89 protein-coding genes (2 of these 89 only partly in view) are annotated in these 115343 nt (G+C 40.2%); 22 read left to right on the top strand and 67 right to left on the bottom strand.

Translation table 11 applies throughout. From position 1 onward, the window contains the following. From ACSZOX_RS12345 to ACSZOX_RS12330, 4 genes are all read left to right on the top strand, one after another. On the top strand, positions 1 to 162 hold the final stretch of the coding sequence (locus ACSZOX_RS12345) for a hypothetical protein (RefSeq protein ID WP_437920290.1). Its footprint begins 309 nt before the window's first position; 162 of the gene's 471 nt are visible here — the last part of the coding sequence; its start codon lies beyond the left edge, outside the window; the stop codon is at positions 160 to 162. A gap of 24 nt (positions 163 to 186) precedes the next feature. Next, positions 187 to 354 (top strand): hypothetical protein, encoded by a 168-nt coding sequence (locus tag ACSZOX_RS12340; RefSeq protein WP_437920289.1) that lies wholly within the window; start codon positions 187 to 189, stop codon positions 352 to 354. A gap of 863 nt (positions 355 to 1217) precedes the next feature. Beyond that, complete coding sequence (locus ACSZOX_RS12335) at positions 1218 to 3635, top strand: TonB-dependent receptor plug domain-containing protein (protein WP_437920288.1); 2418 nt, start codon at positions 1218 to 1220, stop codon at positions 3633 to 3635. Between the two features lie 11 nt (positions 3636 to 3646). Next, positions 3647 to 4879, top strand: a complete 1233-nt coding sequence (locus tag ACSZOX_RS12330) for a DUF4374 domain-containing protein (protein ID WP_437920287.1) — start codon at positions 3647 to 3649, stop codon at positions 4877 to 4879. A gap of 155 nt (positions 4880 to 5034) precedes the next feature. On the opposite strand, the gene ACSZOX_RS12325 is transcribed toward ACSZOX_RS12330, so the two are convergent. The 10 genes from ACSZOX_RS12325 to ACSZOX_RS12280 all read right to left on the bottom strand — a co-directional run bounded on the left by ACSZOX_RS12325 (position 5035) and on the right by ACSZOX_RS12280 (position 11471). Next, on the bottom strand, positions 5035 to 5208 hold the full coding sequence (locus ACSZOX_RS12325) for a hypothetical protein (protein WP_437920286.1): 174 nt from the start codon (positions 5206 to 5208) through the stop codon (positions 5035 to 5037). Next, positions 5192 to 5419 (bottom strand): hypothetical protein, encoded by a 228-nt coding sequence (locus tag ACSZOX_RS12320; RefSeq protein ID WP_437920285.1) that lies wholly within the window; start codon positions 5417 to 5419, stop codon positions 5192 to 5194. The genes ACSZOX_RS12325 and ACSZOX_RS12320 overlap by 17 nt, the downstream gene beginning before the upstream one ends. Before the next feature lie 331 nt (positions 5420 to 5750). Further along, on the bottom strand, positions 5751 to 6158 hold the full coding sequence (locus ACSZOX_RS12315) for a DUF5675 family protein (protein WP_437920284.1): 408 nt from the start codon (positions 6156 to 6158) through the stop codon (positions 5751 to 5753). A gap of 136 nt (positions 6159 to 6294) precedes the next feature. Continuing rightward, positions 6295 to 6831, bottom strand: a complete 537-nt coding sequence (locus tag ACSZOX_RS12310) for a hypothetical protein (RefSeq protein ID WP_437920283.1) — start codon at positions 6829 to 6831, stop codon at positions 6295 to 6297. 513 nt (positions 6832 to 7344) lie between these two features. After that, on the bottom strand, positions 7345 to 7629 hold the full coding sequence (locus ACSZOX_RS12305) for a hypothetical protein (RefSeq protein WP_437920282.1): 285 nt from the start codon (positions 7627 to 7629) through the stop codon (positions 7345 to 7347). Between the two features lie 69 nt (positions 7630 to 7698). Continuing rightward, on the bottom strand, positions 7699 to 7947 hold the full coding sequence (locus tag ACSZOX_RS12300) for a hypothetical protein (protein WP_437920281.1): 249 nt from the start codon (positions 7945 to 7947) through the stop codon (positions 7699 to 7701). Positions 7948 to 8108: 161 nt separating this feature from the next. Then, positions 8109 to 8990, bottom strand: a complete 882-nt coding sequence (locus ACSZOX_RS12295; protein ID WP_437920280.1) for a LytR/AlgR family response regulator transcription factor — start codon at positions 8988 to 8990, stop codon at positions 8109 to 8111. After that, positions 8974 to 10020 (bottom strand): hypothetical protein, encoded by a 1047-nt coding sequence (locus tag ACSZOX_RS12290; protein WP_437920279.1) that lies wholly within the window; start codon positions 10018 to 10020, stop codon positions 8974 to 8976. The genes ACSZOX_RS12295 and ACSZOX_RS12290 overlap by 17 nt, the downstream gene beginning before the upstream one ends. A 163-nt stretch (positions 10021 to 10183) precedes the next feature. Continuing rightward, positions 10184 to 11125: a hypothetical protein gene (locus ACSZOX_RS12285; protein WP_437920278.1), complete on the bottom strand. Its 942-nt coding sequence runs from the start codon at positions 11123 to 11125 to the stop codon at positions 10184 to 10186. A gap of 220 nt (positions 11126 to 11345) precedes the next feature. Then, positions 11346 to 11471, bottom strand: coding sequence for a hypothetical protein (locus ACSZOX_RS12280; RefSeq protein WP_437920277.1), 126 nt, complete (start codon positions 11469 to 11471; stop codon positions 11346 to 11348). Positions 11472 to 11789: 318 nt separating this feature from the next. On the opposite strand from ACSZOX_RS12280, the gene ACSZOX_RS12275 reads away from it, so the two are divergent. Then, on the top strand, positions 11790 to 12806 hold the full coding sequence (locus ACSZOX_RS12275) for a helix-turn-helix domain-containing protein (protein WP_437920276.1): 1017 nt from the start codon (positions 11790 to 11792) through the stop codon (positions 12804 to 12806). Between the two features lie 439 nt (positions 12807 to 13245). After that, the gene (locus tag ACSZOX_RS12270; protein ID WP_437920275.1) at positions 13246 to 13635 is read left to right on the top strand and encodes a hypothetical protein; all 390 of its coding nucleotides are present in this window, start codon (positions 13246 to 13248) and stop codon (positions 13633 to 13635) included. Between the two features lie 58 nt (positions 13636 to 13693). On the opposite strand, the gene ACSZOX_RS12265 is transcribed toward ACSZOX_RS12270, so the two are convergent. The 3 genes from ACSZOX_RS12265 to ACSZOX_RS12255 are packed head-to-tail and all read right to left on the bottom strand — an operon-like array spanning position 13694 to position 18915. Further along, complete coding sequence (locus tag ACSZOX_RS12265) at positions 13694 to 15073, bottom strand: RagB/SusD family nutrient uptake outer membrane protein (protein ID WP_437920274.1); 1380 nt, start codon at positions 15071 to 15073, stop codon at positions 13694 to 13696. Between the two features lie 3 nt (positions 15074 to 15076). Next, positions 15077 to 18265 carry a SusC/RagA family TonB-linked outer membrane protein gene (locus tag ACSZOX_RS12260; protein WP_437920273.1) on the bottom strand — a complete coding sequence of 1063 codons (3189 nt, stop codon included), beginning with the start codon at positions 18263 to 18265 and terminating at the stop codon, positions 15077 to 15079. Further along, the gene (locus tag ACSZOX_RS12255) at positions 18262 to 18915 is read right to left on the bottom strand and encodes a TlpA family protein disulfide reductase (RefSeq protein WP_437920272.1); all 654 of its coding nucleotides are present in this window, start codon (positions 18913 to 18915) and stop codon (positions 18262 to 18264) included. The genes ACSZOX_RS12260 and ACSZOX_RS12255 overlap by 4 nt, the downstream gene beginning before the upstream one ends. Before the next feature lie 245 nt (positions 18916 to 19160). Here ACSZOX_RS12255 and ACSZOX_RS12250 point away from each other — a divergent pair, with 245 nt between their 5' ends. Together ACSZOX_RS12250 and ACSZOX_RS12245 are read left to right on the top strand one after the other, a co-directional pair. Further along, entirely contained in the window at positions 19161 to 19340 is a 180-nt protein-coding gene (locus tag ACSZOX_RS12250) for a hypothetical protein (protein ID WP_437920271.1), read from the top strand. Positions 19341 to 19775: 435 nt separating this feature from the next. Next, a complete protein-coding gene (locus ACSZOX_RS12245) occupies positions 19776 to 20423 on the top strand; it encodes a hypothetical protein (RefSeq protein ID WP_437920270.1) in 648 nt (215 codons plus the stop codon). Positions 20424 to 21182: 759 nt separating this feature from the next. Here ACSZOX_RS12245 and ACSZOX_RS12240 read toward each other — a convergent pair. Then, positions 21183 to 22145, bottom strand: a complete 963-nt coding sequence (locus ACSZOX_RS12240) for an Rpn family recombination-promoting nuclease/putative transposase (RefSeq protein ID WP_437920269.1) — start codon at positions 22143 to 22145, stop codon at positions 21183 to 21185. Positions 22146 to 22767: 622 nt separating this feature from the next. On the opposite strand from ACSZOX_RS12240, the gene ACSZOX_RS12235 reads away from it, so the two are divergent. Further along, positions 22768 to 24498: a tetratricopeptide repeat protein gene (locus tag ACSZOX_RS12235; RefSeq protein ID WP_437920268.1), complete on the top strand. Its 1731-nt coding sequence runs from the start codon at positions 22768 to 22770 to the stop codon at positions 24496 to 24498. Positions 24499 to 24571: 73 nt separating this feature from the next. Here ACSZOX_RS12235 and ACSZOX_RS12230 read toward each other — a convergent pair whose 3' ends face one another. The 6 genes from ACSZOX_RS12230 to ACSZOX_RS12205 all read right to left on the bottom strand — a co-directional run bounded on the left by ACSZOX_RS12230 (position 24572) and on the right by ACSZOX_RS12205 (position 31915). Further along, positions 24572 to 25480, bottom strand: a complete 909-nt coding sequence (locus ACSZOX_RS12230) for a fimbrillin family protein (protein ID WP_437920267.1) — start codon at positions 25478 to 25480, stop codon at positions 24572 to 24574. A gap of 80 nt (positions 25481 to 25560) precedes the next feature. Beyond that, positions 25561 to 27303 (bottom strand): SUMF1/EgtB/PvdO family nonheme iron enzyme, encoded by a 1743-nt coding sequence (locus tag ACSZOX_RS12225; protein WP_437920266.1) that lies wholly within the window; start codon positions 27301 to 27303, stop codon positions 25561 to 25563. A gap of 23 nt (positions 27304 to 27326) precedes the next feature. After that, on the bottom strand, positions 27327 to 28970 hold the full coding sequence (locus tag ACSZOX_RS12220; RefSeq protein WP_437920265.1) for a fimbrillin family protein: 1644 nt from the start codon (positions 28968 to 28970) through the stop codon (positions 27327 to 27329). Between the two features lie 25 nt (positions 28971 to 28995). Then, a complete protein-coding gene (locus ACSZOX_RS12215; RefSeq protein ID WP_437920264.1) occupies positions 28996 to 29862 on the bottom strand; it encodes a FimB/Mfa2 family fimbrial subunit in 867 nt (288 codons plus the stop codon). A gap of 2 nt (positions 29863 to 29864) precedes the next feature. Further along, complete coding sequence (locus ACSZOX_RS12210) at positions 29865 to 30449, bottom strand: DUF3575 domain-containing protein (RefSeq protein ID WP_437920263.1); 585 nt, start codon at positions 30447 to 30449, stop codon at positions 29865 to 29867. A gap of 467 nt (positions 30450 to 30916) precedes the next feature. Then, positions 30917 to 31915 carry an Rpn family recombination-promoting nuclease/putative transposase gene (locus tag ACSZOX_RS12205; protein WP_437920262.1) on the bottom strand — a complete coding sequence of 333 codons (999 nt, stop codon included), beginning with the start codon at positions 31913 to 31915 and terminating at the stop codon, positions 30917 to 30919. Positions 31916 to 32578: 663 nt separating this feature from the next. Between ACSZOX_RS12205 and ACSZOX_RS12200 the strand changes: the two genes are divergently transcribed. The 5 genes from ACSZOX_RS12200 to ACSZOX_RS12180 all read left to right on the top strand — a co-directional run bounded on the left by ACSZOX_RS12200 (position 32579) and on the right by ACSZOX_RS12180 (position 40564). Beyond that, positions 32579 to 33487, top strand: a complete 909-nt coding sequence (locus ACSZOX_RS12200; RefSeq protein WP_437920261.1) for a DUF3078 domain-containing protein — start codon at positions 32579 to 32581, stop codon at positions 33485 to 33487. Between the two features lie 272 nt (positions 33488 to 33759). Continuing rightward, the gene (locus ACSZOX_RS12195) at positions 33760 to 35850 is read left to right on the top strand and encodes a tetratricopeptide repeat-containing sensor histidine kinase (RefSeq protein ID WP_437920260.1); all 2091 of its coding nucleotides are present in this window, start codon (positions 33760 to 33762) and stop codon (positions 35848 to 35850) included. Between the two features lie 394 nt (positions 35851 to 36244). Then, positions 36245 to 36793: an RNA polymerase sigma factor gene (locus ACSZOX_RS12190; RefSeq protein WP_437920258.1), complete on the top strand. Its 549-nt coding sequence runs from the start codon at positions 36245 to 36247 to the stop codon at positions 36791 to 36793. Positions 36794 to 36853: 60 nt separating this feature from the next. Next, positions 36854 to 37795, top strand: a complete 942-nt coding sequence (locus ACSZOX_RS12185) for a FecR family protein (protein WP_437920257.1) — start codon at positions 36854 to 36856, stop codon at positions 37793 to 37795. Positions 37796 to 37942: 147 nt separating this feature from the next. Beyond that, entirely contained in the window at positions 37943 to 40564 is a 2622-nt protein-coding gene (locus ACSZOX_RS12180; protein ID WP_437920256.1) for a TonB-dependent siderophore receptor, read from the top strand. 108 nt (positions 40565 to 40672) lie between these two features. Here ACSZOX_RS12180 and ACSZOX_RS12175 read toward each other — a convergent pair whose 3' ends face one another. The 4 genes from ACSZOX_RS12175 to ACSZOX_RS12160 form a co-directional block, all read right to left on the bottom strand. Next, positions 40673 to 41407: a YoaK family protein gene (locus tag ACSZOX_RS12175; RefSeq protein ID WP_437920255.1), complete on the bottom strand. Its 735-nt coding sequence runs from the start codon at positions 41405 to 41407 to the stop codon at positions 40673 to 40675. A gap of 45 nt (positions 41408 to 41452) precedes the next feature. Then, positions 41453 to 42310, bottom strand: coding sequence for a PD-(D/E)XK nuclease family transposase (locus tag ACSZOX_RS12170; RefSeq protein WP_437920254.1), 858 nt, complete (start codon positions 42308 to 42310; stop codon positions 41453 to 41455). Positions 42311 to 42621: 311 nt separating this feature from the next. Beyond that, positions 42622 to 44058 carry a WG repeat-containing protein gene (locus ACSZOX_RS12165; RefSeq protein ID WP_437920253.1) on the bottom strand — a complete coding sequence of 479 codons (1437 nt, stop codon included), beginning with the start codon at positions 44056 to 44058 and terminating at the stop codon, positions 42622 to 42624. Between the two features lie 37 nt (positions 44059 to 44095). After that, positions 44096 to 44656 (bottom strand): hypothetical protein, encoded by a 561-nt coding sequence (locus ACSZOX_RS12160; protein ID WP_437920252.1) that lies wholly within the window; start codon positions 44654 to 44656, stop codon positions 44096 to 44098. A 315-nt stretch (positions 44657 to 44971) separates the two neighbouring features. Here ACSZOX_RS12160 and ACSZOX_RS12155 point away from each other — a divergent pair, with 315 nt between their 5' ends. Both ACSZOX_RS12155 and ACSZOX_RS12150 read left to right on the top strand, forming a co-directional pair. Next, positions 44972 to 47053, top strand: coding sequence for a tetratricopeptide repeat protein (locus tag ACSZOX_RS12155; RefSeq protein WP_437920251.1), 2082 nt, complete (start codon positions 44972 to 44974; stop codon positions 47051 to 47053). 30 nt (positions 47054 to 47083) lie between these two features. Further along, a complete protein-coding gene (locus ACSZOX_RS12150) occupies positions 47084 to 47845 on the top strand; it encodes a LytR/AlgR family response regulator transcription factor (protein WP_437920250.1) in 762 nt (253 codons plus the stop codon). A 14-nt stretch (positions 47846 to 47859) separates the two neighbouring features. Here ACSZOX_RS12150 and ACSZOX_RS12145 read toward each other — a convergent pair whose 3' ends face one another. From ACSZOX_RS12145 to ACSZOX_RS12000, 30 genes are all read right to left on the bottom strand, one after another. Further along, complete coding sequence (locus ACSZOX_RS12145) at positions 47860 to 48645, bottom strand: DUF3575 domain-containing protein (protein WP_437920249.1); 786 nt, start codon at positions 48643 to 48645, stop codon at positions 47860 to 47862. A gap of 390 nt (positions 48646 to 49035) precedes the next feature. Next, a complete protein-coding gene (locus tag ACSZOX_RS12140) occupies positions 49036 to 49233 on the bottom strand; it encodes a hypothetical protein (RefSeq protein WP_437920248.1) in 198 nt (65 codons plus the stop codon). A gap of 53 nt (positions 49234 to 49286) precedes the next feature. After that, positions 49287 to 50939, bottom strand: a complete 1653-nt coding sequence (locus tag ACSZOX_RS12135; RefSeq protein ID WP_437920247.1) for a gliding motility protein RemB — start codon at positions 50937 to 50939, stop codon at positions 49287 to 49289. 535 nt (positions 50940 to 51474) lie between these two features. Continuing rightward, a complete protein-coding gene (locus ACSZOX_RS12130) occupies positions 51475 to 52491 on the bottom strand; it encodes an NAD-dependent epimerase (RefSeq protein ID WP_437920246.1) in 1017 nt (338 codons plus the stop codon). Between the two features lie 19 nt (positions 52492 to 52510). Continuing rightward, positions 52511 to 53248, bottom strand: a complete 738-nt coding sequence (locus ACSZOX_RS12125; RefSeq protein ID WP_437920245.1) for a nucleotidyltransferase family protein — start codon at positions 53246 to 53248, stop codon at positions 52511 to 52513. A gap of 24 nt (positions 53249 to 53272) precedes the next feature. Then, entirely contained in the window at positions 53273 to 54451 is a 1179-nt protein-coding gene (locus ACSZOX_RS12120; RefSeq protein WP_437920244.1) for a GHMP family kinase ATP-binding protein, read from the bottom strand. Positions 54452 to 54497: 46 nt separating this feature from the next. After that, positions 54498 to 55880 carry a nucleotide sugar dehydrogenase gene (locus ACSZOX_RS12115; protein WP_437920243.1) on the bottom strand — a complete coding sequence of 461 codons (1383 nt, stop codon included), beginning with the start codon at positions 55878 to 55880 and terminating at the stop codon, positions 54498 to 54500. 173 nt (positions 55881 to 56053) lie between these two features. Then, the gene (locus tag ACSZOX_RS12110) at positions 56054 to 57538 is read right to left on the bottom strand and encodes a glycosyl hydrolase family 28 protein (RefSeq protein WP_437920242.1); all 1485 of its coding nucleotides are present in this window, start codon (positions 57536 to 57538) and stop codon (positions 56054 to 56056) included. Positions 57539 to 57553: 15 nt separating this feature from the next. Continuing rightward, positions 57554 to 58657 carry a glycosyltransferase gene (locus ACSZOX_RS12105; protein ID WP_437920241.1) on the bottom strand — a complete coding sequence of 368 codons (1104 nt, stop codon included), beginning with the start codon at positions 58655 to 58657 and terminating at the stop codon, positions 57554 to 57556. 34 nt (positions 58658 to 58691) lie between these two features. Beyond that, entirely contained in the window at positions 58692 to 59516 is an 825-nt protein-coding gene (locus ACSZOX_RS12100) for a glycosyltransferase (protein ID WP_437920240.1), read from the bottom strand. 41 nt (positions 59517 to 59557) lie between these two features. Then, positions 59558 to 60034 carry an acyltransferase gene (locus tag ACSZOX_RS12095; RefSeq protein WP_437920239.1) on the bottom strand — a complete coding sequence of 159 codons (477 nt, stop codon included), beginning with the start codon at positions 60032 to 60034 and terminating at the stop codon, positions 59558 to 59560. An 11-nt stretch (positions 60035 to 60045) separates the two neighbouring features. Continuing rightward, complete coding sequence (locus ACSZOX_RS12090; protein WP_437920238.1) at positions 60046 to 61239, bottom strand: hypothetical protein; 1194 nt, start codon at positions 61237 to 61239, stop codon at positions 60046 to 60048. A gap of 4 nt (positions 61240 to 61243) precedes the next feature. Continuing rightward, positions 61244 to 62284 carry a glycosyltransferase family 2 protein gene (locus ACSZOX_RS12085; protein ID WP_437920237.1) on the bottom strand — a complete coding sequence of 347 codons (1041 nt, stop codon included), beginning with the start codon at positions 62282 to 62284 and terminating at the stop codon, positions 61244 to 61246. A gap of 14 nt (positions 62285 to 62298) precedes the next feature. After that, on the bottom strand, positions 62299 to 63213 hold the full coding sequence (locus ACSZOX_RS12080; protein WP_437920236.1) for a glycosyltransferase domain-containing protein: 915 nt from the start codon (positions 63211 to 63213) through the stop codon (positions 62299 to 62301). Beyond that, the gene (locus ACSZOX_RS12075; protein ID WP_437920235.1) at positions 63200 to 64471 is read right to left on the bottom strand and encodes an O-antigen polymerase; all 1272 of its coding nucleotides are present in this window, start codon (positions 64469 to 64471) and stop codon (positions 63200 to 63202) included. The genes ACSZOX_RS12080 and ACSZOX_RS12075 overlap by 14 nt, the downstream gene beginning before the upstream one ends. Before the next feature lie 3 nt (positions 64472 to 64474). After that, positions 64475 to 65476 carry an acyltransferase family protein gene (locus ACSZOX_RS12070; RefSeq protein WP_437920234.1) on the bottom strand — a complete coding sequence of 334 codons (1002 nt, stop codon included), beginning with the start codon at positions 65474 to 65476 and terminating at the stop codon, positions 64475 to 64477. Continuing rightward, a complete protein-coding gene (locus ACSZOX_RS12065) occupies positions 65454 to 67010 on the bottom strand; it encodes a lipopolysaccharide biosynthesis protein (protein ID WP_437920233.1) in 1557 nt (518 codons plus the stop codon). Before ACSZOX_RS12065 ends, ACSZOX_RS12070 begins: the two co-directional genes overlap by 23 nt. 113 nt (positions 67011 to 67123) lie before the next feature. Continuing rightward, the gene (locus tag ACSZOX_RS12060) at positions 67124 to 67387 is read right to left on the bottom strand and encodes a hypothetical protein (RefSeq protein WP_437920232.1); all 264 of its coding nucleotides are present in this window, start codon (positions 67385 to 67387) and stop codon (positions 67124 to 67126) included. Positions 67388 to 67404: 17 nt separating this feature from the next. Beyond that, on the bottom strand, positions 67405 to 67659 hold the full coding sequence (locus ACSZOX_RS12055; RefSeq protein ID WP_437920231.1) for a hypothetical protein: 255 nt from the start codon (positions 67657 to 67659) through the stop codon (positions 67405 to 67407). 11 nt (positions 67660 to 67670) lie between these two features. Next, positions 67671 to 68738 carry a dTDP-glucose 4,6-dehydratase gene (gene rfbB, locus ACSZOX_RS12050; RefSeq protein ID WP_437920230.1) on the bottom strand — a complete coding sequence of 356 codons (1068 nt, stop codon included), beginning with the start codon at positions 68736 to 68738 and terminating at the stop codon, positions 67671 to 67673. Between the two features lie 19 nt (positions 68739 to 68757). Then, positions 68758 to 69633 carry a dTDP-4-dehydrorhamnose reductase gene (gene rfbD / locus ACSZOX_RS12045; protein ID WP_437920229.1) on the bottom strand — a complete coding sequence of 292 codons (876 nt, stop codon included), beginning with the start codon at positions 69631 to 69633 and terminating at the stop codon, positions 68758 to 68760. A 19-nt stretch (positions 69634 to 69652) separates the two neighbouring features. After that, the gene (gene rfbC / locus ACSZOX_RS12040; protein ID WP_437920228.1) at positions 69653 to 70222 is read right to left on the bottom strand and encodes a dTDP-4-dehydrorhamnose 3,5-epimerase; all 570 of its coding nucleotides are present in this window, start codon (positions 70220 to 70222) and stop codon (positions 69653 to 69655) included. 36 nt (positions 70223 to 70258) lie between these two features. Next, positions 70259 to 71140 carry a glucose-1-phosphate thymidylyltransferase RfbA gene (gene rfbA / locus ACSZOX_RS12035; protein ID WP_437920227.1) on the bottom strand — a complete coding sequence of 294 codons (882 nt, stop codon included), beginning with the start codon at positions 71138 to 71140 and terminating at the stop codon, positions 70259 to 70261. 48 nt (positions 71141 to 71188) lie between these two features. Next, entirely contained in the window at positions 71189 to 73579 is a 2391-nt protein-coding gene (locus ACSZOX_RS12030) for a GumC family protein (RefSeq protein ID WP_437920226.1), read from the bottom strand. A gap of 97 nt (positions 73580 to 73676) precedes the next feature. After that, positions 73677 to 74489: a polysaccharide biosynthesis/export family protein gene (locus tag ACSZOX_RS12025; protein ID WP_437920225.1), complete on the bottom strand. Its 813-nt coding sequence runs from the start codon at positions 74487 to 74489 to the stop codon at positions 73677 to 73679. Positions 74490 to 74542: 53 nt separating this feature from the next. Next, positions 74543 to 75349 (bottom strand): tyrosine-protein phosphatase, encoded by an 807-nt coding sequence (locus ACSZOX_RS12020; RefSeq protein WP_437920224.1) that lies wholly within the window; start codon positions 75347 to 75349, stop codon positions 74543 to 74545. 277 nt (positions 75350 to 75626) lie between these two features. After that, positions 75627 to 77042, bottom strand: coding sequence for an exopolysaccharide biosynthesis polyprenyl glycosylphosphotransferase (locus tag ACSZOX_RS12015; protein WP_437920223.1), 1416 nt, complete (start codon positions 77040 to 77042; stop codon positions 75627 to 75629). A 1492-nt stretch (positions 77043 to 78534) separates the two neighbouring features. Further along, complete coding sequence (locus ACSZOX_RS12010; RefSeq protein WP_437920222.1) at positions 78535 to 80517, bottom strand: OmpA family protein; 1983 nt, start codon at positions 80515 to 80517, stop codon at positions 78535 to 78537. 65 nt (positions 80518 to 80582) lie between these two features. Then, on the bottom strand, positions 80583 to 81593 hold the full coding sequence (locus ACSZOX_RS12005) for a PorP/SprF family type IX secretion system membrane protein (protein ID WP_437920221.1): 1011 nt from the start codon (positions 81591 to 81593) through the stop codon (positions 80583 to 80585). An 8-nt stretch (positions 81594 to 81601) separates the two neighbouring features. Beyond that, positions 81602 to 87073: a DUF7507 domain-containing protein gene (locus ACSZOX_RS12000; RefSeq protein ID WP_437920220.1), complete on the bottom strand. Its 5472-nt coding sequence runs from the start codon at positions 87071 to 87073 to the stop codon at positions 81602 to 81604. Between the two features lie 346 nt (positions 87074 to 87419). Here ACSZOX_RS12000 and ACSZOX_RS11995 point away from each other — a divergent pair, with 346 nt between their 5' ends. Continuing rightward, positions 87420 to 88298 carry a hypothetical protein gene (locus ACSZOX_RS11995; protein ID WP_437920219.1) on the top strand — a complete coding sequence of 293 codons (879 nt, stop codon included), beginning with the start codon at positions 87420 to 87422 and terminating at the stop codon, positions 88296 to 88298. 150 nt (positions 88299 to 88448) lie between these two features. Here ACSZOX_RS11995 and ACSZOX_RS11990 read toward each other — a convergent pair whose 3' ends face one another. The 5 genes from ACSZOX_RS11990 to ACSZOX_RS11970 form a co-directional block, all read right to left on the bottom strand. Further along, positions 88449 to 89213 carry a tyrosine-protein phosphatase gene (locus ACSZOX_RS11990; RefSeq protein ID WP_437920217.1) on the bottom strand — a complete coding sequence of 255 codons (765 nt, stop codon included), beginning with the start codon at positions 89211 to 89213 and terminating at the stop codon, positions 88449 to 88451. 485 nt (positions 89214 to 89698) lie between these two features. Further along, positions 89699 to 90448 carry a tyrosine-protein phosphatase gene (locus tag ACSZOX_RS11985; RefSeq protein WP_437920216.1) on the bottom strand — a complete coding sequence of 250 codons (750 nt, stop codon included), beginning with the start codon at positions 90446 to 90448 and terminating at the stop codon, positions 89699 to 89701. Between the two features lie 5 nt (positions 90449 to 90453). Then, complete coding sequence (locus ACSZOX_RS11980; RefSeq protein ID WP_437920215.1) at positions 90454 to 91104, bottom strand: hypothetical protein; 651 nt, start codon at positions 91102 to 91104, stop codon at positions 90454 to 90456. 692 nt (positions 91105 to 91796) lie between these two features. Continuing rightward, positions 91797 to 93347, bottom strand: a complete 1551-nt coding sequence (locus ACSZOX_RS11975; RefSeq protein WP_437920214.1) for a RagB/SusD family nutrient uptake outer membrane protein — start codon at positions 93345 to 93347, stop codon at positions 91797 to 91799. Positions 93348 to 93368: 21 nt separating this feature from the next. Beyond that, entirely contained in the window at positions 93369 to 96626 is a 3258-nt protein-coding gene (locus tag ACSZOX_RS11970) for a SusC/RagA family TonB-linked outer membrane protein (RefSeq protein ID WP_437920213.1), read from the bottom strand. Between the two features lie 688 nt (positions 96627 to 97314). Between ACSZOX_RS11970 and ACSZOX_RS11965 the strand changes: the two genes are divergently transcribed. From ACSZOX_RS11965 to ACSZOX_RS11950, 4 genes are read left to right on the top strand one after another with little or no spacing between them, the layout of a single operon-like run. Further along, a complete protein-coding gene (locus tag ACSZOX_RS11965) occupies positions 97315 to 98304 on the top strand; it encodes a TonB-dependent receptor plug domain-containing protein (RefSeq protein WP_437920212.1) in 990 nt (329 codons plus the stop codon). Continuing rightward, positions 98301 to 100262 (top strand): SusC/RagA family TonB-linked outer membrane protein, encoded by a 1962-nt coding sequence (locus tag ACSZOX_RS11960; RefSeq protein WP_437920211.1) that lies wholly within the window; start codon positions 98301 to 98303, stop codon positions 100260 to 100262. Before ACSZOX_RS11965 ends, ACSZOX_RS11960 begins: the two co-directional genes overlap by 4 nt. A gap of 21 nt (positions 100263 to 100283) precedes the next feature. Continuing rightward, positions 100284 to 101693: a RagB/SusD family nutrient uptake outer membrane protein gene (locus tag ACSZOX_RS11955; RefSeq protein ID WP_437920210.1), complete on the top strand. Its 1410-nt coding sequence runs from the start codon at positions 100284 to 100286 to the stop codon at positions 101691 to 101693. A 15-nt stretch (positions 101694 to 101708) separates the two neighbouring features. Then, entirely contained in the window at positions 101709 to 104216 is a 2508-nt protein-coding gene (locus ACSZOX_RS11950) for a M14 family metallopeptidase (protein ID WP_437920209.1), read from the top strand. Positions 104217 to 104325: 109 nt separating this feature from the next. Here ACSZOX_RS11950 and ACSZOX_RS11945 read toward each other — a convergent pair whose 3' ends face one another. The 4 genes from ACSZOX_RS11945 to ACSZOX_RS11930 all read right to left on the bottom strand — a co-directional run bounded on the left by ACSZOX_RS11945 (position 104326) and on the right by ACSZOX_RS11930 (position 108952). After that, complete coding sequence (locus ACSZOX_RS11945) at positions 104326 to 105129, bottom strand: tyrosine-protein phosphatase (protein WP_437920208.1); 804 nt, start codon at positions 105127 to 105129, stop codon at positions 104326 to 104328. Positions 105130 to 105554: 425 nt separating this feature from the next. Continuing rightward, positions 105555 to 106934, bottom strand: a complete 1380-nt coding sequence (locus ACSZOX_RS11940; RefSeq protein ID WP_437920207.1) for a nucleotide sugar dehydrogenase — start codon at positions 106932 to 106934, stop codon at positions 105555 to 105557. 57 nt (positions 106935 to 106991) lie between these two features. Beyond that, complete coding sequence (locus tag ACSZOX_RS11935; RefSeq protein ID WP_437920206.1) at positions 106992 to 107567, bottom strand: 3'-5' exonuclease; 576 nt, start codon at positions 107565 to 107567, stop codon at positions 106992 to 106994. A 104-nt stretch (positions 107568 to 107671) separates the two neighbouring features. Then, positions 107672 to 108952, bottom strand: a complete 1281-nt coding sequence (locus ACSZOX_RS11930) for a replication-associated recombination protein A (RefSeq protein ID WP_437920205.1) — start codon at positions 108950 to 108952, stop codon at positions 107672 to 107674. A 122-nt stretch (positions 108953 to 109074) separates the two neighbouring features. Here ACSZOX_RS11930 and ACSZOX_RS11925 point away from each other — a divergent pair, with 122 nt between their 5' ends. Further along, positions 109075 to 109923, top strand: coding sequence for a DUF2911 domain-containing protein (locus tag ACSZOX_RS11925; protein WP_437920204.1), 849 nt, complete (start codon positions 109075 to 109077; stop codon positions 109921 to 109923). A 4-nt stretch (positions 109924 to 109927) separates the two neighbouring features. Here ACSZOX_RS11925 and ACSZOX_RS11920 read toward each other — a convergent pair whose 3' ends face one another. The 4 genes from ACSZOX_RS11920 to ACSZOX_RS11905 form a co-directional block, all read right to left on the bottom strand. Beyond that, positions 109928 to 112852, bottom strand: a complete 2925-nt coding sequence (locus ACSZOX_RS11920; protein ID WP_437920431.1) for an FAD-binding and (Fe-S)-binding domain-containing protein — start codon at positions 112850 to 112852, stop codon at positions 109928 to 109930. A 15-nt stretch (positions 112853 to 112867) separates the two neighbouring features. Then, positions 112868 to 113773, bottom strand: a complete 906-nt coding sequence (locus ACSZOX_RS11915) for a DUF1338 domain-containing protein (RefSeq protein WP_437920203.1) — start codon at positions 113771 to 113773, stop codon at positions 112868 to 112870. Between the two features lie 109 nt (positions 113774 to 113882). Then, positions 113883 to 114677 (bottom strand): diadenylate cyclase CdaA, encoded by a 795-nt coding sequence (gene cdaA, locus ACSZOX_RS11910; RefSeq protein WP_437920202.1) that lies wholly within the window; start codon positions 114675 to 114677, stop codon positions 113883 to 113885. Positions 114678 to 114835: 158 nt separating this feature from the next. After that, positions 114836 to 115343 carry the 3' portion of a protein-disulfide reductase DsbD family protein gene (locus ACSZOX_RS11905; protein WP_437920201.1) on the bottom strand. 1205 nt of this gene lie beyond the right edge of the window, so the window shows 508 of its 1713 coding nt (coding positions 1206–1713); its start codon lies beyond the right edge, outside the window; it ends in the stop codon at positions 114836 to 114838.

Genomic DNA, 115343 nt, shown 5'->3' with positions numbered 1-115343 from the left:
TATGAACTCGAGTTATTACGAAATTTACGGGAATCATTTATGAAGCCCAACCCTGATTACAATGCACTGATTACCGAATACAAGGTAATTGCACCGCTCATGTTAATAAATATTTACCGCGCAGAAAATAAAGCTGAAATTCTAGATTTCATATGTAAATAATTTGTTTTTTAAAGGTCATATGGAATGTCCCGATTATTTTCATTCGTGTTTGTGCTTTGCAAGCACGGACATTTCATATACGAAAATCTTATCGTTCCTTCCATTCAACTCATTGAACAGAATAAAAAATCAGAAGCGGTCAACTATTATTCCTCTTTTGTCAATATGATGAAATCGGAATATCTTTCTTAAAAGGTATTTATTCACGTATGACAAGTATTTCAAGGCCATTCTTTTTCCCAAGAAAAGGATAAGTTGTGTCCTTAAAGCCCAGAGTGGCTTCTTTTTTGTCCTTAGCCAGGACTGGGCATTACTTTTTTCTTGATAAAGTTGTGCCCCTCAAGCCGGGGCAAGGTTTCTTTTTGTCCTCTATGGGCGGACAGCCCAGTTCTTTTTTCCGAAAAAAGAACCAAACCGACCGAAGGGAGCTCATGAATACAAAAAAAACAAACACGAATTCATAAAACTCGTCGCTGGAAACCTTTGCAGGATAAGTCCGTGCGAAGGCAAAATTCTACATATTGCAAAGGTTACCTTCGGTGAGCTCGCAAGCTCGGTTTCAAGGCGACATTCATCGTTAAGGATCGTTTGTGCAATTTTTTTTCTTTAACCTAAACTCGCTCCGCTCAAACAGTGTTTCGTTTTTAACAGAATTTCCTGATCAAAGATCAACGTAGAAACAACCAAGGCCGTTCTATTAGGTAATCGCTTTGCAAAAACATATCTACTTTTTAACGAATTCACGACTTTACATCTTTACAACAAATGTAATTTTGTAACTCCTTAACTTTGTAACCTATACCAATCAACGACCATACATCTTAACAAATGCATCTTTGTGACCTCTTCACTCGATAAAACAAAATCGAATTTGTAAACAACTCCCCTCGCACATTCATTAATAAGTTAATAAAAAATTATCAAAAAAAATACAATACCAATATCAATTTTAGTGTAAAACATGAATTTCAGCAAAAAAAAATATAACAAACACATTATTTGTTTTCTTAAATATATTTTTACCTTTGCCTTGTTTAAACTTAATCTAAATAAAAATGCAAGCAAATTCTAGAAACCTAGTTTATCGCTACAGCATCTTGCTGGGTTTCATTTTATCTTTTACAATTATATTTCCCCTGCCCAAGAGCTATGCACAGGAGCAAAAGAAAATAATAGGTCATGTAGTCGATGAAAAGGGGAGCCCTATACCCTACGCCTCCGTGAGTTTAAATGGAATCTCTGTGGTCAGTACAGATCGTGACGGAAAATTCGCTATCGATATCCCTAGACAGGGGACTATAAATCTTCATATTTCTGCTTTAGGAATGAAGCCACTGAAAAAGGTTATCTCACAAAACAGTGCATCAACGAAAATACAAACATTTACACTTGTAGAAGATGTGGTTAGTATAGAAGCCATTGAAATCTTAGGATTAAGCAAAGTAGATCAAGTTAATAAGCAATCTTTCAATGTAACAGCGATTGATGCCAAGAAACTACACAATAATACCATAGATGTCACCCAATTACTAAACCGTGTGTCTGGTGTCCGCGTTCGTGAATCTGGAGGCTTAGGATCACAAACAGCACTCAGTATAAATGGATTCTCAGGAAATCAAGTTAAGATTTTTATGGACGGTCTACCAATTGACAATTACGGATCCTCTTTCCAGTTAAACAACATACCCATCAATTACATAAGTCAAATTGAAGTTTATAAAGGTGTCGTGCCTATTTGGCTGGGAGGCGACGCCATTGGAGGAGCTATTAATTTAGTCAAAAACACTGCAATTTCCAACTTTGTAGATGCTTCCTACTCCTACGGATCGTTCGGTACACATCGTGCCAATCTCAATGCAGGCTACATTGCAAAGAATGGTTTTACACTTGAACTAAACGCCTACAAAAATTATTCTAAAAACAATTATTGGGTTAACGTTGATGTGGTTCCTGACATAACAACAGGCGTTACGATCAGCGATCGAGTAAGGCGTTTTCACGATCAATACGACAACCAGCTGTTTAATTTTAACATCGGAGTAAGCAACAAGAGCTGGGCGGATCAACTCTTATTTGGTATCAAGCTAGGTGATAACCACGCAGACATACAAACTGGAAATCGGATGTCGGATGTATTTGGAGCACGCTTCAAAGAAGGCAATATTATTCTGCCAAATATCCTCTACCATAAAAACAACTTTCTTGTTGACGGTCTCGACCTCAAGGTTCAAGGCAGCTTTAATCTTGGTGAAGAAAAAACTGTCGACACCGTATATCGGCAATTTAATTGGTATGGAGAAAGTATACCGAAAGGTGTTAAAGACTGGAGCCCAGGTGGTGAAGTAGAAAGAACACTCTATCGGTATAAGAACAACAACGCCAATGCTACCGCTAATCTACAGTATGCGCTAAACGAACATAACACCGTATACTTCAACAATACATTTACCTCTACAAATCGAATAGGCGATAATGAATTACAGCCGGATAATGATTTTTACAAGCAACCAAAGAAGCTCCAGAAGAATATCACCGGTTTAGCATGGGGAAACTCCCTTATAGAAAATTTTGTCAACCAAATCTTCATCAAGCATTATTTTCAACATGTACATGCCTACCAAGTAAACAACGGCATTTACAGCGATTATGAAGATACTCGAAATTATTTCGGATATGGTATTGCGTCATCATACAACTTATCTCCACTAACACAATTTAAATTTTCCTACGAAAAAACATACCGCTTACCTATCGACGATGAGCTTTTTGGAGACGTTGTCAATCTGACCGCTAATCCGCAATTAAAGCCTGAACACTCACACAATTATAACCTAGGAGTCAGCCATACTTTCCAATGGGATGAACAAAATGCACTCTTAGTCAACATGAGCGGTATATTCCGAAAAGCAAAAGATTTCATCCGTTACGTAAATTCTGCTACAAACAATAACGGGAACATGATGCAGACCGCACAAAATCAACGCGATGTTAATAACTTAGGTGGAGATCTTGAATTACACTATTCCTATGCCCGCAAGCTCCATATTGTCGGAAATATAACCTATCAGAACCTACGTAATCAAACAGAATACGAAACCAGCAGTACCGATGTCAGCATTTTCTATAAAGATAGGCTTCCTAACATTCCCTATCTCTTTGGAAACGCAGACGTCTCCTATCAGTGGAATAACGTTCTACTACACAATAGCAGCCTTCGGGTAGGTGCTAATATGTACTATGTGCACGACTATTTTCTACGATGGCCATCTGCAGGTACAACCAGTACAAAAGAAACCATTCCAGAACAGTTATCATATGATGCGAATATTACCTATTCATTTGCAAATGGTAAATATAATATCGGTATAGATGCGCGAAATATAACCGACGCTATACTTTACGATAACTATATGTTACAGAAGCCCAGTCGAAATTTCAATGTGAAATTCCGCTATGCCTTTACAAAAAAATAACAAAATAAAATATGAACTTAAAAAACTACAGTAAACTAGCCCTTCTAGGAATCGGCTTAACGATCAGTGCAGCATGCAGCAAAAGTGACGATAACAGTGGCGAACCAGCAACAGGCAGCGGATCCAAATTCCTGTTTGTTGTTTATTCAGATGGCACATCGGGCGAAGCAGCCAATTACATTATCACAGCAGACGATCTAAGCTCGGGCGAAGTTTCTATTAAGAATAACGGTGTAGAAACAAGCGCCTACTCTTTCCTTGTGCAAAACAATACCTTATTCGGTATCACCTATGCTAATTATGGTCCTACACAGGCATACCAATTAAACAGTTCTGGAGAGATCGTTAAAGCCGGTAATCAAGTCAATACGGAATTCACAGGTGCTTATACACCAATCGATGATAAGGCTTATGTAGGCGTTTCACTTTCGGGAGGCATTTCCAACCCTGAGGCTACTTTATACCAGTTTGATGCAGCTAATTATCAAGTTTCCCAACGTAAATCTTTCAGCCTAGATCTCTTTAAAACAGGTGAATTTGCGAATTATACCGCCATCAAAGAAATCGGTGATAAACTCTACATGCCATTATATTCCGCAACAGGAGTAACCGGAAAAAGTACCTCTTATATTGACAGTGCATGGATCGCAGTATTCGATAAAGCGACACTCACTTACCAAAAGTTAATCCGCGATGGCCGTATCGGACCAATCGGAAACTGGTTTGGCATGCAAGGTGTAGAACAAATCGATAATGGTGACGTTTATGCTTGGTCTACATCAGGTAATGCCCTTAACACAGCACTCACAGCAAAAAACCATTCTGGAATTATCAAAATAAATGCTTCAACAGATGCCGTTGACGCCAGTTATTTCTTTGATGTAGAAGCACTAACAGGTCATAAGATTGCCCGCGGCAACTATATTAAGGAAGGAAAATTTCTAATGACCCTCTACCAAACAGACGTCGTTGGGGGCGTTTCAGGAGGAATTGTCAATCTCGCTATCGTCGATGTGATTAACAAAACTGTTACGGATGTAACCGACATTCCAGACCATGCTCAAATGTCTTATTTAAATAAGGTATATATCGATGATAACGGAAATACAGCTTATTATGTACTCAAAAACACAGAAGGAAACTTCTATTGCTACAAAATAGATGTTACTGCTGCTACTGCGACACGAGGTATTCGTTTTGTAGGTGTATCCGATGTAACAGCGATTTCTAAACTGACTTATTAACGGAAAAAGGAGGCATGCAGAACACATGCCTCCCTTTACACTTTTCGCCTAATTTCCTCTCTATTCCTTTCGCCAGCGACCAGATGATAATGAAGTCTCATCTGTCAACTATCACGAAAAATTCCGCGGGAGTGAAGTCTATTTTTTATACGCTCTTAACGTTTTCGACGACGCTTACCCTGTAGAAGACGACTGGTTAAGTAACTTACCGCAGCGCCAACGATAGCCATCAATATGGTGTTCACAAGATTCGACCAATCGAAGCTGTTCCATATAGAGCAGAGTGTACCACCCAGTGTACCTACCTGCACGTTATTGAGCGGTCTCATCTTGCTCCTCTTTTGCTTCCACTTCGGCAGCGATCTCTCCGCCATCTGCTGCTGCATCAGTTTTCCCCACCTCCTCATCGATCACCGCCTCCGCGATGCCTAAACCAATGGCAATATATTTCAATACATTCAACGCCTTTCCTGGCAACTGAATTGGAGCCAGCAATACCACCTGTATCACTTGACTGATTTTACTGAGCACTTTTTTCATCTGTAAATAATTATTGCATAAGCTTCTTTTTTGTCCTTTGCCAGGACTGGGCTTGTTCTTTTGCCCCTCAAGCCGAGACGGGGCTCATCCTTTTTTTCCCAAAAAAAGGATGCAAAAAAAATCGTCGCTGGAAACCTTTGCAGGATAAGTCTGTGCCAAGGCAAAGTTCTACATATTGCAAAGCTTTCAAGGCGACATTGAATGTTAAAGATTTGTAGTGCAATTATTCATCCTTTATAGCTTCACGACTTTACAATCAATGTAACCTTTTAACTACCCCATCACTTCGTAACCAATAAAAATCAACGGCTTTACATCTTTACAATTATCATCAAGTTCTAATCAACAAAAACACCTCTCCTTCCATTTCCCAAAGGGCGTAGACCAACGCTTTCAATTCATGCAGGGCCTTACGGCTATCGGTACCTATTCCTTCGCCTGTTAAGGTGGTGACAGGAGCAATACAGCCTAGCAATTCTTTCATGGCATTATTTGCTGGGTGGATCAATATCGCTTCTCGTCCCAACACATTGGGAATACCGATCTGCTCCCCATTCTTGGGATACCGCTTTTTTTCCAGTTTGTAACGTCCTTCCGGGATGCAGCTAAGGCGAGGAATATTATTCTTATCCGGAAGCTCTATGGTATAGCAGATGTGCTTTCCCTGATAGGAGAGCGAGCCATTTGTACCCAAAGCCCCATAGCGGCGCTTCAGCACAAGAGTATGCGTACTATTCATCGTAAAAAAATTAAAGGTTTACAATAAGCAGGGCCAGTGCCCTGCGTTAAGATTTCGAGAACCGCAGTACGGAAAAGCTGCCGGCATAGCGATCCGTACCGCGGTTCCTTTAGCCATTCAGCACACTACAGTGCTGCTAACGCACCAGTAGTTGCGAAGTGTCACTCCAGTCGCCCGATCCCTGCGTGTTGACACCGCGAACACGCACCTCGTAGCGTTCCGCTACATCCAAGGGAGCCAGAATATTGCCACGCGACGAGGTTGTCGTCAGCCGATCGCTCCATTCCGATTCCGAGACTTTTTTGTACTGGTACTCGTAGAGCAAAGCCCCTTTGAGCTTGTTGAAATCGAGCCGAGCCTGCCCCGATTGCCGCCCATCGGCCAATCTCACACCCTCTACACGCAGTGGTATTTTCGAAGAAACACTCTCGCTATTCGTCGCAAAGCCCGAGCTTAGCAATACCGATATCTGTCCATTCGCTACCGAATTTACATAGTAGGCGAGCTTCTGCAGGATCGCTTCCAGTAGTGGCCTAGTCTCATCCTTTAGAGCTGTATCTTCCGGAGATCCACGCTTTCGGGCGGCAGAAAGCTTAGCCGCAAAATCATCCAGTACTGTCTGCACTTCCGCTAAAGCAGGTGAAGGCGCAGGAAAATTAGCATTGTCTGTCATGGCGTTCACAATTGTATTTGCGTACACCACCAGCTCATCATCTTTCCACCGGGAAAAACCGATGAGCGCTTTAAATTTAGTTGCCATTTTTTTAGCAAGGATACCCTGTAGCATCCCGTGACGTCCGTTTTCCTCGCGAGCTATTCGAACAGTACAAACGTAAAAAACAAAGCAGATCCAAATGAAACTTTGGCGGGATTTGGCGGAAATTGGCGGGATCTGGCGAAAAACAGGCCCAAAAACCAAAAAAATCGCCATTTTCTACATGTACATTAAGCCAATGTACATGTACACTAAACAAAACGCAATGTAAAAAACAAAAAACTTCATGTAGTTGACAAAGAAGTTCATGAAGTTTTACGCAATGTACATATACACTGAGCCAGTGTATATGTACAAAGTCAACAATTACATGAAGTTTACGCGAAACTCCATGTAAATGTTCAACAACTTCATGTAGTTTACAAAAAAGTGCATGGACATGTCGAACGACTCCATGGAGTTCACAAACGACTACATGGAGTTTATCAATAAGTTCATGTAGTTTTCGAAAAACTCACCTGCGTTCCGCGCAATGTACTTATACACCAAGACAATGTACATATACATTAAAGCAAAGTATGTATTCGGCGAGTCTTTGGATAAGTAGAAAAGGTTGTCGACAAAGCTGTCCGTAACAGTAACATCGTTAGGGAACACGTCCCCAAAGAACAACGTCAAAAAGTCAAACGACAACAAAGCAATGTCACTATACAACAGCTCCATGTCACCTGTCATTGGCGTAGTGTACAGCAACATTGCAACAATCTAACCCTACAACAGAAAGCCGACATCCAACAACAACGACCTTCCACCATACATTGCCAACTAGATCTTACCCTTTCTTCTACTCTCTTCCAGCGCGGCGACGATATCCTCTTCGAAAAACATATCCGCGCCATTCAGGCGCATAGGAATCAGTTTCCCATTCTTGAGGTTGCGCTCATACGTCCGGTCGGTCATTCCCAACTTCTCCATCACATCCTGTTTTGACCACAGCTTTCTCTTTTCGAGTGGAACCCCTTGCTGTGAAGCAGCAATATGGATCAACAACTTTTTCATCATGCGTACGAGCACGACAATTTCATCAATCAAAGCTTTCATAATCGCAGTAAATAAGCCAACAGCCTCTAGGCCAACACATCGCTGGTTAGTACGATTTGCAGCACACTGTTGATCGGTTTATAATTAAAGAAAAACGCAGGCGAGCCAACCTTCATCCGGCCGATTGCAACACATCACGAGCCCACATTCTCTCCGTCGCCATTTTCAGGCTTTTCATCATCCTTATCCTCCCGTTTTACGCCAAACCTTTTGCGCACCCCAAACACGAGGTTCTCTTGCACCCATTTCTCGAATGTTTTAAATGCCCCCTTTTCACCCCGTTTAATTACCTGAGTCGTGCCACGAAGCATTATTTCCTTTCCCTTCATACCCTTCACATGGTTTAGCGAAACCATAAAGCTTCGCTGTACCCTAACAAAGTTCTTCTTCGGTAAGTGGTTATGTACATCTTTAAAAGGAATACTCACATCAAAATATTCCGTCGCACTTATCCAGAGCCAAGAGCGGTCATCCTTCGCTTCCGCATAAATGATATCATCAAAAGATAAGCGTTCCAAAGTAGCCCCACCCCGTAGCGAAACAAGGAGACATTCGTTACTTTCCGACAGCATATTAAGACTAACTGTCCGCAGACGCTGCTTCACCTCTGTGACCGATTGCAGGTAGCGATCCCAAATTACAGGTTTGGTCAAGTAATCAGCTACTTTATAATCGTACGTTTTGAAGGCAAACTTTTCATAAGCTGAACACACCACAACCTGTAGGTTCAGCACGTCTTTATTCACCTTTTTGATCTCACTCAGCTGCGCCAGGAATACCAACCCATTCATCTGGGGCATTTCAATATCCAGAAACAACACATCCAGTGCTAACTTTCGCAGCAATGTCAAGCCCTCTTTCGCATTGGTGCAGGAGAGCACTAAGGCAAAATCGTCGGTCAGTTCCACAAAATACGCTAGGGCATCGATCGCATCCTGATCATCATCAATAATACCGACCGCCAATTTTTTGCGTCGGTTTTCTTCCTTAAGAATTAAGTCAAATTTGTTCATCATTTCTAAATAGGTATTCCAATGTCAAATAAAAAATTCCATCATCCAGCTGCGAAGCGATAGAAAAAGAGGCGCCATACTCCACTTTCAAAATCGCAGCCAACTGATTCAATCCCGTTCCACCATCTTCAAATCGCCAGGCATTATCTTCCGCTACCGGATTTATACACTGCACCTGCAACCGCCTTTCATCCGATTCCACTTTGAAAATAGCCTGTGGAGCATCTTTTGAGAAGTCGCCATGTTTCACCATATTCTTATAGAGGCTCAACAATAACATCGGGAGAATAAGATGTGCCGTTCCCTTCACGTTTTCAGAAATGTCAATCGGCCTATCTTTATAGAGAATTGCCAAATGTCGGAGGCAACGCAGCTCCTCTTCAATAGGTACAAACAAGTTATCCTTTCTGGACATCACACGGACACCATACGCCCAGATCGCCACAAAGGAAGACAAACGTTTAATCGGCTTCGATTTCCGCTTGAAAACAGCAAGAAGACTTTGACACAAGTTGCCCAGGAAATGTGCAACCCAAATCCGATATCCATCTTGGCGTAACTCCATCAGCCAAGCATCTCTTTCAGAAAATAGCAGCAGCAACAGGAATTTTGCAACGTTGCAGGAGACCTCGAGCATGGCGATGATCAATCCCCATTTTGCAAAAGTCACATAGAACGTCAGCAGATCGATAAAATAAAGCAGGTAATCCGGTGAAGAAGGATCTTTCAATATACGCTTCGTCAACGCATTCGGATACCTGTACAACAGTTGATAAATGCCGAATAGGAGCAATAGAAAATAAGCCATCAGGGGCAACAGCTTGCGTATCGAAAACCGACGTAAGATCATTTTCTTGAGCCACTTCCGGTTCAGGTAGGTAATCGACAACATGATCGGGGCGACGAGCAACATGACCAGTAGATGCCCCCAACCATATTTATACACATTAACAGGCAGTACCCAACTGAAATAAATTGCGCACAACAATACATGGATCCCTAAAGGAAGCGGTTTTAACAGGTTAGTTCTCATAATTTATTTCCTCTTATACAAAAGATACCCAGACCTGATACGTTAATCAACGTAAACATCGTCAAGACTCTTTTTTTTAAAAGGATAGTTCAAAAAGGTTATACAAAAGTGAATATACAAATTGCTTTGAACAATTGCTATCCCGGATCAAATTCAACTTCGGTTAGCTTGTCTGGAGCAGCTCCTTCAAAAGATCAGCTATTCGGTTAAAACTCTCGGGAGACACCCTAATAGACCTCGCCGAGACAATATCAAACAACAGCTGTTTTTCAGGAATATCAGCAGGCATCCATATCGGTTCCCGATCCGCATCAAATTCCATGGAAGCAATAAGTCGGTCAAAGAGATCAGGCAGACATTCCCATTGCAGCAACTGATCAACATGCAATCGTTCCAGCAAGCCATAACAATGTTGGAGCACCAACGGATAATCGTTTGCAGCAGATGGAAGAATCTCCCCCCGCGCGTGCAGGACGATCCGACCCGTTTCGTACGTCAATACCAAAGGTCGAATAGGCGTCTGCGTCAATTTACTGAGCACAGCAACGCCAATCCGCGTATCCATTGCCGTTCCCCTTAAGCACACTTCTGTCCAGCCCCTACCTTCCCGATGCATACCATCACGTCCATCCACATAAGCAACAACATGAAAACCACGTTGTATAGCCGAGCGCAGCTTAAGCATGGACGTGGGCCCCACGGCAGAAATAAAACAAAGTTCATCCATTCGGGGGCGACGGCCAAAAGTCTTTTCAAAATGCATTTCATACATCCCTTTCTGTTCGGCATACACCTCCTCCCGTAGCAGGATCGCCAGGCGGCATCCCTGCGCGAGTAAAGCACGCGCTATGAGTGCATAAGGGCCGATATGAAAGCAAGCCCATATCCGAGGTTTACCATCCATTTTTGGCCATTGCTCAAGCAGCTGCGGCAAATAGCTGTTATCGTTCTGAAAATAGGCCTGTTTTAACCAGCGCTGATGCTTCGTCAACAGGTCTAAAGTCGAATCATAATCAGCAATCAGCCGCCATTGGTAAAATAGCGCGGCACATTTCAAGCTCTTATTCCAAGAGCCAGAACCATCAAAAAGAGCATTCCAATCCATTATTTTTGTATAAAAATCCCCCATCAAGCAGCGGGGGCAATTGTGATCATTTCATGAGTAGTCCGTCGTACATGATCGTTCTGGCAACTGCTTTCCATGTTTCGTTCGATCCTTCCTAACGGCAGGATCCCCCTTTTTTAAGATTAATGTACTAGGATCTTTTTTTAAGTTTAACAAAAGAGGGTGTCCGGATCACCCCCGAGGTTAGCGATACAAGCCCTTAAATATAGTATAGGCTACATTTGTCGTCGGTATCATCCAAAAGCCATGCTGCACTTTCCATTTTTTGAAGAAAATCCACCACATTAACGGTTACACTTTGGATCTGTAGAATAAACTGTTCCATTCATACAATCATTAAAATTCGTTCCCAGCACCGACCCTTCCCCGGCCGGTCACTTTTGCCCTCTGGCCTAGAAAGCGTCGTGATCACAAAAGCGAATTTGATCCAAAAAACACCTCTATACCAAAAATATCCGTGTAATGGCGATCAGAGCCCGTGAAACCGAAAATATACGTTTAGATAATTTTCTACACCTACCCAAGAGTCTTTCACGGGTTGTCAAAGACCTTCTACGCTTTTTTATGGTGTTATTCTATTTTTTTCATACCATCGCCACCCGTCAGATAGCACAGTACGAACCAAACAATTATAAATTTTAGTATGGAAAAAAGTTTAGACCTTAAGCTATACAGCTACTTTAAGCAAGAAAGCTCCTCTACAGCATTGAAAAGGCTGCAGCAGCAGCTCCACCTGCGGCATGCGGAAGTCAGTTATTGGAAACAAGGCGAAGAAGAAGCCCTATTGCAACAGTTTGATGGGTTACATGGATTCCTTTATCACCTGGATATTGCAATCGAGGCAGAGCGTTGCATCCCCTTGGTCATCGGTCGTGCCGATCTACACATCCTCTATCTGTTCAGCAGCGAAGGCCATATCCAGCTCTACCAGTCCTCCACGGGAGATATCTGCAGCATTGCATCTGAACGGGCACGGTATCTCTACCTACCGAAAGAAGAATATATCCTGCAACTTCCCCGAGGAAAAAGCCAGCTGTTTGGTTTCTATTTTAGTGGAAATGTATTCCGGCGAGGCAACGAGCGCCCTTACGATTTTCTGTACAGCATCTTGGAACACTATCGGGCAAAGTCTGCGCATCCAATAAGTAGCCTCGACTTTCGGGTTGGGTCACGAACACGTAACCATATCGAAACCCTATGCAAAAAACTTGATGTTCGGCAGCTCGACAACGAATCTTTTATCTTTCAACAGATCATTGCACTTATAAAACTATCCAAAGAAAAAGTCGATCAAGATCAAAGTAAAGTCGCACGCTCCGTAAGGATTGCAATCGAAGCACATCATGTACTACAGCAGTTTATACAGGAGAAAGGCCAGTTGACTAGCGTAGTGGACCTTCAAAGAGCCATGCGAATCGAAGCCAGCACAATCAATAAACATTACAAATCCTATTTTGGCAGATCTCTCCGTTCGGCCCGGCTTGACATGCTCATCGAAAGAGCAAAGCTGCTGCTCCAGACCGGTCTGACGCCCAGCCTCTGTGCTTACGAACTCCAATACAGTGCACCGGAAGCCTTCTATCATTTTTTCAAACACCATACAGGCTTAAGTCCAAGCCAATTCTTAGAAAAACAGAAAAAGGAAAGTGAGAACTACTGAAATAAAAAAGCAATCAGGAAATCCAAAAAAACTATCAGTTTAACGACCCATAAACTATCAGCTCGGGGATGAGGTTGCTCAATAGCTTTGCGTTATTGAGCCGTCACAAAGAAAACGGTCAGCAACAAAGCGATGAAAACAAAAAGCATACATAGTGCCATTCTGCCCAAAAGCCTCCGATCAATTGCGATCGGGGAGCGGGTCGCACCTGTATCAAATCAGCCATTTTGCGTTGCATGCTGTACATTCCGTTTTTTCGGAGGTTGCTTCAACGGGCGGCAACATACGATTCGCGGGCGGTTCCCCCGTAAACATGCCCTCTTCCCGGGTAGGCCGGAAAATTAGATCAATGCTCCGCATCATAGATGCACTAAATGAGGTACGAGCATGCCTTCTAACCGGTAGAAAGTAAATTATTGATATTATTAAAATGCATATTATGCAGAAAAAAACGAAGAACTGGTTACGTACCGGTTCAGCAATTATGGCGTTAGCCTTTTGTACATTTCTAGGCTCTAAAGCTCTAGAAAGTAAAGTAGAGGTTCCTGCAGCGAAAGCACTTGCTACGCAGACCTGGTATTTCACAGGTACATCTTCAGATAATCTGAACGCTGCTACAAACTATTCTCCAAATCCTGTTTCAGGTAAACCTTGTGGTAGTACTGCTCAAGTTGTTTGTAGGATTGAGGCACCAGCAGATCCATCAAACTCTTCCTTACCCGATATGGAAGCAGAAGATGACAACGGAACAACGATCGCGCAGCATATCAACAATGCACAAAGTTCGCTTTCAGCTAACGATGTTGTAAAAGCCTTTAGAAGCAATTAACAACATAACTAAAGAGTCTCTCTGCTTTTGCAGAGAGGCCTCTTCAATCTATTCCTTTCTATCTTTCATTTTGGGTATAGGTGCTGTATTGCAGCACAGGTAAAGGGATAAGATAGACATAACGCAGATCGCCAGGAGGTAAGCTCACGATTTCATCCACGCCAGCATTCGTACGCCTCCTAGTCAGCGTTTTTGCAAAACGGCTATCCTTATTCAACCTTCTCAAGTCACTCCACCGAAGACCTCTAAATATCAATGACTTTCTCCTCTCCTTAAGTATGATCCGCAATAACTCTTCTTTGTTTTCGACCTGTATATCGATAAATGTACCCGTTTTAAAGCGCTTAACCAGCAGAGCATTCAAAGCCCCTATCCCTTCAATCAGCTCTCCTACACGCGACTCACATTCGGCCTTGATAAGATACATTTCATCCGTTACCGGTCCGCCAAAATAAGAAGAGAATGTCGCAGCCAGTGGTGCTTTAAATGTATAATAGCCATTCGTCTCCCTACTGAAATACACGGGTAACCGAAGATCGTTATCCTCATATTCTGCAATCAACAACGTGTCGATATAACAACTCGGATCAAGGAAAACCTGCTTCACATCTGTACTATGACCAAAGAAAATAATCTCAGGATTGGTATTGACAAAAGGATAGTCAGCGTCAATGTCCAGCTGATTATAATCCAATAAATAATTGTTCCTCGAAAGCGCAGCATTTGCCATTTCCAATGCGTCAACATACCTTTCCATAGAAAGATAAACTCTAGCAGACACTGCATAAGCAGCCGTACGGTTAGCCCTTGTAACATAATCCGATGTTTCAGGAAGCATATCGAGTGCCAGTTGTAAATCATCCAAAATCTGTCTATAAGTATCCTCCAAACTAGCACGATTCTCTGGTCCGTTCATATCCGAATTTAAACGCAATGGTATACCTGGCAATACGCTATTATCTAGTGTAGGATCGTATTCCCTACAGTACACCTGCGAAAGATTATAATGCGCGAATGCTCTTATAAAATAGGCCTCCCCCCTCAACACGTTTGCTTCAGCACCTGTAGCCCCTATCCTGTCCAAACTTTCCAATGCAACATTAGCAATAGTAGCAGCTCTATATGGATAGGTCCATCCGAAATAATAGGTCGCATTCCCCTGATCCTCCCAATAATAAAACGCCCGATCATAGGACGTATAAGTCTCCAACGGACTCTCTCCCATGAAATAGTCATCCGTACCAACCTCCAGATTACCAGAAAAAAAGTTATTGACATATCCCTCATCATCCAATAGGGCACGAATATCTGTCAGTGTATTTGGAGTCGCAATTGTCTTTGTTGGTTTCTCATCAAGAAATTTACTGCAAGAGAAAAACAAAAATGTAAGATATACAAACATAAACACACCGTGTATTCCCGATAAAAATTCTTTCATATGCTAATAATTAAAAGTTAACCCCATCGTGTAATTTCCTGTAGGCGGTATAGCATTATAATCGGTATCAATACCGTCCCTGTTCGCCCTCCATATAACCCCAAGGTTAGATGCAGCAACAAATAGCGTCATCTTAGTCTTTAAGCGATTCAGATCTGTACGATAAGAAAGGCGAATATTCTGTAGACGTATAATATCTCCTTTAATGACATTTGCCTGTGAGTTTCCATAAAACGTATCCCGGTTAGCATCTGCTGGATACAGCATCGAAGGCACACTCGTCATATCTTCATCGCCAGGATTCTGCCATCTCTTTTCATAATCTGTATGCGTTTTCCAACTAGAAAACATCGTACCGTACATAACTGTAGATTTTTGGTAATAATGTCCGAATTTATAGCCAACCACTACCGAAAGGTCAAAGTTTCTATAGGAGAAACTTTGTATCCAAGAACCATAATAAGGTGGCAATGCCGTACCATGGTAATTTAAGCTATCCAAGGGCTGCGTCAACAACTGTGTATAATTTTTGGAAGTCGTTCCATCTAAATAGCCCAACGGATCACCTGTTTCGGGGTCGAGACCTGCAAACCTGTATGAAAACACGGGATACAACATTCTTCCCGGTAAAGGCCACAATGTCTTTCCTGCATTGTTAGTGTAAGAACTGCTCGTTCCGATGCTTCCGTTGAATCGATCCACTTTACTGACACTATGTGAAAACAGCAACGAAGTATTCATACGTACAGCTCCTAATCGCCATGCGCCATTGAGACGCACATCTACACCATTCCCTTTTATTATTCCTACGTTTCTAGTTGCAGTAGTAAAACCTGTTGTGGGATTAATCATATCATCAGATATCAAATCGCTAGATTTTTTATTATAAAACTCCACTGTACCATTAATCTTTCCAGTAAACACAGTAAAATCAATCCCTAGATTGACGGTACGCACATCTTCCCATTTCAGATCAGGATTAGACAACCGGCTCAGATAAGCCCGACTAACTTGCGTTACAGCATCATCAAGAGGCGAGGTATACGAAATAATCGGATAGGCATTCGAACTCCCTTTTACATTCCCACTATGCCCATAAGTAGCCCGTATCTTCAAATTATCTAACCAAGGCACCTCCGACAAAAAATCCTCTCGACTCAACTGCCATCCTATACCTAAAGACCAAAGTGGATTCCATTTAGCATTTGTGTTAACACCAAATCTGTTCGATGCATCCCGACGTGTAGAAAATGTTAGATCATATTTTTTCTGGAAAGTGTATCCCATATTTCCAAAAAATGAAACGAAACGTGCAGTCGTTTCTTCAAAACCGGTGACAGAGGGAATCCGTGACTGACTAGCCAGGGCGTCATAAATCGTATAATAATTCAGAAGATCCACGGGCTGAACAGCTAGTGTATTACGATCATAACCATATACTCTATAAGTAGACGAGCCGGATTTACTATTCGATACCTCCGCCCCCACAAATATGTTAATCACATGGTTATTCCCAAACATTTCATTATACGCCGCCTGTACGCGACCACGATGCGTCAACAACGACTCATTATAGTCATTGCGTATCGCTCCCTCGGGCAGTACACGAGTAGCCGTACTACCACTTACCTGAGTAAATCTGTTTACAAGATTCCTCACAAAAAAAGAATCTTCGTCATAAAGCGTCTCAATAGCCGAGGGCGAATTCTCTATATTATATAAAAGCTGAACTTCCACTCCTTTAAAAGGTCTATAGCCTAAATTCAACTGTCCACGCATCAAGTTACTTACACTTTCTCCCGAAGATCTATTGATATCTTCCATTGGCCGATAAATCCAGTCCAAGAGATCGGGATGTTTTCCTTCTGCCACATAAGTCATATTATACGTATTCGGCCACTGAGAAGCCATACCATTCGCTTCAAAAAGATTTGCGTAAGGATAAATTGCACTTCTCGTTCCTCCAGGACTATAGGTATAATCAATACCTGTAGGATTTATCTGCTGTATATTCGACGTATAATTAAAATCAACCTTAGCATCGAATTTAGGAGAAAAAATAATTTGATTGTGCATTGCAAGTGCATATCGTTTCCTTCCTGTATTTACGACATCGCCTCCATCATTATCATATCCGAAAGAAATCCGGTAGCCACCGCTATTATATCTATTAGATATTGCTACATGTTGCTGCTGTATAACTTGACTCTTGTAGATATACTTAAGCAAATCTTGACGGTAGTCATTTCCACGCAATCGTTCAATTTCCTTCTCTACGGTTTCTGCATCGATGAGTGATTTAGATTGTTGGTAGAGCATCTCTACCACTGGCGAAAAAACCGTTGTTTTGGAATTTCTAGTACTATTATACCGGGTATTGTAGTACCCCTGTTCATAAAGAAACTTTTCTATGTCTATAAAATACGATGAGGACAAATACGGCATATAATACAGATCTTTTTTTTCAGAAAGACTAAGATTAGTCGAAAACTCTATCTTCATCCCCTGCGATGAAACCTTCTTCAAATTGATGACAATGACACCATTTCCAGCTCGGGCTCCCCAAATAGATGCGGCGGCGGCATCCTTCAGAAAGGAGACCGAGGCGACATCGTTCGGATTGATATCGTTCAGTTCGCCTTCAAACGGAAAATTGTCCACAACAATCATAGGTCCCATCGTTCCTGTAGTCATGGTGTTAATGCCTCGAATGTTAACCGAAGCAGTTCCCTCACGAGAGTCAAACTGTAGCCCCGAAACCATGCCTTCCAAACGATCTAGGATATTCATTGCAGGACGCAGGTTGAAATTTTCGTTGTTGAGGAACTCAAAACTCCCCGTTGCACGCTCTTGGGGGACCGTCTGATATCCTGTAGAGATCTGAACTTCTTCGATCAGGCTACTATTCGCCTGTAGTTGGATTATATGTTTTCCCTCCGAAAAAGGAAATGCATGTGTTCCCCGGCGATATCCAATATGTTCAAATAACAAGATGCCTTCACTATACCTTGTTCGAATCACAAACACCCCATCTTCTCCAGAACTAACCCTATTATTAGTTCCCTTCTCCACAACAGTTACCGAAGAAATAGGATTAGAAAGTGAATCCAATATCTTCCCAGAAATGACAGTCTGGGCATTTGACATAAAGGAAAACACTCCAAAACATAACATTAACACAACCTTATTCATGGCTTGCTATCAATAAAGGGTGCAACATACTCGCGATCCAGATAATTCCTGAAAGTCTGCGTCTGTATATAACCATATTTATTAATCCATACGAAATGTGGATATCCACCGAAAACAAATAAGCTTTCAAGAAAACGATCAGAAATAATACTTTCTAATTCAGAGTTGTTCTCTTTAAGATAGTACCGTTTATAAAAAGCATCAATCCGTAGAAAATCATCTTTAGATTTAGTTGGATTTACCATGACCACGTTCAATTCATTCGGATAGTTATCTTCAAAAAAGCCAATTTCTTTCTGATGAAAAATACAGGTAGAACAAGTCGTACTCCAAAAGTCTAGCACTAGCAGTTTTCCTCTATACGCATTCAGCGTTTTACGAATGGTATCCCCATTAACGAAAAACAGATGTTCATAATTCCAGAATTCCTCGGGAACCTTCTCTCCTACCATAAGAGGCTTTATGGATAGCCGCCCATCGGCCCCGCTGTCCTGGCGAGGCTCCTGAGCGAACAACTGATTACTAAACAACAAAACGAAACATATGCCGACGCTGAATAAAATCCGGCTTCGGTTATTCTTTGATTTAAATAGATGGGATAGCCATTCCAGAACGTGCAGTCCTCTCCCACCCTTATAAAAATTCTTCATTTTTTTTAAGGTGTTATGCGAATCGGCATAAGTACTGCCTAAGGCTCCTGCAGCAGCCTAAAATAGTATACTTCGTACCGCGTCGCGGTTAGTAAATAAATTGAAAGAGCCTACGTAACAGCGAGATTCAGATCAGTAATCGGTTTTGTATAACGTAATGCCCTAAACGGTTTGCAAGTGAACCGACCACAACGTATGTATACGACGAATAAAAAGCAGCTGAATGTTAGGAAAAACGGTAGAAAATGCTAATTTTAGGGTTGCGAATCTACAAATTAGACTGTCCATCGTACCAAAATCCTGTTACAGGCTTTTATATGGTGATCGGTCAGCAGACGGGTGATATAGAGAAGATGGTACTTCATCGTGAATGGAGGAGGCTCTTCCGCATTAACGCCCGTCTGTTTCCTATAGATTCGCCTTAAGCCGGCGAGCGGATAATGTTTTTGAGAAGCAGTTTACACGGATAACAAGGTGTAGCATCGCTTAGCGATTGCGATCCTGTGTTGTTGGTGTTGGTTAGTAAGAGTGACCTCATAAGCTACTTTATTTTGTGGTTAAAAAATTCGGAGCAAATAGAGGAGGCTGTTTATATAAAGAAGCAAGCCCCGCTACTTTCCACCGAATATGAGGCACGACGAAGAGCCCATGACGCAGTTTCCAATAGGGAGGCTTGCCCCTTCTTTATACAAAGATACATAAAGATGGGGGGTTACCAAACCCTACGTCTCGCGTCATTGAAAGTTCGTCGTTTTCATATCCGAGACTCAATCAGCTTATCACTGATATTATATTACGAAGATACAAAATTGTATCACTTTTTAATAAAAAAATATAAAATAATTTATTGTACAAAGTAAATGCCTAAAATTACAAATAAAGTTTTAGCCTTGCAAGTCTCGGAAAGGATCAGCGAGATCCTTAATCTGACCGGTTTAACGATAAAAGGTCTGGCAAAATTTTGTAATATAGCAGAAAGCAGTCTTCGCGGAAATCACAACGCTTCGGTGCCTATTTCTTTAGAAACTGTATCAAAGTTATGCAAACCATTCAACATTATACCACACTGCTTTATTAATTTTGATACAGAAATACCGTCAGACATTGCTTCTTCAAAAAAATTGCAACAGTTTCACGAAGAATACATCAATAAGAGTTTACGCTATTTTAAAGAGGAACCTAAAGTTTACAAAGCTAATAAAAAGAAAAATATCACCCGAAACAAAAATATTCAGCTGGAAGATATTACGGTTGCTTCCGGCAAGAAAAGAGAACGGGATATTCTTTCTTACCTCGTTTTCCAAACTGCGTATTTTAGCAAAGCCCGCACGGTTGCCGAAATTGCTGAAGATATCGAGTTTGAATTTAAAGTGGCTATCGAGTCGGGCCGACTTTACCAGCTTTTAACAAAGTATGTCGATAAGGAGTTAAAACGGGAAGCTTCTCTTCGGGTGAATAATGATGAAAGGACTTCTAAACGGCAGATTTTTAAGTATGTTAAAAATTAGGGTTGATCTGCCTTAATTTCTAGCGTAAAATTCACACAATTTATTTGTCTACTATTGGCCGACGGCTCTGTTTTTTTCTAAGTATTCTATTCGACACAAGCTTCTTTTTTGTCCTTAGCGAGGACGCAGCTTTACTGTTTTTTCATAAAGTTTTGCCCCTCAAGTATGGGCTGACTTCTTTTTTGTCCTTTGCCAGGACTAGGCTTGTTCTTTTTTCCGAAAAAAGAACCAAACCGACCGAAGGGAGCTCATGAATACAAAAAAAACAAACACGAATTCATAAAACTCGTCGCTGGAAACCTTTGCAGGATAAGTCTGTGCTAAGGCAAAGTTCTACATATTGCAAAGGTTACCTTCGGTGAGCTCGCGAGCTCGGTTTCAAGGCGACATTGATTGTTTAGGATAGTTTGTGCATTTTTTTTTCTTTAACCTAAACTCGCTTCGCTCAGACAGTGTTTCGTTCTTAACAGAATTTCCTGATCAAAGATTAACGTAGAAAGAACCAAGGCCGTTGAATAAGATAATCGCTTTGCAAAAACACATCTACTTTCTTTACGACTTCACGACTTTACAACAAATGTAACCTCGTAACCTTTCTATAACTTCGTAAACAATACCAATCAACGACTTTACAACTTCACGACTTTACGAATTAACAACAAATGTAACTATGTAACTACATAACTTCGTAACCTATATCCACCAACTAAAAAACCTTCCTAGATTGGGAAGGTTTTGGTTATAATCAAACTTCGTAACTTATTTCTTACTTGTTTCTAACTCGGCTCGGACGGTTTCCACATACGCTGGAGAAACCTCCGCGAATTCTGCAATAGCCTCGCTTGACCAATGATGTTTAATAATCAATTTTCTTATAACTTCATATTTAGTTTTCTCAATTCCCTTTTCAAGTCCTTGTTCAATTCCTTGTTGAAGCCCTTGTTCTAGCCCGCGTTGAAGTCCTTCCTGGGCCTGCCGAAGGGCAGCACGCTCTGCTGTGATGCGGATACTTTCTGCGTCACGTTTATCTTTTAAACTCCATTCATATGCTCTCATATCATCTACTGTTAGATTTGAAACTGCTCCTAACTCAAAGATAAGTCTAAACACGCGCTTATCCAAGAACTTAGGCATTTCATTCAACGCATTCATGTGCTTAAATAAATAAAGCCACATATCCATCGTGCTTTTTACCTCAGTACCTTTTTTGTTAAAATTGGGTAGGCACAACAGTTTGTAACCTAATTTATCGTAAAAGATCTCTTTACTATCTTTATCGCACAAAAGCACGTCATTATAATATTTATCAGGAAGGCTTCCCTGCAAAGAAAAATCTAAAATACCGATCAGATAAACCTCTGGTAGCTCATAACTATTTCCCCGAGGTCCTCTTGGTACTAAGCTATGGATAAGCCGGGAGCTGTAGTAAACCATGCGATCTTTGATAAACTCCTGCGCAAGCTGCTGCATCTCGATGATAAAATGGCTGTTATCCTCGCTCGTGCAGTACAGGTCAAAAATAACCTTACGTCCACCCTCCCGCTCCGCCTGTCGTTCAGTAGCGCGGTAGTCCAGATCCTTGATTACCTTTTCTCCATCGAAGAGGCTGTTCAGAAAGGAAATCAGGTTCTGCTTACCCTGTTCAGGACCAAAATAAAGCTTCCAGCCAAAATCAGTACATATATCTACGTACTTCCCTAAAAGATTGTTTTGTGTTTTCATTTGAGCATAATTATCACCGCTATACCTGTACATCAAAATAAGAGCAGACAATAAACGGATCGTTGTTATAAATGGTCGTCAAGAATAATTCTACTTGCCTCTAGCAACATGAGAACTTCATCAGACTTTACAATTGATTTTCAAAACCAAAGATCGGAAATAAAAAGATAAAAAGCTAATATTATTAGTTTTTTTACAACTCTTTCTTGATAAAGTTGTGCCCCTCAAGTACGGGCTGACTTCTTCATTTGTTGTCTCTTAAGTAACTTCACTTGCTTTTTGAAGTATAAATCCTAGTTCTCTGGCGTTTCTTAATAGCCTTGTGTATTTTTTTCTTTGTTGTTCTTGCTCATATCTTTCTACAGAAATAGGTGGATATAATCTAGTAGACGCCACATTGTATTACAATCATCCTAAGTTTCGCATCAGTCTAAAAGGCAATAATCTATTGGATGTCCAATATTGGGTGAGCGATGGATATTACAGCTTCCTGATCCCACTTTCGCTTTAAACTTACGTCGTACATCGTTCGTTCCTCCTAGAATATTTAGGCTATCTTTACAACAATAATGGCCTGTGATAGGTATACGTTATAATTGTTATTAGAATTACACGATTGAGAATGAAAATCTATTGGTATTATTTCTTGTTTACATCCACTCTATTTTTCAAAAACGCGGACTTCTTACACGCGCAGTCTATTGCCGAAATAAAAACGATTAAAAATCCATTGGAGCAGATAGAATCCGTATTAAACCTTCCAACCCACTTTAGTCACGACACCACATTACTGAAAAAGGAACTAGCCCCCTTAAAGGCATTGGCTAAACAAAACAAGAGCATACCTCTCGAATGGGCTTATTATATGCTTATGGCTGACGGTTATTCCATTGCCTTCGACCATACAAATGCTATTTCTGACCAATACTACAAATACGCAGCGCTCTTGATCGAAGCCCACCCAAATACAGAACTGGAGATGATCGGAAATATTCGACAAGGTTATTATAATTTCGTCTACCGTAAGGTTATCGATGCTTTCCCTTATTTCTTACGAGCCAATGATCTAGATTCCAAAATAGACAGAAAAAAAATACCATTGCCCGTAAAACATTATCAATTTATGGCGAGCTTTTTTAATCATATCGGCGACCAGAAAAAAGCCATACACTATCTTCATGAAGCACTGCCTTTTGCAAAACCTGCTTCAAGAGCACGGATTGATCTGATCAATTCAATAGCTGTCTACCTATCGGTAGACAGTCTCGTACCTGAAGCGTTGAAATACCTGAAGCAGGCCATGAACGAAGCCCAACAAGCAAAAGATTCGGTGTGGATCGGAATTATATCAGGCAACATGGCGGATTATACCTGGAAAGAAGGAGATAAACAAAAAGCAATAGAGCTGGTCAAAAAAAATATTGACCTCTCCATCCGGTACGATGAGCCCAATGATGCCATGCGGGCAAATCTAGTTTTGGCCAGTTGGTATATTGACCAACAGGAATGGCAACATGCAAGAAAACATGTCCAGGCCAGTGAATATCTAATGAAAGACAAGCCCTACTTTCTGAAATATAAGATGGATGCAGCCAAATTATTAGCTTCGATTTCGCATGGATTGGGACAGCAGGACGAACAACTACGCTATTTAAACCGCTATATCCTAATGAGAGATTCATTGGAGAAAAGGACAAATATCAAAGAGCTGCAGAAAATCATCTGGGAGAGTGAACAGGAAAAATATGACCGCACGCTACTTTCCGAAGCAGAGAAAAGACAAAAAGTAAAAAGTACTTATCAATTTATGAGTCTTCTACTTGTCTTAATTTTTGCTATCGTTATTTTATTAATCAATCGTTCAAAGGCAAACATCAAAATACGTAATGCCACTCTTGAAAAGGAACAACTCCAACTTAACCACAAGAAGCAGCTTGTCGATCAAGAACTCCTCATATTGAAAAATTCGCTCAGCGAATTTACGGATACTGTCAAGCAAAATGACATCACCATTCAACAGCTGCGAGAGGAACTGGAAAAAGAGGAGAATCAAAATCCAACCTATATTGCCGAAGTTAAAGCGAACCTCAATGCCTTAATGGAAACGCATATTATGACAGATGACCGATGGGCAAGATTCAGGCATGCGTTCGACCTAGTATACCCTAACTATTTACAACAGATGAAAGATGAACATGCAAAAATCACCGAAAATGACCTCCGCATATTAGCTTTACAAAAACTTGAGCTGAGTAATGCGAGTATGAGTGAGCTTCTTTGTATCTCTATAGAAGGTATAAAAAAAGCGAAACAGCGCCTCAAAAAAAAATTAGATTCCCCTTATTCTTCCTGAATCCCTGGAAAAATGGGCCGATCAACCTATTGATCGGCCTAATGGAAAGATACAACTTAAAGATCAGATTTATTTAATCTGCCGTACCTGTCCGGCTAACCGTCCCCCAATCTTCAATAGTAACATTGCCCAATACGACACCGGTTTTACTAACTGTAATCGTATAGGTATATTCTTTACCGGGCTCGAATTGTTCGTTCGCCTGACTACTCCAAACATAAGTATCGCTACCTACCTCAAATGTAAACTGTACAGCACCGGCAGCTGCATAGGTTGTAGGAAGCACAATAGCTTCATAAGTTGATCCAGTCGCTTTTACAAAGGGGTTGATATCCGCAGGTACACTTGCTGCCCCCAATGTCCCTGTGCTCAGATCAATGCTCGACAACGTGTTCATCCCCTTTATCTTCACGTCCATCGCCAACCAATCTGCATTGGAAGCATCCAGACCAGTTCCTGCTGTAGGTTTGATCACCACTTTACTGAGGGTATGATCAAAAACAAACGGAACCTGAGTCCCTGTTGTCTTACTGAAACCTGTAGTCCCATTTGTCGCTTTGCTCCAAAGAAAATCAATTTTGCTCAGGTCATTTTGCTGGGAAACATCGATTGGCAGTACCGTTGACAAGGAAGCCGTGGCTACAAAAGGATAATACGCAACAAAATCCACTTTGCTATCCGACACAGGGTAATAAATTTCATGACCTGTCGCCGGAGCAAATACAGTTCCATTAAAGTTGTACTGACGATTATCACTATTTTCACTAATCGTCGCTGTCCCCTGATTAACCATAAAGATACCAATCTGATCACCCGATGACCATACGGTACTCGCCCCTGAAGGATTGCTGGTCGCTTTAAGCTGACTAATTTGCCCACTGAAACTAATCACCTCATGTTCTGCATCGGGTGTATCATTTTTAGCGCAAGCCGCGAGTAACAGGCTGCCTGTTACTAAAGTTGTTAAGAATTGTGTTTTCATATTTTAATTTTACTTTTTAATTTGTTCGTTATAATGCTGTATTTCACATCAATAGCCAATGGTATTAAAACAAGCTTATTTTATCGATACTTTATTATACGAAATCCGATAAGGTAGGTAGAAGAAGTAACCAACGATTGTATTTTGGCCGCTGAGCGTGCATAAATCAAACCATTATTAAAATTCCCACCGCGTGCAAAGCGGTTAGTTGATGTAGCATCCGGAATGGATGGATCTACAACAGCTGTTTCCATTGTCATTGCAGTGGACGGATAGGAACCATTGCTAAGACACCATTCCGCTACATTGCCATAGGTATCGTACAATCCCCATCTATTGGGTTTCAAGGTACCAACAGCGGCACTTTTGAGCCCCGTCCCTTGCAGGTTAGTCCATGCATAACTGTTGATTTGGGCAGGGTCATCGCCAAAAAACCAGCGATCTTCCGAACCTGCACGGCAGGCGTACTCCCATTGCGCTTCCGTCGGTAACGCCCCTCCTGCCCAGGCTGCATAAGCTTTGGCTCCCTCAAAAAATACAACGGCCATAGGCACATTTTCACTACCTGGCAATGCTTTCCATGTTCCATCTATGTAATGAGGCTGACTTACTAGATCTTCAAATACGGAAAAAGCGAGTACCATATTTCCATCGAGAGGGACATGTACAGAAAGTCCCCCTCCAACAATATTCATCGCATTTAGAAAATCAGCATACTCGGCAACGGTAACCTCATACCTGCCCATATAGAAGCCTTTGGTCAATTTTACCCAATGCCGTGGCTTTTCATTCGCATCTGCATATGGATCAGTATCTGGGCTACCCATTTGAAAAGTGCCTGCAGGAATCCATACCGCTCGCCAGAGATTTTGGAGTTGAGGCACGTCTATCCGATGTGAGGTGCCCCCTAAAAGTTGTAAAGAACTCTTCTGCTGCTGTATATAGGATTGACCCGATTGACTCAGAAATAAGCTCCGCTTCCCACCTTCAAGCATCTGAGCGGGCAAAAGCGCGCGATAGGTAAACTTCGTTTCATAATCGGTATCATCGGGCTGCTCCACGCGATACATACGTACACTACCCTGCTGCCCTGATAGCGGGGTGAAAGTGCCGCTCGCTAGCGCCAAATGCCCATCACAAATAACATTCGTAAGGTTAACGACCATATCCATATCTGGACTAGAGGCTTTCGACGTTCCTGCTTCAAGCTCTACCTGTACCAGACTTAACAGATGTTTAAAATCAAGCTGCACCGTAGCGCCCAAGTTGATGGCTTCGGTTTTTGCAAACATCAGGTCACTCTGTTGAAAATCAGACCATATAGTTTGATCTTTCTTGACCGAGAAACTGATTGAAGCAGGATCTGTCAGCTCCGCACGATAAGGATAATAAGCGTAAAAATCAAAACTGGTACCTTCCGGCCAATTGACGGCACCCGTCCATTTAGTACCATTAAAAGACAATTTGGCATTAGCGATCAGGCTATTTCCAGCAGTTAATGGTTGCCCCGCTGGCACAACAAAGATGCCTATCGTATCGCCAACGCTAAAACTTGTGGTAAAATCGCTCGCAGACACTGGGGGAGTTAATGCCATATTACCGTTCGATTTAGTGGACTGCAAAGTGGCTTTTGTCACAATTTTTTGCGTATCATCAAGAGTCATGTCATTGATGATTCCAATATGAAACTGTATATTTCCATCCTCCGGACCATCAGCCAGAGCTAAATCTAATTTCTCCTGACAGGACATCAGCATAAAACAACACAGAAACAATGGAAACGAATATTTTCTACTTAAAACTGATATGAGGTTACTAGACATAATTCTGTTTTAGGATGTATAAATTAGGGATTAATAACAATGCGAAAACCTAGCATGTTACTGAAATAAGAAGCTTCTCTAAATGAACGGTAGGCAGCTCTCGTATGAGTTTCTCTAAAATCCGTCATATCATAGCTTCCTCCTCGAAACGCATGATTCGCTTCTGCCTCATTAGCTGGTCCGGGACCCAATAGCGCATCTGCCTCATTTTGTGCAGCAGACGGGTAATCACCCGCAGAAAAACAATATTCAGCCACCAATCCATGCATATCATATAGCCCCCAAGGATTAGGCAACTTACTTCCTACGTCAAACTGTGAACTACCTTGGTTATACCAAGCATAACTGGCCAACTGATTCTCATCATCACCAAAAGACCATCGCGTTGCTGTCCCCGAACGACAGGCATATTCCCATTGTGCCTCGGTAGGCAAGGTCCCTCCAGCCCATTTCGCATAAGCCAAAGCCCCGTCAAACGTAAGTAACATCATAGGATAATGTTCAAAACCAGCCGGGGGAACCCATTTCGTACCATTGTAGCGAGGTACATTATACTGATTATTAGCGACAAATCCCCTGACCCAATTCCCATTGAGCGGCACATTAGCAATATACCCGCTGGAAGGTATGGTTACATTGCTCGCATTAATAAAATCACAGTAATCTTGAATTGTAACCAGATATTTGCTCATGTAAAATCCTTTTTCAAAACGTACCCAGTGTTGTGGCTTTTCATTGGCACTGGCATCGGTATCGGTATTGGGGCTTCCCATCAGAAAACTACCTTCGGGTATCCACACCAGGTCAGCAGCAACCGGCTCGGTCTCCGTAACCTGACCTATTATTTGCCAATCGGTAATAGTTGTACGTTGCACTTCTATCTCATTACTCTTAACGGTAATGGTATAATTATATTCCTTTCCCTGCTCAAATGCATCAGTTACCGGAAAAGTATAATTCATCTGTTGGCCACCAAGCTGAATAATCAACACCCGACCACTGGTTCCGCTATGAGGCAGCAGGATAGCCGTGCGATTAATCCCCACATTCACAGTACTCGATGCTTGCACATTGGCCAAGGCTCCTGTCGCCAAATTGAAGGTTGCTTCGGTCGAAAAACCTTCCAGAGAAATCTGCGCTGATGAAAGCGCCTCAGGTGAGACAGCCGAACCAGCGGTTAAGCTAAAGTTGATCTTGGAAAGCATATGCTTAAAATTGAGATCAACTCCCTCTTTACGTTTTGCTATTCCGATGTTATTATTGGCATAAAGTAAATCTATGGCCTTTACATCATGTTGATCCAGAAGATCCAACAAAAGTGTATTGCCATTCACTTGGCCATACGGAGCGTAAGCCACGAGATCAACCGCCCCTGTATTCGGATAATAAATCGGCTGACCCGATAAGATAAAATCTGCCCCAGCAGCACTATACGTATATTTACGGTTATACTCAAGTGCCGTAGAAAGATCACTTTGACCACTTGTCATCATAAATAACCCCAACTCATCAGCATCTACCCAAACATTAGAATTATTGATACCGATATTGGCAACTTGAGCCGATATTTTTAATGCAACGTCACTCATTTCCATCGGCAGATCATCCTGTTGCTTACAGCCTGACAAGCTAAATACCCCAAGCAAAAAATATACTATTTTATACATCCTCTTCATATTTCCAAGCCATTTTCTACCAAGCATTCCCTATTTCCTGTTCAGATTTCCAATCCTTTATAGCTCCTTGAAAACCTGCTTCAGTATGTGTCTCAAAACTGCCCGAAAGAGAAAAAGGTATCTGTTTATTTTGATTAAATCCTTGAAGATTCGCTGTCACATCGGCCGATATAGCTAAATCTGCTGGCTTACCATCCTCGAAAGCAACCGTCCCAGTCAGCTCTTGTTTTCCGCTTAAGAGGCCCAATATCCGTACCTGTGCAGACCATGTACCATTCGCTTGTTTGACAAATTCCAAAGGCACGGCCATCGGGTCTCCAGTAGGAAGATTCGCTGCAAAATCCCAGCGTCCCGCTACGCCTCTTAGTACGGCATTTACTTTGGAAATCCGGTCTTCGCTCCCCCCTTCTGGAGTCAGAATGATTGTTAACTGACGCACCTGTTGTTCCATATCAAGGTTAACAGTCTGCTGGAGGTTATCTTTAAACTGAACCTGAGTTGCCGCAGTAAAGATCCACTCCGGGGCTCCCAACAGCATGCCGTTCTTTTGCTCAATGCTAATTTCAGTACCACTTACCGCATATGCTGGAGGTTGGTTATACACAACGATTGGATACTCACCTGAATAAAGACTTGGAAGCGTGTTGATTACCCCCTGAAAAGTCAGTTTATATCCACCAATCCCAACAAAGTACTGACCTGGAATAGAAACTCCGGCAGTACGTTCACTCCAGTTCAACGCCAAAATAATTTGTCCCTTATCAACCAGATCAACACGTGTGCAGGAACATAAAATTATTGAGAAGAATCCCATGCAACCCAATATGAACCTTATTCTGAACGAACAAATCGAGGTACTGTATTTTTCTATTATCATCTTCATGGTTAATTTAACTTTCTGGACAGTCGGATTGACAGATTTGTCGGTCCCCAATAATGATCGTCGGTTTTCATTTTGGTACGGTATAAGATATCACCAACCTGTTCATAGCGTTCCTGCTCCGTGAATCGGAGATATCCAATCGTCAATCCTATATCGATCAACAAATGACCTGCTGCAACATATTGTTTACCAAAAGAAATTCCGCCCCCCATAAAACGGCCTTGTTGTCGAGAAAAATTGTGCTCGCCCATATTATACTGCAAGCCCAGATAAGTACTTCTTTGTGATCCAATATAATACCTGATCTCGGGAGCAACATTCCATAGCCTCCAATAGTGATCATTACCTTTACGTTTAAAATTCCAAGGCGCAAAACTTCCATCTAGCAACACAGCAAATTGTTGTCTGGACCTATATTCAATACCGATATTTGGCAATGCTAAAAACCAATATGGAATGTTGGTTCTTAAATTCAGTTCATAAAAAGAGGTATCAACATCCTGAGATTTTTCTTTTACCTGAGCTTGAACAGGAGTTAGCAGTATTATTCCAAAAAGGGCAGCAAGTTGTTTAATTTTATCAAACATAATTTAAATACATATGTACCTATGCAAATTCAAAACTAAAACAAACTGCTCTTATTGGTTATCATTTAGGGGTGGACAGAAAGTGGACAATTCGCCTTTTAATAACACAAAACACTGACCACAAACCAATTAACACAAAATTTGGTTTTTAAGCATAATTACATTTAAATTATGGGCATCTCTTGAACATATTTCATTGATATGCTTATTTACAGTTATTTCGATAATTTCTGATCACAGCAAATTCTTGTGGGTACAAATTTCATCTCTACGCTTAGATCTTGTCTTTTTAAGCCTTTTTCGAATTTTCGATCTATTTTTTCTTTTTTTATTACCAGAACTTGCGTGATTTACGACTTTGCAAAAAATGTAACCTTGTAACTCCTCCATCACTTCGCAGCCTATACCTGCCAACTAAAAAACCCTCCTCGATGAGGAAGGTTTTGGTTATGATTAAACTTCGTAACTTATTTCTTACTTGTTTCTAACTCGGCTCGGACGGACTGCACAAATTCTAGAGAAACTTCGGCAAAGTCTGCAATAGCCTCGCTTGACCAATGATGTTTAATAATCAATTTTCTTATAACTTCATATTTAGTTTTTTCAATTCCTTTTTCAAGCCCTTGTTCAATTCCTTGTTGAAGCCCTTGTTCTAGACCTTGCTGGAGCCCTTGCTGGAGCCCTTGCTCCAGTCCGCGTTGAAGTCCTTCCTGGGCCTGCCGAAGGGCAGCACGCTCTGCTGTGATGCGGATACTTTCTGCGTCACGTTTATCTTTTAAACTCCATTCATATGCTCTCATATCATCTACTGTTAGATTTGAAACTGCTCCTAACTCAAAGATAAGTCTAAACACGCGCTTATCCAAGAACTTAGGCATTTCGTTCAACGCATTCATGTGCTTAAATAAATAAAGCCACATATCCATCGTGCTTTTTACCTCAGCACCTTTTTTGTTAAAATTGGGTAGGCACAACAGTTTGTAACCTAATTTATCGTAAAAGATCTCTTTACTATCTTTATCGCACAAAAGCACGTCATTATAATATTTATCAGGAAGGCTTCCCTGCAAAGAAAAATCTAAAATACCGATCAGATAAACCTCTGGTAGCTCATAACTATTTCCCCGAGGTCCTCTTGGCACTAAGCTGTGGATAAGACGGGAGCTGTAGTAAACCATGCGATCTTTGATAAACTCCTGCGCCAGTTGCTGCATCTCGATGATAAAATGGCTGTTATCCTCGCTCGTGCAGTACAGGTCAAAAATAACCTTACGTCCATCCTCCCGCTCCGCCTGTCGTTCAGTAGCGCGGTAGTCCAGATCCTTGATTACCTTTTCTCCATCGAAGAGGCTGTTCAGAAAGGAAATCAGGTTCTGCTTACCCTGTTCAGGACCAAAATAAAGCTTCCAGCCAAAATCAGTACATATATCTACGTACTTCCCTAAAAGATTGTTTTGTGTTTTCATTTGAGCATAATTATCACCGCTATACCTGTACATCAAAATAAGAGCAGACAATAAACGGATCGTTGTTATAAATGGTCGTCAAGAATAAACGTTCTACTTGCCCATAAGAACAGGAGAACGTCATCAGACTTTACAATTGATTTTCAAAACCAAAGATCAGAAATAAAAATACAAAAAGCTAATATTATTAGTTTTTAATTACTTTTTTAGATAAAGTTGTGCCCCTCAAGCCGGGGCGAGGCTCATCCTTTTTTTCCCAAAAAAAGGATGCAAACCGACCGAAGGGAGCTCATGAATACAAAAAAACAAACACGAATTCATAAAAAATCGTCGCTAGAAACCTTTACAGGATAAGTATGTGCTAAGGCAAAATTCTACATATTGCAAAGGTTACCTTCGGTGAGCTCGCAAGCTCGGTTTCAAGGCGACATTGAATGTTAAAGATTTGTAGTGCAATTATTCATCCTTTATAACTTCACGACTTTACGAATCAACGACTTTACGACTTTACATCTTCACAACAAATGTAACTTTGTAACTTCCGCATCACTTTGTAAACAATATGAATCAAAAACTTTACGCATTCTCAAATTTACCGCCCATAATTTCTCACTTTCAAAATAATTAATATTTTTGCTAAGTTAACACATATATAAATATACAATGAGAAAACTAAAAATTATCACTGGTATCCTCTCGCTTCTTATTACATTTCGCACAAATGGACAAGAATCTCAAAATCAAACCACTACCACTCCATCTGACAGTACAAAAAATTGGTCAATTAAAGGCGAAAATACGTTCCTAATTAATCAGAGTTCATTTACAAATTGGTCAGCCGGAGGCTTAAATTCCTTCGCTGGTAATATAGTTTTGAATTATGATTTCAACTACGCAAAAGGAAAATGGAGCTGGGATAATAAAGTCATAGGAGCGTATGGTTTGACTTTTCAAAAAACGACTCAATGGCGAAAAAATGATGATAGAATTATTCTAAACAGTTTGCTAGGTTATAAGGCGGCTGAAAAGTGGCTCTATACCTTTTATGCTAATTTCAATACGCAATTTACGAATGGATACAGCTATGACGAAAGCACCAATGAAGTCGTCGACACCATTTCACGTTCTTTTGCTCCTGCTTATTTGAGCTTTGGTCCAGGTTTTGCATTCAAAGAATCCGACAATTTCCGAATTAATATATCGCCAGCTGCGGCACGATTTATTATCGTGGGAGACGAGGACCTTCGCACGAATTATGGTGTAGATGTCGACAAAGCCGCTCGCACCGAATTTGGAGCTTCACTCGATGCATACTACAAAGTAGAGCTTATGAAGAACATTTCCTTCGAGAACATTTTAAAACTATATTCCAATTACCTAGAAAAGCCTCAAAATGTGGATATCGACTACACGGGTAATCTATTTATGAAAGTAAATGACTATATAAGTTTAAATGCAGGTATTCAGCTCATTTATGATGACAATACAACAGTACCAAAATCGAATGGTAATTTGGGCAAAGGCTTACAAATACGGCAAATAGTTGGTGCCGGCATCACATACAAATTCTGATTTATAATAGAGACCTACGCTATTAGGTACTTGAATTTTTCTAAAAAATTCAAGTACCTAATAGAAAAGAAGAAAGAGAGGAGATACAACCTCCAACTCATTTCCTGTTTGGATTTATAATAAGGATTTAACAAAAGCTTTCAACAATATCTTCCACACCTGTCTTAACTGAAATCGGCACCATCTGCCTGATTCTTTTCATTGTACGTCCAATTTAAAAGTTAAAGCAACAACCAATAATTTTATTAACTTAGGAGAAGAAAACCTTTGCTATGAAAATAATACGAAGCCTTTATACGATAACCGGAATAGCTGTTTATCCTATTTATTATCTGACAACAGTCATTATCGTTTGTCTAAGTATATTTTTCGGATGTAGCGAAAAATCCAACCCCGTGGATCATCCAAAACTGGTCAATGCATGGATAAATGAAATTGATTCAAAATATATCGATATAGGCGTGCATAGGGCGATAAGCGAGTTTGATTCACTCATGAATACGCTACCAACAAGGGGAGTAGGTGATCAAGTTGAATATTACACCTTTATGCGAACCCTTTATCAGCGTGATTCCCTTTTAGCTCTTCAGGCAGAAGCTTATACAGACAGTATACTATCATTGCTGTCAGTACCTACCAACAAAGCAAATTATCCTCAAAAATATGCGATGATATGCCTTTTAAAAGGAGATGATCTTAAGGCAAAAGGTCGATACGATAAGGCCTACCGCATGTATTACGAGGGTAAACAAGTATTACAAACGTTAAATGATGCCTGTGAATACAGCCGATACACCGATCGAATCGGAAAAATTTATTTTGAAGAGCATAATTATCCCAAAGCTATATCGTATTGGAAGGAGGCTTACAAAGAAGTAAAAAACTGTCAAGATAGCACAAATTTCGAGCTGATGTTCATTAAACGACAAGGATATTTAAACGATATCGGCTTTTGTTATCAACAATTAGAAAATTTGGATAGTGCGGCATTTTATTATAACCTCGCACTGAAAGAAATCGATAAACAAGAATCTATTTTCCCGAAGAAAGCAGAATTTGTAGCTTATACCAAGCTAAATGTTTTGGGCAATTTGGCCGTAATTCTAGCCGCACAAGGACATTATACGTCCTCAGAAAAAATATTCAGAGCATGTACCCGTTATAGTGATCGGGTGGAATTTTCATTGTTAAGTTCCTTATTCGCTCGATTACAATTGAGCGATCTCTATATACAGTCGAGACAGCTAGAGAAAGCTTCAGCAGAACTAGACAGCATAAACAATTTTAGATACCAAATGAAAGACCCCGATTTAGATGTCTTATGGTACGAGGCGCAAGGGAAATGCCTTATCTTCCACAAAAAGTATAGGGAAGCCGCTGAAATGTTAACAGCATCAATCAACTTGCGAAAAAAAATGACAAAAGAGAAAATCACCAATGAAATGAGTAATATAGGTGAAATTTTCGGACAGCTAGAACAGGAGCACCAGAAGAAAATAGCAGACGAAAGAATGGTATGGATACATCGCGTAATATTCCTTATCATTTTATTAGCCATCTTTTTAGGTTGTCTGATCTATATGATTTGGTCGAACTATACGAGTGAGAAAAAAAGAACATCCAACCTACAAGCTTTAAATAATGAATTACATAGAAAGAACAGTGAATTAGCTTCTACGTTAAAGGCATTAGAATATGCACTATCGGAAAACAAACACGTGCTTCACTTGGTAAGCCATGATTTAAGAAACCCCATCGGAGCAATACATACCGGCGTACAGGTTTTGAAAAGAATAAACAGCCATTCCGCCCATGGAGAAAAAATATTAGACATGCTGCAAACCGCAACTCGCTCGGCACTGCACCTGATCTCTCAAATATTGCTGACACCTACCGAACGTGTGATACCAAAGCGAGAAGCTGTTGATTTTGCTAAGATGGTTGAGAATTGCATTGCCATCCTACAGCATAAGGCCAAAGAGAAAAACCAACAGATCTTACGCTCGATTCCCGAGGCCACGATCAAAGTTGATCACGAGCAAATTTGTCGTGTAATCACGAATTTACTTGCCAATTCCATCAAATTTTCCGCCCACAATACCATTATCAGCATAGAAGGTAAGATCTTAGACCGTTGTATACTTTTAACATGTAGGGATGAAGGCGTTGGCATTCCAGTTGATATCCAAAAAGAAATCTTTAAACCATTCGGAAACAGTAAAAGAGAAGGAACTAGCGGGGAACCTTCTATTGGACTAGGGTTATCGATCTGCAAACAAATTGTCGAGGCTCACCAAGGCAAGATATGGTTTGAAAGCAAAGAAAATAAAGGAACAACTTTTTACCTAGAAATTCCCTTTTAAAATAGGATTTACAAGAATCGAAAAAGCCACTTATATCCTTAATGTAAAGCAGACGATCAAAGCAACAGAGATCTGCTTTGCATGTTTTTACTCTCCATGTATGCTTCGTCAAATAAACGGTCAATATTTTCTTAAAAAAATAGAGAAAACCTCTTCAGAAAAGAAGATCTTCTCATTTAATAACGATGTACAAAACAAGATAACGTATACAAACTGCAAAAAATATAAATTTAAAAACAGTATCTCTTGAGTTTATTCGCACCTAAATTATTGAAACACACCACAAAAAAACGCTTGCAGAACCATTACTACGCCTATTTTATTTGGAATAATTCCAAATAAAATATAATTTAGTTCGAAATTTGAGCTATAAACGGCAGACATATATACTCTTATGTCATTAAACGAAAAACACATTCTCACACGGTTAGCAAAAGGTGATACTGATGCTTTTGCTAGACTATTCTGTATACATTGGAAAACCGTCTATCGACTGTGTTATAAGTATACGGGAAGCCATTTTGACGCCGAGGACATCAGCCAAGAAGTTTTTCAACGGATTTGGGAGAAGAGGAAGTTTCTAATGATTCAAACCACTTTTGAGAGATACATCATACGAGCAACTAAAAATAGTATCTTAAACCATTTTAGAGCGACCGAAACAAAGAAAAAATATGAGAAGGATGCAAACTGGTATACGAGCCAATATACGACAGTACTGGACGTAAGACACCTAAAACATGCGGAAAATAAATACCACGAACTTGTAGCGCTTTTACCGGCCCGTAGTCATGAAATATATCGGAGAAAGACAGAAAGCCATATTACGAACGATGCATTGGCGAAGGAAATGGGCCTCAGTATTAAAACAATAGAATATCATTTACATCGGGCGAACAAATTTATACGGGAGGGTATCAAAAAGAATCAAGAAAATTTTTAGTGTGCCTTAGGGTTTATACATCCGCAAGTGTCTAATTGAATATGAAGGAATAGACATGTTATGGAAAATAAAGGGATGACACCCGAACTACTAAAAAAATATGCCCAATCCCGATGTGACAGCGCAGAACGCCAACTTGTTGAAGCATGGCTCGCATCGGATGACGAGGGTCAAGAAAGTAAAGATCCGATCGAAGAATTGGATGAAGCTGCACTGGGCGCGCGACTTTTGAGTAATATTCTCCCCACTCCCCCCCCTCAAAAATCACGTAGACTATGGCTATGGCGCGCCGCTGCAGCTATACTTATTATTGTTTCTTTAGGCATTATTTTGCAGCGGTTAAAGCATGCTACGCCGACAGAAATAACATGGGCTACATTGCACGCAGCGCCAGGAAAGAAGCTCACGGTCAAACTTTCAGACGGAAGCCATGTCACATTAAATAGCAATAGTCGTATTTGGTACAGCCTATCCGAAAACCACCGCATTGCGATATTAGAAGGAGAAGCACTTTTTGATGTTGCAAAAGACACACTCAATCCATTCTATGTACACACTCGACATGGCAACATACGAGTTGTAGGAACTTCATTCACTGTCAGCACTTACCCTTATCAAAGCGCAACCAAAGTAGATGTGCGTTCTGGCAAGGTAGTCTGCACACCGAAATCGACAGAAAGTTATGTTGCCTTACAAAAAGGAGAATCCATCACATTCAACAGGCAATTGTTGGCGCAAAAGATATTGATACATGAAGAAGATATCGCGCTGTGGGCCTCTAACATTCTGGCATTTGACCACGAATCTTTACCAGAAGTATTCCGCAAGATTGAATCTTGGTTTAATGTGCAAATACATACAACCGCAAATATAGGCCCCGAAAAACGGGATTTTCGGTCGCATTTCAAAAACCCTTCCCTATCTGCTGTGATGGAGAGCCTCTGCTATAGTTTGAAATTGCAGTATCACATCGAAGGAAACACGGTTTATATCTATAAATAACCTATCATGTCAACTTATTTACTCTTATCAAACCACGACCCGCCTTGTACTAAACTAACATACTGCTTAAGAATCCGGCACCCCATCGCCAAACGTTGTGCCGGAAACATCATTAAAACCTATTCGTTATTAACGTTACACAAAAATATGCAAACTAAAATAAAACGCATTCGAATTACACTATTTCTCCTTGTATTATCCATTTATTTACCCTTGTATGGCTATAGTCAAAGTAGCATACTCAAAGAACGTGTAAGTCTAGAAGCGAACAATATGACCTTAGAACAGGTAATCCAACATCTTGAAAAAACGCTTAACATCAATTTTTCCTATTTTTCAGACCAAATTGACCTGCACAAAAAAGTCGATGTTAAGCTTTCCAACACGCCTTTGGACATCGTTCTACGAGATGTCTTATCCCTTACATCAGAAAGCTACCAAGTTGACGGACGGCATATCAGCATACGCCTACAAGGTACCGCATCTCTTCAAGGATATATCACCACACAAGATGGGATACCCGCAGCTTACAGTACGGTAGCCATTGCCTCTGGAAAATCGACGATGGCTGATAAAGATGGACACTATATGATAAAAGACATCACTGCGGGCGAACATGTGTTGCACGTGAAGCTCTTAGGCGCCGATCTCGAGCGTCAGAAGATCACCCTAAAAGAAGGCAAAAACAGACAAGACTTTGTCTTCTCCGTTTCCTCTCAACATCTTTCCGAGGTTGTTGTAGTTGGCAATAAATACCAGGTCAGTGCTAAAAAGCAAAGTGAAGATGTCGCCAGAATAAACTTACCCTATATCCAAAACCCGCAGGTATATAGCGTTGTAGACAAAGAATTAATTAAAGAGCAGTTGGCCGTATCCCTAGATGAAGCATTTCGCAATGTTCCAGGCGCGGCACCTTCAAAAACCGGAGCAGGCATGCCTGCCTTCTTCTCCCGCGGGTTCCAGACTTCGGAGAATTTCAGAAATGGTATGGCGACATACCTGCGAACAGGTATAGATCTGGCAAACGTTGAACGCGTCGAAGCCATTAAAGGGCCTAGTTCTACTTTTTTTGGTGCTCAGATGACGTCCTTTGGTGGCATAATCAATTATATCACAAAGAAACCCCATGAGGATTTTACGGGGGAAGTCTCCTACAGCTCTGGGAGCTGGAATTTTAACAGAATTACTGCCGACCTGAATACAGCATTAGACAAGCAAAAAGACGTACTTTTCCGAATCAATGTAGCCCATCAGCGAGAAAATACTTTCCAATATCAAGGAGGGAACAATTCGGTTCTCCTCGCGCCTAGCCTGAGCTATAAAGTAAATGACCGCTTAACATTATCGCTCGATGCAGATTATGCCACACAGCGCGGCATAACACCGGGAGGCTGGTTTATTTCCAGCAGTTTAAACGAAAAAAGTTTTAAAGAGCTCAACCTATCCTATAGAGAATCTCTCAATGACAATTCGCTAACCAGCGATCAGCAGTCCACAAACATCCTTTTTCAAGCCAACTATAAAATAGCAGACCGATGGCTATCCGAAACGAAATATGCATGGGGAAATGGGGCGTATGATGATCTTTATATTTTCGATTTCATCTGGCGCACGACAGATTCCGTAGACAGGATATTAAGAAGCTTTACAAACGAGAACACCGCCCGCCATAATTTACAACAAAACTTCAAGGGTGATTTTAAAATAGGATCATCTCGTCATCAACTTGTAGCGGGCATCGATTGGGTACAGAATTTTCGCTACACAAGATATGATGGATTAGGTTACGGAGCAAAAGTATTTGAATCTGTAGATCTCACTCAGCTTTCAGCAGCGCCCGTTATTCGCATAGAAGAGGTTCAACAAATCTTATCGACACGCAATACGGGATACAATCAGACCACGCAAAAGACCTTTGGAACTTATGTTTCCGATGTAATTTCCCTTGCCGACAGGGTTCATATTTCCTTAGGAATACGATTTGATCGGTTTATCAATGACGGAACTTACAATACACTAAGTAGATCTACTACCGGCGACTACACGCAAAACACCCTATCGCCAAGGTTAGGATTTTCGTTTGAACTCCTTCCAGAAAAGCTTTCTCTTTTCGGTAATTACATAAATGGGTTTAAGAATATCGGAAACCAAATACAACCCGATCAAAGCATATCCGTTTTCAAAGCACAACGAGCGAACCAAATGGAAGGGGGAACAAAAATTGCTTTTGGAAAACTATTAAATGCGACATTGACCTATTACAATATCGAGGTTTCTAACAGTGTCATGAACCGTCTGGTAGATAATATGAATTTTTATTTCCAAGAGGGTGAACAAAAAAGTGAAGGATTCGAAGCAGAGTTATCGAGCAACCCTTTGCCAGGACTCAATATCCTTAGCAGTTACGGATACAATCACAACAAGTTTCTAAAAGCGAACGCCAGTATAGAAGGGAAACGCGCCTTAGGTACACCAGAGCACGTTGTCAACCTTTGGGCAACTTACGCCTTATTAAAAGGTGATATGAAGGGGTTAGGGTTAGGTGCAGGGTACACGTATGTCTCCGACGCTTACCTGGATGCCTCCAACAAATTTATATTAGATGGATATAATCTAGTAGACGCCACATTGTATTACAATCATCCTAAGTTTCGCATCAGTCTAAAAGGCAATAATCTATTGGATGTTCAGTATTGGGTGAGCGATGGTTATTACGCACGTCCACAGCGCCCAGCTAATTTTCTTGCAAGCCTGACCTATAGATTTTAAATAATTATCGAGTGCGTATCCTAGATACGTCCAATTATCGCGCCTTTGAACATACCTATCATTGGCGCGATTTGTTTGCACGTGCGAACTCCATGTCAAGGATCCCAGCTAATGTCTAAACTTCCGTTTGATATGGTAGTATCGAAATAAAAACTGGTCGTACCAAAGTGCAAATAACAACAATGCTGCAGGAAAGAACAAAATCTTAAGCTGTAGCGACCCATAAAAAAGAGCTCCACACAGACCTCCTATGAAAAAGCAGGAAATAATTGCCAGCTTTAGAAAGATACTGTGGGAAAGGCTTTTCCTTTCGCCTTCTTTTACAAAAAACAATTGAGAAAGTTCTATTCCAAGATCCGTAAAAAGCCCTGTCAGATGCGTAGTTCGGACTACGGATTTTGATATTCTACTCACTAGCGCGTTCTGAAGTCCCATTGCGAACAATAGCGATAACGAAAATCCCAATGCTGATGTTATCGGCCCCTTGTAAACAAAACCGTACGCTATAGCCCACCATAGGAGTATAAGTATTTCTACAGACATAGGCACAGAATAGCTCAAGGTATACTTATACTGCCGCTTACGTATGATTTCAGAAAGCATTCCAGAAAAAAAAGCGCCAAGTAAAAAAGCTAACACATACAGTATATAGATTACTGCTTTAGTATAATTCTCTAAGAACAAAACCTCTGCAAAAAAAGCGAAATGGCCCGTTACATTTGTGGTCAATGTGCCTATAGACAACACTCCCGCAATATTGACCATACCGGCTACACTTGAAAGAAGAATTGCAATCTTTAGATTATGTGAATAGTTTCGTCCTTTGCCCGTATGTTTGAACATATGTCAGCGATCTATAGGATATATTTAGACCTAACTGTTTTTATCCTATTTTTTAGTCGCAGCTAATTCACTTCGAATAGTTTGCACATACGCTAAAGACACCTCTGCGAATTCTGCAATATCTTCGTACGACCAATCGCCTCGATGGATAAGCTTTTTTACAACTTCATATTTCATTTCCTCAAGGCCCTCTTCTCTTCCTTCCTCTCGACCTTGTTCAAGTCCCTGTTGGATTCCTTGTTGGATTCCTTGTTCAAGTCCTTGTTCAAGCCCCTGTTGCAGTCCTTTCTCAAGGCCCTCTTCTAGGCGTTTCTTCTGTTCTTCTTCCTGGTATTGCCGAACAGCTTCCTGATCCCACTTTCGCTTTAAACTTACGTCGTACATCGTGCGTTCCTCCTGGTTTAATTCACAATATTCCGCTATCTCAAACAGCTTCTCAAATATAGATTTACGCAAAAACAAGGGCAACTTTTCTAAGGTCGATAGATTCCGTAAAACGTACAACCAACGATCCAGATCACTCTCCAGCTCCTGCTCTGCTTTTACAAAGTTACGTAACTGCACGTAAATAAAACCCAGATCTTCGTAAAAAACTTTCCCTGTAACCCTGTTGCACAGACAGATATCATGCAGAACATCGTCGGCTTCATCTGCCTCCGGCAAGACAAAACCGTCCATCAGGACAATGACATAGACTTCCGTGATTTCGTAATTCCAGGCTTTGCGGTTCCCTTTGGGGGCTTGGTCTGCGATGATCTTACTCCCATAGTACAGCATCCGACGTTTCAGGTTGGCCTGGGCCGTACGCTGTACTTCAATGACAAATTTTGTTCTTAACGGATTTACTTTACAAGGCCTACACAGTCGGATACAAGGCCGTTTAAATAGGTAATCGATTTGCAAAAGCTCATCTACTTTCTAAATTACCTTTTTATCAAAGCTTTTTGCACTACTCAGATATTTCTTTGTTCATCACCATATATTAAGTTTCTTTTTCCAAGTACACTTATAAGTATACAAGGAAGAAAAGTTTGCTAAGAAAAATTATTTATCAATTTTCAGGTTTCAAATCATCTCCATTCAAAAAATCTCAATAAAAAAGAACCTGGGATTTATCGATTCTGGCTATTTGTAAAAATTTATGATCCATCTTATGATCAGCAAGGCTGGAAAAGCATAGGTCAAGTTGTTTTATTAAAATACCTCAAAAGAGTCTACCACTGACTTCCTTTGGCTTGTAAAATGACCCATTCGCCGCTCGCATTAATGTAGCCCTTAGTGATATTTTGATTTTTACCAATCTCAGCATAGGCCAATCCAGAAACAGGATCAAAGAAGCCAAGCTGGGTGAATATGGGTAACACAACAGTATTAGAGATAAGGTTAACAAAGCCTATTCCGTCCTTACCGGCGAAATATATCTTGGGATTTTCCTCGCCCACAACGCTAAACAAATGCTGCCTAAATTTTCCCTTATCTCTACCTCTATCAAAGGAAGCTGCTATTGGAGCAATATTTTCAGAAAGCCCATATCGGGCGAAAAAATCTTTACGGTTGATAATACGGAAATCTGTGTCCATAAAATAATGCCCTGCGTAGGTAAGTCCATAGTTCTGAAAGGGAGGGAAGTTATACAGACGTTGCTCTCTCAACGTAAAACTACGAACCACCTCCCCTTTCTTATTCACGAATGCATAAGCCAGCTGATCATCTTTGCTCGGGTAGTCTTTCGGGTAAACGATGGCAAAGCCCTTAGAAAAATGTGTAGGTTGTTTAGAAAAGTTTACTGGGATAGCTATCTCACCCTTCATATCGATAAAACCGTATTTTAGTATACCAAACTGATCCCGTAGCCCTACCACCGCCATTCCATCCGAAAAAGGCATTGCATCATCAAAAACAATATCTGTAAGCTTTGTGCCATTCAAAAAAACGTAACCTTTTTTACCCGCACGGCTAACTATCCCAATCCCATCGTGAATTGCAGTCAATTCAGAGGGAGAATGGACAAAAAGTTTACCTTCCCGATCCTGGTAATAATACGTATTATACCTATTTCCCTGTTGATCTACTTGGTCGTTGAGGCTTTTTTTGCTGACCAAATAATTTCTTTCCAACGTTAGTGCAAAAGTAGCATTAGGAGGAACAGGGCTTTTAATCGTAATTGCCTGCGCATTCAGGTAATTATCATAGCCAGTTTGTGCACTTGCACGATACTTAAAAAAGCCCGTTCCAGCAACCTCATGGTTGTGGTAAACATACGTATTATCAGGATTAGCCATGCCCGAATTCACGTTCCACGCTTCGACGAATCCATACGTATTAAATGGAACTATTGTATTACCATCCTTATCTATCATAGCTGTGGCATTTCCTTTTCGAACAATTGCTTTACCATCGTTGAAGTCGTTCATATAATCTACGTCAATGTAAATCAGGTTTTCAGCATTCGTTCCTCCTTTGAGATGTCGCACAGTTTGCGAGGTTGGCACCGCCGCCTTACTGTCCGTATCTTTCTTTTTTCCGAAAATGCTCTTAAGCTGGTCTACCGATTCCTTGATCGTCTGCGTTTTCTGCGGTATCTGTGCTTTCGAGGGCAATACCACCAGTACGACAAATACTAGCAGGATATATAATTTTATTGTATTCATAACGATTATGAAATAAAGCTTTACATAAAGATATCCACTACAATTTTGCACGATAGACAAAAAATTCGCCGTCGGTAATGACCAAGGTTTCTGTTTCGTTGCCGTTTTTGTAGAGCACGCCGGAAAAAGTGCCCTTGAGACTGGAATCCTTGATTTCCGACAAATTCAGCACAGCCACATCTTGAGAAGAAAGGTTATAATTATTCGCAAGCCACATCTCCCCGTTAGCGTCGAAGAGGCCAAAAACAAACGATTCCACCACAACACCAACCTCGGCGGAGCTACCGTATATCACACCGCTCTGTATTTGTTCTGTGGATGTCAAATCTATAGACAGTGTCTCGCGTTGGCCATTGTAAGCAATATTTTGGGTGGCACTAATACGGCTAAGCTGCTTGCCATTGACTGAAAAATCAATGTAATTCCAAAACGAGGCGGAAGCAGTATTCACAAAAGAAGAATAATCTTTCTGCGTACCGTTCAACTTATAACGGAAGTAGTATTCGGAAGTTTCTTCCACTTCCGCGTCTTTATTTCCCGAACAGCTAAGCAGAAAAAATGGAATAAGAAAATATAGAAAGAAGCTTTTACTTTTCATATGTAAATAATTATTTATAAGTGTTAGATTTCATTGGAATAAATGATCTCGTTTCACTCGATTTGCAATCATTGACATTTCATAACATGCAGATGTGGGTGAAACATTATTTTCATCTAAAATAAGCTCTTTACCTAATATTCAGAAGCTAGATTTACTGCACGTGACCGATATAGTAATAACCGTTGGATTTTGCTAATAATCCGTCGCGCATCTTCATGACAACGCCCGCAGAAGCTTTTTTCCAGTCTCTTAAATCGCTTTGGATATCTACATAAATTTAGTTAGATTTGAGTAGCCAGGATTTATTACACCATGCTTCGTTTTTTTTTACTATCTACCACCTTGATCTTTTCGTTATTCTGCGTAGCTCAGGAACTCAATGATAAAATCGATTCCGTTGGCAAACTCTTGATAAAACATACAGGAAAAGATAGTATCCGGCTGCACCTTTTGCAAGAACTCTCCTATTTTTATTATTCCATCGATCCGTCGAAAGGCTTAGCTTTTGCAGAAGAAGCAATACAGCTAGCCTCTCATTTACGGAATAATACAGGTTTAGCTATTTCGTACAGTCGAAAAGGGATCAATCATTGGGCCAAAGGAGAAGACTCTTTAGCCATGGATGCCTCCAATCGATCTTTAGCATTATATAAAGCGATGGGCAACTTGTCGAGTTACGCCAAAGGACTGAATAATCGAGCACTGAACCATTACAATCAGGGAAACTACATCGCGGCCATCCGGGACCATGAAGAAGCCTTATCAATCTTTACGGCTCGAAAAGACAATAACGGTGTACTGCACTGTCACGTGAATATGGGGGTTGTTTTTTTGGCACTGGACGACTACCCAAGAGCACTCGCATCTTTTCTATCTGCACTTCGAATAAACGATCCCTCTCTTGATCAGCAAGCTCACATCAACAGCAACATTGGGCTTGTATACAAAAACATGAAAGAGTATCACAAGGCCTATGGCTATCAGAGTCAGGCGTTGAAGCTTTATAGGCAAACAGGAAATAAACAAGGGATAGCCAATGTTCTTGGCAATATAGCAACGCTACACAATCTGAGCGGCCAACATCAAAAAGCGATAACAAGTTACCAAGAGGCACTGACGATCAATCGGGAGATAGGCAATTTAAGGCTTATTGCATCAGACCTCACCAATCTAGGTATTGTTTATAAGTTAGCTGGACAGCTTGATGAAGGCATGAAATATCTCCACCAAGCGGTAGAGGTTTATGCAAAGACAAACGATCAGAGTGGCTACGCAGAGGCCTTACTTTTCCTTTCAGAAAGCTATACCCGAGCGCATAAAGAGAAAATAATTATGCAGTTGAAGGCATTAGATATAGCCGTTAGAAACGGCTTCATTAGACGCCAAAGTGAGGCCTTAGAAGCGTTGAGTCGCAGCTATGAAGAAAAAGGAGAATTCCAAAAAGCATTACAATTGTACCGAGAGCATGCTGTTCTTCAAGACAGTATCCTAGGGGAACAAAAAGGGAAGGCCGTGCTAAGACAGCAACTTGAATTTGATTTTGAAAAAAAAGAAGCTCAAATACAAGCAGAAGTCTTAAGACAGAAAGACATACGGAATTCCATCTTTATCTGTAGCAGCCTTCTACTAGCGTCTCTATTACTTGTCTCCTTTTTTTATAAACGTAATCGCGATGCCGATAGCAGGAAGAAACATGCAGAACATGAATCAAAAGTAGCTGAGACCGAACTCAAGGCGTTACGGGCCCAGATGAATCCACATTTTATATTCAATTCATTGAATGCGATATACGACTCACTCTGCAAAGACGATGTAATAAATGCCCGCAAATACTTGCCAAAGTTTGCGAAGCTTATGCGACAGACGCTAACGCATTCCAGCCAAAAGGAAATATTACTTGCCGAAGATATAGCGTTTATTACGCTTTATCTCGAGCTAGAGCAGATGCGCCTACACCATACCTTCACCTACCAGATAACTGTAGAAGAGGGCATACAAGCGGAGAAGGTACTAGTTCCCCCCATGCTTATGCAGCCCCTGATTGAAAATAGCATCTGGCACGGTCTACGTCAACATCAGCCTGGACACATCGCTATACATATCTCACGCGAAGAACATCTACTCTGCATGTGTATTGAAGACAATGGTGTCGGCATGCCATCATCCTATCAAGAGCAATCAACTACACCGAGCAACAATTCCTTCGGCCTTCACATTACAAGAGAACGTCTATCACTGTTGGACAAACAAAAAGGCTCTTTAGGCCTAGGCGAGTTGCGCATCAAGAATAATCCCGGAGGCCAAGGGGTCATTGCCGAGATTCGTCTACTATTTAAACCTCTTGCTATAAGAACAGTCGTGCCGCTTTCCAGATCACGTGAGGTTTCCTCATAACTACACCACAGGAACAAAAAAAACAGTAACATGATAACAGGAATAATTGTAGATGACGAGAAACATAGTGGAGAAGTTCTCTTTCGATTGCTAAAACCCTATTCGAAAAGGCTCTTGATTAGAGCGATCATTAACAATGCAGAAACTGCAATAGAATACATCCAGCAAAACGCGCCTGATGTCGTCTTTTTAGATGTACAGCTTAACAACGATATGACAGCATTCGATCTGCTACGGGCTGTCCGACCGGTCAATTTTCACGTGATATTCATTACAGCATTTCATGCCTATGCCGTACAGGCCTTTCGGTTTAATGCTATTGACTATCTAATGAAACCGATAGATGAAGACGATTTGGCAGAAAGCATCAAACGTTTATTTGACAAAACTAAGAGGAAAGAACGTACAAGTACAAATCCTGAACTAAACAACCTACTTGATCAGCAGCATTATATCAATAAGCAGCACAAAATCAGCATCCCTACATTGGAGGGCTTTATATTTATACCAGTTGGTAACATTGTACGCTGTCAATCTGACACGAACTATACTATTGTGTTTATAGCAGATCGACGCACATATACTGTATCGAAGACTTTAAAGTACTTCGAAGATCTTTTAAGCCCCTTTGGTTTTTTCAGGATCCACAACAGTCATCTCGTCAATATGGATTATATAGAAACATATAGAAAAGGAAAAGGGGGTTCTATCACCCTTTCAGACAAGACAGAAATAGAAGTATCCGCTCGGCGCAAAGAAGAATTCATCAAAGCTATAAAATCTCACACCTGAGTTTTGGCCATCCACTAAAATTGATACCCTACGGACAAGGCTGTCCGGACACCCGTCCATCCACCATTTGCTTTAATGAAGACTCCGTCTTCGTTTACTATTTTCTCTTCAATCAAGCTAAAGTCGCCTAGATCATCTAATTGCTCGCGCAGATACTGTTGTTCTTCTGGATTCAATTTTCTCTCGGCTCGCCCCGTCAAGTCTCCTTTCGCCGATCCATAACCAACCGCAGCCACGCGCCAATCTAAACGAATATTTTCCCAAATTTTAAACTGAAAACCTACACCCACGCCAGCAGTCAGGATAGAAAGATCGCCTCGGGTATCCACATTGTCTATCGTATTATATTCCAGCTCTGATAAGTCCAAACTTATCTTAAAAGGAAAGCTAAGGTCGTACTGCGCATATTTAACGTACGGCGCTATATAGAACCCGCGCATGAGACCTCTTTGCATTGGATAGAACCTGCCTTCGATAGCCCCCGAAAATGCACCTTCCTTTGCCTTTTTTAAGGCCGTGTAAAGATCCTCATTCCCTGAAGCCATCCATTCACCCCAAACAGTGAAGAAGGGCACCGTTAAATTAGAAGGGCGATAACTAAGCATGGCACCCAGTGAAAATTTTTGGGCAATCGCTCGTTCATATTCAAAGGCAAAAGTTCCTGTCGTTAAGGGGAGAAGGTTAAGTTTAGCGATATTCTTCTGCACGTTAAGATCTCCCGCTTTATACACTTGAGCATAGCTCGTTCCAAATAGGACAGACACCGTTATGGAAAATAGAGATATTATTATTTTTTTCATATTTTGCCCTTTTATTTCGTATCCATTTCGTACTTTACACCAAAAGAACAGCCTAATGCGGAAAGAAGTTCATAAGCTGTCGCGACATTTGCACTTTTTCAATTGACACAAGATATTTAGACATTGCGTTTTGGTTCGAAACCAGCCGCCGTTGTCTACGTTATGTATCCCGAAGGATACATTCCAGGTATCTCTCTTGAAATTTATTAGTTTTAGATATAAATGCTTCAAGTACAGCGATGAGACTTGAACACCAAGTACCACGGTGTAAGAACACCTCAAAAGGACACATGATATCATAAGATGATCTGTATCGGTTGAACGTTACAATCATACCGAGTATATAATGATATAGTTGAACCTAACGAGAACTCAAATATACATACCCTATCAAACCTGCTCGGTATTTTCCACATCAAACCAATACAAAACCTGTGGCGCATCGCCTAAGCCATAATAGCCATTTAAACGTACTCCTTTGTAGCCTCCCGAGGTGAGAAGTTCAATTTCACTTGTGGACAGTTGACGCATATCAGCCATCGTATCTTTTTCGATGTACTTTTGACTTGACTCCAATAACGCCATCATAAGATCCTTAGTATTAAAACCGTTTTAAAAATATTGATTCTTTAAGTTCTATCCTAAAGATCATTGTATATTGCCCGGAAGCTAGACCGAAGGCCGAAAGTAATCCAATTCGTTTTGTTTACTTCAGGAGTTTCATAGTGTGCCTTCGCATAACGTTGTGTATATCCTGCTTCTAGGCGTAGATTATATTTTGGATTGAGAACATAGGCAACTTTAGCATCCGCGTAAAATACGTTGTTTTTAACGCCTTGACCGATATCGTTACCATACTCATTAGGAGCCGTTCTGTAATCTTGGAAGATATCACCGCCCATATTAAGTCCATCCTCTGTATCTAATCCTTTTTGGTAAATCATCCCCTGTAGCGAGAAATTCCAACGTTTCCAAGCATAGTTGGCAAGCCCAACAACCTCCCGGAAATTTGCACCTTGCGGGTGCGCTAAAGGTTCAGCATTATTGCTATAGTTAGATGCCGATCGTATATGAGCGTACATATACGGGCGAGCAAAGTTGTATTCGGTCAAGAAATTTAAGTTTTTCACACCAAAAATATCAAAACCCTTGACCCCGATTTGACCACTAAATTTATTTCTTGCGTATCCTTTTCCAGAAAAAAATTCGCTAGCTACAAATTCGCCCAGCATAAATTGCCCATAGGTGGTTAAGTTATTCAGCACCTTATATTTGCTATTTAATCCCACAAACATTTTATCTGGTGAGGTTCGGTTGTTCCTTTCAATAGCTCTAGTAACAATTACAGGAAATATATAGGCGAAGTCAAACCCTCTTCGACCGGCATCGTCGTAATTTGCCCAAATAACCGATTGAAACAATCCCACAGAAAAGCGGTTGGTAACATTCCAATCCAAGTATTGGAATGCTCCCCACTTGGCTCCATCACCTAGACGATCCCCTACTGTTCCGTCAATAAGACTAGTACGAGGGTTAACCGGATCGTTCATATAGCCCCATATTGATGCATACTGCACATTACCCACAGTTCCTGTCAGACGAAGATTCGCAAAATTAGAAGAGAAATCAGACAAAAGCATGGAACGATAACCGTCGCCAATAAAAGCCTTGTCATAACCTAGAGAAACATTCAGGTATTTATTCACATCATATACCATAGTGGCTGTTACATACATCCAATCTTTTTTGTTGTTTTCTTTCAGATTAGTATACGCTTGCCCGGGCACAACCTCATGCTCAACGATATACTGATCCAAGTAATCCGGAAAAACTCCTTGATTCTCGTAAAAGCTTGTATAAAGGGTAAACTTGTCCTTGATGGATAAGCCCGCTTGTATTCCTCTTGTATTAATCCAGGTATTTCTTTCCGTTGTGCCAAGATCTTTCCCTATCACCATATCGGGCAGGAAATCCGCATAGAACGTATAATCCTCTTTTTCTACCTGAACGAGATGCTCGTTAAAAATTTTACGTAGAAACCAATTATTTGAATCGTAGGGATTGCTGGATTGGATCGAATCCATTTTTACTTTCAGCGCATCTTTCAATATATAAGGTTTTATTGCCGTATGATATCTTGTACTCGGGGAATACATGAGATCATCCATTTTTTGATAGAGGTGAGGAGAGTAAGGTAGAGTCGTAACTTGCCCAGACGAGGGGTTTGTGTAAAACATCAGAAATGCTAAAAAAAGCATACCATATTTTCTCAAAGCAACCGATTTTTTGTGCATATAAACCTTGATTTATTTCAAACTTACATAAATTCACCCTTATGTGCAATATAACACAATTGCACATTACATGTATGAATATGTGATTTCACATATCATCAAAACTTATCCCATATTTACTGCGCAATAATCCAACCAAAAAAACAGTTTTGCCCAACCACATTAAATTCAAGCTAAGCTAAATGCGTGTGAAGGGAATTATATCCAACGGGGCACATTATAGCCTAATTGAACGGTAAAAAAAATTTCGTATAAATGGTTGTTTTTTTCTTGTTTAAAGCAGCTTTTTTAATTGGCATTGTTTCTTCATGTTAAAAACAGGAAGAGCTCCATTCAAATGCCTAAAACAAGCGTTTTTAAACATAACATCAATATCTACAAATTCAAGAAGATTCTTAAACTCAAAATTTTAAAATGGAATCCGACCTATATCCATAGGCCGGACACTAAGACTATGATGCTTGAAAAGCCATATTACATTATAAGTCATTTCAAAAAAATATCCCGTCGAATTAAAATAGCGTTTTCTATTTCCCTAAGTATTATAATTCCGAAACCAAGACACAAATTTATCCACACCTTCTTTTATTGTGGTATTACTTTTATAGCCAAGGGAATTTAGATATTCAGTATCAGCCCAAGTGCGAGGCACATCTCCCGGCTGCATCGGCATCAAATTTTTTTCCGCTTTCGTGCCTAAAGCTTCTTCCAGCGTTTCAATAAACGTAAGTAGGTTTACCGGAGAGCCATTACCAATATTGAATACTTGATAAGGTGCTTTATCCTTATTTGGATTTTCCAAGGAGATAATAATACCGTTTACAATATCTTCCACAAAGGTAAAATCGCGACTCATATCGCCGTTATTAAACACCTTAATGGCACGCCCTTCTGTGATTGCAGATGCAAAAAGAATAGGAGCCATATCCGGTCTTCCCCATGGGCCATATACCGTAAAGAACCGTAATCCCGTTGTTGGAACCTGGTACAAATGGCTATACGTATGTGCCATCAATTCGTTCGCTTTCTTTGTCGCAGCATAAAGACTAACTGGATAATCTACGCGATCATCTTCAGAGAAAGGTACCTTCCCATTCTCGCCGTAAACAGAAGAACTGGATGCATAAACCAAATGTCCAATTTTATGGTGACGGCAACATTCCAGAATATTTAAGAATCCTACAATATTGCTATCTACATAAGCCTCCGGGTTTTCAATACTGTAACGCACACCAGCTTGCGCCGCCAAGTTAATAACCGCATCGAACTGTTCCTTTTCAAATAACTTAGGAAGTGCTTCGCGATCTTCCAGATTCAAACGATAGAAAGAAAACGTTGAATAGCTGGATGAAGAAGCCGCCACGTTCCATTGCTCTGCATCCGCCTGGCTCACCCCAAGTTGATTTAAGCGAGCATATTTTAAATTGACGTCGTAATAATCATTGATATTATCAATACCGACAACTTCAATACCTTTCTCTAACAAGACCTTACTTAAATAAAATCCAATAAAGCCGGCAGCACCGGTGACTAATATTTTTTTATATTCCATATTTAAATTCTTTTATCAATTACTTCCCTTCAAATTCTTTCTGCGCGTATTCATAGGCTGCCAAATCGCCAATATCAAAACGCGAACCATTCAATGGCCACGCATATACCGTCGTTTGTTGACATAACCATGCCGCCAAGTTTCCTGGAGCATCGTAGCCACAACCTTCATCCAACGCACGCTTAATTAACGGCAAGTCCGCTTTCTTATAATAGTAGAAAGGAGGAACAGCCCAATGCGAAGGCGGCACCTCAGGTTTTTCATGCATAGCAATCACCCGGAAATCCTCTTCTGTTTCCAAAACACCCGTTTTTTGAAGTGCCGCTAACGAAGGTTCTTCATGGCAAGTAATACAGCTTGTCTGCTTTTCTTTGGCGAACGTAACGAAGTCTTCAAACGAAAATGTAATCACATTGTCGCCGGCTAACACCAGTAGATCTTCGTCAATATGCAGTTGCTCAATGGCAAACAATATATCCTTTACAGCACCCAGACGGTTTTCGTTGCTCGTTGTCCCGTCATTTAACACCACAATCTCTTTACTATAAGCGGCCTTATTTTTCCAGTTTTCAAAGTGTTCCGCAAATGTGGCATTCGTTACCACGATATGCGATGTGACCTCTGGAATTTGATCTACACTTTCAACCAGACGATCCAAAATAGTTTTACCGCCTACTTCTAGAAGAGGTTTCGGAAAGTTTTTTGTCAAAGGATATAAACGTGTTGCATAACCTGCTGCTAATATCAATGTCTTCATAATTTCTGCTTTGCTTTTAACACTTTAACTTACTCTGCGTACCCCGTCCGCTGTTTTACAAACCCGCACTTCGTATTTACCTTCCATCTCCGGATATTTCGCCAGGTAATTGTCGGTTACATACTTAATCGTTTCTTCACGGTAAGCAGGATCAGATAAAGCTACGCAGCAGCCTTTAAAGCCCGCACCACTAAAACGACCACCGTAGACACCGGGAGCTTGCTTGATCGCTTCGTACAAATCGATCATCTCCGGGCAACCTGATTCCCAAAACTGAATGGAACTATCCCCAGAAGCAAACATAATTGCGCCCAACATGGTGATATCTCCTTTGGAAAAAGCTTCAACAGCATGTTCTACACGCTCATGCTCCATCATAAAGTGCGTTGCACGTTTCGCCAATGGCTCAGGTAAGCGGTGTCTCCACTTGTTGTACACCTGACGATCCACATCCCGTAGACGGGTATCTGTAAACGAGTTATATTCCAAGCCTTCATAAGCCAATAAAGAGAAAGCCGCGACTTTACATTCGTCCGTCCGTGTATTGTAACCGGTGTTGACCAATGTACGTGTAAGGCCACTGAAGAAAACCAAGATATCAAAATCAGGCATCTCTGCAGGTTGTGGAATCAACTTGTACGATTCATCTTTGGTATCCAAATACAATAAATGATTCTTTTTGGATAACACCTCACAACTTTGGTCTAATTTACCTAAGCTTAATCCGATGTACTCTTTCTCTGCACGAAATGCCAATTCAATCAATTCCAGTTCATCCACTTCAATACCATTTACATCGGCTAATGCCATGATATAGCAAAGTAAGACAGCAGATGAGGATGAAAGCCCACCAACTGGAAGGGATCCACAAATCAGCCCCTGAACCCCCAATTTAACAGGGCCCTTCTTTGATACCGTATAAATCGCAGCCTGAATGTAACGCCCCCAGTGTTCATACTTTGCCGGAATTGCCCCCAAAGGAAAAAGCACCTGCCCTTCGAAATCCGTACTGAACAAATTGATAACACCTGTCTCCGTAGGAACATAAAGGAAATCCACGCCATGATCTAAGGCGAAGCCTGTTACATGGCCGTGCTGGTGATCTATATGTGCGCCAACTGGACACACACGGTAAGGACTATACACATGGCGAACCTCGTTCTCGGGTGTATCTGGAAATAATGAATGAAATTTCTTATGCATTTTATGATCTATTGGTAGGGATGTCTTTTGGACATCCCTCTATGAATTATTCTCCTATCGCATAGTATGCAAATCCTAGCTCAAGGAGTTGCTTTCTATCCAACAATTTACGGCCATCGAAAACAAACGAAGGACGTTTCATATCTTCCTTTATCTTCGCCCAGTCATAGCCTTTGAACTCGTCCCATTCTGTTAACACAGCCGCTGCATGTGCGCCAGACAATGCCTCGTAAGGATCGTTCACCACTTTTACCAAGCGACGGTTGTCTTCTGGGGAACGTGTACCCAAATAGTCTAAATCTTTGTAAATCTGCTCCGCAGGTACTTTCGGATCGTATACGATCACATTTGCTTCCTCAGCCAACAAGTGATCTGCCACGTAGATGGCTGCTGATTCGCGTGTGTCGTTCGTATCTTTTTTAAATGCCCAACCTAAGAAAGCGATACTTTTACCGTTCACCGTATTATACATCGTTTTGATAATATTCTCCGCAAAACGTGTCTTTTGGTGATCATTCAATAAGATTACTTGCTCCCAATAATCGGCCACAGCATGTAAATTGTACGTACGCGCTATATATACTAGGTTTAAGATATCCTTTTGGAAACAAGAACCCCCAAAACCTACAGAAGCTTTTAGAAATTTAGATCCAATACGTGAATCCTGACCTATAGCCCGCGAAACCTCGTCTACGTTTGCTCCTGTCACTTCACACAACTCAGAGATTGCATTAATAGAAGATACACGCTGCGCCAAGAATGCGTTTGCCACTAATTTTGATAGCTCCGACGACCAAAGATTCGTGGTTAAGATACGCTCACGAGGAACCCACGCCTCATAGACGCTGACCAAAGCCTCTATGGCATCAGCATCCTCACCGCCGATTAATACACGGTCTGGATTATGCAGGTCTGTTACAGCTGTTCCCTCCGCTAAAAATTCAGGGTTGGATAAAATGTGGAAATTAACGCCATTCCCCGTATTATCCAAAATACTTTTCAAAGCTTCTGCTGTACGAACGGGCAATGTCGATTTCTCTACCACTATTTTATCAGATTTTGCAACCGCTGCGATCTGACGGGCACAAAGTTCAATATATTTTAAGTCGGCGGCTTGGCCCTTTCCTTTTCCATATGTTTTGGTGGGTGTATTCACCGAAATAAAGATCATATCTGCTTCATCAATAGCCTTATCCACATCGGTAGAGAAGAAGAGATTACGACCACGAGCTTCTTTGACCACTTCGTCTAGCCCTGGTTCATAAACCGGTAGTTTAGACAAATCGTCATCATTCCAAGCGGCAATACGCGTTTCGTTTAAATCTACAACAGTAACTTCGACATTTAAATTTTTCTGCGCAATGACAGACATGGTTGGGCCGCCTACGTAGCCTGCTCCAATACAAGTTATTTTTCTGATATTTTTCATTATAGTGTACAAGGATTATTTAATGATATAAATTTACTTTTTGGGTTGTCGTTGAAGGCTATTGAATCATTAGTATTATTTTCATTATTATATTAAAAGAGCTAAAATTTATTCTTTACATTTTACACAACTTGGACTAGAAAACTACTCCTCTTACTTTGAGGAAAAAGCCTTTATAAATTTTTTATCAATAATTTCCCAACATACTTATTTTTAGTCAAAGCATCCTTACTTATTAGCTTATTGTTAATTCTTACACCCTTAAAAGAAATGTTTTTCACGGTAGAATTATTATCAAATCCCTGTAAATTAATTTTTCCCTTGCCTCCAGAGAGAGAAATATTTTCAAATTTTACATTTTCGATTCTACCTCGATTTCCATCTGTGCTCCAATATGTTTCGCCTATCCAAAGGGAAATAAATTTATCCGACTCTCCAACTCTAATGTTATTAAATGACACATTACTAACTGTTCCTTTATCACCGTTGTAAATTCTAAGCGTCCATTCTCTGCCCAGATCATGAATAATATCACAGTTAGTAAAATTTACATTCGTAATATCTTTTGTGACTTCGGCGCCTATACTTAACGCGTGTGCCAACTGATTCCACAGTACACATTTTTCAATCTTGATATCAGTCGCATTTTGTAAAACGCTCTTTGTCGTTTTAATTACTATCAAATCGTCCAGAGTGCGTATAAACGCTCCTCGAATCAACACAGCTCTACTACCATTAACATCAATTCCATCTGAGTTGGCTCTATAGCCTATCAGCTTTACATTATAAACTTTAACGTTATTAGAATTTGTTATCGGAATAGTCCAATGTGGCGAGTTTACAATCGTTACACCTTCAATTTCTATATTATTACCTCGTACGTCAATCATCTTTTTAGACAGTGCTGGTAGTAAACTCCCATCAATAATACCTCTCCCTATTAACTTAATATTATCTCCGTGAAGATTAATCAGAGGACTATAACCGTTAGTTTGGTGCTTTTGAGAAGAAATTCCCGTCGGTTTTTCGCCACTTTCAATTCGGCCTCGAATAATTGCACCTTCATCAACATATACAGTAGTATTGCTTTCAACTAATAAATGTCCAACATCGTGTATACCAGGACCATAATATATTAATTTACCGTTCCACTTACTCTTCACAGAGGCTAAATCTATAAGAGGTGGGTTCGCAAAAAGATGTATTGAATGTATAATATCATCATTGACTTCAAACGTATAATTACCTTCTTTAGATATCTCAATTTCAGCACTGTTATTCGAGATTTTATATTTAATATTATCCCGTTCCGGAAGTATTTTCAATTTCTCAATTTTATCTTTATAGATCAATACAACTTTTACCTTGCTTTTCATATCAAAATTAGCGAAAAAGGCTTCCTCAAAATAGTCGGCTGTATTTTTAACATCACTCATAGCTTTACCTTTCAAAGAAATTGAGCTCGGAGCTACTTTACATTTATATACAGGAATTGACACATCATCGATTAATATGCGAATATCATTCGATAATAAATCACGATCCGGAGCGCTATAAACTTTAGAGCCCTGAGAAAGCAACTGTGAAGGAAAAGATATAGTAAAAAAAACCGATAATATAAGAATATAAATTACGGACTTTCCAAAGAAAACATTCATAAAGACCTCCTTAAACTATTTAAAAGAATGATAAATATTATCCAATAATTTTATTTGACGCGTAATCTCAAATTTATTAAGAAAAATGGTTCTAGACTTATTAGCCATACCTTCAAGCAAAATCCGATCACTGAGCAAATGTTTAATATGATCAACAAAACAATCTACCTCTAATGGTGCTAAAAAGCCATTTTCTCCGTTCTGGACACAGTCAACATTTCCGTAGACCTTAGAAGCAACTATAGCCTTTGACAAGCTCATGGCTTCGATAACAGAAAGGGGTAGTCCTTCATACCTAGAAACGGTTACATAGAACAATGCATTCTTCAAATACTCGAAAGTCTCTTGCTGACTCAACCATGGTTTCAAAATAACAATTTCTTCTAAGTTATACTCTGAAACTTTTCTTTTTAAATGTTCTAAGTCAGGAGAGTGATAACCAACTCCTAAAAGATAAAATTTTAAATTAGGATAATGAACAATTACTCTCTTTATCACTTCGATATAAAAAAAAGTATTTTTCTGATATGAAGGGCGTCCTATATAGCATACATATTCTAATTGCTCGCTCGATAACTTGTTGGAAGACTTGTCGGCGCATGCATCAGGGACAGAGTTACTCCATAAATATGCATTTTCTACTTTATAACCAACAACTTCAATTCCAAGATCTAATTCCGAAGCGGAACAAGCCAAAAGTTTAGCTTTGAGTTTAGTAACTCTTTCGAAAAAAATAAACATCTTTCTTTTGATGCCTGTTCCGGCTAAAAAAGAAAACGCATGAGGAGTGTATAGTGTTATTGTTCTTGTGAGAAACCCTGCTATTCGGCCAATAATGCCTCCCTTAGCACTATGGCAATGTATTATATCCGGACGCTCTTTCAAAATGATTTTGATGAGTTGGAAAATAGCAATAGAATCGTAGAAAGGATTAATAGATCTATAAAGTCTTATTCTAAACTCCTTCACAGCTTGCCCACCTTTTACAATTGGATTATCACCGTCTTTATCTCCCTTTACTATAATATAATTATTCGAAATATTGTTGTTATAAATAATAGAGTTCTTTATGTAAACTCCTAATCCACCAATCATTTGTCCGACATGCAAAATTTTCATACTCTTATACACTTTTAAATATTATCCCAATGTCCTATCTTTTCCAATATTTTGCAATGATATTTTTGTATATCCATAACGAAATACCTTTGGGCAATAACCTATATAAATAATGGATAAACGGATATATATACCTCCAAGTAAACAATCCATAAAGTGAGTGTATACCTTTTAAGTAAATAACTAATTCCGATCTAGCGGAATTATTACGTTTTTTATAAAGATTGGGATTCTTTCTAAATTTTAATATTATATCAGGCACATTTGCAACTTTATAACCATCTGCTACTATTCGAAACCAAAATTCCAAATCCTGATTTCTGCGGAGATTGGGATTATAGTACATTCCTCTATCAAATATTGCTTTATTGATTATAACAGCGGGATGGACAAATGGATTTGTTTTGCAAAAGGTCTGTTTGATTTCATTATAATTCTCAGGCATGATGCGTGTTGCAATCTCCCCGTCCGTCTCGTTAAACTCAACCATACCACCTCCTAACAACATGATATCTGAGTTTTTCTTCAAATATTCTTCTTGAATTAAAAATCTTTCAGGTAACGAAATATCGTCAGTATCCATTCTCGCAATATAATCTCCTGAACATCTAGAAATACCCTGATTTAATGCAATAGCCAGACCGCTATTTTCAGATAATTTCTCTATAACCAGTATATTGCCTAATTTCTGTTTCCACTTATCTATCACTCTATAAAGTTGATCGGTTAGGGGGCCATCTTCAACTAACACAATCTCATCCGGCTTTCGAAGTTGATCATCCCAAATACTTCTCATACTAATGTCAAAATACGAAGGATTTTCTTTTCCGAATAAAGATAGTAATACTGATATTTTCATAATTAAATTTGTATACTAAGTCACTTAATAACGTATTTGAGCTAACGCCTCATAAGATCTTGCTTATTGATAAGCACAGTACCGTCTTCAATATTTTTATAGACAACACATCCTGCACCGATCACGCAATTATCTCCTATATTAACCCCTTTTAATATAACTACATTAGAGCCAACCCAACAATTCTTACCAATTTTGATTGGAGCGGATGTATATCCCTGCTTTTTCAAAAGCATACTCTTATCATCATACCGATGATTATGATCGTAAATCTTGACATTCTCACCAAAAATTGTACCTTCATCAATTGTAATACTACTCATTGACACAATAGAGCAATAATTATTAAAAAAACAATTATTTCCAATTTCTATCTTACCTTCTTTTTCAATTATTAAGGAAAAACCGTTCCTAACAACAACCCTATGCCCCAATTTGAGCTTAGAATTAAAGATTATCTTATATAAAAAGAGTTTAAGATAAGAGCATAAGTATAAATATATTTTAATGAGTACCATATTCGGAATATCTATTTAAAATTAATGACTTCAAGTCTTCTTTTTCCAGAATAAATAGTATCTATAAAAATATCCTTTCCATCTTCAGAAAAACGAGGATGTAGATCACATCTATTTACGCCAGTATGTTGTAAATCATGATATACCTCTAATATCTTTACAATTTTTTTATCTTTAAAATTATACGCAATCAAAGTCTGCATTCGAGATAAGTTTGGATAAGAGTCTATCACAATCCAGTCCTTATAAACAGTTGGATGGCCATCCCCTTTGTTAACTTTTGTCAATTCTAAATGAGGGGTTATTTTTCCTGACTCTAAGTCAATTGTATAAAAACCTAGGTTTCCTTGATACTGGCCGTATCCGAAAATTTTTGTGGTACTTAACCAACAGAAATGGCTTTGACATTGGTCAGATAATAACACTTTTAGATCTTTAAAATTTGATAATACAAGTCTATCATATCGAATGCCCTTCTTATAATAGCGATGAATAAAAATAAAATGCTCACCGTCTGGACTAATCATAATATGGTTGACAAAATGATCAGCATCAAGAAAATTTTCGTGTTTATCTAGATTTATTACTTCCGTCAAAGAATGTAACAAGCGAACCTCGTGTTGCTTTGCTTCGACTATATAAATACCGTCGTTTTCATAATCACGATACTCATCATTACTTAAGCTAGGTAAACAATAATAGCCATATTCAGGAGCATATGATATTAATCTTCGATAATTCACCCCTAAAAAATATTCAGTTTTGTAGCTATCTTGCATCGCACAGCGAAAGACGTCGACCACCTTATTTAGTTTCAGCGAATACCATTTACAGACATACATCTCATCAACAAAATCATTATATGCTATTATATCATCTGTAAGCCACATGGCACGGGCTCCCATCTGTAGATTATAACTATTTACTTTTCCAATAGAAATTATCTCCCCTGTCTTACAATTCTTAATTTTTATCTCTATATAATGTTCTCTACCTAAATCTTCCTTACCTTTTATCACATTATATAAGATATATTCACCCTTTCTCGGTGATTTATCATAATACCCATAGAAAGAACTGTCATTTTCTTCCAAATCGATATCGCAACTTAACTTACTTTCTTCTTTGAAGATTTTGACTTTATATTTCTTTTTTAGTATCGCTGAAAGTAAAATGCGAGCGGAATCCTTTAACTTTTTGATCATATCATTATTTCATTAATATATACCGTAACCGGATGATGAAAAATAAAACTTGATAATTCTTCCGAAAAAACATGAAAGAGAATAAACCAATTTTTTTTGATTGTTTAAATAAATCCCGCAATGTTAATCTATTTAAATCATCAATGAAGAAATGCTCTTTTCGAAGATTTTCAATCTTCTCAATAATTTGTTTATCCTTTAAAGATTTCTTTCGAAAATGATATCTTATAATTGGAAGAACGACAGTTTCAAATAACTGGTTTGCATAAATAGGTAAATTTAAATTAATTGGATAATTAATTTCTTGTAAACACTCCCATAAACGTTGCCCTTCCACTTCATACATCTTTTCCAAATCAGGATTAGTTTTACTAGATGTACTAAAACCTGATCGAACATAGTGTACATAATAATATTCTTTAATCGTTGTTGCACTGGTAATAAACATAGAAAATGTATTGCAAAAATCATGATCTTCGCCTCCAAATTTAAAGAAACGATCGAATTGAACCTTGTGTCGAGATATCAATTCGGATCTGAAAAATCCGTCCCAAACAAATCTAAAAAGACTTTTTTGACGTAGCGACAAATAATTTTTCACCAGATCAGCACGAGTATAGCTTGCATCTTCAAATCCTAAATGATCAGTGCGGGTTACTTGTCCATTTTCATCAATATATTCGACCACTTTTCCAAATTTCAGCAGATCTACTTCACTCTCCTTCAAGATATCGGCACAGTGCTGCAAAACACCCTCCCTAAAAATATCATCATGATCCGAAAATCCAATATATTTGCCATTTGCATTTTCTAACGCTCTATTTCTCGCTGCACAAATTCCGCCATTATTTTGCCGAATTACTTTTACTCGAGAGTCCTTATCAGCATAAGACTCACATTTCTCGCCAGAACCGTCGGTAGAACCGTCGTCAACAAGTATTAATTCGAAATCCTTAAAAGATTGATCAAGAATGCTTTGTATAGCAGCATCTAAAAATGAGCCAGAATTGTAAACTGGCATAATAATAGAAAAATAATAATTCATAATTTAATCGGCCATTATTTATGTGTATACTTCTGGAATTTTGGATTTCTCTGAACGTTTTGCCCTAAATTCCCTATGTCATCAACCGTATACCCCATCTTCCAAAGTACATACGGAAAAGCTATTTGGTCTCTATTGCTTTTTGAATTAAAAAATTCTATCCACCACCTATCCAATATATTGTTACCATAGTTATTTTTTAAGTCACTTAAAATTACCGTTGCTTCTAAAAGTCCAAAATTTTCAGGAAATCCATCCTTTTGGTAAGATTCAACCTGCTGTTCTAATGTTTCAATTTTTCCACGCTTTAAATATTTGCATGCCAATACTTCTTTGTAGATGCAATTACGAGACGAATGACGATGTAAAGCGAGTCCCGTTTTATTATTTAAAACTGCCACCAAATTCCTTAAATCAGAGGTCACTTGTATATTTCCATCTATATATATAGAATATCTGTACTCTTGCCCTAATATAGAAGGATGGAATTTCAAATATCTATTTATTAGCGTAAAGTCTTTTAAAGCTGCAATATCTTCAGGTATCGGCTTTACAATCCACCCTTCAGATTCAATTTTCTCAACATCATCTGTAAAAAGAACATAGTCAACATTCTTCGGACTCAAGACTGGTCTCTTAACACTATCATACCCTCCTACCACACATGTATAAATAACAAATTTACTTTCTTCGTCATAATCGGCTCCATAATCAAAAATATCTTCGGTCCCTTTAATGTCCTTACTACGTAATTTATGAAGTTTTTTATAAACAAGCTGTTTATCGAAGAACTTAAAGACCTCTCTTTTTTTTATCGCAGTGAAAAAATCGAAAAGTTTTTGGCCTAATACATACTCCTTACTATCTTTTATTTCAAATATCTTTTTGTGCAAATCTTCAATGATTTTAATATACTCAGGATCTTTCATACTTTTTATTCTTCTTTAATAGAAAAGGAATATAAATGAATGCTAGTACATAGCCTGCATTAACAAATTCCCAGCGTGCAAAACATTTGGCTAATGATATTACAAATATCAAAAAAATTAATATCGAATAGACATCTCTCTTATTGTATGCTCTAACGATAAAATATCGGAATAAGAACCCGTATAAAAAGCACCCCAAAATTACACCAACATAACCAAAATCCAGATAAAAATAGAGGAAAATAGATACGAAAGCATTATGCTGAACACCGTAAAATATGGGAATATACTCATCAATCTGTTTGAAGAAGCTTTCCGTATATAAAAAGAAATCCGGATAAGCCCCCCCTGCGACGAGATATGGCAAGAGTATAACCCTACAGACTCCGTAAACTGTTGTCATACCGTATGTCATAAAATTTGTTCTATCGGCAATAGTCAAATAATGATCTAACATTGGAACTGCCAAAGAAGAATAGGCATAATAGGTTTCTTTAGTTCCCCAATCAACCAACGCATGATCTTTTTGTCTATTTTCAGAAATAAACGAAATAGCAAAATATAAAACAACTCCAACAACCGCGACCTTTCTTACTTCTTTCATCGGAATTTTTATCCTAAAAGTCATTACTAGAATCAATGCCTGAAAAATAAGGTTGGTAATAACTATACGAGATCCAGTCACGAAGCAATATAAAACAGCCAAGAGGACAATTTGAATAATTTGCTTCTTAGATAATTTTAAATAATTAAAGAAATGCAATATTAAAAATGCATTAAAAACTGGAACAAGAGCAACAAGTATAAATGTATTAATAAATATTTCGGCCTTTGATTGCAATAGAGAATTACTTTCTCCAATTTCACCATATAAATCTCTAATTACCGAATAAGGGACACCCATTTGTAATAGACCAATTACTCTTATTGCAAGAATAAACAATAAAACTATACTTATATAATATAAACCATTATAAATTCTTAAATTAAGAGAATAAGAATCTCTTTCTCCAACCTTCACTATACGCTTTTTTCTTATATACGCCCAATACCCGAATGAAAAACTCACACAGCCAATTGAAATCACTAAATAAGGACGGTCAGAAAAAGCAACCATGTCAAACAATCGCAAACTAGCTAACCAACATATCATCGCCCACATGAGACAGAAAATAGATTGAATATTTAAGATTGACTTCTCCTTAAAGGCCCCTATTAAAGCGAAAATAATTAATACACTTAGTGCTAAAACCAACATTTGTTACTCCTCTTTTTGCCTTTGACGAAATACTTTACCTTCCATTACTAAAAATAATTTGTCATATAGTTTCTGAAGAGAACCAGAGACTATAAAGAGAATTATCAGCATAATGCCTGCACCAAAATAACCAATGTCATCATTCCCATTAAACAACTTGATTATAACTGCATATATTTGGCGATGGAAAAGATATGCGACCATTGACGCTAACGCAATATACGTCATAACCGGAGCTAACCGTGTATCCTTCATAAAACTACTAAAGCTAACGATAATTGTTATAATAAGAATAATTTGAGGATATATGACAAAGTGAAATTGTAGATACAAAATTGAAAGGGGTAAAAGAATAAATGAAAGCAAAAGTAAGACAGCTTTATTTCTTTCGATAAAATTAAACACACCAGAAGGTAAATTTAACCCTAAAACATAAAACGGAAAATATAATAACATTCTTGAATCAAGAGGATGATATTTGCCAACAAGTAGCAAAATTAAATATATGACACAAGCGACAATTAAACAATACCATTTATCTTTCCTATAGTGCAGAATTGGAGTTATCAAATAAAAGAAAATTAGAACTCCAAAAAACCATAAGGTCATGGGAGAAGGCATAAAAAATGCTGATAATCCTATAACTATTGCAAACACTTGAAAAAGAGAAATTGCCTTAAGAATCCATAGAGAAAGAGCTGAAAGGAAAAGCAAAAGGTAGAATCTCTTCAACCGTTTGGTAAAAAAGAAGCGCAAATCTTCCCAGGTATTAAATGTATATTTCTTTAAGAAAAATCCACTTAGCAACATAAACATACTCAATACCCCTGCAGTGATAATCTCACCCGTTTTATTGAAAGAATCTGTATTGATAAAAACACTTACTTCAGGCTTCAGATAATCTCTTAAATGCCAAAATCCAACCACCCAAAGTACACAAACTGCTCTAGCGATATCCAAAGTGATATTTCTAACAGAGCTTTTAGTTAAATTTATTTCTGACATGTCGATTACTAATCTTTCTTGTAATAAAATTATGAACAATTTTCTTCTCCTCTACATTTAAGCCAAAAAGATATATAAAAAAAACAGAACTTAATAAACAGATTCCACTTACAAATATAAATTCTAGCAAATTATCTACTTTAATCATATTAGATACAATAATTGGTCCCGTCGATGCTAAAATAGCAACCAAAGCCACTTTTAAAATGATACGCAAAAGATAATCCAAAGCAGAGAATGAAACAAGTTTAGCGACTATAAACACTCTAATAAGTAAAGATATAGAAGCTACTAAAATCGATATAAAAAATGTTGTTTCAGGAGGAAAGCCACATTTGAAGAAAAAATAATTAGCTGGAATACTAAGAATAACAATAAAAAAAGCAGAAAGTTGATACCATTTAACTTCGCCGCTAGCATGAGCTGAAGTTATTAATGGGTTTTCTAAACAGACTATCAATGACTCTATAATCACAAGTCGAATAAAAACAACAGAATATTCAGGTATACTTCCCAGCCAAAGTGATAAAATGTATTTAGTATCAAGCATCACAGGCATGGAGATAATTAACATCAAATAAAAAGAGAATTTTCCACTTAAAAAAACTAATTTATGCATTTCCTTAAAATTTCCCTCTGCATAGTAGATCGTAATCTGAGGTTTTATTGCGGTAAAAAAATTTAAAGAAAATTGGTTAACTGCTGTTCCTACCTGTATCGCAATCGCTCTTGATGCGTTTAATATGGGACCGAAAAATAAATTCAGGAAAATATTAGATGCTTGTGCCTTAACTATACTTGAACTTGAACCAAGCAAATTCCATCCAGTATAAAGAAATAGAGATTTAAATAATTCCCTATCTTTCACAAAAGTATATGTACATTCATCAAAGTTTCTCTTCGCATACAATCTATACAACAATGTGACGAAAAACGTAACTCCAAATGTTAATGCTCCATACATAATCAACTTGTCACTATCTAACAAATATAGAATGTATACAATCAAAAGTTTGAGGATCACCTCTATTATACTTATATATGCATAAGCATGCATCTTTTGCCTTGCAATTATTGCAGCATTATAGGGATTAGAAAGCATTGATGTGACACAACTCAAAATAGCAAACTGATAGATCCAATTTGCAGCAGTTAATCTCTCTGGAGGTATAACTAGGTAGGAATTAACAAACCATAAACCAATAGTCTCAGCAAATAATAAGAATATCAGAGAAATTAGTAAGTAAATAGAAAAGCAAATACTAAAAACTTTTCTCAATCTTTCTAAGTCATTTTTTCCTAACTCAATCGCCAAAAAACGAAAAGTAGAAGTAGACATAGCCCCATTGAAAAAGCCCATCATCGAAATTACGCCAGCGACGACGTTATAGATACCATAGTCCTCAATCCCTAGTACTTTTAATATTACTCGCGACGTATAAAGATTAACGGCAAGTATAAAAACCATTCGGATATATAATAACAAAGTATTTTTTGCTATGCGTTTATTATTTTCACGTGGGATATCTGACATCTGCACTAAACTGTGTTACTATTGATTTTACTAGACAAAAAATATTTATCTTGAAACATTCTAACTATGATCTAGATAAATTAATTATATTTATTTTACTATATGCGCCAACCTTAGTCAGTATTTCTTTTTTCGGGGACTAAAAACTTTTTACATATAAATTTATTTTCAGGTAGATCCATTAATATTTTTTTCTTTTCCTCAATAGATAATCCCTTAGAATCAATATTATATTGCATATTTCTTTTTATATAATTATCAATCGAGCATATAATTCGAGCTGGGTTGCCTCCCACTACAGAATCCGAAGGGACGGAATTTGTAACTACACTTCCTGCGGCTACTAAGACTCTATCCCCAATTGTGACGCCGGGCATAATTAAGGAATTCGTACCTAAGTAGACATAATCACCTTACCAAAACAATCGAACTTTGGTAAAACTGTTCGAGCGACTTGAGCTCCGCCATGAGTGAAAATTTGTACTCCCGAGGTTATTTGACAATGATTTCCTATTGTAATAAGATATGGTTCTGCACGAAGCCAAAACTTCGAAGATACCATATTATTTTTACCAATTTTAACTCCCGCAAATCTAGCCTGCCGTTCATTTGAGCGAAATTTTATGAGAAAATTTTGTATATCAATCATATCTAAACTTTTTAGTTATACATCGAATCGTAATATTGTTGATACTCGCCTGAAATTACATGTTCCATCCATTCCGGATTTTCCAAGTACCATTGTACTGTTTTCTCTATACCTTCCTCGAACTGTAAACTTGGTTCCCAGCCCAATTCATTCTTTAATTTATTAGAATCGATCGCATAACGTAAGTCATGGCCTAAACGGTCGGTGACATAGGTAATTAGGTGGTCAGAGGTTCCTACAGGATTACCCAATAGGCGGTCAACTGTTTCGATAATCACTTTAATTAAGTCTATGTTTTTCCACTCATTGAAACCACCAATATTGTACGTATCTCCCGTTTTACCTGCATGGAAGATGACATCAATAGCTCGGGCATGATCTACGACATACAACCAGTCGCGAACATTCTCACCCTTGCCATAAACAGGAAGCGGCTTTCCTTGACGAATATTATTTATAAATAAGGGAATTAACTTTTCTGGAAATTGATAGGGTCCATAATTATTCGAGCAGTTGGTGACGAGAGCAGGCAGTCCGTAAGTATCTTGGAAAGCGCGTACAAAATGGTCACTACCGGCTTTACTAGCAGAATACGGGCTATGGGGGTCGTACTTCGTATCTTCTGTAAAAAATGTACCATCAAACGCTAAGGTACCATACACCTCATCCGTGGAAATATGATAAAAACGCTTACCTTCGTATTTCTCCGGCAATGAATCCCAATAAACTTTGGCGGCTTGTAAAAGCGCTAAGGTTCCCATAACATTTGTTTGTGCAAAAGTGAATGGGTCTTTGATACTCCTGTCTACATGGCTCTCTGCCGCTAAATGAATAATTCCATCGACTTTATACTCCCGAAATAAGGCCTGCATAGCCTCGTAGTCGCAGATATCCCCCTTAACGAAAATATAGTTTTCTTCGTTTTCTATATCGCGAAGATTTGCGAGGTTACCCGCATAGGTAAGTTTATCTAAATTGATAATTCGGTATTCTGGATATTTATTAACAAATAGACGAACAACGTGGCTTCCGATAAAGCCTGCTCCGCCCGTAATGATGATATTTCTTTTGAATGACATACGTGTATACTGATATAATTTACTGCTCTCTTGTCGTTATAGTCTCTAATTCTTCTAAGCATTTAACCAAAGAATCTTTCCAATACGGGACTTTTACGCCAAAAGTATTTTTGACTTTGGTTTTGTCCAATACGGAGAAATGCGGCCGTTTTACTTTACTCGGAAAATCTTCGCTGTGGCAGGGCTGTATATCACAGCTGGTATGCTGCGCCAATTCTGCAATGGCTTTTGTAAAATCATACCAAGAACATACCCCTTCATTGCTATAGTGATAGATTCCAACCTTATCTAACTGCGCACTTTCGATAACAAAGCCTATTAATGCCGCTAAATCACCTGCGTAAGTAGGGGTCCCAACTTGATCAAAAACAACCTTTAAGGCGTCTCTTTCTGCTGTTAAACGCAGCATGGTTTTTACAAAATTGTGTCCAAAAGACGAATAAAGCCATGCTGTTCGGAAAATCAGATACCGACAGCCGCTTTTTTGGATGGCTAATTCACCATCTAGTTTAGTGCGTCCGTAGACACCTAATGGATCTGTATCCCAATCTTCGCGACACGGGATGTTTTGATCGCCTTTAAAAACATAATCTGTAGAAACATGGATCAATGTTGCATCATATTCCTTTGCGATTGTCGCTAAATGGGATGCTGCTTTTTCGTTGATCAGCGCCGCCGTCTGTTCATCGTCTTCTGCCTTATCAACATTCGTATATGCAGCGCAATTTACAATAACATGAATGGCCTGCTGCGCGACAAATTCCGCGATGGCTTCTTTGTTGGTGATGTCCAACTGGTTTACATCCGTAAAAAAATAACGATGTGCACTACCTCTAGAAACTCGTTGCATTTCATTGCCCAATTGCCCATTTGCACCGGTAATCAATATATTCATCTTGGGTTTTATTTAGGTTTTAATATAAATTATCGGTATACTGAAAAGGCGAATCTAATTCGGCAAGGAAAGGATGATACTTGTCTTTTTCGGATAAAACAATATCCGCTGTAGGAATTTTCCAATCAATTTGCAAGGCCGGGTCGTTCCAAGCAAGAGCTCCTTCTTGCTGTGGGGCGTAATAATTATCACATTTATATTGGAAGATTACTTCGTCGGTCAACACAACAAAACCATGAGCAAAACCACGAGGTACAAAGAACTGTTTGTGATTGTCCTCGGTCAATTCAACAGCAATATGCTGACCATAGGTAGGCGAACCTATACGTATATCTACAGCCACATCTAATACCGCCCCCTTGATAACACGAACCAATTTACTTTGTGCAAAGGGCGGCTTTTGAAAATGAAGACCTCGAAGCACGCCGTATGTCGATTTACTTTCATTATCTTGTACAAAGACGGTTTCCCGTACTTTCTCTAAAAAACTCTTTTGGGAAAAGGACTCAAAAAAGTATCCTCGGTCATCTTTGAATAGCCTTGGTTCAATAATAACCGGACCTTCTATAGTTGTTTTTATGATATCCATTCTATTAGCTAAAAGTCTAAATATAAAAAGCGGAACCTATTCTACTTCTTCGGCAATTTTCAATAAATAATTTCCATATCCGTTTTTAAGCATCGGCTGCGCCAAAGTCAAAAGTTGGTCTTTCGTTATCCAACCTTGTGTAAAGGCAATCTCTTCCAAACAAGCGACTTTATGCCCTTGACGTTTCTCGATCACTTCAATAAAGGTTGAGGCCTCGGATAAGGAATCGTGTGTGCCTGTATCTAACCAAGCGAATCCACGACCTAAAAGTTGCACCTTGAGTTCCTCACGCTCTAAAAAAACCTGGTTTACCGTCGTGATTTCTAATTCGCCACGTGCAGAGGGTTTGATCTGCTGCGCAATCTGCACCACTGAATTGGGGTAAAAATACAGTCCAACTACCGCATAATTCGATTTCGGTTCAGCAGGCTTTTCTTCGATGCTGATTACCCGACCATCTGGGTTAAACTCGGCAACACCATAACGTTCTGGATCAGAGACGTAATAACCAAAAATACTTGCAGTCTTTCCCTCCTCGGCAGTACGAACTGCCTCTTTTAACATCTTCGTAAAGCTCTGCCCATAAAATATATTATCTCCTAATACCAAACAAACCGAATCTTGTCCGATAAATTCCTTCCCAATAATAAAAGCTTGGGCGAGACCATCTGGTGAGGGTTGCTCGGCATATGTAAATTCTACGCCAAGGTCTGATCCATCACCCAAAAGGCGCTGAAAACCCGGGAGGTCATGTGGCGTCGAAATAATCAGAATTTCCCGAATACCAGCCAGCATCAGTACCGAGATAGGATAATAGATCATCGGTTTATCGAATATTGGCAGTAATTGTTTGCTCACGCCTTTTGTTATGGGATATAACCTAGTTCCGGAACCTCCGGCTAATACAATTCCTTTCATATAATGTATGCTGTTTTCCTTTTTATTTCACGTTCTTTTAAGAAGAGGCTATTTTTTCCAAAACTGCCACCAAGACTTGTTGTCATCCATATTCCCGTAATTGCCATAACCGTAGCCATAGCCATAGCCGTAACCGTAACCATAGTTACTGTAATAACTACTCTTCGTAGGGATATCATTAACCACCAATTGTATAGGTTTAATCTTATTTTTTGAAACCAAATCGTTCGGAATAAGTAACTGGTCTTTATAGGTAAAACCTTGCCGCACCAAATACAGACAAATGTCGGCATAGCGCGCCAACAACTGCGCATCGGTAACCAATCCTACAGGAGGCGCATCCATTAATATGTAATCGTATCTTTGATGGAGCTCCGCCATAAGTGTAGCAGCCCTATCGGAAATCAATAATTCCGCGGGATTTGGCGGAATGGCCCCCGCTTGGATTAAATGCACATTGGGATGGGCTCCTGAGGGCATAATAATCTCTTCAACACGAATATCTGGACGCACCACATAATGCGAAAAACCTTTTCCAGCAGCAAGCCCCAGCTTGGCCGTAATGGAGGGTTTACGTAAATCCAACTCCATAATCAGCACCTTTTTTCCTAGCAAAGCCAGAGAAACCGCTAAATTTAATGCCACATAGGATTTTCCTTCTCCAGACATGGAAGACGTAAAGAGGATACGGTTTCCACCTCTTAATGAAAACTCTAGGTTGGTACGCATCGCACGGAACTGCTCCGCAATAGGTGAACGTGAATTTTCACTGACCACCACCTGGCCGGCATTCTCCGAATGCGAAATAAAACCTAAAATCGGCAGTTTGTTGTGTTGTTCAATATCTTCGATCGACTGGACACGTAGATTTAATAAATTTTTAGCAGCCAGTAAGCCCAAAGGAACCGCCAATCCTAGAAACAGACCGAAAGTTAAAACTATCTTTTTACGTGGTGCAAAAGGAAGCTCTTCCGCCTTAGGCGAATCGATCAGTTTCGAATTGGACACATTGGCTGTTCGGCCAATAGCTGTCTCTTCCCACTTCTCTTGCAAGAAAATATACTGGGCTTGTTTAATTTGCTGCAAACGAGCCAAGTCAATATAGCCACGCTCAATCGTAGGTACCTGCGTAATCTGACTTGTCACCTGATTGGCTAGTTGCTGTTGGCTTTGCTTCGCCAATTGTAACAATTCCCGGCTCGAAGATACATTAGCAACCATATCCTGGCGTACACCTGCAATCTGCTGGGAAATATTTTTGACTAAGGGGTTATCTTCTGTATTGGCCATCAGTAAACGTTCGCGCTGTAACACCAATTCATTATAACGATTGATCAGCGAATTGAACGCCATATCCGCAGGAATCACTGAAGATGGAACGACACGTGGGTTTTGGATATCTGACAAGTAAGACGCGATGGCATCTAGCCCTGCCAATTGGGTCTCAATTTCCGCTATTTTTTTCACATAATCAGCGGAGTTCTGTAAAAGTAGTTTGCTTTGCTCTGAAATATCAGAAAGCTGGGTATTGCGTTTATAACCGGAAATACGATCTTCTACGCCGGCTAATTCATCCGTAATCTTTTCTAAACGGGCACGAATAAAAGATAGGGTAGAGTCTGCGACAACATTTTTATCGTTTAGATTTAATTCTACGTACTTATTTATAAGTGTTTGTAAACACTTCTCTCCCCGAACGGGCAAGGTAGTCTGCAGAGAAAGATCAATAGTAGACACCAACTTATTAGTAACCTGCGCCTTAAAAATCTCTTGAAATCTTTCAACAGTTTTCCGAATGGAATTTATCCCTACACGATAATCTTTTTCTTTTTCTAAAGGAACATTTGTATTTCTACTTAATTGTAACGTTCCCACCTTTTTAATAACAAATGACTTATCAATTTCAACAACGAAAGTTGTGTCTGAATTACTCAACTCTAAACGATCATCTTTTAAAGTTTTTATTCTTAATATTAATCCTTCTGTAATCTGTTCTAAATCACTCTTAACTTCTAAAGTATAAGGAGCCATTAGCAACGGCTCATCTTTAAAAACACCAACTTTTCCATATGTAATGTAGGCCTTTTCAGCCAATACCATCTCCCGCATTAAGTCGCCAGTCAATAATACTTCTACTTCGTTATCGACGGAACTTTTAGCGCCCATCATCCCTGATAAATCGGCTAAAGCAGAGGCCTCGCCTAAAACGGAACCTTTTTTATCGTCCGAGACCAAAAGCTTTGCATGTACATTGTATGTGGGCACTTGATATTTTAGAAAAAAGAAAGCAAAGGCCAAGCCCAATAAACCACAAAACACAAACCAATACCAGTTAGCCAAAACCAAACCTATAAACCTTATAATCTGCTTGTTATCGTTATCTGTTTTGATCTCTTCTGTAAAAAAGTTTTCTTCCTTGTCGTGTATATCTTTATTCATTCTTTTCTATATTCGATTTAAATTAGGATAATTTCTTTAACACTAAATTATCCATTCCATTACTTACTCACTAACAATCTCGTATATCATTACGCTATCATAATCGAGATAAAGCTATTATTAATACGGAAACAAAAGACCCTATTAATGCTATTGTCTGAGTTCTTGCCGCATTATTCGCTGCAGCTTTGGCTTTTCCAGGCTCCACATAGAGGACATCATTTTGTTTTAAGTAGAAATATGGTGATTCGAATAGTTCCGAACTATTCAAATTTAAGCGAACCAATTCTTTCTCGCCTTTAACCTCGCGAATTAGCAAGACGTTTTCCCGCTTACCATAAATAGTTAAATCACCAGCCAACCCCAAAGCATCAAGGACTGTTACTTTTTCGTTTGGCATAGTATAAGTTGCAGGACGGGTCACCTCGCCCAATACTGTAATTTTGTAATTTGCAAAACGTACCTGAACAGTAGGATCCTTGTAATATCTCGCGGCTAATTGAGTGATAAGCTCACGGGCTTCATAGGTCGTTAACCCTTTAAGCTGGACTTTTCCAAGTAGTGCCATATGGACATAACCGTCTTTATCAACGGAAAATCCAGACACAACTTGATTTCCGACATTTCCTACGGCAGAACTTGCCCCCACCGCTTGTACCGCCAAAGCCTGATTTGCTACGGCAGCAGTCGTCGGATCAATTGTTTGAATGCTGATGCTCAAAATATCATCGGCCTGAATCACTGGCTCGGTAAATGCCGCTGCCTTTTTGTAAAGAACCGCCGTCGTATCGGGCGGAAGGTCTTTGAAATACACAATATTTTTGACCGATGTGCAGCTGGCCAAAGAAAACAAGAGGAAAAACGCTAGCCAAGCGAAGCGCTTTTGAAATTTTTGAATTATCTCTTTCATGTTAATTATACTTGTATTGTAGTTGTAGATTTTTCGATGATATTGTATACGCGCTATAACAAAGATTTATTCTGGATTTTACACTTCTTGAAATATGGACGGATATCTTTCTTACTAAGGCCTTTTTCCAACATCGTCACGTGTCGCTCATGGTGCACATCGGTACCCACAAAGTCGATCAATCCTTTGTCCAATAAATGACGCGCTAACCGCTTCTCATTTGCTCCATAATAGCCAAAAATCGACAAAATATTTAACTGTAGCAAACAACCTAGGTCTTTAAATCGTAGCAAAGGCTTGGGATCTTGATGATAGAATACATAGCGCTCGGGATGGGCTAATATAGGTTTGTATCCCTTGACCTGTAAATCAAAGATATAGCCTTCTATATTTTTGCTCTCCTGAATATACGACATTTCTATTAAAACATGGTTTCCTGGTAAAGTCGCCAAGGTCGGGGATTCCGTCGCTAACAAATGGCCAAAATGCGAATCAACCATATATTCCGCAGCATAACCCTTTACACATGGTCTGGCTTCCGTCTTTTGAAAATCAGCAAAGGCCATGCCAATTTTTTCGGGATTATTGGAATACAAATCCGGAAATATGTGAGGAGTAAGATAAAATTGACTGAGTCCTAATGCAGTCAAACGATCTAAAAGCTGTAAACTCTGTTCTTTGCTTTGACAGCCATCGTCTAGACCGGGGAGAATGTGAGAATGCATGTCTACCTGCATCCACTCGAGATTGTTGGGTTTGGGGTTTTGGTTGAAGATACTCCACATATTGTTTTTCGGTTGATGCTTTTTCTTTTTTCTACGCTTACGATCTCGTTCCTTCTTAATTACAGCTTTTGACACTGTCTATGCCCGCATTAGCACGGTTAAAGGCTGAGGTTAATGACGGTATATTTCCACATTATTGCAAGATTAGAAATATCCGGCCGGCGCGCCCGGCCGGTATATTCCCCTACAATTACAAGTTTAACACTTGAGCTCTTTCAGCAGTTGTGTATGTAATAAACAACTCGATTTAGGTAAAGGATACACCGCGCTCAAAGGCGTAGCCTCTTTATGTTTTTGATCTTTATAAAAAAGAACGAAGGTGAATGTAGATAGCGGAGAGGAACAACAGCCCTTAGTAGGCGTTTTTCTCTCCTCTTATCATATTAATGGCTGTCATACAAACAATCTTGAAATCTAGCATGGCAGACCAATTACTCATATATTCTATATCGAATTCTACCCGTTTAGCCATCAATTCCGGATCTTTAGTCTCGCCACGGTAACCATTGACCTGTGCCCAACCCGTAATGCCCGGCTTTACGAATTGCCTTACCATATAATGCTGAATAAGCCTGCTATAGTGCTCCGTATGGGACAACATATGCGGACGCGGCCCAACAACACTCATCTGACCTAAAAAAACATTGAGAAATTGCGGAAATTCGTCCAAGTTTGTTTTTCTTAGAAATGCACCAATCGGTGTAATGCGCCTATCTCCCTTAGTCGCTTGCTTGTCGCCAGACTCTTTATTCACAACCATGCTACGAAATTTATAGCAACCGAAGGTCTTATTATTCCTCCCCGAACGTGGCTGCTTGAAGAAAATAGGCCCAGGACTCTGTATTTTGATAATTAATCCTATGATCGGTATCATCCAGCTTAGAATAAAAACAATCACAAAACCAGAGATCAATAAATCGACGAGACGCTTTTTGATTCGGTTTTCCATCGTGGAGAGACTTTCCTCGTGCGAGCGCAAAACAGGCAGATCTACTGTGATAGGCGATTGCCCAGTCCCGTAGTTGATACTTGCGCTTACCGCCGGAACAAAATTCAATTGCACACATTGGTGATCTGCAGCGAGGATCAGATCTTGGCTTACATCAGTTATACCCGGCGTACTTACCAAAAATACATCATGGATACCCAAACGGGAGACTTCTTCAAAATAACGTTTAAATTGAGCAACTTTCTCCTCACGGGATGCCCCCTCCATAGCGTTATTGTACTGTATCGTATTGATATTGTAAAAGGCGTTGTTCGGCGCAAAGCTGTCAGCCATGGTATTTATATAATCATTATGACCAATAATAGCTACTTGCTTACTCCAATTGAACCGCTTTGGCAACTTGGTATAAACGTAGGTGAGAAAAAACCTAGATAACGCCATGTAAAAAACAATAAAAACGGTCAAAACACTAAGAAAATACCACACCCCATGAAAGGAATGACCAATAAGCGTACATCCAGTGAATATAATAAGTAAAGTAAATACAGCGCGAATGCTTAAACGAAAAACATTTTCCAACCGCTCTACAGTACTATCACTGTACAACTTAAAAAAGAGTGCTGATACTACCGCCGCCAAATTAAACATGACCCATAAGGAAAAATAATTGCTGGACATGACTTCTTGCGCTTCAATAAGCCCGTAGCCCGCTACAAATGAAAACGTAACGACAAAGGCAATATTCAAACACACGGCATCGGTGAATACGAGTAGCATCTTTACTAATGCTAAAACGCGATTTTGAACATATTTATGCATAAAACACTAAATTAATTTCTTTTATTTTATTTTCTTTTCTCATAATAGTCCTGACATAGAGACGGATACTATACCACTTTATTGAACGTATCTTTGTATTTTCCACACACAAAGCGTACGTTAAAAAATCAAAATCGAACCACAAAGCATAACTTAAATTTAACAAAAGATACATATTAACTTAAAGTTAACCATATGTAACCTATTTTTACAAAACTCAATCTAAACTCTCGCAATAAATTTTTTCTGTTTTCGTATTTAAGTCAGTATTCAATAATCTCTATTTTCCTGTTTTCATAGTGAAGCAATCTATTCGCAAGCTTTTACCGATGCCTTGATTGCTAAGGTGAATATGCATATCAACCTTAAAATGCTACTTTTCAATTAGTAGACACAAATATAAGCATCTTTTGTAAATTAATCGCTACATCTATGATAATTTTATATTAATAAATCATTTTTTATTAAAAAAAACATTTTCTAGTCCCAAAAGGTGACAAAAATCACATTTTTTTTAAACAAACATTCTTACCATGCGTTATTCACAAAACGAATCATACAAATTCGATAAAAGGGAATTAAAACTGCACTTAAAAAATGCTTATTCAACTTCTTCTTATAAATTCCACAACTGACCTTATACCAAATTTCATTCCAAATGTCCTTCCCTTTTTACAGTCACTCCAATCCTTCTCTCTCTATCACTTGTACACATAGCTTTATAGATTGTGACGACCTTCTTTCTAGCGCAACCAAAACACCGCTTTTTTTTCGAAAATAGCATACCACTGTCGAATAATGTAGACAGTACGACCTAAAATCAACACGAAAGTAGGCTTTTTAAGTTTATTATACGGAAATTCCAAGGGGACATCCGGGGGACAAAGTGGTCATAAAGTATAAATGCAGCGTTAAGAAAGCCTTAAATGCATATTAAAAAGAAAAAGAACAGCCAAATGTACGGGTATATCCACAAATCTGACACTTCATTCAAACAGAGCTCTACGTTGCAGCACAAATAAGGAGACTTCGCTCTTTTTAAGCCAAAATCTCTTTCCCAAGACACGAAAAAGAAATATCAGTAAGTAAACACTCACACATTTGAAAAACTACTGCAGATATACAGGCCGAAAAACATATATACGCAGGTAAAATTATATATAGGTAGGGATTATCCCCCTTCCCAAACAATTATATTCTTCACAGATACAAAGATCAGTCATCAAGGCTAGCTTTTACAACCCTATTAGTTAACATCAATTAATAAATAGTTAATTAATAATCCACGCTAATTCCTAAAAAAAAAGTGAACACTTACTTATAGCGATTGGAGATAAACTAAAACAAAAAAGTCACGGTATGCCTGGCGGCATTCCATGACTTACTATAATGCGTCTCTGTTGGACGCTCGTGTTGTGCATATTATGCTGACAGGCTACAATCTATCGCAATGGATAAAAACCGTCGGTATTTATTTAAAAAAACCGTAACCCTAATTGGCGATTACTTCCAGCTCGGTCCTACGATTAGCCTGATGTTCTTCTTCTCCGCACGACGCCTCATTGGAACAACGATTGAGCAATTTGCTTTCTCCATAACCCATTGCTTTCAAACGGTCATAAGATATTCCTCGACTAACAATATATGCTACCGCAGACTGCGCTCTCCGTTGCGAAAGTTTCATGTTATATGCATCACTTCCTCTACTATCCGTATGGCTAGACAACTCAATATGTAAACTGGGATTATCACGCATAACACGCACCACTTGATCGAGAACAACTGCTGCATCTGGCCGTATTGTGGATTTATCGAAATCATAATATAGATTCTCCAAAACAAGCTTGTCACCTACTTTATTCAAGGGTGCCAGATAGAGTGATGCCATCAAAGCACTATCAGCTTTTGGATAGACAGCGTCAATCCGTAAAGAATCCGCCATATACCCTTTATGCTCCGCAAAAACACGATGAACTGTGCCTTTTGACAACGCAAAGGTGAAGCTGCCATCGGCTTCACTTTCTTTGCGAGCAACCAGCCGCCCTGATCCGTCGAACAAACTAAGCATAGTTTCTCCCAAAGGTTCTCCTGTCTTTTTATCGAATGCTGCGCCATGTAGAACAATGTTTATCTTAGGTTTTTGATAGCTGAAACTGTACAGATCGTCTGCTCCTGCTCCACCTCCTCTATTGGAGGATAAATACCCTTGAAAATCTTCTTCTTCGCCGACAATGGGTACAAAAGCGAAATCATCCGAAGCCGAATTTATCGGATAACGCATATTTTCGATCGAAACCCAACGCCCTGCATCACCCTTGGCCACAAAGATGTCAAAACCACCCATGCCCGCAAAGCCATCGCTACTGTAATACAACTTACCTTGATAAATGGCGGGAAAAACTTCATCTTTAATAGAATTGATAACTGGCCCAGCATTTAAAGGGCTTCCCCAGCTCCCATCAGATTTCTTTTGACAGTACCATATATCTACACCTCCATACCCCCCGGGCCTGTCTGAAGAAAAGTACAATTGCATACCATCTTCGCTCAACGCTGCGTGTCCTACAGAATAGGAACTCGAATTGCTATATGGAAAATCCTGCACTACCCAATGTTGTTCCTTTTTGATGTACACCTTGAGATCCAAATTATATTTTCTAAACCTACGCCCACCAAAACGATACTTTTCAACCTTTCGCCCCTCGTAGGTTTGGGTCACATACAGGGTATCTTCGTTTCTAGTTGCAACAAGAGGCCCCAAATGATAGGAAATACTGGAAAATGCCTCATCTTGCAAAGGCTCAGGAAAGGATAGGTCTAACCCAGAACGTCTAGCAACAAACAGGCGTAAGAAGCTGTTTCCGCTCATACCGCTACGCTTACCAGCTCCAACCCGAGGTTCCGCGACATAGATCAACTTGTCAGAGAGTGGAAAAGCACCGAATTCGGATAGACTGCTATTCACTTCATGGACGCCTTTTAAATGGTAAGGCAAAGGGGTGGCAATCCAGCTAGCAGCGGAATCACAACCTGCAAGTTCTAAGAGTATACTGGGCGTACTGCCCTGATCTCTTGCGTATTCAATTAACTGGGACTTTGCTTCGCTATACTTTCCGCTTTGCTTTAACGACTGGATATAACCCCACTTAGCTTCCGAACTGTGTTTGCTCGTCTGTAAGGCGCGCGCATACCAATTCTCGGCGGATTCGTAATCGTTTATATACAGGTATGAACTCGCCAGACGTTCGATATACTTAGCTTTCGGCCGCTTTTTCTTAAGGAGAAGTTTTTCAAACAACGGAATGGCTTCTGCATATTCCATACGTTGGAAAAACTCTTCGGCTCGCTGTCTTACACTGAGTTGCTCTTGCGCAGAAACCGACAAAAAACTGACCGATAGCAAAACACAGACAATTGTTTTGAGATTATATATTAAAAAATATTTCCTATAAATAATAATGAATGATGACTTCATAAGCGCCTTAAACGGCAGCAAAGCCTTCCTTATTTTACAAAAAAACAACTTTAGAATAGACATAATTAAAAATATCGTGGACTTAATAGCTGCTCAAGTATACGACCGAAGGTAACACCAAGGGTTACCTCGTGTGTGCCACTTTGCAATCCTTTCATACTGTTCAACATGATGTCATAAGAGTACCCTATACGCAAATTACGATTGACTTGAAACTGAGCAATACCGGTCAGGGCATTGAGACTGCTAAGCTTAATGGCCGACTGATCGTAATAGTCTCGATTAATTATGCGCGCGCGCGTGCGGTACCCCCCGCCAATCCAAAACTTATCTTGAAAAATGAAAAGCGCATTGATGTCTAATACAGTGGGGCCACTGAAATCGTCTTTAATAAGAAGACTAGGCCTCAATAGCAGTCCTTCTTCCAATGAAAATAATGCTCCTGCAATAAAATAGCTGTTGACCGTTCGGTAAAGGCTTTCTAGTGAATTTGCATTATAACGCAACTCATCGCTGTCTCCTTGATCTGATAGAATGTCTTGGAAAGATAGCCCTGCATACCAACGAGGGTTGTAATAATACAGCCCTAAACGCAAGTCCGGATGCCAACTTGTAATCATTCCGTCAGGAATAGCCTGATCATTACGATCTACTGGATCCAGCAGATGCCCGTCTAGTCCATACTGGGTTACACCTCCACCAACACCCACTGCCAACCCCTCGTTACCGCTACGGTCCAACTGTAATCGTAATGCATAACTACCATAAACCGAGGTTGCGCGCTGTGCACCCAACTTATCCGTGGTCAGCTGCAGAGCTACCCCGTGTCTCTTAGACACCGGATCGACAACACCATCCACAGATAGTGTACCTGTTTTAGGGGCTCCATCCCAACCTGTCCACTGACTGCGAAGCCCCATCTGGCCAAACCACTCTTCTTTATAACCTGCATAAGCCGGATTTACACTAACGGAATTGAACACATACTGCGTAAATTGTATGCTTTGCTGCCCACGGCTATAATAGCTCAGACACACGCTTAATATCGTTAATATAATACGTAAAGGAAAATTCATTTTTTTCATTATTTCTTGATCATTACCCATCCTTTTAAAATTTTGACATCTTGAGCTTTGCGAGCTTTGATCGTATAAAAATACGTTCCTAGCTGTAAGCCCGAACCGTCCCACGTATTATCATATTTCTCGCTCCGGTATACCTCATTACCCCAACGATTGATAACCACAAGATTGACTTGATCGAACTGCTCAATACCAATGATTTCGAAGAAGTCATTTACCCCATCTTGATTAGGCGTAAAGATATTGGGAACAAACAGCTCACTTTCCACGTTGATAGTCGCTATGGCTTCGCTATAGTTACCTGGATTAAGTACGTCGCTGATCTTATATGGATATGTATAAATTCCTGGGCGTAAACCTCCGGAAATCAGAATAACGCCATCGGCCTGCATCTGCAAACCAGCATGACTCGCTGTACCGCCATCAAGGACAACCTCATCGCCCACGATGTGGCTACCATTAAAGGTATCGTTGTTCAATACGCTGCTTGTTTGCTGCGCTGAACGGTCCCACTGCACGGTAAACGTATCGTCTGTGGCTTTGATTGGCGCGAAGATAATCTCGATATATGCGGTTGCTGAACTACAATTTGTCGGATTCAACACCTCGCAAATCTGATAAGGATAGCTGTAGGTTCCTGCAGAAATGCCCCGATGTATGGTTATCGTTCCATCGGCTGCCATCTCCATGTTGCTATGGGGACTAGTACCTGGCTTTAGCGTTACTGCGCTACCTAACAACACTTTGTTATTAATCTTGTCATTCACCAGAACACTGCTTGTCTCTGTTTCATCCCAGCCATTAATACCTTGATAATAATCATCTACCGCTTCTATTAGGGCAAATAGTACTTCAAACGTTGCTGTAGCCTGAGCACAATTTGAAAGATTACGTAACTCACATATGCGGTAAGTGTAGGTATAAGTTCCGGCTGGAACATTATCTGCTATGCTAATACGTCCATCGGCGCCCATATCAATCCCCGCTCTTGGGCTTAATCCTGGGATAAGCTGAACGGTCGTCACACTGACTGCATCCCCTTGCAAACGGTCGTTATCCAAAACCGAATTTGTCTGACTTACGCTAGCACCAACGATCTTTCCAAAATCGTCATCGATCGCCTCAATCAGCTTCCACGGAAGAGGGGTTATCGTACAGTTCGGACAGTTCGGATCTTCCGGACCATTCGGATCTTTTGGGTTACCTGATTCCGATTCTTCCTCAATCTCATCCCCACCAGGCTCTTTCCCCGACGCAACTGCGAGGTTGGCAACGTAACCACGATCCATATCAGCTTGCGTGATGCTATGATAAGCAGTGAGGCTTTGGCTCTCTCCTACCGCCAACCGGGAAATATTGCCAACAACATAATCGTCGGCATTGCTATCTGTAACTTCTATATCATATAAACTCGTGTTACCTGTATTGCTGACAACAATCGTATAGGTGATCTTATCCCCTACGTAACGGTATGCAATCGAGAGATCGCTAGTTTTGATGACATTCATTCCACCAATTTGTTCAACTGGAACTACCGTACAATCTGGACAATCCGGATCAATTGGATCAACAGGATTCGTATCGGTAGATGAAGCTTCAACCTCTTTGCCTGAGGGATCTTCCCCTTTTGCATAGGCGATATTGTAAACCGCTCCCTTGTCTATGTCGGCTTGTGTAATCGTGTGTTGAGCTAAAAATGTTTGCCTAGTACCTACAGGAAAAACATCGATCGTACCTACAGCCGTTTGATCGGCGTTCGCATCGCTCAGTTTAACACGATAAAGTGTTACGTTTCCTGTATTAATAACAGTGAGCTGATAAGTGATAATGTCTCCCACCGCCTGATAAATCTTTGTGCGATCTGTGGTCTTATAAACAGTCATCTCTCCTTCTTGTTCTACTGGCGTAATCGTACAACTGGGACATTCGGGGTCTACTGGCGGATTGGTAGGATCTTCAAAATCAAGCGGATTGCTATCTAATGATAATGCGCGCACAACTTGCCCCACAGGATCTTTCCCTTCTGCTAACGCTATGTTATAAACAGCTCCTCGATCTAAATCAGCTTGGGTTAACGTATGACTGGCAACGAAAGTGCGGGTCTGTCCAACTGCTAAACGACTTACTTGACCAAGTTGCTTTTCGTCTGAATTCTCATCCGTTAGCACGACGTCACGGATACTAACATTCCCTGTGTTTTGGAGCGTGAGCCAATATTCAATGACATCTCCAACCTTATTGAAGATACGTGTTCGATCGGTGGTTTTGAGCAGGGTAAGGCTGGCTTGTTGCTGAACAACAGTTATTGTACAGTCGGGGCATTTCGGATCGTACCAAATGGAGCTAGTACCAAGCGGCGCTCCGTCTGTAGACTGCTCTTGTAATGTGTGTCCTTCTATATTTCGCCAACTAACAACCGCCTGATTATAAACAGCTCCGCGATCGAGATCGTCCTGTGTAACGGTATGAGTGGCTGTAAATGTGCGCGATTCGCCCACTGCTAATGTGGAAATTGATGCTATTTGCTGCCGATCGGCATTGCTATCGCTAATAACAATATTGGTCGCCGCTCTATTCCCTTCATTTATTAAAACAATGCTGTATGTTATTACGTCGCCAACTTTATTATATACTTTGCTTCTGTCACTAGTCTTAATAAGCGCCAACTGATCTTGGGACCCAACAGGAGTAACCGTACAATTGGGGCAGTTAGGGTCGCGAAGGGGATCTGCAGCTTCCAAAGGATCACCATCAACCGAAAAAACAACATACCTTTCTGATTTGCCGTAACTTGACTCCAAACGAGCCTCATTGTAGACTGCGCCACGTGTAATATCTTCTTGGACGATCGTATGTGATGCGACGAAGACCTTGGACTCACCTACTTCTAGCGTAGCTATAGTGCCGACCTCTTGTTGGTCGGCCTGCGGGTCAAAAACTTGCAGCTGCCTCAGGTTGACATTTCCTATATTCGTTATACTTATGCTGTAGTAAATAATATCTCCAACAGCCATATAACTCTTCGATCGATCGGCTGTTTTTGTGAATGTCAGCTTGGGTTCTTGTTGTAATGCAGTGACGGTACAGTCGGGACAACTTGAATCATAAAATGGGTCGATACGAGATATCGGATTACCGTCTACTGATTTAGCAGCTATAGCTATAGATTTTGGACTGCTACCACGAACAACAGCTTGGTTATAGACTGCTCCAAGGTCTAAATCGGATTGGGTGATCGTATGCTGAGCTACGAAAGATACAGATTGACCTACAGCGATTTGTGACACAGAACCCACCTGTTCCTCATCTGCCTCTGGATCCGTAATATCGAGATTAAACAACGTTTGATTTCCTATATTTTTAAGCAAGATCGTGTAATGAACAACATCCCCAACTTTACTATAACGCACTGTCTTGTCAGCGGTCTTGGTAAGTGAAACCTGCGGCTCTTCTTCTAGAGGCGTAACAGTACATGCTGGACAAGAGCTATCAAAAAGGGAATCGCTCGATGTCAAAGGATTGCTATCCACCGATGTCTGTGTATAACTGATCTGCTTCGTATCCTGGTAGGAAACACTGGCGATATTATACACTGCACCACGATCCAGATCGGCTTGCGTAAGGGTGTGAAAGGTGCGAAAGGTACGTGTTTCACCAGCTTCGAGCAGCGCTACCGTCCCGACCTCTAACTGATCGGCATTAACGTCATGAATAACTAGATTACGGAGATCGACGTTGCCGCTATTATGCAATGACACGTTATACTCGATCACATCACCTACCTTACGATAACTTTTAGTCTTATCACTGGTTTTAAGCACAATAAGTGCGGGGCTTTGAACGAGACCGATAACCGTACAATCGGGACAACTCGAGCTATAAAGAGGGTCGTCGTTCGTTATCGGATTACCATCTTTTGAGACCGCACTGAAAGAAACACCCTTCGCCGTCTTAGCGGTCCCCTCCGCTTGATTATAAATAGCTCCGGTATTGAGGTCTGATTGCGTCACAGTATGAACAACAGTAAACGTACGTTCCTCTCCAAGTGCTAACCTGCTGAGCGTGGCAACGTTTCGCGTATCAGCATTGGAGTCTGTTATATTTATTTGTACTAAAGCAATATTTCCTGTATTCTTAATCACAAGCTGATAACTGACCTGATCGCCTACTTTACTGTATTTTTTTGTGCGATCAGTGGTTTTTAACAATGTGAATATAGGCTGTTGCTGGATTGCTATAACCGTACAAGTAGCACAAGATGCATCATATAATGGATCGGAATCGGCGATAGGATCGGGATCCACAGATAATCCCGAAATACCAACCCCTTGAAACGTCTGTGCTACTACTGAGGCCTGACTGTAAACGGCTCCTAAATCAATATCGGACTGACTTAGCGTGTATTTTGCATGCAGCTCCCTACTTTCTCCAGGAGATAACTGCGTAAAGAGACCTGATTCTTGAAGAGTAGCTTTATTATCGGATAAGGAGACTTGATATAGACTAACATTTCCGGTGTTAATCAACGTTATCACGTAATCCAACTCATCACCGACTTGGCTGTAGACTTTCGTACGATCGATACGCTTTGTGAGACTAAGCTTCGCCTCCTGATAAATTGGAGCAACCGTACAATTAGGACATTCAGCCGATAGTAAGGGGTCTGTCGACCCTAAAGGATTTCCATCGACTGATGTTTCGTTTATCGAATCCCCTTTTAGGGTAATACCCCTGACCTGCGCCTGTCGATAAACAGCTCCGCGATCGATATCGTCCTGCGTAATCGTATGCGTTGTAGTGTATGTCTGAATTTGGCCAACTTCCAAGCGAGCTACCTGAGCAATGTCAGCACTTCCTCCCACAAGGTCTTTAATCTGTAGATCTGTTAAAGAGACATTCCCTGTATTCTTAAGCGTTATAGCAAATGGTATAACCTCACCTAAACGACTATACCTCTTGCTACGATCTACCGTTTGCAAGAACTGTAACTTTGGAGCCTGCAGAAGGGCCACAATCGTACAATTTATGCAGTTTGGGTCTACCGATGGGGCTGTGCTAACTAGCGGTGACGGATCGACAGAGTGCACACTAAATGTTGTCTGACCGGTATTTTGGCCCGAAACTATAGCTTCGTTGTAAATAAACCCTTCGTCTAGATCTTCCTGCGTAATTGTATATGAATTAATATATGTCCGCCGCTCCCCTAATGCCAAGGTGGCAATGCCAAAGCTTGTGTTATCAGACTTTTTGTAGTTTACGGTTAAGTTTTTTAGTACCTCAGTACTGATATTGGTTACTGTAACTGTATACTCAACAACTTCACCGACTTTACTATAGGTACTTGTCCTACTAGTCGATTTCTGAACAAGCACAGGATCCGCGGCATGTGCTTGCATAGTGATAAGAAAAATGAACCAAAAATAGAGAAGTCCCCGACCTTCCCGATCTTTCATTTTATACTGGATAAACTTCATAGCGTGTTAGCGGATTTTACATCCTCACTTTATTCAATAGTAGATCAATAGTATTCATTAAGCTAATAATTTATAGTTGAAAAATAAGACCTTATTAAAAGTCTTAATCAAGCTTTCTGCAAAGCAACTAAAAGCCCAATCAAACAATATTTTTCACTATAACTATACTTTTGTTTTACAAAGATAGATTTAACGTAACAATAATTTCCCCACCCATTTGGGTAGTATTCTCTTTTTTTTCCATTTTCTGTGAATTTACTCCTTTATCATAAAGGATCAACGACCTATTTATTAAAATTTATCCAGACTTTCTTCCCCCCTTGCCAATAGTTAATGAAACCTATGGATGTCGGCATTTTTTGTACCTTTGCCCTGCAAAAAAACAAAGTACAAGAATGGAAGACGCATGGTTTCGGAGATAACGATTGGGCAGACCTTAATTGTGTTTTTCGGTATATTTTTTGGTTTTGGAACGGGATTTCTGCGTTTTCAACTAATGCAACGATCTAAAAACTATCGTGAGATATTACTTTGCACCACTGTATTCATCATGACTTGGCATTTTGTTGTTTATTTTTTGATAGTCAGCAAACTTATTCTGCACTTTCCCTACCTATACAATAAGGGCATTCCAATGTATTATTTGATTGCACCAAGCCTCTATTTTTATGTTAAATATTCGCTTTATCCTACATCGCAACTTCCAAAATTAGCGTATCTGCATTTACTGCCTGCCCTATTTGGACTGATTGACACCATCCCTTATTTATTTGCAAGTGCAGATGAGCAACAACATCTCCTAAAAATCGTGGTAAACAATATGTCTGAAGGTTTCAGTCATAGTCTTGGATTTATTGATCAAAAGTGGCATTATCAACTCCGTTATCTTCTTGCATTTATATACTTTGGGGCACAATGCCATCTTATTTTTCAATTTGAAAACGATACGCTTGAACAGAAAAAACACGTACGCCGAATCTATTTCTTAACCTTGATATACGGTATACATCTGATCTTTCAAGGAAGTATAGTTGTTAATGTGCTATTAAATAAAATACATAGCTCTTTTATATTAAGCGATGCCGAACGTTTAACAAACGTAGGCCTAGCATTTATCATTTTTGGAGCCGGCTTGTTTTTTCAAACACTATTGCTCTTCAGTAAAATAAAAGGCACAAGATCCTGTATGGGTCGTACAGAGAGTTCTTGTGCCAAACAGGAATAGAGTTGCCAGGTTATTAATCGAATGCCCTACCACCATAGAACTTACAATTTCCTGCAAAACTACTCCCTATATAGATTTGGTTTTCTACAATTTTGAAGAAATAAGCGGACCTTATCCGCTTCTAAAATAAACTGCCTGCATTATCAAAAACTAGGCGAACAAAGCACGAACATTGCTTTTATTTAGAAACAATTCTTCATTACGTATTTTCCCAAGAAAACAGGTTGATAGATCTTCCTTTCTAACATAGTGCTCGATCGCTTTCATATGTCTTCCATAGTGAATATTAGTTCCTATAAGGTCTACCATACCTTTGTCAAGCAAACTGCGAACCATTTGCCTTTCTTTGCTTCCATAATAGCCATAACAGGAAAGCAGACTGACCTGTAATAAACAACCCATATCCTTGAATCGTATTAATTTATGCAATTGATCTTGATAATAGACATAACGCTCGGGATTCCCTAATATTGGTGTGTACCCACTATCTTTCAAACTTTTAATCGCTTTTTCGATCAATGGACTTTCCCTAAGAAAAGACATACCTAAGAGAACGTGCTTATTCGGTAAACACAGTAAACTTTCTGGTTCTTCTTCAATTAAGGTGATTAACTTTTCATCTACCGTGTACTCCGCAGCGTAGTCTAATAGCATATGCGCCACTTTAGCTGAATCATGTAATTTTAAAAAGGCGGACTCAATACGCATTCGATCATTCGGATATTTATCACCTTGAATATGTGGTGTGCCGTAAATTTGAACTAACCCTTGGTCGTAAAGTCTCGACACCATATCAATACTTTCATTCAACGATGCACTCCCGTCATCTAAACCTGGAAGTATATGCGAATGCATATCAACACGCATCCAGCTGAGATCTTTAAATTTTATTTTGCGGCTAAAAATGGAAAACATATGTACTTAATCAAAAAAGTTATTAATACGCAAAGGGTTTATTACAATCTTCACGGTGCGAAACACGCTAATTATAGTAGGGCTCTTGCCCTTGTTTCACCGATCGAAGTGCAAATAAAGCAATCCTATCATTTACTTACGAGATAAAAGAAGGGGACAAAGAGGGGACAAATAGTACCTCAAAAAAACAACAAATTGATAAACAAATAATTAACACGATGTTTTGTAAAAACTCGTTAAGATAATATTAATATGGAAACAATCCTACCCTACACAAGCATCGAATACTTTTTACAAAAAGCACCAGCTGATTTAATTGCTCAGGGCAAAAGACAAGAATGTCAATAACAGCGTTTATGGAATTTATTTGATCCGAAAACTTAATATAGTAGTACTAAACTTACACCATGAAATCAATATATCATTATACTGGTATCTTTTAACTTGAAAATTTTTCGTATAAATGCGGAAACTCAAAATCAAGGTTACACGCAGCTCTTCTTCAGAAAAAGTTCTTCATTTTTTATTTTCCCAAAGAAATAAGGAGATAAATCTTGTTTCGAAACAAAATGTTCTATGGCTTTTATATGCCGATTATAATGTATATTAGTCCCTACGAGATCGATTAACCCTTTTTCGAGAAGATTGCGTATCATTTGCTTTTCCTTGTTACCATAATATCCATAGCAAGAAAGTAAACTGCCTTGCAAAAGACAACCCATATCTTTGAAACGAACTAATCTTTCGGGGCGATCATGATAATAGACATAACGTTCGGGATTGCCTAAGATTGGTACATACCCCTTGTCTATTAACCCTTGAATAGCTTTTTCAAGTAAGGGGCTTTCGGTTACGAATGGCATTCCGAGAAGTACATGCTTGTGAGGCAAGCAGATGAGTAGTTCTGGATCTTTCTCAATGCAATCCACAAGCAACTGATCTACAGTATATTCCGCCGCAAAATCCAATATTAGCTCATTTATAGGAATCGAATTCCGTAAGTCTAAGCAGGCTGACTCGATACGGTCCCGATCGTTTGGATAAATATCGTTCTGAATATGTGGCGTTCCGTAGAACTGCACAATACCCTGTTTGTATAACCTGGAAACCATATCGACACTCTCTTCTATTGACATACTTCCGTCGTCTAACCTGGGCAGCACATGGGAATGCATATCAACACGCATCCAGCTTAGGTCATTAAATTTTCGTTTACGGCTAAAAATTGAAAACATGCGTATTAATTTAAAGATTTTAACAAGGTGTCAGACGACATGCAGCTTTTCTCTAAGTCCGTAACATGTAGTTTCTGATATAATTTTTGTATTAGTGCATGCACATGAAATTCAGGCTCTTTCAATCGCTCAGCTACACCACGCACTGAAGCACCATTAGATACAGTCTGTAATAGAAAAGACTCCATTTTGGATAATGACGGTAAATTATTCGTGTGATCGTACTGTTCAAAATAATTTAATATGCTTCTTGCTAATCCGGGACTGATCCAATACGTTCCTTTCCGATGAGCAAGCAACCGGCTCTCCACTACAGGGATAGGGGCTAATTCGGGTAAATAGCCTGTTGCACCAGCGAGAATACCTTCAAAGATCGCTTTCTTGTCGTCAAATGCTCTCCATAAAACTACGTTAGCGGGATTAGGCTGGCAAGCTGCTGCACCACACAATAGACGCACAGTTTTATAGGCAGGCTCTACGCCACAAAGCAAAATATCCAGGTGCTCCCGCCCTTGTTTTTTATAAAATTCTTCGACGCTATTTGCCGTAATCGTAAGATCAAATGATGACGATTGTACAAAATAATCATTGAAGGCTTTTAATACGGTTGAACGACCGTCAACTACGGCTATCTTATATTTGTTTAGATTAATCATTGTTTCTCGGTAAATGAGATATTTTGTCAAAAATAGGTCGTTGTAACACTATTTTTCCCACCCAAAAGGGTGGGTTTCAAAAAAGAAATAGGTACTTCGAGGGAGGATTACCGATCCTTTACGACAAGAGGATTTTAGCTAATTTGTAAAAACAACACATTTTTGTAGCTACTTCGCTACAAAAAAAAACAACAAGATGACTTTTTTAAGATAGGGATCGATTATTGCAGACCATAACGTAAAATTTATTATGAAATGTCCATGATTGCAAAGCACAAACACGGATGAAAAGAACCCGGACATTCCATATGGCCTTTAAAAGTCAAACCGAGTGAAACGAGCTCATTTATTCCAATGAAATCTAACACTCATATATAATTATTTACATATGAAAAGAACCCCATACACGATATACGCTATTGTGTTAGTCGTAGCTGGCGTCGTGCTGCTAATGACGACATGCCTAAATAGCATATAGTTTGAAGGCAAATAGAAGGAAAAAAAGATGTTCGAGTATTTTAAATTCCCGAACTACGATCGCGGTATTATTTTTTAGCTTTAGGTAATAATAAAGAATAAAAAAGTTAAATAACCATGAGGAAAGATCGGAAGAGCTAGGGAGATTAAATAATACACAATGAGTTACTGTATACAAAAAAAAGATAAAATCTTTTTTTTGTATACAGTATATTTTATTGCTCCGTTGCTAAAGGATTGTAATTTGTTTCTCGTTCGGGAATCACCCATTTCCATGCGTTATTGGCGGTCGGCGCAATAGTTACGGCCAAGGCGGCAATAAAGTTACCTCCATTTGCCCATGTTTTGCGATCGATTGCGTCGCCCCAACGCTTCATATCAAACCAATCAAAACCCTCGCCCCAAAGTTCGACCTGACGATAGAACTTAATCTCGTTCAGGAGGTCGGCACCTGTTGTGGTGCTACTGTACTCTGTATCACGGCCTGAGGCCTTGATCAATTCATCGAGTACGGTATGCACTTCGGAAGATGCTTTGTTTTGGAAATATTTAGCTTCCGCTTCGATCAAATACATTTCAGAAGAGCGGAAATGATTTAAATGTCCTACACCAGGCATATCATTTGCTTTGATCTTGAATTGCATATAGGCATACACCAATGAGGTCGAGTATAGGTCTGTCCAGGTGGCGAAAGCATGTTTGTACAGGTCGCCACCAGATGTTGCCTGACCTGTGCTTGACGACAGATTGCTGTAACCGTCTGGATTTAAGAATAAATCGCGACGGATATCGGTTTCAGGAAGTTGTTCATACAACTCTTTGCTTATACATTTTGGATAATTACGTACGGCAGACGCATTCGAATTGTAGGCGATATATGCTTGATAGGAATAGTAATATAATGTTTCTTCCGAACCACCGTAACTGCTCCAGATCCACTCCGAAGTGGGATTTGCGAAGCCCGCTTTGTAATCGCTCACCGACATCAGGGCATAACCTTCACGCGCAAGCTTAGCATAGCTCTCAGCATTGGCGTAATCTTGTTTGTTTAAAGCGGCTCTGGCATATACGGCGTAGGCGACATTTTCATCGATCTCGTAATTCTCCGAACGCACATAGCCCGATGATTCAAATAAATCGAGAGCTTCATCGAGATCCGCATAGATCTGCGCATAAACTTCAGCCATACTACTCAATGGGAGCTCCTCATTACCAGGAACCGTACGTAGTACAACCCCGTTTGAAGTACCATTGCTTGAATCGCTCCAACGCGCGGCATACACCTGCAATAACATCGTGTAAGAATATGCACGATACGTAAGCGCCTGCGCCTTGATATAATCCCGCTCCACTTGAGTTCCTTCTGCATCAGCAATGTAGTAAAGAATATTGTTGGCATTCCCAATAAGTGAATAGTAATAATACCACGGGTAATAATCGTAGATGGTGCTGTTATTCGTTAAGTACGTCGCATTGATAATAGGAGCCCATCCCGAAAGATTCACAAAAAAGTTATTACCAGGATAATTCCCGTAATACATTTTTATGGTTCCCTCACCGTTAAAACCCTGACTACTCAGGTGCTGCATGGTCATCAACTTGGCGATACCATTGATAGCCATAGCTGCATTTTCAGTAGTCTCAAAAACAGTTCCTGTTGAAATTTCGTCCGTAGGTGCTGTTTCTAAGTATTCTTTGTCACAGGCACCAAGCATCAAGAGCATGCTTGCGGCAAAATAAGTATATATAGATTTTTTTGCTTTCATTGTTTTTCTTGTATTTGTCGTTTACAATCCAATATTTACACCGAAGGACACAATTCTAGGGGTAATCCAAGAATTGGAATTGGTCCCTGTGAAATTCTGTTGCGGGTTCATTCCCTGTAATTTGGTAAAAGTAGCTAGGTTTTCTATTCCCATATTGACTCGTAACGTCCTTAGTTTAATCGCGTTTAGATATTGAGACGGCACACTGTATCCTAAGGCAATATTTTTGATTACAAAGTAGGAACGATCTACCAAGAAACGACTAGACTGGGCGTTATTATTTCCACTTAAAGTATAATCAACTACAGGGGTGCCATTCGGATCGATACGATCTGCGGAGGTTTCTGTCATACCATTTGGAATGCCATCCCAAGCTTTCAAGACATCCGTATGTATCGCTGAAGGCGTAGCGGAAACGCTCATCAAAGATGCATAGGTATTGTCGTAGACTTTTCCGCCCAGAGAATAGGTAAATAAAGCCGACAGACTGAAATTCTTGTATGAAAGCGAGGTATTAAAACTTCCGTATACGTTAGGAATAGCCGATCCATGCCAGTCTTTTAAACCGTATGTCGTATTTGTGGTGTAGGAAGTTCCATTGATTTCGACGAGGTGTCCGGCTTCGGACGCTGCATCAATTTTCTCTGGATCAATAGTATATAGCGAATTTCCTGTTATTTGATCCACTCCTTTAAAACTATACAGCCAAAAACTATACATACTTTTTCCTTCTTTATAAAGATATTTGGTATCACTAGGAATATAGCCTTCTTCTCTGTTCTCCTCTGCTAATCGAACTACTTTATTTTTCAAGAAAGTAGCATTTGCACCCACGTTCCAGCGCCAATCGTGCTTACGAACGACATCGACATCAAAACTGATCTCCCATCCGTGATTGGATACAGAACCAATATTTGAAGTTATCGTAGAAACAGCCGTTGATGTGGATGTTGCTCCCGCTGATAACGGGGAGTTCACATCAAAAAGCAGATTGCCAGAACGCTTATCGAAATATTCAACCAAAAGATTGAATCGATTAAAAAAACGACCTTCTACAGCTGCATTGAATGATGAAGAAGTCTCCCAAATTAAACTCTTATTACCGTTCTGAGAAAGATAAAGTGCTGATTGCCCGCCATTCTGCTCCATACTGTATAGATCATAGTATGCATATAGACCTGCTCCTCCATCATTACCTACCTGTCCATAAGCAGTGCGCACCTTTAAACTGTTGATCTTGTCGGCATATTGCTCGAGGAATTTCTCGCGCGAAACGACCCAAGAGCCTCCCAACGACCAAAAAGTACCCCAACGCACATCCTTATAAAACTTTGAAGATCCATCACTCCTTATCGATGATTCCACAAAGTATTTATCATCATAACCATAGGTTGCACGAGCGAAATATCCTTCCGTGCGATAATTTTCCTGATAATCAGTCATGCTGATCATCTCTGTAAAATTAGACAAGGTTGTATTTCCTTCGAACGTTTGGTTTGCTTTACTAAGATTTAAATAATTATAATTGATAAACGAGTTTTCATGCCCCAACAAAGCTGTTACGCCATGCTTACCGAAAGATTTTCGCCAAGTTAACAACTCTTGCGCCATGTAGTTTTTATACCTATAGTTTGTTCTACCTGCACGACCATTATTGCCAGATCCATCACCGATAATCGCATTATCATACGTTGCTTCATCATTGTTCCGTACATTCAAATCGCCCTTAACGGAAAAGGTAAAATCTTTCAGGAAGTTAACATCGAAATAAATTTGTCCGTTCACCGTGTTACGTGTGGTAAAATCTTTATTCAACTCATTCTCCCAAATGGCATGACGACCCACATTTTGCGCGCGGGTACCGGTACCCTCTTCGTACTGTCGATTCCCATTTGCGTCCAGCACATACTCACCTGTTGTAGCATCGTGTTGGTAAACCGTATAAATAGGCGCAATATTTGTAGCAAAATAATAGGGATTCACATAACTACTTGAACTACTTGAAGAGCCGGGAACCGTATTCGAAGTCTGATGTGTACCACCTAGATTTAATCCGTATTTAAACCATTCTACAGGCTTCATATCTGCACTTAAACGTCCCGTAAAACGTTTGTAATCGGTATGATTGACGTAGCCTTTTTCATCGAGATAGCCTGCTGAATAGTACACGTTGGTTTTCTCCGAACCTTGGTTTCCGTTGATGTTGTAATCTTGGCGATGCCCTATACGTTCAACAGCATTGAACCAATCCAGATCTTCACCAATTGTTCCTTTTATTTTTGCATCGCTACTGAGTTTTCCATTGCTATCAAAAAGCTCATTATCGGACAAATTATAAATATTAGCAACCAATACATCAGAAATCAAGGTATTAGACGCTTCGGCTCCCGCAACTTCTGCATTGGGATAGGCTGCGGGACTTGTAGACATCAAAGAATTGCGGTAGCCTTTCCACATGGTTTCCATAAAGTCGGTCGTACCCATGCGATCATACATTTTTACACCACGAGAGTAAAAACCCTGATTAATCGAAGCATTAACTGTTCCCGTGCCGCCTTTACCTTTCTTTGTCGTAACGATAATAACACCATTCGATGCACGGCTTCCATATAAGGCCGCAGATGCTGCATCCTTAAGCACGGAAATACTTTCGATGTCATTTGGATTTAAATCGGAGAACTTCCCTCCAAAGATCGCCCCATCAATGACATAGAGAGGGCTGTTACTTGACAATGCATTATCAGCACTCCCTGTAGAATTATTGTTAATGGAAGTAAATCCACGGATACGAATATCGGGCTCTGAACCAGGCTGGCCGGAGGTATTGTTAACCTGAATACCGGCAGCCGCTCCTTCCAAAGCCCCCATTACGTTGGATATGGGACGTTTCGCGATATCATCGGCTGATACGGAAGAAATACTTCCCGTGACAGACTCCTTCTTTTGCGTACCGTACGCCACAACGACGACCTCATCCAACCCCACATCGAATGGATCGAGTTGTATATTGTACGTGTTAGCATCCGCTATGCGAACTGTTTTTTCGGAATAGCCAATAAGTTTGAAGACGATCGTCTTGCCTTGCGCGACTTTGAAAATGTAATTCCCAAATTGATCGGTTTGTGTCGCACTTGTTCCGTCCTGGAGCACGACAGTAACCCCCGCGAGCGGAGCGCCGTTCTTATCCGTGATCCGACCGGTGATGGGTTTTTCTTGTGCTTTCACTACCTGGAGTAGACAGATAAGCACAACAATAAAACTGAGTAGTTTTTGTTTCATCTGCTGTTGTTGTTTAGTTATCGAAAATGTTGCTCAGATCACGTCGTCTCGTGCCTTGCAGTTAATATGGACACTGAGTTGAACTTGATGGCGACGAATATAGAAGAAAAAAAATATTAGTTGCACAAGAAACCTATAACACTTTTAACGTTTTAGCAACAATAAACACCATTTTTTATCAATTTTTGAATTACAAAATAACGCGATAAAACATAATAAGTAAACTAAACAATAGTTGTGTTAACATTCATTTACATCGGGCAATATGAAATAAACTTTGTAAAGTCTTATGAGACTTGATTCTGCATAAAAAACGTCCTAGAGACACGTTTTTCATTTGCTGCTCCACAGAAATAGAAAAATAAAATCGAAAAAGAGTAGAAAGAATGAAATTTTAATATGGAATAATTATTTATGATTTTTTTCATAAAAGAAAAGCAATTGTAACAAACAAGCAAACGAAACACAGATTAAACCCGCGAAGAAATAATATTAAAAAATCAAAAAGAATAACAAAATGATGAAAAAAATACCATGAAATCGAATAAAAAATTTAAAAAAAACAAAAAACATTCTAAAAAATATTTGTTTTTATCATTTTTTTACACTAAATATGTGTAAACAACAAAAATGAACACAAAAACACCTTCCGTTTTCGTTTCATTTACTAACTAAACTACTAACAACCATGAAACACACACTGTTACTTATTACGATGTGCTGCCTGTCCCTTACGACTCTTGCGCAAAGCAAGATCAGGGGACGCATCAAAGACGAAACGGGAAAACCAATCGCGGGGGTCACCGTCAAAGAGAAAGGAACTAATCGTGCAACATCGAGCGATGGAAACGGTGCATTTGAGATTGAGCTTTCGGCGAATAACAGGTTGCTGACTTTTATTGCTTTGGGTTATCAAACGCTGGAACTACCCGCAGCGAATACAACAGAAATCACCTTACTACCGGCGAACAGTGACCTGGAAGAGGTGGTTGTGGTCGGATTTGGCACCTCTATTAAAAAGGATTTGACAGGAAATATTGCTCGTGTAAAAGGGGAAGACATCGAAGGGATGCCTGTTGCCAACTTAACGTCTACGCTACAAGGAAGAGCTGCCGGAGTAATGGTGGAAGCCAACAGCGGAAAAGTCGGCGAAGGCGTTAAGGTACGTGTGCGCGGATCGGGATCGATCAGTGCTTCGAACTCCCCGCTCTACGTGGTGGATGGTATTCCGATTACAGACGAAGGGATTTCCGCGAACGCGTTGACCGACATCAATTTTAACGATATCGAAAGTTTCGACATTCTAAAAGATGCTTCTGCTGCGGCTATTTACGGATCTCGTGCCGCAAATGGGGTGGTTTTGATCACGACAAAAAAAGGAAAAGCGGGAAAAACGAAATTTACGCTAAATTCGCAATACGGGAAAAATAGCGCAACCGGCCACCGGAAGTTCTTGAACGCGGCACAATATGTGGAACTGATACGGGAGGCCGCCATCAACTCGGACAATCTGGACGGAATAGACCCTACGGATCCGGATCAGTACGAAGATTCGTGGCTGGAATATGTAGAAGGTCGCCTAGACCGCTACTCAGGTTGGTCTGACTGGCGTAGTGGGGAAACGAACAAACGCGTTTCTACGCCAGCGGTAGCTACACGGATCAGGATGGTATATTGATCAATAATGCTTTTCAACGCTACAGTGGCCGATTAAACGTAGACCATGAGATCAGTAAGCGTTTAAAAATAGGCATCAACCTCGGCCTGAGCAAAAGCACGACAAACCGTGTGGCTGCAGATAATGCTTTTACAAACCCTTTGCAACTGGTAGCTATGGCTCCTATTACACCAACACATGACTTAGATGGGAACTTGTATAATACACCAACAACAACCTATTACAACGGCTTGCTGGAAGTGGATGAGGTAGAGCGTGGCACCGAAAGTTTCCGCAATTTGGGCAATGTATTCTTGGATTATGAAATTATACCTCACTTGAAATTTCGCTCGGAATTTGGTATCGATATCCAAAATCAACGTATGAACTACTGGGCTAGTCCATTATCAGAGGCAGGAACAGGAATCAATGGCTATGCTCAATCGGAATGGTTTAAGGCAGTTAATTACAACACAAACAATTATTTTACATACAGCAATCTTTTTGCAGATAAACATGCTTTCGATGCGACATTGGGGATGTCTTATCAGGACTATGAGGACGAATACATTTGGGTAGAAGGACAGGATTTTCCCGCTCGCCAATTACGCAGACTAGCCAGTGCAGGTGAAATTACAGATGGAGAAACGAAAGGCAACCGCTACAATTACCTCTCATACTTTGCACGAGCGAATTACAAATTCGATGACAAATATTTACTGAGTGTAAGTGGGCGGGTAGACGCCTCTTCGAAATTTGGAGTAGACAACCGTTACGGTTTTTTCCCTGCTGTATCCGCTGGCTGGATCTTATCGGAAGAGGAGTTCTGGAAAGACAATGGCACAGTTAACTTTTTCAAACTTCGCGGTAGTTGGGGATTGACTGGAAACGCCGATGGATTCGGTAATTTCGCACATCTCGGATTGTACGAAGGAACCAAATATAACAATGGTTCGGTATTGGTAACGACACAGCTCGCTAATCCGAAACTGAAATGGGAAAAATCAGACCAGATCGATATTGGATTAGATTTTGGTTTATTTAACAGTCGATTAACAGGCGAGCTTGATTACTATGTACGGAAGACCAAAGATTTAATCTACAATGTCCCTGTACCAGGAACATCTGGTTTTTCTACACAAACAGTGAATCTAGGCTCCATGGAAAACCGGGGGGTTGAGCTTGTCCTTAACTCTATTAATGTTTCAAAAGAAAACTTTAAATGGACAAGCAGCTTCAATATTGCCTACAACCGCAACAAAATCACGAAGCTAGATGGTGCCACTGATAAAATCCCAGGCAATGACGGCCGTTTTATGAATTCGCTTATTGTAGGTGAATCTATCGGTATTTTCTACGGCCCGGAGTTTGCGGGGGTGGATCCGGACAACGGGGATGCTCTTTTTTACAAGGAAGATCGCGGTACGACCAACGATATGGGTGAAGCAGGAAACTTCATCGTGGGCGATCCAAATCCAGATGTGATTGCGGGCTTTAACAATACATTTACGTATAAGAATTTCGACCTTTCGTTCTTATTCCAAGGTGTATTCGGTAATCAGATCATCAACGGCGCAGGTGCCTTTATGTCTTCAAGCAGCGACTGGTTTGACAACCAGACTATTGATCAGCTCGGCCGTTGGCAACAACAGGGCGATAGAACAGACATCCCACAACTTCGGTTTTACTACGGCAACAGTGCTTCTGCCTCCAGCCGACATGTGGAAGATGGCGACTATGTACGCTTGAAAAATATTACCTTGGGCTATAAACTACCTGCTTCTACCTTGACAAGGCTACGCCTGAGCAGTGCACGGCTGTTTGTCTCCGGGGTCAACTTGCTGACGTTTACAAAGTACAGTGGCTGGGATCCAGAAGTAAACTCAGACTTCAGGGAAACGAATCGAAACCAAGGTGCTGACTTCTACTCGGCTCCACAAATCAAGACCTGGACAGTTGGTTTAAATATTGGATTTTAATACGATAGGGAGGAAAAAACAATGAAACTTGCATATAAATTTATACTAACAGCTTTCATGACGGGCTGTATCTTTTGGAGTTGCGACGGTAAATTGGATATTGAACCTGAACAAGAGGCGTCAGAAGAATTAGCACTTATCTCCGACGAGAATGTCAAGAAAGTATTAAATGGATCCTATAATGAACTGAGTGATGAATACTTCTACGGTGGTATTGTTCAGTTGTTCTCGGAATTGCTCACCTCAACTACTGAAATTCGTTGGGAAGGCACCTTCAACCAGCCTCGAGAAGTATTTAACAAAAGTATCCTGACAACCAACTCGTTCGTAAGTAGTTTATGGCTACAGGGATATGATGCCATTAATATCGCTAACAATGTGCTAAGCGCACTGGATGTCGTCAATGAGGATGATCGGGATGTAGTGGAGGGACAAGCCTTATTCGTGCGCGCAGTCGCTCATTTTGAATTGGTTCGCTTATTTGCAAAACCTTACAGTGCGGGCAATACAACAAGTAATCCAGGAATTCCGATCAAATTAATCCCTACACGCGAGATTAACGAGGAAAGCTATGTTGCACGGTCACCTGTAGAAGATGTGTATGCACAGATTTTAGACGACTTAATAACTGCAGAAGAGAAACTGGAAAATTCCAGTGAAGTTGCTGTAGCGCAGAAAACTGCTGCTGCTGCTATGCTATCAAGGGTGTATCTACAAATGGAAAATTACGAGGAAGCCCGCGATGCTGCCAACCGAGCTATTAACTACAATCAATTTACGGTGGAGAGCGTCTACGCAAAGACATTCAACAAGGGAAAACTTGACGCGTCGGACTCTGAAACAGTTACATTAGATGGGATTTTCCAAATGCCGGTATCGGCTCAGGATGGCGCAAATGAGATGCATATATATTGGTCTATAACCGCTTATGGTGCACGTGCGGGAGATGTCGCGGTGCTTCCGGCACACTTGGCTTTATACGACCAAAGCACCGATGGTAGTGGGGCATACTTAGACCATCGTTTAGCACTGTTCTACCGCGGCGAGGGGAATTCAATTGGGACAGGCGACTGGCGTTCTGGCAAATGGAAATTCCTCAACAGCAACCTTTCTGTTGTTAGACTTTCGGAAATGTATCTCACACGTGCAGAGTGTAATTTAAGGTTGGGCACGGCTGTAGGTGCCACAGCATTGGAAGATATTAATTATATTCGGGGATTACATACCGCTTTACCGGCATTGACGTCTATCGATTTGAATGGCATCTTGTTGGAGCGCAAATTGGAATTGGCACACGAAGGACAAGGTATTCACGATATCAAACGCATAAAAGGATCGGTAGACGGTGTGGCATATGATGACGTTTCCTTGCTCCTTCCTATTCCGCAACGTGAGATTGATGCGTCGAACGGTGTTTTAGTACAGAACTAAGCAGATACAATATACATGAGATTAACCTTTCTTTTTTTAACTTTTTTTTCGCTGACGCAATGTTTTGCGCAGCTAAAAACTCCGGAACAGTTTTTAGGATATCCGGTGGGCACTAAAGTAACGCCACACTGGAAAATCATTGATTATTTTAAATATGTGCAAGAACATACATCGACAAAAGTAAAGTTGGAGCAATATGGTGCCTCTACGGAGGGCAGGCCGCTCTACCTCGCTTTTGTTTCTTCGGAAAAGAACATTGGTAATCTGGAGAAGATTCGGATCAACAATTTGCGCCTGGCCGGCGCACTAACCGATCAAGCAGGAAACGAGGCGGAAAATCCGGCGATTATCTGGATGAGCTATAATGTACATGGAAACGAGATATCATCGGCGGAAGCAGCCATGTTGACGTTATACGATCTTGCTAACCCAGCCAATAGCAAGTCGGCATCCTGGCTTGAAAAAACTTTAGTCATTTTTGACCCCTGCTTGAATCCAGATGGAACGGAGCGTTATATCAATTGGTACAATGGCGTAGTGGGAACGCAGTATAATCCTTCGACCTTTGCGCGTGAACGGCATGAGCCTTGGCCGGGAGGACGCTATAATCACTATTACTTCGACCTGAACCGTGACTGGGCCTGGCAGACACAGATCGAAAGCCAGCAGCGTGTAGCAATCTATAACAAGTGGTACCCTCATGTGCATGTGGATTTCCATGAGCAAGGGGTCAACTCACCGTATTACTTCCCCCCAGCGGCAGAGCCCTTTCACGAAGTAATTACACCTTGGCAACGTTCTTTTCAGGGGGTAATTGGCAAACATAATGCAAGCTACTTCGACGAGCGGGGTTGGCTTTATTTTACAAAGGAGAATTTCGACCTCTTCTATCCGTCGTACGGGGATACTTATCCGACGTATTCTGGGGCTATCGGTATGACTTATGAACAGGCGGGTAATACCGCCGGTGGATTGGGTGTGCTCACAAATGACTTGGATACGTTAACATTGGTGGACAGAGCGAAGCACCACCATGCTTCGGGCGTCAATGCTGTTGAAGTGACAGCGCAACATGCTAGCGATGTGGTTAAGGAATTTCATAAATTCTTTAACGATGCGAACAGTGGTAAACTATCCTCATACCAAGCTTACGTGGTAAAATATAAGGAGGCCGATCACAGCAAATTTGTAGCACTAGCGCATTTATTAGACCAGAACAATATCCAATATTTTGCCGGATCGGGCGCTGTGAAGGGTTATGACTATGGGAACAAAAAGGAAAGCAGCTATGCGCTTACGGGAAAAGATATGGTAATCCCGGGAAGCCAGCCAAAGGCAGCTCTTGTACGTGTGCTCTTCGAGCCTGAGGCTAAATTGGTGGATTCCATTACCTATGATATCACCTCTTGGTCTGTTCCTTATGTGTATGGACTGGATGCTATTGCTTCTAAAGCGCCTATTAACAAACGGGAGGACTATAAGCTGACAGAAATTAAGAACAATGTGGAGAGCAGCTATGCTTATGCGGTAAAGTGGAATGGTTTCGCAACAGCACAATTTGCAGCTGCGCTTCTGAAAAACAAGGTACAGCTAAAAACTTCGGAAGAGCCTTTTGTTGTTAATGGGGTGGATTTCCCACGTGGCTCGCTGATTGTCTTAGGGCAATCGAACAGTAAAGTGGCTGATTTTAAAAAGAAACTTAGTGCTGCTGCGGATAGCTTTCAGGTGCAACTGTATGCTGTAAAATCGGGCATTGTGGAAAAAGGTAATGATTTCGGCAGTTCAAAAGTACATTCCATCAAACCTCCAAAGGTGGTATTGCTTTCTGGTGATGGACTCCGTGCAATTAATGTTGGGGAAGTTTGGCATTACTTTGATCTCCAGTTGGGTTATCCGCTTACGTTGGTGAACCTTGAAGACATCGGCCGTATCAAATGGGATGAAGTTGACATCTTGGTGCTTCCAAATGGTGGATACAGCTTTCTAAAGGACAAGACACAGGCGGATAAACTGGGCGACTGGGTGCGCGCTGGCGGGAAGGTTATTGCTTTGGAATCCGCTGTTGATCAAGTACGAGACCTTTCTTGGACAAAGCTTGCAGCAATTAAGAAGGATACAACAGAGACGGCGAAGAAGACGCCTGTTCTGCCGGTATATGCGAATCGGGAACGCAGTGAAATGACAAGCAGCGTGAGTGGTGCAATTTATAAAGTGACGGTGGACACGACACATCCATTGATGTTTGGCTACCAATCTTACTACACATTGAAACAGGATAACAAAATCTACCCTTACCTCAAAGAAGGAGAAGGCTGGAATGTGGGCTATTTGCTGGAAAACTCGAAAATGAGTGGATTTGTTGGCAGCAAATTGAACAAGAAAATGCAAAATGGGCTAATTTTCGGTGTGGAACCTGTAGGAAGAGGCTCCGTTATTTACCTCACTGACAACATTCTCTTCCGTAACTTCTGGGAGAATGGTAAGCTGATGATGGCAAATGCGTTATTTCAGGTAGGAACCTAAAAAAGAAATATTAAAAGTGAAATGAACAAATACTGCTACTTTTTAAGGGTTATATTTCTATAACCCTTAAAAAGTAGCGCAACAAACTAATTTCACTTTTATTTCCTTTTTAGCCAATAGCAACCTCAGCTAATTCATAACTATCCTTTTCATCCATCAGGGAGGCATTTCTTATCGGACAATTGCTCAACAATTCACGAATTGGATACCTTGAAACGATTTCTTGCAAAGCAGCTAAATGCTTATCGTGATGTGTATCTGTACCAACGAAATCATACATACCAGCTTTCAATAACGTGTGGGCAGCATCTTTAACATGACTCCCATAATATCTACTAATCGATAATAGATTTAATTGCAATAAACAACCTGTATCTTTTATTTTCTTGTACGTCTCAAAATTATAATGGTAATAATTGTAGCGTTCAGGATGAGCAAGAATCGGCTTATACCCCATTAACTGTAAATCATAAATCACCTTAAAAATAGCCGCAGATTCTGCTAAATACGACATCTCGATCAGCACATAACCCCCTGGCATAACACATAGATCGTTTTTCGCCATAGAACTGAGCAACCCCTCATCAACCATGTGTTCGGCAGATGGCACGATGTCAACCTTAAGATCTTTTGCTTTTAACGCCTGCTGCAGTTGGACGCATGCCTTGCCTATGGTACCCTTTGTATTTGGATGTACACCAGCCATAATGTGAGGTGTACAAATAAATTTCTTGAATCCTAAGTGCTTCAAACCTTCTACGAGACGAAGAGACTGCTCTACAGACTGACTGCCATCATCTATAGCAGGAATTAAATGATTATGCATATCGACTTCCAAAAAGGCAAGCTTGCCCAATACCTTTATCTTCACATCGTTCTTCTTTGATCCGAACATTCTTTCCAATAATCCCATAATATTTCTATCTAATTCTCGTTATTAAAACGTAGTGTAAGCGTTAAAATACTTCCCTAACTATTAAAACCTCAACTGTGGAAATAGTACAAAAACCGAACCGTTTCTTGTATTATAATCTGTTGCGTCAAAATTTATTTAAAAAAAATCTAAAAACATTGAGGTTTATTCATTAAAAAAACAGCCTATTAACCCTTTCCTGAGTGTTTTTATAGATATGGACATGAGATAATAAAAAAGTAGGCTATTCGCTATTTGTAGCAAAAAATTGACAAAACCCAATTAATTTAAAAAAATATCCCTGGAGAATCTCTTTTGAATCAAATTGAAAAATAATGTTTGCGCTAAAAGATTCTTTTAATAAAAACACGATTACATGCACTTTTCAAAAGCTTTATGAATACATGCGAACCATGGCCTTACGATTATAGCCTGGCATCTACTTCCCTCTTTGGCCAAATAGCCTTTGCATCGAAAACTACACTAATAGGATTTTTAACATTTTTTAAAGATAAATTAACAAATTGCTCATGGGCCACAGCCAAGACTATGGCATCATACCCATCACTATAGCAATTAAAATCTCTTTCATCAACCATAAAAAAGGATTCATCTTGCGACTGACCAACAAGAGAAAAATCTTCCCTTACTTGTACTAAAGTCGGTAATTGAGGCAACAACTTTATTCCGTATTGCTGTTCTACTAATTTAGCATCGGCCCAAGGGTCATAAACATCAACTGTTAATCCAAATTCTGATAGTTCCCGCACGACATCCACAACCTTACTATTGCGTATATCTGGACAATTTTCTTTAAACGTGATACCCAACACCAGTGCCTTCGCTCCTCGTACTGTAATGCCCTTTTTTATAAGAAGCTTAACCGTTTTAGAGGCAATGAATTCTGCCATCCTATCGTTAACGCGCCTACCGGACAAGATAACTTCAGGATGATACCCTAATTGGGAAGCTTTGTGAGCCAAATAATAGGGATCTACAGATATACAATGTCCTCCTACCAACCCCGGCTTGAAAGGTAAAAAATTATACTTTGTGGCCGCTGCGGCAAGAACCTCATGTGTATCGATACCTGTACGATCGAAGATTAGTGCAAGTTCATTTACAAAGGAAATATTAACATCTCTTTGTGCATTTTCTATAGCCTTTGATGCTTCGGCTACCTTTATAGATGACGCCTTATGTGTTCCGGCTGTAATTATTTTCTTATAAAGCTTATCGACGCGATCGGCAACAGAAGGCGTTGAGCCTGAAGTAATTTTAATTGTATTTTGCAACGTGTGGATCTTATCTCCGGGATTAATACGTTCGGGTGAATACCCTACAAAAAAATCTACATTGTATTCAAGCTTTGACACACCTTCCAATATGGGAACGCAATCCTCTTCGGTACAACCTGGATAAACTGTAGACTCGTAGATAACAATATCTCCCTTTTTTAAAACTTGTGCAACGGTTGAGGAAGCATGTAAGAGATAGGAAAGATCGGGCGCATTGAACGTATTAATAGGAGTGGGGACCGTAATGATGTAAATGGTTGCATTATTGATCTCTGCCATATTGTTAGTCACCTTATAGCCCAGTGAAAAAGAAGAAGACAGCCCGAGATGCAACACCTCGAGAAGCTCTATCGTATCAATTTCTTTGGTACTATCTACTCCAGATTTCAAAGCTTCAACTCGCTCCTCATTAATATCATACCCTATAACCGGATAATGTTTTGAAAAGGCTAATGCTAAAGGCAAACCAACATAACCTTGTCCTATTACAACTATGCTATCTGCCATAAAAACTATGTTTAGATTGGTAAAGAGAGATAGAAGTTTCTATAATTTGCTTCTCAGTCATAACTTCTTATTAGCCGGCACATTATTAACCGTAAAAGGAGCCTCTGTCGGAAAATGTTCTTCCAAAAGGACTGGTGTGATCCGATCCTGCATCATATAAAGCTGCGCACTAGCTTTGGCATCAGACAAGGGGTCATGATGGTTCAGTTCAATATTCATAATGCGGCAACAGATGCTCAGTTTTGTCTTTTTGAAACCTTTTGATCGGTAAATTTTACTGGTACACTCCCATTCAGGGGGCAGCCCCAGTATTTTATAGTCGAGTCCATAATAGCCCATCGTCTTCATGAGTACTTCTCTATCAAATTTTTCGTTGTGTGCCACCATAGTGGCTCCGGTAAGACAGGGCTCTATTTCAGGAAAAAGCTCCAAAAAGGTCGGAGCTTCCAACGTATCTTTTGGCTTGATCCCATGCACACGTGTTGTCTGCCACATGTACTCATTCTTTGGGGGCCGCACTAAACTGTGAAATTGTTCCACAATTTCGTTGTTAACCACCTTTACGATCCCCACTGCACACACGCTGGTGTATGCTGCCGTCGCCAGTTCAAAATCTATCGCTGTAAAGGTCATAGCATTGTATTTCTACAAACCTAAAGAAATTCAATTTTATATGCAATACAATATCGAAGGCGTAGTACAATTATTTAGCGGGTTAGACAACACGTGAGTACGATTTAATAACCATACTTCTCTTTCCATTTGCTCTTAAGCGATTCACGGAGCTTGCTCTCGGAGGCATTCGCCCCGGGATCGTAAAGCAATGTGCCTCGCAATTTATCGGGAAAAAACTCCTGTTGAACGAAATTACCAGGATAAGCATGCGCGTATTTGTATTCCGTTCCATAGTCTAGCTCCTTCATTAATTTTGTCGGCGCATTGCGTAAATGCAGGGGTACCGGAAGATCACCTGTTTTCTTCACTAGTGCCTGTGCTTTATTGATGGCTTCATAAGAAGCGTTGCTCTTGGCTGATGAAGCGAGATAAGTCACCGCTTGCGAGAGAATAATTCGCGATTCGGGCCATCCGATGACATTCACAGCTTGAAAACAGTTGTTTGCAAGAAGTAAGGCATTGGGATTCGCATTACCAATATCCTCGGAGGCTAAAATCAATAACCGCCTCGCAATAAAAGAAGGATCTTCTCCTCCTTCGATCATACGAGCCAGCCAATACACTGCCGCATTAGGATCGCTCCCCCGAATAGATTTTATAAAGGCGGAAATAATATCGTAATGCTGCTCTCCTGTTTTATCATACAAGGCCATATTTTGTTGAACCTGCTTCAACACGAATGCATTCGTAATTGGTTGTCTCTGTGCGTAGGCAGCATGAACGACCAACTCAAATACGTTCAGTAATTTTCGGGCATCTCCGCCAGAAAGACGAAACAGTGCTTCATGTTCCTCAACCTGAACAGGATGATTTTGGAGATAATGATCCTTTGTCAACGCTTGGTCCAGGATCGCCTGTAGATCCTGCTCGGTAAGATGTTCCAAAACATAGACTTGACAGCGGGACAGCAATGCGGAAATAACCTCAAAGGAGGGATTTTCCGTGGTTGCACCGATTAGTGTGACAAGTCCTCGTTCTACAGCGCCTAAAAGGGAGTCTTGCTGTGACTTCGAAAAACGATGAATCTCATCGATGAACAAAATAGGCTGTTCCTGATTGAAGTTTCGCAGCTTTTCGGCCTTGTCTATAACATCTCGAATATCTTTCACTCCCGATTGGATGGCACTGAGCGAAAAAAAAGGCCGTTTCAGCTCCCCTGCAATCAACAGCGCTAAACTGGTCTTACCGACGCCCGGTGGCCCCCATAGAATCATTGAAGGAATATTCCCTTGTTCAATTGCATTGCGCAGAACCGCGCTATCGCCTATAATATGCTGCTGCCCAATGTAATCCGCAATACTTTTGGGGCGCATTCGCTCTGCTAAAGGTATTGGTGTTGCCATTTCACAAAGATAACTATTTTATGCGAGGCACAACGTGCGGGCTATTTCCAAATTTGACGTTTTGATTATTGTTTATCCCCCCAAAATTGGCTATGTTTAAGTCACAAACAATACATAGAGAGATGAAAAAAAGATTTTTAGCATTGCTTGCGGCAGGCGTTATTTTCGTAAGTTTTAATGATGCACAGGCGCAGGCAAAACTGCCTCAATCGAGTAGTTCTACTAAAATTGAACAAGGTATCGGTATCAAAACGGTTACCTTGGTTTACCAACGTCCAAATGTTAATGACCGCGTCATCTTCGGAGCATTAGAGCCTTTCGATCAGGTATGGAGAACCGGAGCAAATAATATTCCTAGTATCACTTTCGAAGAGGAAGTAACGATCGAAGGCAACAAGGTACCTGCTGGTACTTATGGCATCTTTAGTATTCCAAAAAAATCAGGCGATTGGACCATTATTCTAAGTAAAAATGTAAACCAATGGGGTGCATACCAATACAAACAAGAGGAGGATTTTCTACGTTTTCCGGCAAAAGCAAAGAAACTCAATGATAAGGTAGAAACATTTACCATGGCTTTTGAAAATGTAAAAACAAACGGAGCGGACCTAACCTTGGCCTGGGAAAACACAAAGGTGTCATTTCATATTGCAGTAGACCAATCCAAAGAAATCTTAGCTTCTATTGACGAGGCCATGAAAGGCGAAAAAAAACCTTATTTTCAGGCAGCTCAGTATTATTACAACAACGATTTGGATATCAACAAAGCGCTTGCTTGGGTGAATGAAGCAGACAAAGGAAATACCAAAGCACCTCATATCAAATATTGGAAAGCGAAAATGCAACTAAAAGCAGGAGACAAAGCAGGAGCAATACAAACTGCAACTGAAGGGGTAACGATGGCGAAAGCAGCGAACAATGCAGAATATGTCAAATTGAATACGCAAGTGATCGAAGCTGCAAAAAAATAATCTATTATCTGGCTTTTAAAGCTTCATACAATATTTCAACGGGGTGCAAGGCATGTTCTTGTACCCCTTCTTTTATTTGGTGTCTGCAGGACGTTCCGGATGCCACAACCACTGATGTAGCTTGTTTCTTTTGGATGGTGGGAAAAAGCACCAAATTACCGATTTGCGCAGACAATGTATAATGTTCTTTCTCATACCCGAAGGAACCTGCCATTCCACAACAACCAGAAGGAATGATATCCACGTGAAAATTAGCAGGAAGTCTTAACAACTCGGCTACCTTTTCCTGTAGCCCCCAAGCTTTTTGTTGGCAATGCCCGTGAAGTAGTATATGTTGATGATCTGAGCAAAAATGATTGGGGGATAAATGCCCCGCCTGCATTTCATTATAGAGAAACTCTTCTATTGTCAGACTATACCTCGCCAACTGATGGGCTTGATCCAACTGCGCTTCATCGACAAGATCTATATATTCGTCACGAAAACTGAGTATAGCGGAGGGCTCAACGCCCACGAGACAATGTTCTGCGTCTACCAATTCACCAAAAATAGCCACCTGTTGATTCGCAATTTTCTTAGCCTCTCGAAGAAACCCTTTGGACAGCAAAGCGCGTCCGCTAGCCGGATGGTGAACAGCCTCAACAGTATATCCTAAATTTTCCAATAATAAGATGGCTGTCTTACCGATGTGTACGTCATTATAGTTGGTGAATTCATCGAAAAAGAAATATACCTTCTTACCATTAGAAGAAATCCGGGCTTTCCTTTGACGAAACCAACGGTTTAAGGATTCTCCTGCTACTTTTGGCAATTGCCTCTGTGGAGCAAAGCCAATGACCTTCTTCAGCCATTTACCAACCAGGGGCTGAGCAACACTCCAATTGTATAAAGCTGAAAAATAGGACGCAAATAGATTCAATTGATGAATATGCCCGATTAACCAACTTCGCAAAGGCACGCCATTCGCATCGTAATACGCTTGCTGGAATTCGGCTTTTAGCTTAGCCATATCTACATTCGACGGGCATTCCGATTTACATCCCTTACAACTTAGACAGAGATCTAGTACCTCTTTGATTTCGGGATAATCAAAAGGATTCTCTTTTGTTGAAGTAGACAGCAGTTCGCGCAATATATTGGCACGCCCACGGGTACTGTCCTGCTCATTCCGTGTCGCCATATACGAAGGGCACATCGTACCGCCGCTCCAATGCGTTTTTCTACAATCTCCAGAGCCGTTACATTGTTCTATATGCTGCAAAATATGTTGCCCTCCGTAACGAAATACCGTAGCTATGCTACGTTGCTTTAACGGATGGATCGCATCGTAGCGTAAAAAGGTATCCATTGCCGCAGTATCGACTATTTTACCGGGATTAAAAATCCCTTCAGGATCCCAAACTTGCTTGATCGCACGCAAAAAGCTATAATTCCGTTCGCCGATCATGTACTCGATAAATTCCCCCCGTAGCCTCCCATCGCCATGCTCCCCACTTAAGGATCCCTTGTATTTTTTAACAAGCTTTGCAATTTCCGTCGCCACAAGGCGGAATTGAACTTTTCCTTCCTCGGTTTTTAGATTCAGTATAGGTCGCAAATGTAGCTCTCCTGTTGCCGCATGGGCATAATGAACAGAATAGAGCTTATGCCTGGCTAATATCTGATTGAATTCAGCAATATAGGCTGGCAAATCATGGACATCTACAGCTGTATCTTCAATAACGGCAACAGGCTTATCATCTCCCGGTGTGTTACTCAACAATCCTAAACCTGCTTTTCGCAGATCCCATACTTTTTTTTTATCTGCCCCTGTTATCAATGGGAAATGATAGCCCAGACCTTCTTCACGCATACGTGCCTCCACATGCCTTGCGAGTTGAGCAACCTCTTCTAGACTATCCGCTTCGTACTCGACGACCAAAATAGCCCCCGGATCTCCTTCGACAAAAAAACGATTCTTCGACTGTGTCAAATTATTCTTGGTACAATCTAGGATATAGTTATCCATCAACTCCGAGACAAGTGGTTGATAAGTTAGCGCTATAAGGTTTCCTATCAGCGCATCTTCCACAGTCAAGAAATGCACACACAACAACGCTGTAGGCCTATGTGGAAGATCAACAAGATTTAGTTTGATCGAGGTTATGAATGCAAGGGTTCCTTCGGAACCACACAGTAGTGTACTGAAATTAAAAGGCATACCTCCGGCGGTGAAGGGATCACTGTCTAACAGTAAGTCTATGGCATAGCCGGTATTCCTGCGTTTGATACTTTTTTTTGGAAATTCTTTTCGGATCTCCTGTTGATTCTCATAGGTACTAAGGTAGCTACGTATCTGTCGATAGAGCTGCCCTTCTAGCGTTTGCAATTCGCATTTCGCGCAGAATTCAACAAAGGTTAGATCTTTAAAAAGAACGGTACTGCCATCGCTAAGAATTGCCTCGATTTCCAAGGTATGCTCTCTTGTACTCCCGTAAATTAAGGAATTGGATCCGCAGGAATTATTACCGACCATACCTCCGATCATCGCCCGATTCGCGGTAGAAGTTTCTGGACCAAAATAGAGATTATGTGCTTTCAGAAATCTATTCAGTTCATCCCGAATGACTCCTGGTTGTACGCGAACCCATCTTTCCTCAACATTTAGCTCTAAGATCTGCGTAAAGTGACGCGATATATCTACCACGAGTCCACTTCCTACAACTTGACCTGCTAAAGATGTGCCCGCTGCGCGCGGTATAAGCGAGATCTGTTTTTCACGGGCAAAGGCAACAAGCTTCATGAGATCGGCTACATCTTTCGGAATTGCCACAGCCAATGGCATTTCTCGATAAGCTGATGCATCAGTGGAATATAATATCCGCATCTTTTGATCCCAGAATAAATCGCCTTCCAGCTCCCTTCTTAATTGTACAAGCTCCCGTTCCATCACGATAAGCTCCTTTTACCTTTTAATCTGTGTGGTGTAAGTGCTTTCAAAAATCTTATCGGCATTGTTGGTCTCGAACCCATCACGACGATGGGCTGCTGTCAACTCTGCTCTAGGCAGGTCTCTAAATTGGGGCAAGGGACTACGTTCAGCAAACTCCACATAGCTTCCTGCAATTTCCAATGTTTTTCCATCAGCAAAAGAGGCTTCGTAAAGGGCAGAAACAGTACTACTCTGTCGCAAAAGACCGTCTGCACTGGTTTTTATCTTTCCACCTGCGGTATTTAAAGTAATACCGATACGCTCTAAAAATGCATTAAATTCTTCTAAAGTATTATAGCCATCACGTAACTCATGTATGCTGATGGTGTAATGATTAAGGTAATAACGGTTATAAATGACCCATGCCGCATATTCACTTTCTTGCAATAGCTTTTGATATTCGTCGGAGGAGGGCAAATCCCATAGCGGCCGTTGTAAAAAATCAGCAACTTCCCTACCATTTGCCAAATCCAGGGAATCGACAGGGTCCGCTTGGATAGGATCTGTATACCGATGAATGATAGCCTGTGTCTCCCCACTCAGCGCCGCAACTTGCAATTCGGACACAAATATCCGAGGATATCCCACTGTTGGTGGAGCGTACCAATACGCGTCTAGTTTCTTACCTTCAAAATAGTAATGGTCTCTTTTCTGATAACCATATGCGAGAAAGATCTTTTCGAAGGACTGTATCCCCAGATGAGGAACACCTAATGTGCGAAAGGCGATATGATCATTTACAATATCTTCTTGGCTATAAACTACGCCTTCTTCCTGCATGGCATTTGTGATAATCCCCACATCTGCGACATGCGCACGATAGTGGGCAAATAAATCGTTGAGCACGATAGCTAGGGGTTGGTGTTCTTCAAAGTGCATAACGTCATGAATTAGGGTTTATTTTCGTATAAAATTAGCCAAATTACTCACTTTATGCAAAATAATTTTGTACAAACCACCAAACAGAAACGAATTTATATTTTAAGAATTAAAGGTCTGCACGTAATAATTTCTCGAGTTCTTCGGGAGAAAGGTTCATATTTACATTCCCGTCTTTCGCTAAAGATATTTCCCCTGTCTCTTCCGAAACAATGACGGCAATAGCTTCGGAAACTTCTGTCACACCTATAGCTGCGCGATGACGCAACCCAAATTGCGGAGGAAGATCATCACTGTCTGATAGTGGCAGTACACTACTCGCAGTCATAATTCGAAAATCTACAATAACAACAGCGCCATCATGCAATGGACTATTTTTAAAAAAAATAGATTCTAATAAACGTTTGGAGACTGGCGCGTCAATGTATTCGCCACTGGATTGATAGTATTCTTCGTCAAAATGGCGGGAAAAAACCAATAAAGCGCCTGTCTTCGATTTCGACATACTTCTACAGGCTTCTACGATCGGCTTGATCTGCTCGCCGTTATCTACACCGGCTGTTTTCTTTGTTCCTAAAAAGCTTAAGAAGAATTTTTTTCGCCGCAAGGATACATTTTTTCCAATATGGATGAGAAAACGTCGTATTTCTTGCTGGAACACCACAATGAGGGCAATGGAACCGACGGAAATAAACCCTCCAAATATTTCGGTCAACAAACGCATTTCCATCTGTTTAACCACAAGATAGATCCCGTAAAAGAGTCCGATACCGAGCAGTATATTGACAGCTATAGTCCCTTTAATAAGACTATAAACATAATAGATGATGATCGCCACCAACAAAATATCAATGATATCTAAGAGGCGGAAACCACTAAAAATATTGAGATCAAAATTATCCATGTATTTGTTTTTGCAATTTAAGAAAATTAAAGCAGGTTTTTTCCGTTGAATTGCAGATTTGACATTCAACAACAGTTTGTATAAACGAATGAAGTCCGTCTAAAAGTAAACCTTACTTTTAGACGGACTTCATTCAAACTTGATTATTTAGGTTATCTTTATTTCTTTTTAAAGCTTTCTATCCCCTGTTTGAGGTAGTTGGCATAGCTTTCCACATCATAGTTCGCTCCGCTTGGCGGAAGGAGTACGTTGCCCTCTGTATCCACGATCACATATTGTGGTTGGGAGTTGCTGTTGAACGTTGCCGCCTGGAAGTCACTGTTCTTCTTGCCTATGCTGTTGATCTTCTTGCCCGAATAGCTCGATACATACTGTTCTTCGGGCTGAAGCGCCGTACGGTCATCCACAAACAGCTCGATCATCACAAACTCGTTCTTGAGCAACGAGGCCACCTGCGGATCTGTCCATACATTGGCCTCCATCTTACGGCAGTTGACGCAGTTCCATCCGGTGAAGTCGATCAGGGCCGGTTTCCCCTGCTCTTTGGCAGCGGCAAGCCCCTCTTCGTATTCGTAGTAAGGTTCGAATCCCTTCGGTGTACCACGCTTATGGAAGATATCGTAATATTTTTTTGTCTTGCTTGCCTTGGTAGAAGCCGTTGTACCA

Origin of the sequence: Sphingobacterium sp. LRF_L2 (assembly GCF_965644235.1) — a bacterium.
Taxonomy (GTDB): domain Bacteria; phylum Bacteroidota; class Bacteroidia; order Sphingobacteriales; family Sphingobacteriaceae; genus Sphingobacterium.
Note: the sequence above shows the minus strand (reverse complement) of the source record. Positions and strands in the feature narration are given on the sequence as shown.

Excerpts from the sequence above, each read along its gene's own strand:
- ACSZOX_RS11980 (WP_437920215.1), bottom strand. The coding sequence starts at position 91,104 with ATGATTAATCTAAACAAATATAAGATAGCCGTAGTTGACGGTCGTTCA.
- ACSZOX_RS12105 (WP_437920241.1), bottom strand. The coding sequence starts at position 58,657 with ATGAAAATTTTGCATGTCGGACAAATGATTGGTGGATTAGGAGTTTAC.
- ACSZOX_RS12110 (WP_437920242.1), bottom strand. The coding sequence starts at position 57,538 with ATGAATGTTTTCTTTGGAAAGTCCGTAATTTATATTCTTATATTATCG.
- ACSZOX_RS12125 (WP_437920245.1), bottom strand. The coding sequence starts at position 53,248 with ATGAAGACATTGATATTAGCAGCAGGTTATGCAACACGTTTATATCCT.
- ACSZOX_RS11940 (WP_437920207.1), bottom strand. The coding sequence starts at position 106,934 with ATGGCAGATAGCATAGTTGTAATAGGACAAGGTTATGTTGGTTTGCCT.
- ACSZOX_RS12340 (WP_437920289.1), top strand. The coding sequence starts at position 187 with ATGTCCCGATTATTTTCATTCGTGTTTGTGCTTTGCAAGCACGGACAT.
- ACSZOX_RS12085 (WP_437920237.1), bottom strand. The coding sequence starts at position 62,284 with ATGAATTATTATTTTTCTATTATTATGCCAGTTTACAATTCTGGCTCA.
- ACSZOX_RS11930 (WP_437920205.1), bottom strand. The coding sequence starts at position 108,952 with ATGGCAACACCAATACCTTTAGCAGAGCGAATGCGCCCCAAAAGTATT.
- ACSZOX_RS12175 (WP_437920255.1), bottom strand. The coding sequence starts at position 41,407 with ATGTTCAAACATACGGGCAAAGGACGAAACTATTCACATAATCTAAAG.
- ACSZOX_RS11985 (WP_437920216.1), bottom strand. The coding sequence starts at position 90,448 with ATGTTTTCAATTTTTAGCCGTAAACGAAAATTTAATGACCTAAGCTGG.
- rfbA (WP_437920227.1), bottom strand. The coding sequence starts at position 71,140 with ATGAAAGGAATTGTATTAGCCGGAGGTTCCGGAACTAGGTTATATCCC.
- ACSZOX_RS12245 (WP_437920270.1), top strand. The coding sequence starts at position 19,776 with ATGCCTAAAATTACAAATAAAGTTTTAGCCTTGCAAGTCTCGGAAAGG.
- ACSZOX_RS12155 (WP_437920251.1), top strand. The coding sequence starts at position 44,972 with ATGCTTCGTTTTTTTTTACTATCTACCACCTTGATCTTTTCGTTATTC.
- ACSZOX_RS12090 (WP_437920238.1), bottom strand. The coding sequence starts at position 61,239 with ATGATCAAAAAGTTAAAGGATTCCGCTCGCATTTTACTTTCAGCGATA.
- ACSZOX_RS12140 (WP_437920248.1), bottom strand. The coding sequence starts at position 49,233 with ATGATGGCGTTATTGGAGTCAAGTCAAAAGTACATCGAAAAAGATACG.
- ACSZOX_RS12225 (WP_437920266.1), bottom strand. The coding sequence starts at position 27,303 with ATGTCTAGTAACCTCATATCAGTTTTAAGTAGAAAATATTCGTTTCCA.
- ACSZOX_RS12290 (WP_437920279.1), bottom strand. The coding sequence starts at position 10,020 with ATGAGAACTAACCTGTTAAAACCGCTTCCTTTAGGGATCCATGTATTG.
- ACSZOX_RS12145 (WP_437920249.1), bottom strand. The coding sequence starts at position 48,645 with ATGAAAAAAATAATAATATCTCTATTTTCCATAACGGTGTCTGTCCTA.
- ACSZOX_RS12325 (WP_437920286.1), bottom strand. The coding sequence starts at position 5,208 with ATGAGACCGCTCAATAACGTGCAGGTAGGTACACTGGGTGGTACACTC.
- ACSZOX_RS12310 (WP_437920283.1), bottom strand. The coding sequence starts at position 6,831 with ATGACAGACAATGCTAATTTTCCTGCGCCTTCACCTGCTTTAGCGGAA.
- ACSZOX_RS12185 (WP_437920257.1), top strand. The coding sequence starts at position 36,854 with ATGGAAAATAAAGGGATGACACCCGAACTACTAAAAAAATATGCCCAA.
- ACSZOX_RS12010 (WP_437920222.1), bottom strand. The coding sequence starts at position 80,517 with ATGAAGTCATCATTCATTATTATTTATAGGAAATATTTTTTAATATAT.
- ACSZOX_RS12330 (WP_437920287.1), top strand. The coding sequence starts at position 3,647 with ATGAACTTAAAAAACTACAGTAAACTAGCCCTTCTAGGAATCGGCTTA.
- ACSZOX_RS12080 (WP_437920236.1), bottom strand. The coding sequence starts at position 63,213 with ATGAAAGATCCTGAGTATATTAAAATCATTGAAGATTTGCACAAAAAG.
- ACSZOX_RS12195 (WP_437920260.1), top strand. The coding sequence starts at position 33,760 with ATGAAAATAATACGAAGCCTTTATACGATAACCGGAATAGCTGTTTAT.
- ACSZOX_RS12130 (WP_437920246.1), bottom strand. The coding sequence starts at position 52,491 with ATGGAATATAAAAAAATATTAGTCACCGGTGCTGCCGGCTTTATTGGA.
- ACSZOX_RS12275 (WP_437920276.1), top strand. The coding sequence starts at position 11,790 with ATGGAAAAAAGTTTAGACCTTAAGCTATACAGCTACTTTAAGCAAGAA.
- ACSZOX_RS12295 (WP_437920280.1), bottom strand. The coding sequence starts at position 8,990 with ATGATGAACAAATTTGACTTAATTCTTAAGGAAGAAAACCGACGCAAA.
- ACSZOX_RS11950 (WP_437920209.1), top strand. The coding sequence starts at position 101,709 with ATGAGATTAACCTTTCTTTTTTTAACTTTTTTTTCGCTGACGCAATGT.
- ACSZOX_RS12260 (WP_437920273.1), bottom strand. The coding sequence starts at position 18,265 with ATGAATAAGGTTGTGTTAATGTTATGTTTTGGAGTGTTTTCCTTTATG.
- ACSZOX_RS11945 (WP_437920208.1), bottom strand. The coding sequence starts at position 105,129 with ATGGGATTATTGGAAAGAATGTTCGGATCAAAGAAGAACGATGTGAAG.
- ACSZOX_RS12210 (WP_437920263.1), bottom strand. The coding sequence starts at position 30,449 with ATGTTTGATAAAATTAAACAACTTGCTGCCCTTTTTGGAATAATACTG.
- ACSZOX_RS11970 (WP_437920213.1), bottom strand. The coding sequence starts at position 96,626 with ATGAAACAAAAACTACTCAGTTTTATTGTTGTGCTTATCTGTCTACTC.
- ACSZOX_RS12205 (WP_437920262.1), bottom strand. The coding sequence starts at position 31,915 with ATGAAAACACAAAACAATCTTTTAGGGAAGTACGTAGATATATGTACT.
- ACSZOX_RS11935 (WP_437920206.1), bottom strand. The coding sequence starts at position 107,567 with ATGACCTTTACAGCGATAGATTTTGAACTGGCGACGGCAGCATACACC.
- ACSZOX_RS12265 (WP_437920274.1), bottom strand. The coding sequence starts at position 15,073 with ATGAAAGAATTTTTATCGGGAATACACGGTGTGTTTATGTTTGTATAT.
- ACSZOX_RS12025 (WP_437920225.1), bottom strand. The coding sequence starts at position 74,489 with ATGAAAGAGATAATTCAAAAATTTCAAAAGCGCTTCGCTTGGCTAGCG.
- ACSZOX_RS12000 (WP_437920220.1), bottom strand. The coding sequence starts at position 87,073 with ATGAAGTTTATCCAGTATAAAATGAAAGATCGGGAAGGTCGGGGACTT.
- ACSZOX_RS12235 (WP_437920268.1), top strand. The coding sequence starts at position 22,768 with ATGAAAATCTATTGGTATTATTTCTTGTTTACATCCACTCTATTTTTC.
- rfbD (WP_437920229.1), bottom strand. The coding sequence starts at position 69,633 with ATGAATATATTGATTACCGGTGCAAATGGGCAATTGGGCAATGAAATG.
- ACSZOX_RS12070 (WP_437920234.1), bottom strand. The coding sequence starts at position 65,476 with ATGTCAGAAATAAATTTAACTAAAAGCTCTGTTAGAAATATCACTTTG.
- ACSZOX_RS12030 (WP_437920226.1), bottom strand. The coding sequence starts at position 73,579 with ATGAATAAAGATATACACGACAAGGAAGAAAACTTTTTTACAGAAGAG.
- ACSZOX_RS12115 (WP_437920243.1), bottom strand. The coding sequence starts at position 55,880 with ATGAAAAATATCAGAAAAATAACTTGTATTGGAGCAGGCTACGTAGGC.
- ACSZOX_RS11920 (WP_437920431.1), bottom strand. The coding sequence starts at position 112,852 with ATGGAACGGGAGCTTGTACAATTAAGAAGGGAGCTGGAAGGCGATTTA.
- rfbB (WP_437920230.1), bottom strand. The coding sequence starts at position 68,738 with ATGTCATTCAAAAGAAATATCATCATTACGGGCGGAGCAGGCTTTATC.
- ACSZOX_RS12230 (WP_437920267.1), bottom strand. The coding sequence starts at position 25,480 with ATGAAAACACAATTCTTAACAACTTTAGTAACAGGCAGCCTGTTACTC.
- ACSZOX_RS12150 (WP_437920250.1), top strand. The coding sequence starts at position 47,084 with ATGATAACAGGAATAATTGTAGATGACGAGAAACATAGTGGAGAAGTT.
- ACSZOX_RS12190 (WP_437920258.1), top strand. The coding sequence starts at position 36,245 with ATGTCATTAAACGAAAAACACATTCTCACACGGTTAGCAAAAGGTGAT.
- ACSZOX_RS12165 (WP_437920253.1), bottom strand. The coding sequence starts at position 44,058 with ATGAATACAATAAAATTATATATCCTGCTAGTATTTGTCGTACTGGTG.
- ACSZOX_RS12220 (WP_437920265.1), bottom strand. The coding sequence starts at position 28,970 with ATGTATAAAATAGTATATTTTTTGCTTGGGGTATTTAGCTTGTCAGGC.
- ACSZOX_RS12215 (WP_437920264.1), bottom strand. The coding sequence starts at position 29,862 with ATGAAGATGATAATAGAAAAATACAGTACCTCGATTTGTTCGTTCAGA.
- ACSZOX_RS12280 (WP_437920277.1), bottom strand. The coding sequence starts at position 11,471 with ATGGAACAGTTTATTCTACAGATCCAAAGTGTAACCGTTAATGTGGTG.
- ACSZOX_RS12120 (WP_437920244.1), bottom strand. The coding sequence starts at position 54,451 with ATGCATAAGAAATTTCATTCATTATTTCCAGATACACCCGAGAACGAG.
- ACSZOX_RS12320 (WP_437920285.1), bottom strand. The coding sequence starts at position 5,419 with ATGAAAAAAGTGCTCAGTAAAATCAGTCAAGTGATACAGGTGGTATTG.
- ACSZOX_RS11955 (WP_437920210.1), top strand. The coding sequence starts at position 100,284 with ATGAAACTTGCATATAAATTTATACTAACAGCTTTCATGACGGGCTGT.
- ACSZOX_RS11915 (WP_437920203.1), bottom strand. The coding sequence starts at position 113,773 with ATGCACTTTGAAGAACACCAACCCCTAGCTATCGTGCTCAACGATTTA.
- ACSZOX_RS12015 (WP_437920223.1), bottom strand. The coding sequence starts at position 77,042 with ATGCATAAATATGTTCAAAATCGCGTTTTAGCATTAGTAAAGATGCTA.
- ACSZOX_RS12335 (WP_437920288.1), top strand. The coding sequence starts at position 1,218 with ATGCAAGCAAATTCTAGAAACCTAGTTTATCGCTACAGCATCTTGCTG.
- ACSZOX_RS12270 (WP_437920275.1), top strand. The coding sequence starts at position 13,246 with ATGCAGAAAAAAACGAAGAACTGGTTACGTACCGGTTCAGCAATTATG.
- ACSZOX_RS12160 (WP_437920252.1), bottom strand. The coding sequence starts at position 44,656 with ATGAAAAGTAAAAGCTTCTTTCTATATTTTCTTATTCCATTTTTTCTG.
- cdaA (WP_437920202.1), bottom strand. The coding sequence starts at position 114,677 with ATGGATAATTTTGATCTCAATATTTTTAGTGGTTTCCGCCTCTTAGAT.
- ACSZOX_RS12095 (WP_437920239.1), bottom strand. The coding sequence starts at position 60,034 with ATGGTACTCATTAAAATATATTTATACTTATGCTCTTATCTTAAACTC.
- ACSZOX_RS12180 (WP_437920256.1), top strand. The coding sequence starts at position 37,943 with ATGCAAACTAAAATAAAACGCATTCGAATTACACTATTTCTCCTTGTA.
- rfbC (WP_437920228.1), bottom strand. The coding sequence starts at position 70,222 with ATGGATATCATAAAAACAACTATAGAAGGTCCGGTTATTATTGAACCA.
- ACSZOX_RS11965 (WP_437920212.1), top strand. The coding sequence starts at position 97,315 with ATGAAACACACACTGTTACTTATTACGATGTGCTGCCTGTCCCTTACG.
- ACSZOX_RS12100 (WP_437920240.1), bottom strand. The coding sequence starts at position 59,516 with ATGAAAATATCAGTATTACTATCTTTATTCGGAAAAGAAAATCCTTCG.
- ACSZOX_RS12315 (WP_437920284.1), bottom strand. The coding sequence starts at position 6,158 with ATGAATAGTACGCATACTCTTGTGCTGAAGCGCCGCTATGGGGCTTTG.
- ACSZOX_RS11975 (WP_437920214.1), bottom strand. The coding sequence starts at position 93,347 with ATGAAAGCAAAAAAATCTATATATACTTATTTTGCCGCAAGCATGCTC.
- ACSZOX_RS11990 (WP_437920217.1), bottom strand. The coding sequence starts at position 89,213 with ATGTTTTCCATTTTTAGCCGCAAAATAAAATTTAAAGATCTCAGCTGG.
- ACSZOX_RS12240 (WP_437920269.1), bottom strand. The coding sequence starts at position 22,145 with ATGAAAACACAAAACAATCTTTTAGGGAAGTACGTAGATATATGTACT.
- ACSZOX_RS12065 (WP_437920233.1), bottom strand. The coding sequence starts at position 67,010 with ATGTCAGATATCCCACGTGAAAATAATAAACGCATAGCAAAAAATACT.
- ACSZOX_RS12055 (WP_437920231.1), bottom strand. The coding sequence starts at position 67,659 with ATGATTGATATACAAAATTTTCTCATAAAATTTCGCTCAAATGAACGG.
- ACSZOX_RS12305 (WP_437920282.1), bottom strand. The coding sequence starts at position 7,629 with ATGTTGCTGTACACTACGCCAATGACAGGTGACATGGAGCTGTTGTAT.
- ACSZOX_RS12200 (WP_437920261.1), top strand. The coding sequence starts at position 32,579 with ATGAGAAAACTAAAAATTATCACTGGTATCCTCTCGCTTCTTATTACA.
- ACSZOX_RS12060 (WP_437920232.1), bottom strand. The coding sequence starts at position 67,387 with ATGCCCGGCGTCACAATTGGGGATAGAGTCTTAGTAGCCGCAGGAAGT.
- ACSZOX_RS12285 (WP_437920278.1), bottom strand. The coding sequence starts at position 11,125 with ATGGATTGGAATGCTCTTTTTGATGGTTCTGGCTCTTGGAATAAGAGC.
- ACSZOX_RS12135 (WP_437920247.1), bottom strand. The coding sequence starts at position 50,939 with ATGCACAAAAAATCGGTTGCTTTGAGAAAATATGGTATGCTTTTTTTA.
- ACSZOX_RS12075 (WP_437920235.1), bottom strand. The coding sequence starts at position 64,471 with ATGTTGGTTTTAGCACTAAGTGTATTAATTATTTTCGCTTTAATAGGG.
- ACSZOX_RS12250 (WP_437920271.1), top strand. The coding sequence starts at position 19,161 with ATGCTAATTTTAGGGTTGCGAATCTACAAATTAGACTGTCCATCGTAC.
- ACSZOX_RS12005 (WP_437920221.1), bottom strand. The coding sequence starts at position 81,593 with ATGAATTTTCCTTTACGTATTATATTAACGATATTAAGCGTGTGTCTG.
- ACSZOX_RS11925 (WP_437920204.1), top strand. The coding sequence starts at position 109,075 with ATGAAAAAAAGATTTTTAGCATTGCTTGCGGCAGGCGTTATTTTCGTA.
- ACSZOX_RS12255 (WP_437920272.1), bottom strand. The coding sequence starts at position 18,915 with ATGAAGAATTTTTATAAGGGTGGGAGAGGACTGCACGTTCTGGAATGG.
- ACSZOX_RS11995 (WP_437920219.1), top strand. The coding sequence starts at position 87,420 with ATGTCGGCATTTTTTGTACCTTTGCCCTGCAAAAAAACAAAGTACAAG.